Below are 108564 nucleotides of genomic sequence, written 5' to 3'. Positions count from 1 at the left end.
CGGACGGGACGGGCTGGTCGTTGCGCGACCACGTCCGCAGGTGCTCGTTGACGAGCGGCACGTCGCCACGGTCGATCACCGCGGCCATCAGGGCGTCGACCTCCTCGTCCCACACCCACTGCGGATCGATCCCACGGCCCGACCCTGCGAGCGAGCTCTTCGCCGCCCACGTCCATGCGGGGCGCGCGACCGCCGGTGCGACGCCGCCGAGTGCTCCTGCTGCCCCGATGGCGCTGCCCGCGATCAGGACCTTCCGTCTGCTGACTTCGTGCATGACCTGTGCTCCTCGCTGCGTCGTGGCGTCTCAGGACGCCGAGCTCGGGTAGTTCGGGTTGTTCATCGTCGGGATGTCGATGTTGATCTGCTGCCCGGGCTCGAGGTAGAACAGCGCGAACTTCCGGATGAGCTCCTCGAACAGGAAGTAGATCGACGGCACGCCGAGCAGCGGGAGGCCGAGCTCGCGCAGCCGGACGAACGGGATCCAGGCGGCGGCGACGGTCGCGTCGAGGATCGGGTTGCGATCGATCCCGAGCCAGTCGGTGACCTGGTCGCCGAGCATGTATCGCGTGACCGACTCGAACGCGGGCTTCGTGACCAGGGTGAAGTCGATGCGGTCGCCCAGGTTCACGAGCATCTCCGCGAGCTTGACGCCCTCCGGGGTCGGCCCGAGGAGCGGCACCAGGACCTGCTCACGCTGGGCGAGCGCCTCGTCCCAGGACGCGGGGATGTACTCGTCGAGGACTCCGAGCATGGACGCGGTGACCTGCCAGATGTGGAGGTAGGCGTCCGCCTCGGCCTTGGGGATCCGGATGTCCCACTCCATGAGCTTCTGCCAGACCGACGAGGCGAGGCTGTGCCACGTCACCATGATGTCGAACTGGCTGATCGGGATGTCCTCGTCCGCCGAGGCCACCCAGTGCGGCGACTGGGGGAGGAGGTGTCGGACGGCGGCGTGCGTGAGCCGGGTCTTGACGCAGGTGACGATCATCTCGCCGTCCGGACGGTACGCGTGGTAGTCGCCGATGTCGTACCCGAGCTTCGCGGTCTTGGCGATGCGGTCGGTCAGGTCGGCGCCGCCCTTCGAGTAGTAGACGGCGCGTGCCTCGCGCGGGATCGCGGCGCTCATCATGCCGCTGTTCATGCCGTACAGGACGCCGAGGTAGAGCCCGCGCTTGCGGGTGAACTGGTACGCGAGGTCGAGCTTGCCCTGGTCCGCCCACGCGGGGAGCTTGCGGGTCTGGTTGACGAGCGCCGCGACGTCGGCGGGGAGGCCGGACGGAACGGTCTGGCCGTTCTTCGTCCACGGCCGGAGGACGTCGTTGACCGCCGGGACGCCTCCGCGGTCGAGGAGCGACGCGAGAACCGGGTCGGCGAGGTCGTCCCACACGTAGCGCGGATCGCGACCGGTGCCCGTTCCCGCGATCGAGCCCGCGGACGACCACGTCCATGCGTGGGCCGGTGCGGCGGCGGCGAAGGCGCCGAGCGCGCCGAGGGCTCCGCCTGCCCGTAAGAGGTTTCTCCTGCTGAGGTCTGCCATGTCCACTCCTCGTCGAGCCGAGCGCCGCGCCGGCGGCCTTCGACGCATGATGGCACGTTATTGGCACTGTGACAATAATCACCGACAGAGGGTCAATAGGCGGCGCGCTCTCTTGGACATGTCCGCGTGCGGGCGGTGCGCCTGAGGCAAGATGGCGGCCATGTCCACTCGCCGGCGCCTGCCCCCTGACGAGCGGCGCGGCCAGATCGTCGCCACGGCGAGCCGGGTCTTCGCCGAACGCCCGTACGACGAGGTCTCGACGACCGAGATCGCGCAGGCCTGCGGGGTGAGTCGCGGCCTGCTGAACCACTACTTCCCGACGAAGCGGGAGCTCTACCTTGCCGTGATCGGTCGCCTGCTGGGAGCTCCTCGGCTCCCGACGCCGGCGTTCGTCGAGGGCGCGACCGCCGAGGGGCGGATCGAGGAGAGCGTGCGCGAGTGGGTCGACATGGTCTCGCGGAGTCGAGAGACCTGGCTCGCGGCGTCGGGCTTCCTCGGTGCGTCGCGCGACGAGGAGATCGAGCGGCTGCTCAACGCCTACGTCGAGAGCATGTCCGACCAGATCTGCGAGATCGCCGGTCTGCACGCGGTGCGCGACGACCCGGCCGTGCGCGTCGCGCTGCACGGCTACTCCGCGTACGCGACCGTCGTCACCCGGCGTTGGCTGAGCGCGGGGGAGATCACGCGCGAGCAGGCCGAGCGGCTGCTCGGGGGTGCGCTGATCACGCTCGTCCGGCAGACCATCCCGTCCGTGATCGGGTGACCGCGGGGGCGGTTCGGCGGGTCACTCCGGACGGGTCCCCGGTGCCGCGGCGTACTCCTCGTCGGTGACGGGCGTGAGCCAGTCGACGACCGCGTGCTCGTCGTCGCCCTCGTTGATGGCAACGTGCACCATGAGGCGGTTCGGAGCGGCGCCGTGCCAGTGCTCCTCGCCGGCCTCGAAGAGGACCCGGTCACCCGGGCGGATGCTCTCGACCGGTCCGCCGCGGCGCTGGCAGAGGCCGACGCCTTCGGTGACGAAGACCGTCTGGCCCAGGGGGTGACGGTGCCAGTGCGTCCGGGCGCCCGGCATGAAGTGAACAAGGCTGGCCGTCACGCGTGACGGCGGGGGAGCGGCGGCGACGGAGTCGATGTAGACGTCGCCGGTGAACCAGTCGGCGGGCCCCTTCGCGGTGTCGATCGAGCTGCGGGTGATCTGCATGGGTCTCCTCGAGCGGTGGGTCAGCTCTGCTGCTGGGTCGCTGCCCAGGTCGAGAGCAGGGCGAGCTTGTCGGCGGACTCGGTGCCGTCCTCGGCGGTGTAGGTGGTGATGCGGAGACCGGGCTCGCCCGGCATCGCGAACACGTCGTAGGTGACCTCGACCTCGCCCACGTCAGGGTGTCGGTAGACCTTCGTGCCGGTCCGGTGCTCGTGGACGTCCTGGTCGGCCCAGTGGGTCCGGAACTGCGGGCTCCTCATCGACAGCTCTCCGACCAGCGCGGTGAGGTCGGCGTTCAGCGGGTCGCGACCGGCCTCGAGCCGGAGCATGGCCGCGGTCAGGCTGCACGCCAGCGGCCAGTCGACGTAGTAGTCGCGGGCGCGGGCGTCGAGGAAGATGAAGCGGGCCAGGTTCGGCTGGTCGGTCTCGAAGTGCGGCGCCAGCAGGGCGCGACCCGCGAGGTTCGCCGCGACGAGGTCGTGCTTCGCGTTCGTGACGACCGCCGGGGCGGTGAGGCTGTCGAGGACGCGCTGGACCGACGGGCGTACGAGTGGGGTGCCGTCCCGTCGCGCCCCGGTCGTCGCGGTGGCAGGTGCCGTCCGCGCGCGGGCAAGGTCGAACAGGTGCGCGCGCTCGACCTCGTCGAGCTGCAGCGCCCGCGCGATCGCGTCCAGCACGCTGTCGGACGCCCCGCGGAGGTTGCCGCGCTCGAGCCGGGTGTAGTAGTCGAGGCTCACCCCGGCGAGCTCGGCGACCTCCTCCCGCCGCAGGCCCGGGACCCGACGCTCGCCACCCCGGTCGGGGATCCCGGCCCGAGCAGGGGTGATGTGCGCGCGGCGGGAGACGAGGAACTCCCGGATCTCGTCCTTGCTGGTCACGTCTCCCACGGTAGGTCGCCTCCCGGCAGAGATCAGGGCGTCAGAGGGTCAGGAGCACCTTGGTGGCACGCCGCTCGTCCATCGCTGCGTAGCCTTCCGGAGCCTCCTCGAGCGGCAGGGTGAGGTCGAAGACCAGCCCCGGGTCGATCGTGCGGTCCCAGATCCGCTGGACGAGGTCGGGGAGGTAGCGGCGTACGGGCGCGGGGCCGCCGAGGGTGTGGATGCCGGCGAAGAAGAGCTGGATTCCGGGGATCTCCACGCCGTGGTTGACCCCGACGTAGCCCAGGTGCCCGCCGCCCCGAGTGGCGCCGACGGCCTGCATGAAGGACTCCTGCGTCCCGACCGCCTCCACGACGGAGTGGGCTCCGAGCCCGCCGGTCATCTCCTTGATGCGCGCCACGCCTGCGTCCCCGCGCTCCTCGACGATGTCGGTGGCGCCGTAGTGGCGTGCAAGCGCCTGCCGCTCGGGGTGGCGCGACATCGCGATGATGCGCTCGGCACCCAGCTCGCGGGCCGCGAGGACGGCCATGAGGCCGACCGCGCCATCGCCGACCACCGCGACCGTCTTGCCCGGACCGGCCTGTGCGGCGTCGGCCGCGAACCATCCCGTCCCCAGCACGTCGGACGCGGCGAGGAGGGCGGGGACCAGGTCCGCCTCAGGTTGCGCCGGAGTCGCCACGAGGGTGCCGTCGGCGAGCGGGATGCGTGCCTTCTCGGCCTGCGTGCCGATCTGCGAGACGAACTCGGCGTGCACGCACTTCGAGGGGAATCCCGCTCGGCAGATCTCGCAGGTGTTGTCCGAGATGACGAAGGATCCGACGACGAAGTCGCCGGGCTTCACCGTCCTCACGTCGGCGCCCACCTGCTCGACCACACCGACGTACTCGTGGCCCATCACCTGGTGGTCGGCCGGCTCGACGCCGCGGTACGGCCACAGGTCCGACCCGCAGATGCACGTCGCCGTCAGCCGGATGACCGCATCGGTCGGCTCGATGATCTTCGGGTCGTCCCGGTCCTCGACCCGGACATTGCCGGCGGAGTACATCACGACGCCACGCATGGGGTTCCTCATTCCTCTCGGTGCTCGTGCCACCGACGTTAGGCGCGCACGTCCGAGGACCGGGAGGGTCTGCGAGTGCCCCCCGGGGGGACCGCGGTCCTGACAGGGTGGTCGCATGGGATCGTTCGAGCTCCACGTCGACATCGCTCGTCCGCCGGCCGCAGTCTGGGCGGTGCTCAGCGACGTGACCCGGACGCCGGAGTGGTACGAGGCCGTCGTGCGCGTGGTGCCGGTGAGTCCGGCGGGGCGGGGGACGGGTGCGACGTACTCGATCACGCGGACGCTTCCCGGTGGCACCGCAGTCAACCTTGTCCAGGTGACCGAGTCGGTGTCGGGGGAGCGCTTCACGATGGAGAGCAGGTCCGGCCCGACGCCGTTCACCTACCGCTACTCGCTCACGTCCGTCGAGGGTGGGACGCGCCTCACGCTCGACGGCGAGATCTCCGCCGAGGGGCTTCCGCAGCCGTTGGCGTCGCTGGGCCCCGTCGTCACGACGGTGTTCAAGAAGGGGATGCGGTCCAACCTCAGGGTGCTGGCGCGGTCCATCCCACGCTGACCGACACCAGGCGGTCGCGGATCGCGCGACGGGCCTTGTCGTACGCGGTGTCGCCGCGGCCGAGCAGCGAGTCGAGGTTCGCGCCGTCGAGGAAGGCGTTGAGCTCGAAGGCGAGCTGGTCGAGCGGCTGGGTGCGGTCGAGCTCGCCCAGGGTCTGCGCCTCGCCGAGCGACTGCTCGATCAGCTCGAGCCACTCGCGACGGGATGCGGCCAGCGCCTCGCGCACCTCGCCCTCGCGGGCGGCGTACTCGTAGCTCGTCCGGGCGAAGAAGCATCCGCCGGGGAAGATCCGTCCCCGCGAGTAGTCGATCCACGCGACGGCCAGCGCCCACACGCGCCCGAGTCCTGGAGGCGTCTCGAGCGCCGGGGTGACGACCGTGTCGACGTAGATCCGTTTCGCGGCGCGGATGGTCGCGAGCTGGAGCTCCTCCTTCGCGCCGAACAGCGCGAAGAGGCCGCTCTTGCTCATCGACAGCTCGGTCGCGAGGCGCCCGATGGACAGTCCGTCGAGTCCCTCGACGGAGGCGACGTCGACCGCGCGTCGAAGGACGGCGCGGCGGGTGGCGTTGCCACGGCGTACGCGTCCGTCGGGGTGCTCGTCCAGCGTCTCGGTGTCCATGTCCCTTTGAACTTATCGCACGACCGTGCGCTAAACAAATGGTACGATCGTTCGTATTGTATTCGTGAATGGGGGACAAGATGACCGCCGCGATCGAACTGGCGCCGACCCTCGAGCCGGCCGGAGCACTGACCAGGAGGCTCGCCGGGCGCATCTTGAGCGCGCTCGCCCGGGTCTCTCCCGACGTCGCGGCACGCGCCGGCTTCGAGCTGTGGCGTCGCCCGCTCGTGCGGGGAGACGTCCGCGAGGACGAGCGTGCCGTGCACGACGCCGCACGCGTGACCCACCTCCCGTGGCGCGGCGATCGCGTCGCTGTGTACGAGTGGGGAGACGGGGCGCGACCGGTCCTGCTGGTGCACGGCTGGAGGTCGCGTGCGTCGCGGTTCGCTGCGGTGGTCCAGCGGTTGACGGCGCAGGGCTTCACTCCCGTCTCGTACGACGCGCTCGGCCACGGCGCCACTCGCGGGCGTGCCGGCACGATCCTCGACCACGAGGCGATCATCCGCGCGCTGTCGGAGCGCAGCGGGCCGTTCGAGGGCGTGGTCGCGCACTCGCTGGGCGTCCCGATCGTCTTCCACGCGCTGCGCCGTGGACTGCGCGCGCGCCGTGTCGTCGCGATCAACGGTGTGGGGGACTTCGGCTACCTCGTCGACGCGTTCTGCGCCGCACTCGGTCTCGGGCCCGCGGTCAACGCGCGCCTGCGGTGGACCATCGAGCAACGGTTGTTCGACGGCGCCTCCGACATCTGGGAGCGGTTCTCGGTCGGTGACGGTCCGGCCGACGAGCTCCTCGTGGTCCAGGACCGGCTCGACCAGGTCGTGCACCCGGCCCAGGCGGACCTGATCGCGGCGGCGCACGGAGCGCGCGGTCGGCGGCTCGACACGATCGGACTCGGCCACTCGGCGCTGCTGAGCGACCAAGGGGTCCTCGACGTCGTGGTCGACTTCATCGCCGCGGGAGCGTCGTCATGACCCTCCTCGAGACAGCGTGCCCGTGGTCGCCTCCGGCCGTCCCGCCGCGCGCGAGCGACCAGACGGTGCTCCGCCCCGGCTGCAGGGACGATCGCCCGGCGATGGAGCAATTCCTGACCGGGCTCTCGCCCGAGACGCTGTACAAGCGGTTCCTCACCGGGCTCGGCCACGCGCTCCCGCCAGGCCTGGCGAAGCAGCTCCTGGACCCCGGGGTGCCAGGCGGGTCCCTGCTCGCGTTCCGCGACGGGGTCGTCGTCGGGCACGCGATGTGGGCGCCGGTCCCGAGTGCCGAGGACCCGGCGGACATGACGACGACGGTCGAGATCGCGCTCGTGGTCGCCGACGCGTACCAAGGGCACGGCCTGGGGTCGCGCCTGGTCGACGCGCTCGTCGCGGACGTGGCGCGTCACGGGTTCGCGGCGGTCCACGCCGTGATCAGCGCCGAGAACCACGTCGTACGGAGCATGATCACGCGGCGGGTGGACGACGCCCGCTATGCCCGCGACGGTGCGTTGATCTCCGTGACCGCCGATGCGCGGTCGCTGGCAGGTGGGCCGGAGAGCTGATCAGTCCGCGGGGCGCGTCGGCGACGTCAGGATCTCGGCGCCGTCGTCGGTGATCGCGATCGTGTGCTCGGTGTGCGCGGTCCGGCAGCCCGTCGCGCTGCGCAGCGTCCACCCGTCGTCGTCGGTGACGAGCTCGGCGGTGTCCTGCATGATCCACGGCTCCAGGGCCAGCAGCAGTCCGGGCCGCAGCTTGTACCCGCGGCCTGGCCGCCCCGTGTTGGCGACGTGCGGGTCCTGGTGCATCGTCGACCCGATGCCGTGCCCGCCGAACTCGGTGTTGATCGCGTACCCCGACTCGCCGAGCACCGTGCCGATCGCGTGGGAGAGGTCGCCGATGCGAGCCCCGGGTCCGGCGGCGGCGATCCCCGCGGCCAGCGCGCGCTCGGTGGCGTCGATCAACGCGACGCTCTCCGGCGGCCGTGAATCGCCGACGATGAAGCTGATCGCGGCGTCCGCGGCGATCCCGTCGAGCGAGACAGCCAGGTCGAGGCTGAGCAGGTCACCGTCGGCGAGGGTGTAGTCGTACGGCCGTCCGTGCAGCACGGCGTCGTTGACGCCGGTGCAGATGTAGTGGCCGAACGGGCCGCGCCCGAACGACGGCGCGTAGTCGACGTAGCACGACTCCGCGCCCGCCTCGAGGATCAGCGCCTTCGTCCATTGGTCGATGTCGAGGAGATTGGTGCCGACCGTGCTGCGGCGCTTCATCGTCTGCAGGATGTCGGCGACCAGGGCGCCCGAGACTCTCGCCTGGGCGAGCTGGGCTGGGTTCAGGATCTCGATCATGCGGCGCCTTCCGTTACGCACCCGATAACTATCCCGGCCATGTTATCCCGGTATTAGAATCGGCCCCATGGTCAGGTTGCCGCTCACTCCCGCCGAGGTCGAGCGCGGTCAGCGCCTCGGTGCGCTGCTGCGTCAGGCGAGGGGTGAGCGGTCGATGCTCGAGACCGCGCTCGATGCCCGCGTCTCGCCGGAGACGCTCCGCAAGATCGAGTCCGGCCGGGTCGCGACGCCGGCGTTCTCGACCATCGCGTCGATCGCCGGAGTCCTCGGCCTGTCGCTCGACACGGTCTGGGCCGAGATCAACCAGCCCGACCTGGCGGAGGACCGGTCGGCCCCGGCGGCGACCCGCGTGCACGGCTGACGTCGCCACCCGGACTTCTTGGCTCCGTCGTGGCTGAGCGGGCGGCTCGGACGCCGCCCCCGTCAGAGCCGCACACGCAGAACCGGGGCCTGGACCGCGTAGGCCAGACCCCGGTTTCTGGGGGGACGCTCGGGGGTGGAGGAGCGCCTCGTCTCCGACGCTAGCGACCGGCCGCGCGGTTCGCAGATCGCCGGAAAAGATCGACGCCCGGGCATCCGTACCGCCGTCGGCTCCGAAGAACGGTCATGGACGTTCCCGACGCCGGCGAGCAGGCCATCGGCGTGCGCCTCGCGCGGCGGGACGAGGCTGCGCTGCAGGAGGCGTACGAGCGGTACGCGCCGGTCGTCCTGGCCTACGTCAGCAGGTACGTCGGCCCGGACGAGGCGGAGGACGTCCTGCAGCGCACGTTCTTCGACGTGTGGCGGGGCGCCTCCCGCTACGACCCCGGTCAGCGGTTCAGCGGCTGGCTGTTCACGATCGCCCACCACCGGGCGGTCGACGTGCTGCGCTCCCGCAGGCACGCCGTCGTCGACGTCGAGGCGGTGCGGGACCTCGCGGGAGAGGACGGGCGCGAGACCGTGGACAGGTTCGCCGACGCCGCCGACGTCCGCTGGGCGGTGGCGCGGTTGCCGGAGCACGAGCGCACGGTCGTGGAGATGGCCTACTTCGACGAGCTGACGCAGCGGGAGATCGCTGCGCGGCTCGACGTACCGCTCGGGACCGTGAAGGCCCGTGCCGCCCGTGGCACCAGACGGCTGGGAGACATCATGCGAGCGGCGGAGGGGGCGGAGCGATGACCGAGCATCCGGACCTCGTCGGCCTGCTGCGCGGCGAGCTCACCAACCGTGAGGTCCTCGCGATCGAGGCCCACGTCGGCACGTGCGACGCGTGCAAGGACGAGCTGGTCACCCTGGCGGCCGGCCACGCCCTGCTCACGTCCACGACGCGTACGCTGCGCCGTCCCGCCCCGGTCGAGCTGCCCGTCCCGCCCGTCCTCTCGCCGCGCGGCAGGGCGTGGTGGAGGCGGCCGGTCGCGCTGGCGGCGGCCGCCGTGGTCCTGCTGCTCGGTGCCGTCGCGGTCCCGTCCTTCCTCGGCGACGACGGGGCGACGCGTGCGCCGCGGCAGACGGCGGCCCTGGAGCCGGTCGAGGGCGAGGGGAGCGGCGAGGTCGTGATGACCGAGTCGGACAACGGGGTTCGCATGGCGATCACGACCGAGAATCTCCCGGCCATCGGCCCGGAGGACTTCTACTACGCGTGGCTGTTCGATCCGGCGACGGAGAAGATGCTCGCCCTCGGTGTCATCGACCCCGACGGCGCGGCGACGTTCGAGCTCCCCGCGGACCTCGTCGCTCGGTACCAGGTGGTCGACGTCAGCCTCGAGCGGGACGACGGCGACCCAGCCCACTCGGCGACGTCCGTGCTGCGCGCCGACTACGGCGGGCAGCCGCAGTCTCCGGTCCGTGCAACCGACCAGGGTTGAGCGACCGAAGCAGAGGTAGGCCACGCCGTGGCCGTCATCAGCAGGGAGGAGAGAACACATGAGAGGCACGTTCATCAAGGCGCTCACTGCTCTCGCAGCGGTGCTCGGGCTCGTCGCGGTCGGGGCGGCTGCCCCGGCCCAGGCGGAGTCCCGTCACAAGGTCGGCTACACGCAGGTCGTCGTCGCTCCCGACGTGTACGACCTGGTCGCCGGGGCAGGCATCACGCCGGCGGCGGTCGGCGGCGCGAAGGCGTTCGCCTACAAGGGCACGCTCGCCGCGCGGTTCCCGATCCGGGGCTACTCGCTGAAGAAGCTGCGGATCAAGCACAGCGGGGGCATCAGCCTGACCGCCGGGTCCGCGTCGATCACGCTCCGCCGGTTCACCATCGACCTGCGTCGGCTGAAGGTCACCGGCAAGGTGTCGGGTTCGGCCGTCGGCAACGCCGGTCGCGTCGACCTGTTCACCATCCGCCGCTCCGACCGGCGCGACCTCGGACTCGTCAGCCTGCGTCTCACGGCGGTGGCCGCCGGCGCGCTGAACGCGACGTTCGGCGTGAGCGCCTTCAGCGCGGGCGACACCTTCGGGTACGCGACCCCGCGTCCCCTCGGGCGGTTCTGACCCCCTGACCGGCCAGGCGGCGGGGTACCCGAGAGCCTCGTCGCCTGGCCTTCCCCTGCAGTCTCGGGAGACCGAGCCACTCAGTTCGGGAGCGCGATGCCGGTGCGCGCCTCGAGTGCGGACACGACGGCTTCCTGGAACGTCACGTCCGCCGCCGCGGGGTGAGGCGCGCGGGCCACCCGGTGGTACCAGTAGCCGCCCGAGCGCGGCTCGAGGGACTCCGCGTCTGCGGTCGCGAGCCACACCTGCGTCCGGTGGCCGTCCTCGAGGTCGTCCGGAGCCGACGGACCGCCCATCCGGGTCGGGACCCAGCCGGGGTCCACGACGTGGGTCAGCGTCTGCGGTCGGCGGCGCGCCAGGGCGAGGGCCAACGCCGTGACGAAGAGCTTGCTGTCCTCGTACGACGTACGGCCCGGGTCGGCGAAGTCGGCTTCGAGGCGCTGCGGCGATCCCGACCGGTGCATCCCGCTGCTCAGGACGATCGATCGACCGGGCGCCGTCATCGTCGCGGTGAGCACGAACGGCGCGACCGTGTTCACCGCCAGCGTGTCGCGGCTGCGCATCACGCCGGCGTTGTGGACGACGGCGTCGAACGGCCCGATCGCGTCCGCCTGCCGCGCGACCTGCACCGTCGCGTCGAGCTGGGCGAGATCGCCGTAGACCACGTCGTGCATCCGCTCGAGGACGCCCGGGTCGTCGAGACGGCCGGCGTTGCGGGCGTGCAGGACGACGTCGTGCCCGTCGGCAGCGAGCGCCGTCGCGGTGGCCAGGCCCAGCCCGGTCGACGCTCCGGTCACCAGGACGAGTGCCATGGTTGCTCCTCTCGGTGCGGACGGCCGACGCCTTCACTGTACGGAGCGGTGTGGCGGTCGCTGCCGGACCGCGGATGTCGGCCGTCCTGGGTACGGTGTGCGGGTCGACCGAGGGCAAGCAGCGGGGGAGGACCAGCATGCGGATCTGTGCCACGTGTGCCGTCGAGTTCAGCGAGCCCGTTCCTGAGGTGTGCCCCATCTGCGCCGACGAGCGCCAGTGGGTGCCGGCCGACGGGCAGCGCTGGACGACCACGGCGGAGCTCCGGGAGGCGGGGCAGCAGCTGGTCTGGACCGATCGCGAGCCTCGACGGGCGGAGATCACGACCGCGCCGAAGGTCGGGATCGGCCAGACCGCGCAGCTCGTGACGACGGACGAGGGGTCGCTGCTGTGGGACCCGACGGGCTACCTCGACGACGGGACGGCCCGACGGATCCTGGAGCGCGGTCCCGTGCTGGCGGTCGCGGCGAGCCACCCGCACATGTTCGGCGTCCAGACGGCCTGGGGCGAGGCCCTGGACGCCCCCGTGCTGGTGTGCGCGTCGGACGCCGAGTGGATCGGGCGACGCACGGACCGGGTGGCGCTGTGGGAGGACGAGCACGTGCTCGCGCCTGGCTTGACCCTCCATCGCATCGGCGGGCACTTCGCCGGCGCCGCCGTCGCGCACTGGGCGGACGACGTCACGAGCAAGGGGCTCCTGCTCAGCGGCGACACCGTCTTCCCCAACCCGGACCGCCGGTCGCTGGGATTCATGCGCAGCTATCCCAACAAGATTCCCCTGTCGGCCGGGACCGTGCAGGCGATCGCGGACCGGCTCGCGCCGCTCGCGTTCGACCGCATCGTCGGCAACTTCGGCAACCTGATCGACGGGGACGCCAAGGCGGTCCTCGAGCACTCCGCCGCCCGCCACGTCGCGTGGGTCCGCGGCGACCACGACGGCGAGACCGGGATCGCTACGACGGAGGGTGTTCGTGGCGACGGTTGAGCACGGACCGCTCACGGCGGCGGCTCAGGATCGACGTGCTGCTCTGGTCGCTGAGGATCGAGCAGCTGCTCTGCCGACTGAGGAGGGAGCAGGCGCTCTGGTGGGAGAGCATCGACAGCGCCGACATCAGGGAGCCGATCGATCCGACGGACGCGAACGAGCCGATGGATCCGATCGAGGCGATCGACCCGATGCTCCCGATGGACAGCACCGAGCTCTCGGAGCAGATCGACAAGAACGAGTTCTGAGAACGCCACGAGAGCACGGCGGCAGTCTAGCGTCGCTCGAGCGCCGGCGGGGTTGAGGAGCAGGCGAGTGTCGAGCTACGACGTGAAGAAGGACCGCAGGGATCTCTACGCGCCCAAGGCCGACGAGTTCGCGCTCGTCGACGTGCCCGAGATGGCGTTCCTCATGGTCGACGGTCATGGAGACCCCAACACCGCCGCGTCGTACCGGGAGGCGGTCGAGGCGCTCTACACCGCCTCGTACGCGGTCCGCGCCGTCGCGAAGTCCCGCCTCGAGCGCGTGCACACGGTGGCGCCGCTGGAGGGACTGTGGTTCGCGGACGACATGACGGTGTTCCTCACCCGCGACAAGGGCGCCTGGGACTGGACGATGATGATCGCTCAGCCGGACTGGATCACCGCGGCGATCGTGGAGGAAGCCATGGTCGCCGCCCGCAGGAAGCAGCGGCCCGCGCTCGACCTCGTCCGCTTCGCGCGGTACCACGAGGGCCGCAGCGTCCAGATCCTGCACCGTGGCTCGTACGACGACGAGGGCCCCACGCTCCGCCGCCTGCACGACGAGTTCCTGCCCGCCCACGGCCTCGAGCCGACCGGCCCGCACCACGAGATCTACCTGTCCGACCCCCGCAAGACCGAGCCGGCCAGGCTTCGGACGATCCTGCGCCAGCCCGTCGACGGCGCCTGACGGACGTCGTCGTTAGAGGTCGACGCGCTCGTTCTCCGCGCCCTCGTACGCCGTCCCCGTGAGCTTGGCCTTTGCGAAGCTGATGAGGGAGGCGACACGTCCGCCCGGGGTGTCCCAGTACTCCCCGCCCTCGAGGTCCACGCGGATGAGGACGACGTTCGGGTCGTCCGGACCCTCCGGCATCCACGCCTCCGCGAACGTGTTCCAGAGCTCCTCGAGCTTGGCGGGATCGTCGACGGCGGTCGCCGTCCCGTTCAGCGACACCCAGGTGTCGGCGGACGAGAACGTGATGCCCACGTGCGGTCGTGCGGCGATGTGCGCGACCTGACGTGAGTCCCGGGCGGTGATGAACCAGAGCTGCGCGCTCGGGTCGACCTCTTGCCGGGCCATCGGCCGGCTCGTCAGCGTCCCGTCGACGTCGACGGTGGTGAACATCGCGATCGTCAGGTCGTCGACCAGGTCGAGGAGCTTCTGCTGCTCGTCCGTCATGGCACTCCCTTCGTCGGTGTGTGTCATGACGCGGTACCCGAACCCGAGGCCCGCATGCCGACCGAGGTCGGGCGCCCCTTCGGAGCGCCTCGCTGGTGTCCGGTTTGTCCCGCGGTCCGGTGGGGAACCTCTCCGTCAACGCTTCGGAGGTCCCCATGCCCGCACGTCGTACGTCCTCGCGTCCGCCGACCGCAGCGCTGGCCGCCGCGGTCTCCCTGCTCCTCGGCTGTTCCCTCCTCGCCGCCGTGCCCGCTGCGGCGGCGCCCGGTGACCCCGCACCCGACGGGCCAGGCCGCAAGAGCACCTGGACCGAGGCCGACAAGACCGGTTTCGGTACGGCGCGGTCCCGGCGCAGCAACGTGTGGTTCACCCTGCAGCGCGGCCGCGTCAGCGAGGTCTTCTACCCCGACCTGTCGACGCCGAGCGTGCGCAGCCTCGAGCTGATCGTCACCGACGGCGCCACCTTCACCGATCGCGAGTCCGTCCGGATGCGCCCGTCCACCGCCCGCCCCGACGCGCGCAGCCTCCGGTTCGAGCAGGTCGGCGGACGCGCGGGCCGCTACCGCCTGACCAAGCAGATCGCGACCGATCCGCGGCGCGACTCCCTGGTCCTTCGCGTTCGACTGCGGTCGCTGGACGGGCGCCGCTACAAGCTCTTCGTCCGGTACGACCCGGCGCTGACGAACAACGGCATGGACGACCGTGCGTGGACGGCGGGTCGCACGCTCGTGGCGAGCGACGGCCAGGTCGCGACCACGCTTCGTGCGACGCCGCGGTTCGGCGCGCGCAGCAACGGGTTCGTCGGGCGCGCCAGCGACGGGTGGCGCGACCTCCGCACCGACCACGCCCTCGACCGGCGGCACCGCTCCGCCGGGCCGGGCAACGTCGTGCAGACCGCCCGGGTGAGCCGGGTCGACGGGCTGCGCGGGCGGCAGCGGGCGACGATCACCCTCGGCTTCGGACGGCGGCCGGCTGCCGCGCGGGCCGCGGCCGCCGTGAGCAGCCGCTCGGGGTGGGCGTCGGTCCAGCGTCGGTACGACCGTGGCTGGCACCGCTACCTCGCGTCCCTCAGGCGGGTGCCCCGCACCGCAGCCCGCGTGCGGCGCGAGTACCTGGCGTCCGCGCTGGTGCTCGCGGCCGCCGAGGACAAGCTCAACCCGGGTGCCGTCGTCGCCTCACCCTCCGCACCGTGGGTGTGGGGCGACGAGGTGCCGGACCTCTCCTCGCCGTCGGGCGCGTACCACCTCGTCTGGTCCCGCGACTCCTACGAGTTCGGGAGCGCGATGTGGGCGATGGGGGACCGGGCGGCCGCGCGGCGGATCGTCGACTGGCTCTTCCGGGTCCAGCAGAAGCCGGACGGGTCGTTCCCGCAGAACTCCGACGTGACCGGGAAGCCGGTGTGGTCGGAGCTCCAGCTGGACGAGGTGGCGCTGCCGATCGTCCTCGCGCGCCTGACCGGGAAGACCGACGCCGCGACGTACCAGGGCGTCAAGCGCGCGGCGGACTTCCTCGCGTCCTTCCGCGACGAGGAGACGGGGCGCGCCGCGCCGTACTCGCCGCAGGAGCGCTGGGAGAACCAGTCCGGCTACTCGCCGAACTCGATCGCGGCGCAGATCGCCGGACTCGTGTGCGCCGCCGACATCGCCCGTCGCAACGGTGACGCGGCGTCCGCAGCGCGATGGCTGCGACTCGCGGACAGCTGGGCGGCGCAGGTGAAGGACTGGACGGTCACCACCACCGGACCGCTGTCGACGCGGCCGTACTTCCTGCGGCTCACGAAGAACGGCCAGCCCGACACCGCCTCGCCGTACCAGATGGGCGACGGTGGCCCGGTGCAGATCGACCAGCGACGCGTCGTCGATCCCAGCTTCCTCGCGCTCACCCGGTGGGGGATCCTGCCGCCCGACGACCCGGACGTCGTGTCGTCGCTTCCGGTCGTCGACCGAGAGCTGAAGGTGTCGACGCCGAACGGCCCCTTCTGGCGGCGCTTCAGCTTCGACGGGTACGGCGAGACGCGCGACGGCGGGCAGTGGACGATCACCGACCCGGGCACGTTCACGACGCTCGGCCGCGGCTGGCCGATCCTCACCGGAGAGCGCGGAGAGCAGGAGGTCGCCGCAGGGCGGGACGCGTCGGCGTACCTCGCCACTGTCGCGGCCGCCGCGAACAGCGGCGACATGATCTCCGAGCAGGTGTGGGACGGACGACCGCCGACCGGTCGCGCGTGCTGCTCCGCCGGCGAGGGGACGCGCGCGGCGACACCTCTCGTGTGGTCGCACGGCGTACTGGTCCGGCTGGCCTGGTCGATGCAGCTCGGTCGTCCAGCAGACCAGCAGGCGGTGGTGGCGCAGCGCTACCTCCGCTGAGGACGGGTCACATCGTCACGCCAGGCAGCTGAGCGGTCTGCTCGAGCCAGGAACGGAGCTGGCCCTCGTCGAGCTCGTCGTCCTCGTGGATGTCGAGGTAGCGGACCTCGTCGTGCTTCGACGGCTTCGGCGGCACGGGGTCGAGCGACGTGCCCTTGAGGAACTGCACCTGGACGTATGCCGTGTAGCAGCGGAACGAGAGGAACCACGTCTTGCCGTCGGGGCCGTAGAAGGGCTGGTTCCACTTGACGGCCTTGTGGACGTCGGGGACGGAGCGTACGACCAGGTCGTCGAGGCGGCGGCCGACGGCGCTCTTCCAGCCGGGCATCGCCTCGATGTAGTCCTGGACCGGCCCGTCGCCGTCGCCCTTCGGGATCTGCGGGTTGCCGCCCGAGAGCAGGGTGGGTCCGGGGCCGTTCTTCTTGGGCTGGGTCATGGGATCACGTCCGGATCGGTGGGTGACGGCCACGCTACCCCGGCGGCGTGCGGGCGGTCAGGCGCTCGATCGCGTGGCGGCGACACCCGCGGTGGCCTCGCGGCGGGTCCACGGCCAGGTGAGCAGCGCCCAGACGGCTGCGACGATCGCGATCTCGAGGACCACGTAGAGGGGCCACGGACCGAGGAGGTCCAGGAGCGAGGCGCGGTGGGGCTTCGCGTTGAGATAGCCGTAGTTGACGCCCGCGAACGCGTTGTAGGTGAACGCGAGCACCGCCCACACGAGCGTGATCGCGACCGTACGACGGTAGGTCGCCCAGGTCGGCCAGATCCCGAGTCCGACGACGAGGTAGACCGCCGCCCAGACGATGAGGATGTGCATCGCCCAGAACATGAGGAAGCGCGGCTCCGGCCAGACCGCGGCCAGGTCCGGCGTCAGCATCCCCTGCGTCGTGAGGGTGATGCCCCACAGGTAGGTCACCGTCGTGGTGAGGCGCGAGCGCGTCCAGAGGGCGTGGACGGCGAAGACCCAGGCGAGGTCGCAGAGCTGGAAGGGGAGCGAGGTCCGGGGGTTCCACTCCGCCGGCAGGAACTGCATCACCTGGAGCGGGATGGTCACCGCGCAGATGCCGACGGCGAGCGTCCTGCTCACGCGCGTCTCCGCCGGCGTGTCGCGCACGCGCCAGCCGATCCACACCACGGCGAAGAGACCGATCGCGAGCACACCCAGGGCGGCGAGATGCTGCGAGCCGAACGTCTCGAAGCGGCCTTCCGCCGCCAGCCTCACCATGGGACCAGGCTAGTGCTGCTCGGGGTCCCCCGAGCCCGTCCCTGGGGGAGCCTCGGGCGGTGCGCTCCCGTGCCGGTGCGCAACCTTCCAGGCACCGTCCTCGCGCCGGTAGATCTGCGTCGCCCGCAGGGTGTAGGTCCTCGGGACACCGTCGACGGAGGCCGACGTGTGCTCGAGACCCACCGTGTACGCGACGTCTCCGGCGACCTCCGCCTCGAGGAGCTCGAACTCGTACGACGTGCAGTCCGAGAAGCTCGCCGCGAGATGGGCGAACAGCGCGTCGAGCTCTTCTTGCCCGCTCGCGTTCCGCCAGGCCCCGAGCACGCTCACCGGGTCGCGGCGCGACCAGAGGGCGCGGCGTGGCCCGGCGTCGCCGTTGTGGACGGCGATCTCCGCGTCCCTGAGCTCCGACCGCACCCAGGCGAGGAACTCCTCGCGTCCGGTCATGAGGCGATTATCGCCCCAATCACGCACCAGGGGGAACGAGGACGACCTTGGCCGCGTGCCCGTCCCGCTGCGCCTTGACCGCGGCATCGAACGCGTCGAGCCCGAACCTGGCTACGAGCCGGTCCAGGGGGAGCCGGCCCCCGCGGTACAGCTCGACCAGGACGGGGACGATCACCGCCGGCTCCGCGTCCCCCTCGACGCAGCCCCGCAGCTGCAGCCCGCGCAGCATGACGTCGCGCAGGTCGATCTCGCCGCGCGCCTTGCCGAGCCCGACCAGCGCGAGGATCCCGCGGGGGGAGAGTGTCGTGAGCGTCGCTGCGATCACGTCGGCACGACCCGTCGTGTCGAGGGCGTGCGTGACCGGAGGGATCGGGTCGTCGAGGCTCGCGTACGCCGCGGCGCCGAGCGACTCCGCGAGCGCGCGACGCTGCTTCAGCGGATCCACCACGACGACCTCCACCCCGACGGCGATCGCGGTGGCGGCTGCGGCGGCCCCGACGCCCCCGCCTCCGACGACGAGGAGCCGGTCTCCCTCATGCGGAGCCAGCGTGTTGAGCACGGCGCCGGCGCCGGTGAGGAAACCGCAGCCCAGAGGAGCCGCGACGTGCGCCGGCACGTCGGCGGGGATCCGGACGCAGGACTGTGCGGGGGCGATCGCGTGGGACGCGAAGGACGACTGCCCGAAGAACGACGCGAACACCGGTTCACCGTCGACGGTGATCGTGGGGGTGCCGTCCGGTCGGCGACCGGAGCTGTTGAGCTGCGTCGCCTGCTCGCAGTACGCCGGGTGGCCGGCGCTGCACTGCGAGCACCGACCGCAGTAGCGGAAGGAGATCACCACGCGGTCGCCCGCGGCGAGGCCGGTGACGGCGGAGCCGATGCGCTCGACGCGCCCGCACCCCTCGTGGCCGAGCACGGCGGGTGCGCCCCGCAGCCCGGCCAGCGTGACCAGGTCGGTGTGGCACAGGCCCGTGGCCTCGATCCGCACGAGCACCTCGTCCGGCCGCAGGTCGTCGAGGCTGGCGTCGACGAGCGTCGCCGGACCGTCCCCCTGGTGCAGCAGGACGGTCGTCACTCGCGCTCCAGGCCGAAGTAGAAGTGCTGACCGTCGGCCAGCACGAGCTCCGGCTTGCCGTTCATGACGCCCATCAGGGTGTCGGTGTCCACCCGCTTGAAGTGGTCGAAGATCGGCATCCCGTCGTAGACCATGGTCGCGGTGACCTCGCCCCGGAACTCGACGTTCCACAGGCTCGCCTCGCCTCGCCCGGACTCGAGGTCGGAGAACAGGTTGCCGTCGTCGTCGGTGCAGATCAGCGGCTGGGCCGAGTGCGCCGAGGCGAAGCGCTTGCCGTGCCACCGGCTCTTGGTCAGCTGCCGCTCGAGCGGGTGGCCGGTCGGGAAGGCGAACCCCTTCCAGCTGCCGAGGACCTGTGCGGCGTCGACCGTCTCGAGGTCACCCCACAGCTCGTCGAGGAGCCGGATGTCCACGGGGCCCTCCTGGGCCCGCAGCTCGTCCCAACGGCGGCGTACGGGGTGCGAACTCGTGAGCATCGATCAACCTCCACGGGGTGCTGCTGTCGGCGTGCTGTCGCGACGACAGTAGTGCGCCGAGGAGCCGGAAGGAAGTGATTCGCCATTAACATCATGGTGTCGGTGAGTCGTGCTCGCGGGCGTGGCAGGCGTCTCCGCGCCACGCCTCGGCGCCTTCCCGGAGCGCGAAGCCGGCGATCACGAGGGCCGCGACCGGGTCGGCCCAGGACCACCCGAGCGCGCCGTTGAGCAGCAGGCCGACGAGCAGGACCGCCGAGAGGAAGGAGCACATGAGGGTCTGCTTCGAGTCCGCGACCGCCGAGGCGGATCCGAGCTCGTGACCGGTACGACGCTCGTACCACGACAGCAGCGGCATCACGACGAGGCTGACGGCCGCGAGCGCGATGCCGACGGGGGAGTGGTCCGGCTGCGCGGCGCCGATCAGGGTCCGGACGGCGTCGACGGCGACGAACGCGGCGAGGCCGAAGAACGAGAACGCGATCAGCCGCATCGCCGTGCGTTCGCGGTGATGGGGCTCGGGAGAGGCGAACTGCCAGGCGACGGCCGCTGCGGACAGCACCTCGACAACCGAGTCCAGGCCGAAGGCGACGAGGGCGGTGGAGGACGCGATGCGGCCGGCGGTCAGCGCGATTACCGCCTCGACGATGTTGTAGGCGATCGTCGCCGCCACGATCCAGCGGATGCGGCGCTCGAGGAGTGCACGTCGCGACGTCGTGAGCAGGGCGGAGCCGCGCTGACGCGAGCTCATCAGCAGGTGCAGCCTTCGCCGTCGCAGCAGTCGGGCTCGACGAACAGGACGAGCTTGAGCAGGTCGTCGAGCGCCGGCGCCAGGTGTGCGTCGGCCAGGCGGTACCACGTGCGGCGGCCCTCCGGGATCGCCTCGACCAGCCCGCAGCCGCGGAGGCACGCCAGCTGGTTGGACATCACCTGGCGGCTCACGCCGAGGGCGTCGGCGAGGTCCGAAGGGAATGCTGGTGCCTCACGCAGCGAGAGCAGGATGCGGGTGCGCGTCGGGTCGGAGAGGGCGTGGCCGAGGCGCGCGAGGGCGTCGACGTGGGTCAGGGCGGCGGGCGCGATGGTCACCCGTGGACAGTACAGCGAATCGTGAATTCACGAAACCCTGAACTTGTGGGAGCCGTGGCCCTCACCCGGGGACGGTGGCCGCCGCGAGCTCGTCGGTGCGTTCGAAGGTGTGGACAGTGCTGCCGAGCTCTCGCCCGTGCGGCTCGGCGCCTGCACTGATCAGGCGGGCGAGCGCGCGCCGGCTCTTGAGGCCGTAGGTGGTCAGGAAGGTCGTCATGCGGCGACTCCGGTCCCGTGCGTCGCGGAGGCGAGAGCCTCGCGCGAGAGCGTAGCGACCTGCGCGATCCAGGTGCTGGGGTCCTCACTGCGGACGCGGTGGGCTGCCCAGTGCGTCGTCATGATGACCGCGCCGGGCTGCGCCGCGAGCTCCTCGCGCATGAGCTCGTTCTGCAGGGACAACAGCTGTCGGTGCCACGTCTTCGGGAGCGGAGCTGCGACCTTGCGCGTGCGCTTCACCGGACCTCCTCGTCGGTTATCCCCGTCTGGTGAAAAGGAAGGTATCACGGGAACTTGTTCAGGACAGATTGGGGTGAGCACGGTTTTACGACGAGAACGTTGCCGGGATAGCCCGTGCCGTGCAGTGACCCACGCGATGATCGCTTCACCAGTCCCGACCCTGAACAACTTCGCTCGCGACTCTCCGACGATGCCGAGCGATGAGTTCTGGCGTGGCCGCGGTCTGCACTCAGAGACCGACCGTCCCCTTCGAGGAGAGCATCATGACCGCGACCTACACCTTCGACGTCTTCTCCAGCCTTGACGGCTACGGCACCGCCGCCGGCGGCGACTGGGGTGGCTACTGGGGCAAGCAGGGCCCGGAGCTGCTCGACCACCGCCTCGCCCAGTACACCCCGGAGCAGCGGCTGGTCCTCGGCGCCAACACCTACCGGGCGTTCGTCGACCTGCTGAGCGCGAGCACCGAGGAGTCGGAAGTGCGTGACCCCTGGGTCTCGCGGTTGTGCGCGCTGCCGGCGACGGTGGTGTCGAACACCCTCGAGGATCCCCTCGACTGGGCGGACGCGACCCTCGTGCCCGGTGATGCCGTCGACGTCGTGGCCCGGCTCAAGGAGGAGTCCGACGTGCCGCTTCGCTCGCACGGCAGCCTGTCGATGAACAGGGCGCTGATGGCTGCCGGTCTCGTCGACCGCGTCCAGGTGACGGTGTTCCCGGTCATCACCGGCAAGACCGGGACTGACCCGATCTTTCGCGGGGCGGACGACTTCGACCTCGAGCTGATCGAGTCCTGCACGCTCGACGGCGCCATCCAGGAGCTCGTCTATCGACCCACGCTGCACGTCAGCGGCTCGTGACGTCGCTGTCGCGCGCGTCGCTGTGCGGCTCGACGCTGTGCCGCTCGACGTGGGTCGCGCCGGTCACCACCGTGAGCGGCGGGACGTCCTTGGCAACGACGGTGCCGGCGCCGACGACCGAGCCATGGCCGATCGTGACGCCCGGCGCGATCGTCGCTCCGGCGCCGATCCAGACGTCGTCCTCGACCACGATCGGCGCGTAGGTGAGGGCGTCGAGCCGTCCTGTGACGTCGACCGGATGACCTGCGGTGCTCAGGGTGACGTTCGGCCCGATCAGCACGCGGTCACCGAGCGTGATGCCGCCGAGGTCGAGGAAAAAGCACCCCTGGTTGATGAAGACGCGCTCGCCGAACGCGGCACCGAGGCCGTAGTCGCAGTAGAACGGCGGGTAGATCGTGAGCGAGTCCGGGAGCGGTCCGCCGAAGATCTCGGCGAGCAGCGCGTTGCGCGCCTCGACGTCGCTGTGCCGGAGCACGTTGAGACGTGACGTCAGGTCCATGACGTGCTGGACGCGCTCGGCGAACGCGCGGGACTCGGGGGTGCGTGTCGGCAGGCGTCGCTCCTCGAACATGGCCCCGATGCTGACAGAGCGGCCCGACATTTCCGGGCAGTGCGCATGAACTGGTCAAGCGCTATTGTCGTGTGATTCTCGTCACACGACAGTGACCCCCCGGAGGCTCTCATGTCCGTCCGTCCAGCATCCCTCCTCCAACGCCGGACACCGCTCCGGCTCCTCGTCCTCGGCCTGGCCCTCGTGCTGGTCGCGGCGTTCGGTCCACCCGCGGCGACCGCCAGCGACCCCGGCCACTCCGGCGACGCCCCGTACCGCGGCAAGGTGATCTCCCTCCTGCGCCACATGACCGTGGAGCAGAAGGTCGGCCAGCTCTTCGTCATCGAGGTCGCGGGCCGCGACGCCAACAACGTCAGCGACACCGCGAAGGCCGTCAACCAGCGGCTGTACGGCGTCGACACGCCGGCGCAGGCGGTCGCGAAGTACCAGCCCGGCGGCGTCATCTACTACACGACGCGCAACAACGACGACAACATCGGCAGCCCGGCCCAGGTGGCGACGCTCTCCAACGGCCTGCAGGAGGCCGCCCTGGCGCAGCCTCGCAGCATCCCGCTGCAGATCGCGGTCGACCAGGAGGGCGGTGCGCTCGTCGCCCGCTTCGGACCCCCCGCGACCCAGATGCCCGGCAACATGGCGCTCGGGGCGGGCCGGTCGGCGGACGACGCCCACCGCTCGGCCGAGGTCATCGGCACCGAGCTGGCCGCGGTCGGCGTCACGCAGGACTACGCCCCGGTGGCCGACGTCAACGTCAACCCGAACAACCCCGTCATCGGCATCCGGTCGATCGGCTCCGACCCGGCACTGGTGTCCGACCTCGTCGCGGCGCAGGTCCGCGGCTACCACTCCGGTGGCGTCTCCGCCGTCGCGAAGCACTTCCCGGGCCACGGCGACACCGGCAAGGACAGCCACTTCGGCCTGCCCGAGGTGACCCACACGCGCGCCGAGATGGACGCCATCGACCTGCCGCCCTTCCGTGCCGCGATCGCCGCGGGGATCGACACGATCATGACCGCCCACGTCGTGCTGCCGGCGATCGACCCGGGCGTGCCCGCGACGATGTCGCACAAGATCCTCACCGGGCTGCTGCGCGAGGAGCTCGGGTTCGACGGACTGATCGTGACCGACGCCCTCGACATGCAGGGCGCGACCTCGACGTACCCGCCGAACGTGGCGCCGGTGAAGGCCTTCCTCGCCGGTGCCGACCAGCTGCTGGTGCCGCCGCAGATGGACACCGCCTACAACGCCGTCCTCGACGCCGTCCGCAGCGGGGAGATCAGCAAGCAGCGGCTCGACGAGTCCGTCTACCGGATCCTGATGCACAAGCACAAGCGCGGCATCTTCCAGGACCCGTACGTCGACGCGGCCGCCGCCACGCAGGTGGTGGGTGCGCCGCAGCACCTCGCCGATGCCCAGGCGATCACCGACCGGACGACGACGCTGGTGAAGAACGACGCAGGGCTGCTGCCGCTGGCGGCCGGTCCGCGCCGCGTCCTCGTCGCCGGATGGGGCGTCGGTACGACCCAGACGATGGCGACGGCGCTCGCGGCACGGGGAGCGACCACGCAGGTCCTCGAGTCAGGCACGACACCGTCGGCGACCGCCATCGCGAACGCCGTCGCGGCCGCGCAGAACGCCGACCTCGTGGTGGTGTCGACCAACAACGCCTACGCCGTCAACGCGGACACCGGACTACCGACGCCGGCCGCGGTGGCACAGACGAACCTGGTGCGGGCCCTGCTGGCGACCGGGAAGCCGGTCGTGGTCGCGGCGATGCGCAACCCGTACGACGTCGCGTCCTTCCCTGAGGCGCAGACCGTGCTCGACACCTACGGCTACACCGCAGGTCAGGTCGAGTCGCTCGTGCGGGTGCTGTTCGGCGAGGTGGACCCGGCCGGGCGCCTGCCCGTCTCCATCCCGCGTGCCGACGGGACGGGCGAGCTGTTCCCGTTCGGTCACGGCCTCGGTTTCTGACGGGAGGCGCAAGCCAGATGCGGGCCGGACGCTGAGCGTGTCCGGCCCGCATCGCAGCGCTCGCGTCACCAGGCGCGAGCAGAACGAATGCAGGCCAGACCTCGAGCGTCTTGCCTGCATTCGACCCGTCGGAGCTCGCCGCGGGGCGGCGCGTCACGTCAACCGGTGCCTGCCGAACGCCGCCGCCCGCGAAGCGGGCACGGTTCTGCCGGACCTGGACGTGCAGGCTGCCACGCCCGGCCGTCGGGACGGCGGGTACGGCGTCGCCCCCGGTGGCGCCGTACCCGCGCGCCGGCCCCCGGAGGCGTACACGACCCCTGCCGCGAGTCCGGCGGTGGCCAGCACAGTGATGGTCTTCTTGTTCATGCCGCTTCCCCCATGTGACGCTGAAAGGCACCCGGGCGGGCGTTCGGTGAGCTGCCCGCGGGGCGCCACGGCGAAGGATCCTGTCACCGGGGCGAGGAGTGCCGACAGGCTTTTCGACGTGCCTTGAAATGCAGCGTTCCGTGATCGGCGCGTCTGGGAGTCTGAGGGCGTCTGGAGAGGGGGAATCCAGTGCTTCGTATCCATTTCAGCGAGGTCGACCTCGCGCGGACCCGGCTCGCCGCCACGCCCGATCCGCTGTGGGAGATCGCGTCGAGCCTGCACCGCTTCCAGACCCGCCGGGGCCGCTGGGCGCACGAGCGCTGGTACACCGACGCAGTGCGCACGCTGCGTGACACCACGCTCGGACGAGCCGTCCGGACCCTTCTTCTGCCCCTCTACCCACGCGCGCGATACTTCCCGGACTTCCTCACCCCCGCCGAGGGCGCCGACGGCCTCGACGCGGGGCTGGAGGCGATCCTCGCGCTGCCCGAGCGTCGTGTGGCGGGGGAGATCTCGCGCATCGAGCCGCGGCAGGGCAATCGCTCACCGCTGGGCGCGCTCGCGGCGCCACGGGGGCGGCGCATCCTGACCGAGACGCTGCGCGCGTACCACGCCGCGGTGATCTCCCCGATGGCCGACCAGATGCGCAGCCTGCTCGACAGCGAGCGCGCCTTGCGCGCCCGTCACCTCCTCGACGGGGGAGTGGACGGTCTGCTCCGAGGCTTCGGTCCGACGCTCCAGTGGCGCCCCCCGGTCCTCGGGGTCCTCGAGCACGTCGCCGACCGCGACATCCACCTCGACGGGCGCGGACTGCTTCTGGTCCCGTCGTACTTCTGCTGGCAGCAGCCGGTCACCCTCGCCGACCCGGGGCTGCCGCAGGTGCTCGTCTACCCCTTGCCTCGCTCCGCCGCGGACCACCTCGCCGCATGCCCGGAGGAGGCGGTGGCCGCGCTCATCGGTGGCAGCCGCGCGTCCGTGCTCGCGGCCTGCGCGACCGGGGCCACCACGTCGGAGCTCGCCCGCAGGGCCGGCCTGTCCGCCGGCACCGTCAGCTACCACACGCGTACGCTGCGCGAGGCGGGTCTGATCAGCAGCCGCCGCCACGCCGAGACCGTGCTGCACACCCTGACCCGGCTGGGCGAGGACCTCCTGCGTCAAGCCGGCTGAGGGCGATCGAACCGGGCCGCGATAGTCGGGTGCGGGGCCTGTGCCGAGGAGCACGCTTGACGCGGAAGGGGACACCGTGATCGCAGTGCTCAACCGGCTCGTCGAGCACGTCGACGACCACCTCACCGAGGAGATCGACGTCGCCGGCCTGGCGAGCAGCCTCGGTACGACGGAGTACCACCTGCGTCGGATGTTCTCGTCGCTGGCCGGGATGCCGTTGTCCGAGTACGTCCGGCGGCGCCGGATGGCCGTGGCGGCCGCCGAGGTCGTCGGCGGCGACGACCTGCTGGGGATCGCCGTGCGGTACGGCTACGGCTCCACCGAGGCGTTCGGGCGAGCGTTCCGGGCGGTGCACGGCGTCGGTCCTGGCGACGCGCGGCGAGACGGTGGCCCCCTCCGGACACAACCGCAGCTCAGGTTCCACCTGACCGTCGAAGGGAACACCCCTATGGACACCCGCATCGCCACCCGACCGGCGTTCCGACTCGCCGGCCACGCGGCCCGCGTACCGCTCATCCACCACGGCGCCAACCCGCACATCCAGGCGCACATCGCGTCGCTGCCCGAGGCCGAGCACCCTCGCCTCAAGGCCTTGAGCACCACCGAGCCTGCGGGACTGCTGCAGGTGAGCGACGACGTCGACCCGGATGCCACCGAGGGGAGCGAGCTGACCTACCTCCACGGAGTGGCCGTCACCGAGGCGACGCCCGTGCCTGACGACCTCGACACGATCGACGTCGCGGCCGGCGACTGGGCGGTGTTCCGGACGACGGGCCCCTACCCGGCGGCGCTGCAGTCCACCTGGGCCGCCACGGCCACGGACTGGTTCCCGTCCAACCCGTGGCGGCTGCGCCCCGGCCCGTCGATCGTGGCCGTGCTCGAGCGCGCCGACGACTTCACGACGGCGACGTGCGAGCTGTGGCTCCCCGTGGAACGCGCCTAGCTGTCGGCTACGCCGATTCGCGGGATCGCGAAAAAGTCCGGCGAGTAGGCATCCGATCGAGCGCCGGCGACGAAGAAACGGGTACGGAAGGTGTTCCGACCCGGACTGGCCGGCGGGAGGCGTACCCACTCCTTTCGCCTCTCGTCGGCCCACCACCGCCACCGCGCGGTGCCCTTTCTCCACGGGGCGGCAAGCCGAGAACGCAACCTCGTCAAATGTCGGTGACACGCGTCCGAGCCGACGCCCATGCTTGCCGTCACCAAGCAGCGGTGCCGGCGTCCGACGGGTCGGGTGTTCCGGCTGAGTCGGGGGGCATCATGAGGCGGACGCTCGGAGTGGTGATGGGTCTGGTCGTGGCGGGGTCGATGGTGCCGATGGCGCCCGCCCACGCCGCGCAGAGGACGGTCGAGGATCGTATCGGCGACGGTGTGGACGGCATGGACATCACGAGCATCACGGTGAAGAACCGCCGGACGAGCCTGATCCTGGTGGTCAAGGTGACCGATCTCAAGCGTCGCGGCCAGCTCGGCAGCGTCGGTTTCTACCTCGACACCCGACCCAAGCGACGCGGGCCGGAGTTCGCAGTCGGCGGTGGAACCTCCGACGGAACCGACTGGGGCATCTCCCCAGTTCGGCGCTGGAGGCCCGGCATGCCGATCCACTGCCGCGTCGGCATGAGCGTCGACTACGCGCGTGACAGGGTCGCGTTCCGCGTGAGCCCCACGTGCTTGGGCGCGTACGGCAAGGTGCGGGTGATCGCGGGCGCGTCCGACACGGCCTCGGGGAGCCAACGGAGCGACTGGGCTCCGAAGCGCAGGACGTTCACCCGGTGGGTGCATCGCGGCTAGCGTCGCCGGCGCCCGCGAGCTCAGTCAGGATCGTCGCTGTCGTCGAACACGTCCTCCCAGTCCTCGGTGGGCGCGGCGAACGCGTTCTCGCCCGACGCGAGCAGACTGCGGGTGAACAGCTCCTGGTCGGACATCAGCTCGTCGAGCGCGGCCGCGAGGTCGTCGTCCCCGGCGGCGCGCTCGGCGAGGACCGCGCGCAGGACGGCGCGGCGTACGAGCTCCTTCGCGAACGACGCGGTGACCCCGTCGGCCCGGTCGGCCGCGGCGTGCAGTGCGTCGGAGGAGAACGCCTGGTCACGGGCGTACAGGGTGAAGAGCGCTGCCCGTGCGTCGGCGTCGGGGAGCGGGATCTCCACCGCGAGGTCGACGCGTCCGGGCCGGCGCGCGAGGGCTCGCTCGAGCAGGTCCGGCCGGTTGGTGGTCATCACGAACGCGACGTCGGCATCGCCGTCGAGGCCGTCGAGCGCGTCGAGGAGCTCGAAGAGCATCGAGTCGGGTGAGTCGATCATGTCCCGGTCCTCTGCGACGAGGTCGCAGTCCTCCAGGACGACGATCGCCGGCTCGAGGCTGCGCGCGATCTGGGTCGCTTCTCGTACGAGGCCCAGCGCGTTGCCGCTGAGCAGGATCGCTGTGGTCCCCTCGCTCTTGCCGACGAGGTGCCGGACCGTGTGCGTCTTGCCGGTTCCGGGAGGTCCGTACAGCAGGACACCGCGCTTGAGGTGCTGCCCTGCGGCGCGCATCGCGGCGTGGTTGGCGCCGATCGCGATGACGTGCCGTTCGATCCGCTCGAGCGTGCCGGGCGGGAGGACGACCTCGTCAGCCGGCACGTCGGGTCGCTCGTGGAAGAACAGACCGTCGAGGGTCTCGTCGTCGTACCGCTGACCGGTGAAGGAGACGACCTGACCGCGCAGGACGCTGTGCTCGGCCATCACGGCACGCAGGCTCGCGAGGAAGTGCGAGGTCGCCTCGGGCGTCGGCGACGCGATCTCGAGCTGGGCGGAAGAGAGGCCGTACATCGGGTTGGCGTCACGCTGCCGAACCGCGAGCGGGACGCCGTCGTGCTCGAACAGCCACACGCCGTGCGAGACGACCTGGCGGTCCTTGCCCGGACCGACCGGCAGCGTCACGTACGGAACAGGGCCGACGCCGGTGCTGCCGAGCTCGCCGCGCAAGACCTCGGCGAACGTCCCGTGGGCTGCGTGGCGGCTCGCCAGTCCGACCAGCTGGCCGTCGTGCGCCAGTGCCGACAGAGCCACGTCGGCGTCCGCGAGCCGGATCCGGCTGAGACGTTCGGTGACGATCGCGATATCGGTCGAGGCACAGCCGAGATGACGGTCGACGAGGGCCGTCAGCGGCGACGAGTCGGCACGGTTCTCCTGCAGGTCGACGACGTCGCGCAGGAAGCGGGTGAACGTGGCGACGAAGTCCGGGACGTCGGTCATGGGCGAACTCTGCCACGGGGTGTCCGGCTACCGCTCGCGCTTTATCTGGAACGACGTTCCGCGAACCGTCGCCATGCTGCTAGCGTCCCGCTGTGACCAGCTCCGTACCGCTCGACCTCGCCGCGTCGCCGCGCGACAACCTCTACGCGTTCGGCAAGACGTGGGGGACCTTCGGCGAGGACCCGCTCGTCTCGACGTTCCACGGCGCCATGTACGCGTCGGTCGGGACGTCCCGCCTGCAGCCGCTCTTCGGGTACGCCGGCACCGGCATCACGAAGGTCCGCTTCGTGGGCGAGGGGGCCTCCGAGCGCCTGCAGATGCGCGGCAAGGAGACCGGCTTCTTCTACGACCTGCGGACGGGCGACGTGCTCGAGACCTGGGACAACCCGTTCACGGGGGAGACGGTCGAGGTCTTCCCGTTCCTCAACGACAGGATCGGCGGCGAGCTCACGCTCGAGATGCCGAGGCTCTACGTCGGCGACGCCGAGGAGCACGGCGTCGCCATGAACGAGAACGTCGACGCGTCCGACGACGGGTCGCTGCCCTTCCTCCTGCCATGGGCCGTCTACGGCGACGAGGTGCTGCTCGAGTGGGACTACGCGCACGAATACCCCAACCCGGTGACACCGTCGGGCTGGCCGCGGTCCTCGACGGGCGAGACGATCAACCCGTCGGAGCACTTCGTCATCTACACGTCGAAGCGTGAGCTCGAGGACCGCGACCTCGCCTCGGCGCACTTCCGTGCGGGGTTCTCGCGCGTGTCCCCGTTCTGGCCGTGGATGCGGATGGGCGGCTCCGGCCTCGAGGGCGGCGTGATGACGGGCCGTCTGCACAGTCGCAAGACGATCCGCGGGCTCGACGACGTACCGCCGAAGATCCGCGCCTACACGGAGCGCCACCACCCCGACTACTTCGAGGCGCCGAAGGACTGGGACGTGTCGGGCCCGATCCTGTCCTCGTGGGAGGCCTACGCGCGCGCCACCCCGCGCGAGGCGTGAGGCGCGTTCACAGCACAGGCGGGAGTCTGCGCGTCTCCACCAGCTGGCGGGCGACCTCGCGGAGCTTGAGGTTGTGGTTCTGCGAGTAGCGTCGGAGCACCGCGAAGGCCCTCGGCTCGTCGAGGTCGAAGCGCTCCATGAGGATGCCTTGCGCCTGGCCGATGAGCTTGCGCGCGTCCAAGGCGATCTGGAGGTGCTCCTCCTTCTCCGCCGTGACCAGGGCGATGGCTGCGTGCCGGGCGAAGATGTGCGCGAGCGCTGCGTCGTCGTCGTCGAAGAAGCGCGGCTCGGTGGAGTACAGCGAGACGGCGCCGATGCGGTGGGACTCGGGTGCGAGGCTGACGCTGAGCAGGCTCGCGAACCCGAGGTCGGTGACTTCCTTCGCCCAGAGCGGCCAGCGCCGGTCGTTCGCAAGGTCGCCTGATCGCAGTGTCTGGTCCCAGTCCTCGCTGAAGAGCGGACCTTCGGCCAGCGTCATCTGGAGCTCGTCGGCGCGGTAGACCTCGTCACCCGTGGCCGAGACCGTCTCGAGCCTCCCGCCGCCGCGGATCATCGTGACGCCAGCCTGATCCATCTCGAGCATCTCGCACAGGCACTTGATCACCTGCTCGGCGGTCTCGGCGGGGGAGTCGGCCGCGTGGATCTCCTCGATGAGCTCGGCGAGCTCGCCTGCATCCAGCGGATTCTCGAAGCTCATGCCGCTCCCTCCCGCCGAGCGGCACCCACGTGTGCCGTGCTGTGACTGTAGACCCGTTCCCCCACCGAAACCAGGTGCTAAGCACATCGCGTACGAGAGGGGGTGCGGCTGTGCCTGCCGCGCTGTAGGACAGGCACAGCCTTGGTCGTGGTCCATTCCGGACTGGACCGCCACCCGAGCAAGGCGGTACCCGCGCGGAGGGACTCAATTCGTGGTTTGGTGAATCGGTGTCACGAGGGTTTGCGGCGAGAAGCGTTTCGCGCCCTCGGCGGCGGGAACACTTCGGATGCGGAGCCCGGCGGCACCACGCACCCATGACACCGACATCGCCCGCGCCGGGCCGGGGGGCAGAAGGAGATCATCATGAGCCAGCTCGATCCCGAGTCGACCGAAGGCCCTGCAGACGGCGGTGCTGAGGGTACGCCGGGCGTGCACGACGGTGGCGCGGACGGCGGCGCCGACAGTGGTGCCGAAGGCCCCGCGGACGGGGGCGCCGAGGGTACGCCGGGCGTGCACGACGGCGGTGCGGACGGCGGCGCCGACAGTGGTGCCGAAGGCCCCGCGGACGGCGGTGCAGAAGGTACGCCGGGCGCGCGCGACGGCGGGGCAGACGGCGGCGCATGACCGCTCGTCAGATCGGGGCGCCTCTCGCGGAGGGGCGCCCCGACCGTCGCGGCAGCGCATCTCCCACCAGCCCGGTGGAGAGGATGCTCGGACGTCCTCTCGAGCACTTCGCCACGACCTCCTGGGGGCGCGAACCGCTCCTCGTGACCTCCGCTGAGCGCAGCGGTGGTTTCGAGGACCTTCTCGACGAGGACGCGGTGGACACGCTGCTGTCCGAGCACGGCCTGCGCACACCCTTCCTGCGGGTCGCCCGGGACGGGACGACGCTGCCGAACCATGACTTCACCGCCGGCGCGGGTGTCGGCGCGGGGATCGCGGATCAGGTCGACGACTCTCGGCTGAGCGAGCTCTTCGCCGACGGGGCGACGCTGGTCCTGCAAGGGCTGCACCGGACGTGGCCACCTCTCGTCCGCTTCGTCGCCGACCTGGCCGCCGAGCTCGGACACCCGGTGCAGGCGAACGCGTACGTCACTCCGCCCCAGTCGCAGGGGTTCGACGACCACTACGACGTCCACGACGTGTTCGTGCTGCAGATCAGCGGTGAGAAGGAGTGGCGGATCCACCGGCCGGTCCTCGCGTCGCCGCTGCGGGACCAGCCCTGGACGGACCGTCGGCGCGCCGTCGCGCAGGCTGCCGAGGAGCCGCCGCTGATCCGGGCAGTGCTGCGACCGGGGGACTGCCTCTACCTGCCCCGCGGATACCTGCACGCCGCGACCGCGCTCGGTGACGTGAGCACCCACCTCACGCTCGGCGTCCACGCCTGGACCCGGCACGCGGTCGCCGGCGAGCTCGCCCACGTCCTCCTCGAGACGCTCTCGGACGATGCGGAGGTCCGCGCGTCCCTGGCCGCGGGCATCGACGTGGGATACGCGGACCGGATCGGGGCGGACGTCGACCTCGTACGCGACCGACTGGCGGCAGCGCTCTCGGGCGTCGACGCACAGGTGGTCGCTCGCAGGCTCGCGGCGGCATCTCGTCGTGCCGGGCGGGCGGCACCCGTCGGGCCGGTCTCGCAGCTTCGCGCGACGCAGGACCTCTCGGTTGACGACCGCGTGACGCTGCGCGACCACCTTCAGGCTGCCGTACGTCCCCGTCGTGACGGGGGAGGCGATCTCGTGAGCCGCGCCGGGACGGTACGGCTCGGCGCGGGCGAGCTCGACGCGGTCGGCGATCTTCTGACGTCCGGCGAGACCTCGGTCGCGGCGCTCGGGATCGACCTCGCGCGCCGCCTGCTGGCGGCCGCCGTCGTGGTCTGTGACGGCTGACCCGGTGCCTGAGGGAGCGGCGCCGGCAGATCCGTTCAGGTGCGCCGCGGCTGCGCGTGGGCGTCACGACCCGCTCGCCGCCACGGCCACGCCCGCGCAGCGGTGGCTGCTGGTCGAGCACCCCGGTCCCTGGCCGTTCAACGCGTTCGCGTCTGACGCGATCGAGCCTGAGGTCCTGGGCGAGCTGGCCGCGGCCATCCGCGTCGCGCGGTCGCGGCTGCTCATGATCCGCCGGCCGGGCCGCCAGGTCGACACCACCGAGCGGCGCTGGGCCGTGATGGACAACGACGCCGGGCACGGTGCGGTGTGGGGGACCTGGCGGCGCAGCTCCGACCTGCGGGAAGCCGCGGCGGTCGTCCGCGAGCCGTTGGGGCCGGCGACCGGGCCGCCGCGCACGACCCTGCTGGTCTGCACCCACGGCAGGCACGACGTCTGCTGCGCGATCCGCGGGCGCCCCGTGGCGTCGGCCCTGGCCGAGCGCTGGCCCGACGAGACGTGGGAGTGCTCGCACATCGGGGGCGACCGTTTCGCCGCGAACGTCGTCGTGCTGCCGGGCGGCACGACGTACGGGAACCTCGACGCCGACAGCGCCGTCGACGTCGTGTCCTCCCACCTCGCCGGTGCCGTCGTCCCGGCGTACCTGCGGGGCGTCGCCTCGGCCCCACCGTTCGGGCAGGCCGCAGTCGTCGCGGCGCACGAACGGTACGGCCCCCTGCCGGCGGAGGCGGTGCGGTTCGTGGAGGGTCGTCGTACCGGGACGGGCTCGTGGGTCGCGGAGGTCGCGGTGGTCCGCGACGGGCGTACGACGCGCCTCGTGGCGGACGTCGTCGCGACCGAACGCGTACCGGCGATGCTCACGTGCGCGGCGCACCAGGAGACCTCGGCGACGAGCTACACGGTGGCCCGGGTGGAAGCGGGGGAGTAGGCGCCGGGCTCACGTCGCGTCGGTGCGCACGAGCCGCCACCCGCCCGCCGTGATCGCGGCCGCCGTTCGATGCGGATCACGGCCGTCCCACCTCGTCCGGCGCTGCCGCAGGCTCGCCGTCGGAGTCCGCCGGCTCCCACCGGAGCAGGTCGCCCGGCTGGCAGTCGAGGACCTCGCACAAGGCGGCGAGGGTCGTGAACCGCACCGCCTTGGCCCGTCCGTTCTTGAGGACCGCGAGGTTGGCCGGGGTGATCCCCACGCGCTCGGCGAGCGTGCCGACGGCCATCTTGCGGCGTGCCAGCATCACGTCGATGTCGACGACGATCGGCATCAGATCACCTCGTCGAGCTCGGACCGGAGGTGCCGGGCCTCGGCGTCGCGGGCGACGGCCTGGGCGAGGAGCGTGCGCATCACGAGCACGAGCACCGCCACCCCGGCGAGCACGAGCGAGACCCCGCAGACGAGCCCGACCAGACCCGGTGCCACCTGGTCGCCGGGGCTCGTCCGGTTGCTGTACGCCCCGAGCACCGCCACCGCGAACGTGAGCACCGACGCCGTAGCGATCGCCCCGATGATGATGTCGACGTAGCGGAACGCCGCGTGCGAGAACACCGTGCCGCGCCGGACCATCGTCAACAGCTTCCAGATGCAGACAGCGGTGACCTGCAGCGTGCCGATGCCCAGGACGAGGATCACGACGAACGGGATCCGGATCACTGCCCGCGCGTCCTCCATGTCGATCCAGATCAGCGGCACCAGCACGCACTGGACGAACAACGAGCCAGCCAGCGCGATCGCGAGGATCACCTGCAGCGTTCGTACGGCCCAACCACCCATGAAACGATCCCTTCTCGCCGCGCAACGAGAAGAATCTATCGAAAAACGAGAGGTTGAGCAAGGGCTGACCGGGTGCCGTCCTACTCCTCGGTCGCCTCTCCCGGAATCGCGCGCGTCGCGACGATGTGCTCGGCGACGACGACGAGCCGCGTGCTGGTGATGCTCGAGACGCGCTGGAGAAAACGGAAGGCACGGTTCTCGTCGAGCCCGTAGCGTTCCATGACGATGCCGAGAGCCTCGCCGATGACCGTCCGGCTGCGGACGGACCGGTTGAGGTGCTCGATCTGGCGCGACGAGGACAGGGCGACGGCGATGTGCGCGGACATGGCCAGGCCGACGACCTGGTCGTGGTCGTCGAACGCGTCGACCTGCTCGGAGTACATGTTCAGTGCGCCGTAGTCGTCGGCTGCGGTGAACAGCTGGAAGCAGAGCACGCTGCCGAACTCCAGGTCGTCGTGGACGTGCCGGCTCCACCGCGGCCACCGCTCCTCGTGGCCGAGGTCACGGACGAGGGTGGTCTCGTGCTCGCGGATCGTGTCCAGGCACGGTCCGTCGTTCACCTCGTACTGGAGGAGGTCTGCCTGCCGTGCCCGCTCGCCGGTGGAGTTGAGCGTCTCGATCCGCCCGCCCCGGCGGACCAGGCTGATCGCGGCCTCGTCGCAGCCCGCGATGGTCTCGACGGCCAGCTTGAGTGCGGTGTCGAGCGTGTCGGACTCGTCATCCTGGTCCTTCAACGACCGCGCGAGCTCGGCGAACCGGTCGTCGGGACCCTCGTTCTGGGTCATGACGCCAGGCTACGAGCGTCGGGCGGTGGCGGCAGGCCGATCGATGAGTTCGCGGACGGCGGGAAGTCACACCCGCATGGCACAGCTCGTCTACTCGATGATCACCTCGCTCGACGGCTACGCGGAGGCGGCCGAGGGCGACCTCGGCACCGGGGCTGCCGAGGACGTGGAGGTCCACACCTTCATCAACGACCTGTTCCGCCCCGTCCGCACGTTTCTCTACGGCCGACGCATGTACGAGAGATGGTCTTCTGGGAGGGCGTGCGCGAAGGCTCCGACGTGCCGCCGCACATCCTGGACTACGCGAGGGACTGGCAGGCCGCCGAGAAGATCGTGTACTCGACGACGCTGGAGTCGGTCTCCAGCGCCCGGACGAGGATCGAGCGGAGGTTCGACCCGGATGCGGTGCGCAGGCTCAAGGCCGAGTCCGACCACGACATCTCCGTGGACGGCCCGAACCTCGCGGCACAGGCGATCGCGGCCGGCCTCGTGGACGAGTACCACCTGTTCATCACGTCGAGCGTCGTCGGCGCAGGCAAGCGGTTCTTCCCCGAGGGCGTGCGCCTCGACCTCGACCTGGTCGAGGAGCGTGCGTTCGACAGCGGGCTGCTCTACGCGCACTACCGGACCCGCTGAGGTGCTGTTCTCGGGTGTCGCCTTTGTTCAAGACGCCGCCCCGGCGCGACGGTGATGCTGGTGCTGTCCACGAACGAGCAGCGGCGGGGGAGCCCGCCGCGGAGCGGAGCACCATGAGTCTGGCCGAGCTGAAGATGATCACCCTGGACTGTGCGGACGCCCCTGCGTCGGCGGCGTTCTGGTCGGAGGTGCTGGGTTGGGAGGTGGCGCACTCGCAGGACGAGTACGCCATGCTCACCGGCCCCGCACACGCCCTCGGCTTCGGCACCATCCCCGACTACGAAGCGCCCGGATGGCCCAACGAGCACGGGTCGAAGCAGTTCCACTTCGACCTCGCCGTCGACGATCTTGCGACCGCCGAGAAGGCGATGGTCGACCTCGGGGCGCGAGTCCCGGACGAGCAGCCGGGGGAGACCTGGCGGGTTCTCGTCGATCCCGGCGGTCATCCCTTCTGCCTCACCCTGGCCGGCAACTGGTGAGCCCGCGGCTGGGGCGCATGGCGACTGTCGGCGGGCGCCTCTAGCGTGGGGGCTGTCGTCTCGTGAGCGGAGTCGTCCATGAAGATCGTGATGGTGCCGGGGCTGTGGCTGAACGCCTCGACCTTCGACGAGGTCGTCCCGGTTCTGGCCGAGGCAGGCCACGAGCCGGTGCCGCTGACCCTTCCCGGCATGGAGTCCGTCGAGTCAGACCGCTCCGGCATCACGCTGGAGGATCATGTCGCGACCGTCGCCGCCGTGCTGGAGGCCGCTGACGACCCGGTGCTGCTCGTCGCCCACTCGGCGGGATGCGGCATCGGGCACGCCGCGCTCGACCACCATCCCGACCGGGTGGCGCACGTCGTGCACGTCGGCGGCTTCCCCGTGGCCGACGGCGAGAGCCTCCTCTCGGGTCTGGAGGCCGTCGACGGGGAGGTCGCGATGCCCGACTGGGCCGAGGTCGGCGAGGAGGCCAACATCGTCGACTTCACGCCCGAGCAGCTGACGGCCCTGTACGCCGAGGCGATCCCGGTGCCGGAACGCGTGGTGTCCGACCCGGTCCGCCTCGGCGACCCTCGGCGTCACGGGATTCCGGCGACGTACCTGTGCCCGGAGTACACCGCCGCCGATCTCCGCTCGTGGGTCGACGAGGGCGAGCTGCCCGAGGTGGGCGCGCAGCACAGCGTCGAGTACGTCGACCTCGGCGGTGGGCACTGGCCCCAGATCACGCAGCCGGCCGCACTCGCGGCAGCGATCCTCGCGACGCTGCCGGAGTGAGGTCCCGCCGGACGCTCAGTCCTCCCGCTCGGCCTGCTTTGCCGCCGCCTTGATGTCGTCGGCCTCGACCGTGTCGATGGCGGACTCGACGATCGCGTCGGCCCGCTCGAGCGCCTTGCGGATCTTCACGGCGCCGGGGTCGGACACGAGGGCGAGCAGGCCGGAGTGTCCGGGCGGGATGGCGTTCTCGAGCTCTTCCTCGAGCTCGCCGTGGTGGTGGCGCTGACGCAGCTTGCCGACGAGGGCCCCTGCGGAGCCGCCCACGACCGCGCTGCCGAGGATCGACGGCGGGAAGATCACGCCGAGCGCGATGCCGCCGACGAGGCCCCACTTGAGCCCAGTCTTCGTGCTGTGGTCGGTCGCCTTCTGGACCTCGAGCTTGCCCTCCGCGGAGCGGCTCACCACGACCACGCCCTCGATCTCGACGGTGCGGCCGTCCTCGATCGACTTGAGGGCTTCGTACGCGTCCCACGCGGCGCTGGTGTCACTGAAGTCCGCGACCAGGAGGGTGTAGGCGCCATCGGAGACGGCGGCTGCACTCACGTCCGGGTCGGGTCTGTTGACGTCGTCTGTCATGTCGGGCTCCCTTGAACGGTGGGTTCCAGCCTTCAACGACCACGACGCGGCGGCATCACCCTGGTCGGGTGATGCCGCCGGAGTCTCAGCGAAGTGCCTTCGCCTTCAGCGTGTCGTACTCGTTCTGGTCGATGGCGCCCGAGTCGAGGAGTGCCTTGGCGCTGGCGATCTGGTCGGTCGCCGAGGTCGAGGAGCCGGCGACCTGCTGGATGTAGTCGGCCTGCGCGGCCTGCAGCTCCGCCGCCCTGGCCATCTGTCGTTCGTTCATGCTTCGTCCGCGGGCGATGAGATAGATCAGAGCGCCGAGCCACGGCACGAAGATGAGGAGCACGGCCCACCCCGCCTTCGCCCAGCCGCTGAGCGTGTGGTCGCTGAACAGGTCGAACAGGCAGCGGATCCACACCATCAGTGCGGCGAACCAGATGAAGAACCAGAAGGTCCAGAGAAGCACCTGTCCGAAGTCGTTGGTCATGGAGTCCATGGCAATCCTCTTCTCGTTGTCCCGGGTCCGGGTCGACCGGTAGGCGCAGCGTGGCAGAGCCGGATGGGGTCGCGCAGGCCCAATTCATGGCTGCGAGACCCAGTCCGCGACTCGACGGGTGGTCTCGACAGCGCTTGACAGGAGCTGGAATACCGGACTATACCGGTATTTTCCATCGTCGAGCCAGGGGGCACACATGCTGCGACCCGCCCGTTCCCGATCCCCGTTCCGACTCAGACGGCGAGCCGCGCTCGCCGTGGCGACCGTTGTCGCCGCCGGCGCCCTCGCGGTCCCGGCAGCGACGGCCACCCCTCCATCGGCATCTCCCGAGACGGGCGTCTTCCCCACGCCGCAGTCGACCCGCGCACTGCCGGGCCTTCTGAAGCTCCCGTCCTCGATCGATGTCGTCGCCGGAAGCGACGCGGACGCGCCGGCTGTCGCGGCGACCGTCGCCGCGCTCGGTGCCGACGGTGTCGAGGTGAACGTCGTACGAGACGCGGACGCGGCGGACAGCTCCGTCGTCGTCCACGTCGGTACGGCCGACCAGACGCCGTCGACCACCGCCGCCCTGTCACGGCTGCGGGTCGACGGTCCGGCCGACCTGCCCGACGAGGGGTACGTCCTCGCCGCCGGTCGTGATCGCGGGAAGGGAGTCATCGTGCTGTCCGGCGTCGACGACACCGGCACCTTCTACGCGGCGCAGTCCTTCACCCAGCTTCTCGAAGCGGAGCTCGGCGCGCAGATTCGCGGTGTGGCGATCCGTGACTGGCCGGGGTACGCCGTGCGCGGCGGGATGGAGTCCTTCTACGGACCAGTGTGGTCGCAGGCCGACCGTGTCTCGCAGATCGAGTTCCTCGCGCGGCACAAGATGAACCAGTTCTTCTACGGCCCCGCCGACGACCTGCGTACGGGCTCGAACTGGGCCTCGCTCTATCCCGACGACGAGCTCGCCCGGATGAAGGAGCTCGTCGAGCTCGCCCGAGCGAACCACGTGGACTTCGTCTACCGGATCTCGCCGGAGGCCCCGATGGCCCCGAGCAAGGGGATCTGTCACGTCCGTCCCGCCGACCGCGCAAAGGTCGTCGCTCGGTTCGACCAGCTGTGGGACATCGGCATCCGGACCTTCGTGATCGCCTGGGACGACGTGTCCGGCAGCTTCGCCTGCCCCGAGGACACCGCCGCATACCGCGACGACGCGTCACCCCTGGCCCGCGCGCAGGCCGAGGTCACCAACTACGTCCAGACCGAGTTCATCGAGAAGCGCCCCGGCGCGAGCCGGATGGTCACCGTACCCACGGAGTACTGGGGCAACGACGTCACGACCTATCGGACGCGGTTCGACGACCTGCTCAGCACCGACGTCGACATCTACTGGACCGGCCCCCAGGTCGTCTCGCCGAGCATCAGCAACGACGACGTCACCAAGGCACTGGCGGCCTTCCCGAAGCACAGGCTGATGATCTGGGACAACTACCCGGTCAACGACTACGCGCGCAACCGCCTCCTCGTCGGCCCGTCGGTGGCGCGCGAGGCCGGCATGGAGAAGCGCACGATCGGCATCACGTTCAACGAGATGATCGAGCAGGCGCCCTCGCAGATCGTGCTCGGGACGCAGGCGGACTTCGCGTGGAACCCGCAGGCGTACGACCACGAGCGTGCCTGGACGCGGACGCTGCGCGAGCTCGGTGGCAACGCGTACGAGGAGCTCCGGCTGTTCGCGGAGAACAACCGCTCGTCGCTCCTCGACCCGCCGCAGCCGGCGACGATGACGCACCTCGTCGAGAAGATGACGACCGACTACGCGGCGGGGCGCGACGTGACGCGGACCGCGCGGCAGCTGACGGCGGAGTTCGCCCGCCTCGAGAGCCTCCCGGCATCCCTGCGGGAAGAGCTCGACGATCCGCTGATGCTCGCGGCGATCAAGCCGTGGCTCGACAAGCTCGGCCACTACGGTGCCGCGGGCAAGGCGGCGGTGCGTCTCCTGCTCGCCCAGGACCGAGGCGACGGAGAGGCCGCATGGGCGGCGCGTCGGGACCAGGCGAACGCACGGGCGCTGTCGGACGCGATCGGGAACCAGGTCGCGGCCGGTCCCGTCGAGACGTTGCTGAGCTTCGCCGCGACGCAGAGCGACGGGTTCATCGGCGACCGGTGGTACGGCGATCTCGCTGCGCCTACCGGCGCGCCCGCCGCCGCGTCGGGCTCGAGTCTGGCCCGGGCGGCCGATCGCCGTGCTGACACCGTGTACGTCGCTGCCCGGCCTCCGGAGCAGGGCGAGGCGCTCGTGGTCCCGCTGACCAAGGCGCACCCGCTCGACGCGGTGACGATCGTGCAGGATGCCGCCAGTCCCGCGGACGGCGCCGTGGAGGTCCAGCGCGCCGACGGCACGTGGAAGGCGGTCGGCGTGCTGGGGAAGGGCTACACGCGCCTTCCCGCCGACGTGCCGGACGCCCGGGCGATCCGCATCGCGTGGGCCGCCGGGAGCGTGGCGCCGCGGATCTACGAGGTCTCTCCGCGGTACGCCGACGTCCTGAGTGCCACCGTCACGACCGACCCCGACGGCGGGCTTCTGGCCGCGGGCAGCACGGCGCGGTTCAGCGTGGACGTGGAGGCGCACGACAAAGGTGTCCTCCCGGTGGTCACGAGCGCCGAGGCGCCTGCCGGCTGGACCGTCCGACCGGACCAGCAGTCGGCGCGCCTTCGCGCGCACGGGCGGACCTTGACCCGGTCGTTCCCCCTCGCGGTCGACGTCCCCGAGTCCGCCACGGGGCAGCACACGATCACGGTCCGCGTCGGTGTCCCCGACGGGCCTGCGGTCGAGGTGCCGGTGACGGTCAGCGTCGGGCGCCGCCCCGACGCCCCGTACGCCGAGCTGGTGGCCGCCGCGGACCCCGCGGCGTACTGGCGGCTCGGGGAGTCCAGCGGCCTCGTCGCACACGACGAGGTCGAGGGCGGTGCCTCTGGCGACTACACCCGTGGCGCCAAGCCGGGTGCTGCGGGCGCCGTCGCGGGTGACACGGCTGCGGACCTGGCGACGGGGTACGTCGAGGCGCCGAGGACGGCGGCGACCAACCTCACCGGTCCGTTCACCGTCGAGGCGTGGATCAAGCTGGACTCCATCGCCGCCTCGCCGGGGCAGGCCGTCGTCGAGAGCTATACCGGACCCGCGGTGAACGGCTTCGCCCTTCGTGTCGACAACGGACGCCTGCAGGGCTGGAGCCTCGGCGCGTCGTCGTACGGCCTCGTCACCGGCCGTACGACGCTGGACACCGGCACGTGGCACCACGTGGCGCTCACCCACGACGGCACACGGCTCACCGTGTACGTCGACGGTGTGGCCGACGGCAGCGTGGCGACCTCGGTGACGCCGTCGTCGGGGACGTCGTCGATCAAGCTCGGCGCGCGCGGCGACGACGCGGCGAACCAGCTGGCCGGTGACCTCGACGAGGTCGCGCTCTACCGGAGTGCGCTGTCGGCCGACGCGATCGCGGGGCACTTCCTGGCGGCGCCCACCCCGTGAGGCGTGGTCCTCCCGGCTCGTACGGCGCAGCGCCGTACGAGCCGGGAGGGCCTGTCCGGACGGTTCGGCGGTCAGGACGCGGGTTTGCTGACGTGCATCTTGATCGCGTAGCGGTCGCCTCGGTACAGCGAGCGCCCGAACTCGACGCAGTTCCCCATGTTGTCGATCGAGAGACGCTCGACCAGGAAGGCCGGCGTACCCGCGGCGACCTCGAGCTTGCGCGCGTCGGCGGCCGTGAGCGTCGCGATCGACACAGTCTGCTCGGCCGACTCCAGCCGGATGCCGAACTGCGCACCGAGCACCTCGTACAGGGAGGTCTCGTCGCTCATGGCGTCGAGCAGACCCGGGTACTTCGCGGCCGAGAGGTTGGTGCGCTCGAGCGCCATCGGTGTCCCGTCGGCTGTGCGTACGCGCTCGAGGTGGAAGATCTCGTCGCCGGGCTCGACACCGAGCCGCTCGGCGACGTCCCGATCGGCGCTGCGGACGCTGCCACGGAGGTTCCGGGCGCCGGGGACCATCCCTCGCAGGCGCATGTCCTCGCTGAAGGACCTGAGGATCTCCGAATGGATCAGCGTCGGGTGCTCCACGAACGTCCCTCGCCCCGGGACCCGGCGCACGAGTCCCTCGACCTCCAGCGCGTCGATCGACCCGCGCACTGTCATGCGGGCCACGCCGAACCGCTCGGCGAGGACGCGCTCGGAGGGGAGCAGGGATCCTGCGCGCGACTCCATGACGAGCTTGGTCAGCGCCTCGCGGATCTGTTCGCCCTTGGGTCTGCCTGGCGCCGTGACCAGAGTCTCCGCCGCCGCGTCGCTCGCCATGTGCTTCGCCCTCGGCACGTTCCACCTCCATCCCTCGTCCGGTCGGGGGGTGCTCGCCATCGTAGTGACCGGCCCGTCCGCCAGCGGTGTTTCTCAGGTGTGCGCACCCCGTTGACTTCTGGTCTATACCAGTATTACTGTCGCGGCATCGCGCCGTGCAACGAGGGTCGACGTGATGCACCGACGTAGGTGATCTGGAGGAAAAATGACCAAGAACTGGCGGGGAATCGCCACGCTGGCCGCGACGATGCTCGTCGTCGCCGGCTGCGTTCCGAGCAGCTCCGACGACGACGCGCAGGACGACAGCGACTCCGTGACCCTCAAGGTCTGGGGATGGCGCCAGGAGGACGCGGCGGCGTACAAGAAGATCTTCGCGATCTACGAGAAGGACCATCCCGGCGTGACGGTCGAGTACGTCCCGTACAAGAACACCGAGTACGACACCATCCTGAAGACAGGGCTCACCGACGCGAACGGCCCCGACGTGGCGCAGCTGCGGTCGTACGGGCTTCTCCAGCCGCTCGTCGCCGCGAAGAGCCTCGTCCCGCTGACCGACGAGGTGCCGGCGCTCGCCGACTTCCCCGACGAGGTTCTCGACGGCGCACGTGGCGAGGGTGACGACACGGTCTACGGCGTCCCGTTCGCGCTCCAGACGCTGCACGTGATCTACAACAAGGAGCTGTTCGCAGAGCACGACCTCGAGGAGCCCACGACGTGGGCCGACATGGAAGCTGCGTTCAAGACCTTCCAGCAGGCCGAGGTCGTCCCGCTCGCCAACACGGTCACCGACACCTGGATGCTGCCCATCGAGCAGGAGATCTTCGGCGCGACCACGTACGGGGGCGCCGACTTCCTCGCCAAGATGCTCACGGGCGAGGCCTCGTTCACCGACCCCGCGTGGGTCGACTCCGTCGAGACCTGGAAGGGCACCAGCGACTACTGGGCCCCCAAGTCGTCGGGCATGAGCTACACCGACGCGCAGGCGCTGTTCAGCTCCGGACAGGCAGCGATGTTCCCCGGCGGCGTCTGGGAGCTCGCCGGATTCAAGAAGGCGAACCCGGATCTCGAGCTGGGCATCTTCAACGCACCCCCGGCTCCGGGTGCCGCCGTCCAGGAGACCCTGGTCCCGGGCTACGTCGATGGCTCGTTCGGCGTCTCGGAGAAGTCCACGCACCAGGAGGCCGCAGTCGACCTCGTCACGTGGATGGCGTCCGAGGACTTCGGACAGGCATTCTCCGAGGAGCTCCAGCAGATCTCCCCGGTGCCCGGCGTCGAGCCGAACGACGAGCTCCTGGCCGAGGCGCTGGAGACGTACCGCGCGAACCCGAGCCCGTACCTGACGTACGCCTACTTCTCCGGTGGCACGCCGACGGCGTGGGACCTGGCCTCGGCGGAGTTCTCGAAGGTGATCCTCGGCAAGGCCACGCCTGAGCAGGCGGCCGCGTCGATCCAGCAGGGCGTCGACCAGTGGTTCAAGCCCCAGCCGTGAGCACCCCGACAGCGGAGCGGCGCCGACGCCGCGCGACGCGGACGTCACGGGGGTGGATCCTCGTGTTCTGCACGCCGGCGTTCGCCCTCTACACGGTGTTCGTCGTCGCTCCGCTCGTCACGGCCTTCGTGTACGGCCTGTTCACCTGGAACGGCACGCAGCCGAGCGGCTTCGTCGGAGTCGACAACTACCGCGAGATCCTCACGCGCTACCCGGTCAATGAGCAGATCGCCACGGCGCTGTGGCACAACGTCGTGTTCTTCCTGGGCACGATGCTCATCCAGAACACGATCGGACTCGGCCTGGCGCTCCTGCTCTTCCGCAACCCGTGGGGCAAGCGCCTCTTCCAGACGCTGTTCTCGATGCCGTTCCTCATCAGCCCGCTGATCGTCGGCTACCTGTGGTCGCTGCTCCTCAGTCCCACGTTCGGTCCGATCAACGCGATCCTCGAGGGGGTCGGTCTCGAGTCGTGGGCGCGACCGTGGCTCGGTGAACCCGGCACGGCCCTCCCGGTCCTCGTGCTCGTGAACGCCTGGCAGTGGGTGGGCGGGCCCGTGCTCATCTTCGGCGCGGCGCTCGGCGGGATCCCGCGCGAGCTCGAGGAGGCGGCGTCCCTCGACGGCGCGTCGGCGGCGCGCACCTTCTGGAGCGTCCGGCTGCCGCTGCTGATGCCGGCGGTCGGCGTGATCACGGTCCTCACGTTCATCGGGTGCTTCAACATCTTCGACCTGCCGTACGCCCTCGGGGGCTCCGGCGGGGGACCCGCAGGGTCGATGGACGTGCTCGGCCTGCTCTTCTACCGCACGGCGTTCGAAGGCGGGACGAACGCGATCGGTGAGTCGTCGGCACTGGCGGTGCTGATCTTCGTGCTGATCTTCGGGATCGCGATCGGGCTCGAACGAGTCCTGCGACGCAAGGAGGCCGACCGATGACGACCGCGACAGCACCTCGGGTCGCGCGGGCTGCGACACCGCCGACGCCGCAGCGGCCGCGGCGGCGACGGCGGACGGCACGCAAGGCGGGGGTCCAGCTCGTCCTGTGGCTCTACGCGGCGATCGCGTTCGGGCCGCTGGTCCTCGTCGTGATCGGCTCGCTCCGGCCGAACGCGGACCTCCTGCGTGACCCGGTCGGTCTCCCGACCTCGCTCGACCTCTCGAACTACACCAGGGCCTGGCAGACGGCGTCGATGTCGACGTACTTCGTCAACTCCCTCGTGATCACCGTCGCGTCGGTCGCACTCTGCGTCATCGTCTCGGTGATGGTGGCGTACGCCCTCTCGCGATGGGACTTCCGCGGCCGGGCGGTGCTCGCGGCGTTCTTCCTCGCGGGGATCATGGTCCCCGCGAAGCTCGGCCTCCTCCCGGTCTTCTACATGTTCCAGTCGTTCGGCCTGATCGACAGCCGCATCGGTCTCGTGCTCCTCTACGCCGCCAGCGGGATCCCGTTCTCGGTGTTCGTCATCATGGCCTTCATGCGCAGCCTCCCGCTCGAGCTGGAAGAGGCGGCGAAGATCGACGGTGCGCACGAGGGCCGGATCTTCGTCTCGATCGTGCTTCCGCTGGTACGCCCGGCGATCGCGGTGGTCACCGTCTTCCAGTTCGCTCCCACGTGGAACGACTTCTTCTATCCCCTCGTCCTCCTGCGCAGCGACGAGAAGTACACGGTCCCGGTCGGACTGACGCGGTTCTTCGGCGAGTTCTCCGCCGACCGCGGCACGTTGTTCGCCGGGCTCGTCATCGCCCTGCTGCCGCTCGCGATCGTGTTCACGCTGGCGACCAAGCAGATCGTCGCGGGCCTGACGGCGGGAATCAGCAAGTGAGCACCTATGTCGGCATCGACGGCGGGAAGTCCGGCCTGCGCGTGCTCGTGCAGAGCCCGGACGGCCGGCTGTACGGCGAGGGACCCGGATTCGCCTACGGGCGCGACGACGTGGCGTCGATCGTGACGGCAGTCGGCGAGGCCGTACGCCCCCTCGACCTGCCCACGGCCATCGCCGGCGTCTGCGCCGGCCTGACCGGCGTACCCGGCGACGCGCGCATGCGGCAACGGGTGCGCCAAGGAATCGAGGACGTCCTCGGGGCTCCTGCCCTCCTGGTCGAGGACGTCGTGATCGCGCACGCCGGCGCCCTCGGAGGGGCGGGCGCGGTCGCGTGCGTCGGCACCGGAGTCACGGTGCTGGCCCTCAGCGGATCACAGCGCACCGGCCGGATCGACGGCTGGGGGCCGATCATCGGCGACCGCGGGAGCGCGTACGCGATCGGGCAGCGCGGGCTGCAGGCAGCGGCCGCGGCGCTCGACGGCGCGGGGCCGGCGACGCGGCTGTCCGAGGCGTTCGTCGAGGAGCTCGGCGGAGCGGGCCTCCACGACGTCCAGGACTTCTACCGAGACGCCTCGCCCGTGGCGCGGACGGCCGCATTCGCCGCTGCCGTCGTCGCGGACGCGGACCGTGGGGACCCGGTCGCGCGCGAGATCTGCCTCGCCGCCGCCGACGACCTCGCGCGGTCGGTGGAGGCGGCCGGCGAGCGCGCGAAGCTCGCCGACCACGAACGGATCGCCAGCTACGCCGGGCGTCTCCTCGACAGCGGCACGATCCTCCTGCAGGCCTTCCGCGCCCGCTTGACGTCGTCGGGGTGGGAGGTCGTACGACCCCGTGGCGGGTCCCTTGACGGCGGCGTCGCGCTCGCGCATTCGCCGCATCCCACGTACCACGCGATTCTCGAGAGCTGGAAGGACACCGAAGAGTGCTGAGCATCGGCCACGGCGCCGAACGAGTCACCGTCGAGCAGGGCGAGCCGATGGGCGGGTACGCGGACCGGCCGAGCGGAGTCGACGGCACGCTCGACCCTCTCGAGGCGCACGCCATCAGCCTCACCGACGGCGTGCACCGCTTCGTCCTCGTCACGGTCGACCTCATCTGCGTCAACACCGACCTCGTCGCCCAGGTCCGCGACACCGTCGGCGACCGCCTCGGCGTCGACAGCTGCTGGGTGTCGGCCACCCACACCCACGCGAGTCCGGAGGCCGGTTGCCATCCAGGCGGGGCCGCGACCCCCGAGCCGGTGGCCGCACGCGTGGTCCGGGCGTGCGTCGCGGCGATCGAGAGGGCCGTCGCCCAGGAGGAGGCCTGCAGCGTGCACCCGGTTCGGGCGCTGGTCGGCGGCCTCGCCGGTCCCCGCAACGCGCCGCCGTCGGAGCAGGCGGTCCTTCCCGTCGATGCCGTCGCGTTCGCTGCCGAGGGCGGCATCCGCGGACTCCTCACCGTGACGCCGGTTCATCCGACGGTGTTCGGCGCCGACAACAACGCCGTGAGCGCCGACCTCGTCGGCGGCATCCGTCGCGCGCTCGCCGCGCGTACCAACGCCTGGGTCGTCTCGGCGACCGGTGCCGCCGGGGACGTCAGCACGCGTCACACGAGGACCGCCCGCAGCAGTGGCGAGATCGCCAGGCTCGGTCAGCTCGTCGCCGACGCGCTCCTGCCGCTCACGGTCGAGGCCGAGGGCGTGGACGAGGGCGTGCTGGCGCCACCGATCCGGCGCCGCGTCGACCTGTTGCCCAAGACCCCGGGCGAGCTGGCCGACCTGCCGAGACTCCTCACCGGCGAGCACAGCGACGCCGAGACGCGGAGCGAGAGCGTCCTGCGTCAGGGCGCTGTGATCGCCGCCGGACTCGCCGCGGACGCGCGCACGGCTCCGTACGCGGTGGACCTCGAGGTCGTACGGCTCGGCCCGGTCCTCCTCGTGGCCGTACCGGGCGAGCTGTTCCTCGCGCTCGGTGAGGAGATCCGCGCGAGGCTCGCGGCTTCCAGCGCCGCGATCGTGCTCGGCTACACGAACGGCTACCTGGGCTACCTCCCGACCCACGACGCCGGCCCCTGCTACGAGGTCCTCGCCAGCCCGGTCACGTCCGGCAGCGGCAAAAAGCTCGCGGACACCGCCGTCACCCTTGCAAAGGAGATCCTGCGATGACCCCCCTTCCCTCGTACGCGGCGGTTGCCCGGCACAGCGTCGACGCGGTCGTGTCCACCCAGCTCGACGCCCTCGAGCGTGCCGCGGACCTCGTCGTCGCAGCGCTCGGGAGCGGGGGAGTGGTGCAGGCGTTCGGCACCGGCCACTCCCGGATCGTGACGTTGGAGCTCGCAGGCCGGGCGGGTGGTCTCGCTCCCGTGGGCATGCTCGCGGTCAAGGACCTGGTGATGTTCGGCGGCACCGACCCGGCCCTCATCCTCGATCCCACCTTCGAGCGTGAGCCCGGCATCGCGGCGCGCGTCTACGAGCTCGCCGCGCCGTGCGCCGAGGACGTCTTCGTCATCGTCTCCAACTCGGGCATCAACGCCGCGATCGTCGAGATGGCACAGCTCGCGCGAGACAACGGGCATCCCGTCATCGCGATCACCTCCCTCGCGCACACCGGCTCGACCGCGTCGCGGGATGCCTCGGGCAAGCGCCTCGTCGATCTCGCCGACGTTGTGATCGACAACTGCGCTCCCCAGGGCGACGCCGCTGTGGAGATCGCGCCCGGAGTCGCCATCGGAGCGGTCTCGTCGCTCACCGGTGTGCTCATCGCCCAGCTGTTGACCGAGCTGGTCTGTCGCCGCCTCATCGCAGCCGACGAGCCGCTGCCGGTCCACCTGAGCGCCAACCTTCCTGCTGGTGACGCGCACAACGCGCGCCTGTACGAGGCGTACGGGGCGCGGGTGCGACCGATCGAACCCTGAGCGCGGCGCTCAGTTGTCGGGCTGACGAAGGACCTTGGTCACTGGCAGCGGCGTCCGCCCCCGTTCACGCTGAGGGACAAGGCAGTCGATGGAGGGGGCAGGCGATGAGCGCGGAGGCGAGGAAGGCACCCGGTGAGGCGTGGGTCCTCGGGCCTGCGAGCGAGCTGATCGACGAGGCAGCGTGCTGGCGGCGGATCGGGCAGGCCGAGGTCGGCCGGCTCGCGTTCCTCGCCGGCGGCACGATCCGCGTGTATCCGGTCGCGTACGCCGTGCGGCGCGGGCGCGTCTTCGTCCGCACGTCGCCGTACTCGGAGCTCGCGACCAGGCCGGACGGGCCGACGTCCTTCCAGGTCGACCAGTTCGACACCGAGACTCGTGAGGCATGGTCGGTGCTCGTGACGGGCCGGCTGGTCCCGGTGACCGACCCGTACGAGACAGCGTCCGCGTGGGCGGCACAAGCGCTGCGTCCGTGGGTCGACGGGTGGCGCGACCACACGCTCCGGCTCGACCCGGAGACCGTCTCGGGCATCGTCGTACACGGAGCGGGCGCGCCGCCGGTCTGAGCCGTCGCGCGTTGGTGGCTGAGTGGTCACCGTCCGCCGCCGCGTGACCACTCAGCCACCAACGTCGGCGGGGGTCGGGCCGCGCGCACGAACGAGAGGCGCCGACCCCCGTGACGGCGCCTCTCGTCCTTCATCCCTCGTGAGCGTGTCAGTCGAGGGAGGTCCAGAACCCACAGTGGTGGCGTGCGGCGAACGTGCGGTCGACGTACGGCGTCGGAGCGACCAGCGACAGCATCTGCTGCCGGTGTGCGTCGAACCGCGGCCAGGGCGTGGTCCGCGTGGACGGCGAGCCGGTCGCGGCGAACTGCGCCCACGCCGCCCTCATCGTCGTGGAGAGCGCCTCCTGGTCCGCCGACAGCGTCGCCGGCTTCGCGTTCGGCAGGCCGAAGAGGTACTGCAGCTCGGTCTGGTGCGTCGCGACGTACGGCGGGCCGAGCGCGTCGTCGACGTAGCGCTCGGGCGCCGTGTCGTCGTTGAACTCGTAGCCGTACGTCGGGACGTGCCTGGCCGCCGCCTGGTCGAGCGCGAGCGTCGGGCACGAGAAGTTCGCGTCGGAGCTGAGTGCGCTGAACGCCAGCGCCGGCGACCCGTAGGCGCCGAGCGGGTACTCCGCCACGACCTTCTTCGACGGGTTGGGCGTGAGGGCGAGCGTCGTCGCGATCACGTCCTGGTAGGTGTCGGCGGTGATCGGCCCCGGCAGGGCGATGGTGGCGCCGTTGGCGACGTTGAGGCCGATGTTGGTGAAGATCCGCTCCTCCTCGTGGTTGACGCCGTTCAGGATCGGCACGTGGTTGAACCGGCCGGACGCGATCGCCGTCCCGACCGACTCGCGGATCACCTTCCCGTCGACGATCCCGGGCGTGAAGGAGCCCGTCCCCTGCGCCAGCAGCGCCGAGAGCGGGAGGGCCCGCAGGCAACTCGCGGTCTGGTCCGGGCAACCCGCGGCGGCCGCGAGGACCTTGCCCTCGGCCTCGCCGTCCTTGAGCGTGCGCTGCTTCGGGGCGAACGAGCCGCTCTCGACGATCGCCCGCTGGAAGAGGCCACGGGCGCCGGGGGAGGCGAGCTGGTTGAGCACCGACAGGCCACCGGCCGACTGGCCGGCGATCGTGACGTTGCGGGGGTCACCGCCGAACTGCGCGATGTTGTGGCGGACCCAGCGCAGCGCCGCCTGCTGGTCCATGAGCCCGTAGTTGCCCGACGCTCCGCCGCGGTGCTCGGCGAGGGCGGGGTGCGCGAGGAAGCCGAGGAGCCCGAGGCGGTAGTTGATCGTCACGACGACCGTCCCCTCGGCCGCGAGCTTCGTCGGGTCGTAGTCCGCGCCCTCGCCGGAGGAGTAGCCCCCGCCGTGCAGCCACACGAGGACGGGACGGGCGCCGTGGGGACGCGCTGACCCCGTCGGAGCGGTGACGTTGACGTAGAGGCAGTCCTCGCTCTGGCCGTTCGGGCTCGGCGGGGCCTGCGGGCAGACCGGCGGGAACGTCGTCGCGTCGCGGACGCCGTGCCACGGCGCGACCGTCCGCGGCGCGCGCCAGCGGAGGGCACCCAGCGGCGGGGCGGCGTACGGCACCCCACGGAACTCCTCGACGCCGTCGTGCGCGGTGCCGCGGACCGCGCCGCCGTCGACCCTCACCACCGGCGCCGCGTGGGTCGTGCTGGTGGATCCGTGCGCGGGACCTGGGACGACGGTGTCGACGCAGAACCCGACGACGACGCCGACCAGGATGAGGATCAGCGCCCAGGCTCGTACGCCGGTGCGCTGCCCCTTCTTCGTCAGTGGTTCCTCGGTGTGTGGCATGTTCCTGCTCCTTCGGTGGACTCGGTGTGTCCACCGTCGTCGCTCCCGGCGCTCTCTCGCCCCCGGGGAAGCCACGGGTCCGGGCCCGGGGACACGGGCCAGGGGACGCGGGCCGGCCGCCCGCGCGGGCCGGCGGGCGGTCCTACGTCGGCGTCGGGTCGCCGCCACGGACGGCGTCGCGGAGCTGCTTGCGGGAGGTGAGGCCGAGCTTCGCGAAGACCTTCCGCAGGTGCCACTCCACCGTTCGCGGGCTCAGGAACAGCGCCGTGCCGATCTCGGCGTTCGTCTGTCCCTCGGCCGCCAGCTCGGCGATCTGACGTTCCTGCGCGGTGAGCTCGTCGACGGTGTCGACGCTGCGCCGGCGTACGCGCTCCCCGGTCGCGAACAGCTCGCGGCGTGCGCGCTCGGCGAAGGCGTCGTTGCCCATCGCGGTGAACATCTCGTACGCGGTGCGCAGGCGCCCCCGTGCGTCCTCGCGGCGGTTATCGCGACGCAGCCACTCGCCGTACAGCAGGTACGCCCGAGCCTCCGCCGTGCGGATCCGAGTCCGCCCGAGATGGTCGAGCGCCTCGCGGTAGAGCTCCTCCGCCTCGTCGCCGTCGCTGAGCAGGGCCCGGCTCCGAGCTGCGAGACCGAGCGCCCAGTCGGTCCCGCACGCCTCCGCGATCGCAGTGAGGCGCTGCGCCGACGCCGTCGCACGCTCAGGCCGTCCGCTGCGGACGGCAGCCTCGACGTGCTCGGGCAGGTACCAGCTCGCGATGCCGACGTCGTACGGGTGTCCCGCGGACCCCTCGGTCGTCGCCAGCGCCTCCTCGTAGCGGCCGAGGGCGTTGAAGACCATCGCGCTCATCCACTCGGTGGCGATGAACCACTGGCCCTCGCCGCGGCGGGTGACCCCTTCGCGGCGGGAGTCGATCACGTGCGCGGTCTCCTCGGCATCGCCGCGGAACGCCGCGAGCCAGCCTGCGCGCTCAAGGCTCACCGGGCCGCCCGTCGCCAGCATGACGGACCCGGTCTCGGCGGCGGCGGTCGACGCCGACACGACGTCGCCGCGGAGGAGGGCGGCCGTCGTCAGCTCGGAGAGCGCGACCGGGAGGAGCGAGACGGCACCCGCGCGACGGGCCAGGCGGACCTGCAGGTCGGCCAGCTCCTCGAACGCGGCGTCGTCGGCGACCACCCGGGCGACGAGGCACCCGAGCCACAGCCAGCGCAACGGGTCGTCGTCCGACGCCACCTCCTTGCGCAGCGCGTCCAGGGCGTCGCGCAGAAGCGGCGCTCCCTGGGCATAGCCGCCGGTGACGAGCACGGCGAGGCCGTGGAGAAGGTGGTCCGCCGGCCGCGCGGGACGCGCCAGCGCGCCTGCCCGCTCGGCGGACAGCACGTCCTCCGCGACCTCGACGATCCCGCCGTCGTGGGCCATCCGTCCGGCGGAGAGCGCCGCCAGGAACGCTTCGAGGTACGTGTCGCGCGCCGCGCCCTGGTCGTACGGCGCGAGGCGTCGCGCAGCCCGGAGGAAGAGCGCCGGCGAGTCCCGGCCCCGCGCGGTGGCGTACGAGACGTGCGCGCGGACGAGGTCGCCTCGGGCGCGCTCGTGGTCGTCCAGCGGACCCGACTCGGCGATGGTCAGCAGCCGCAGCGCGTCCTGAGGGAGCCCGGCGCGGAACTTGTCCTCCGCCGCGACCAACGTGCGCCGCGCCCGTTCCGACGGGTCGGGGGTGAGAGCGGCCGCGCGCTCGTGGAACGCGGCTCCTGCGGCGATCCCGCCGCGACTGCGGGCGCGCTCGGCGGAGCGCTCGAGGTCTGCGGCGACCGTCTCGTCGAGCCCGCTCGCCGCGGCGGCGAGGTGCCATGCGCGCCGGTCGGGATCGGCCTCGCGGTCGGTCGCCTCGGCGAGCGCGCGGTGGACCCGGCGTCGATCCTCGTCGCTCCCGGAGCCGTAGACCGCCGACCGGACGAGCGGGTGCCGGAACTGGATCCGACCGCCGAACTCGACGAGTCCCGCGTCGGTCGCCGGACCGAGGGCCGCGGCATCGACGGCGAGCTGCGCCGCGGCCTGGAGGATCAGGACCGGGTCGCCGACCGGTTCGGCCGCGGCGACGAGCAGCAGCAGCTGCGACGGAGGGGGGAGGGCAGCGACGCGCCGGGCGAAGCTCTCCTCGATCTGCCCGGACAGCCGCGGTGCTCCGGCGACGCCGAAGCCGCCGGCGATCTCGGCGGTGGTCAGCCCCCGGTGCAGCTCCAGCAGAGCGAGCGGGTTGCCTCCGGTCTCGGCCACGATGCGGTCGCGGACCCGCTCGTCCAGAGAGCCGGTGATGACGGTGTCGAGCAGCTCCCGCGAGCTCGCGTCGTCGAGCCCGCCCAGCCGCAGCTCCTCGAGACCGGCGAGCGGGTCGTCGCCGTCGTCATCACGCACCGCGAACACCAGGCCGACCGCCTCGGCGGCGAGCCGCCGGGCGACGAACGCCAGCGTCTGCGCCGTCGCCCGGTCGAGCCACTGGGCGTCGTCGACCAGCCAGACCAGCGGCTTCTCTGCCGCGCCGCCGGACACCAGGCCGAGGACGGCCAGGCCGACGAGGAACCGGTCGGGAACCTCCCCGCTCCGCAGGCCGAACGCCACCCCCAGGGCGTCGGCCTGCGGAGCAGGGAGGTCGTCGAGGCGGCCGAGGTACGGCGCGCACAGCTGGTGCAGCCCGGCGTACGCCAGCTCCATCTCCGACTCGACGCCGGTCGCCCGGACGACCTGGCACCCCGACGCCGTCGCGCCCAGGTAGTCGAGGAGGGCGCTCTTGCCGACCCCTGGCTCTCCGCGGACGACCAGAGCACGGCTCTGGCCGCCGCGCAGGCTCGAGACCACGCGGTCGAGGAGCTCGCACTCCCGGCGTCGCCCGAGCAGGGCCGGCTGGCTCACAGACCCGTCACCTCCCGAGGAAGTCGAGCAGGGCGGCGTTGACCTCGTCGGGGAACGTCCAGCCGATGTTGTGGGGACCGTCCTCGATCTCGACGACCCGCAGGTCGGCGATCAGCCCCTCGTCGCGCAGCCGGCCGGCTGTCGACTCGAACGGGAGGATCCGGTCGGCTCCGCCGTGGACGACGAGCATCGGCACGTCGATCTTGGGCAGGTCGGCCCGGAAGTCCGTCAGCCAGGTGTCCACGCACGCGTACGAGGCGTACGACGACGAGCCGGCCGCGACCTGGAACGCCGCCCTGAGCGCCGCGTCGCCGATCCGCTCCGGTGCCAGGACGTCGGTGTTGAAGAAGTTCGCGAAGAAGTCGTCGAAGTACGCGTAGCGGTCGGCGACCACGGCGTCCTTGATGTCCTCGAAGACCGAGCCCGGCACGCCCTTCGGGTTGTCGTCGGTCTGCAGGAGGAAGGGCGGGATCGCGCCGAGCAGGACGGCACGGTCGACGCCCTCCGACCCGTAGGTCCCGAGGTAGCGCGTGACCTCGCCGGTTCCCATCGAGAAGCCGACGAGGGCGACGTCCTCCTCGAGGGCGAGGTGGTCGAGCACCGCCTTCAGGTCGGCGGCGAACGTGTCGTAGTCGTACCCCGTCGTCGGCTGGGACGACGCACCGAACCCGCGGCGGTCGTACGTGATGCACCGGTAGCCCGCGGCGAGCAGGGCGCGCTCCTGGCGCTCCCACGAGCTGCCGCTCAGCGGATAGCCGTGGATCAGGACGACCGGGCGTCCGGTGCCGTGGTCCTCGTAGTGGATCTCGATGTCGGTGCTGTTCTCGCGCCCGACGATGACCTTGCCCATGGTTGGCTCGCTCTCGTGTGGAGGACGGCGCGGTGGTCCCGCGCCAGGTTCTGGCTCCAGCCTCCGGCTCCAGCACCGTCCGCCGCGCCCGTCGGAGTCCCTGGCCCGTGCACGGGTGCGCCCGCGTGCCTCCCTACGAGTGCGGTGGTCCACGGTCAGATTCTGGCAGCGGACCACCGCAGTCGGCACGGCGCCGCTACCCGTGGTCGACGCGGACGCGGGTGAGCTCGAGCGAGCGGATGAGCCACCGGCTGCCGTGGCGCTCGTACGTCTCGTGGAAGTGGCCGTACCCGTGCATCCAGCGGGGCGGGTCGTCCTCGTCACCGGGGAAGACGATGCGGTCCTCCATCGCCCACAGGCCGTCGGCGCTGGTCGGAGAGGTGATCGTGAGCTCGTCGGTGTACGCGTGGAGCACGGTCTGGGCGCGGCCGATCCGGGCCTCGAGCGTCGGGGCGATCTCGGCGCCGTCGGCGAAGAGGACCAGGCGGCCGTCGGTGTCGTAGACGCGTGCCTGACCCTGGGGCGTGAACAGCCGCTCCAGGTCGCGCCAGGCCCGCGCCCCGACGTAGCGGCAGAAGCGCGCCTTGAGCAGACGGAGCTCCTGGACCGCGCAGAGCCGGTCGAGGTCGGTGAGCCCGGGGGAGGGGTCGCCGCCGGCCGGGAGGGGAGGAACGGGCGTCATGCACAGTCCTCCCTGAGGAGCGCCGGTCGCGCCGCGGCGATCTCGTCGCAGAGCCGCTCGAGCGCCGGGACGTAGATCTCGGAGAACGTCGGGAAGGGCTGGATGGTGTCGCGCAGCACGGCGAGCGGCACGCGGGCTCGGATCGCGAGCGTCGCCTGCTGCAGCCACTCGCCGGCCTCCGGCCCGAGGGCGTACGCGCCGGTGAGGCGCTCGCCGTCGCTGAGGAGGGTGAGGAAGCCCGGGTCGTCGGCGTACGCCTGCGTGTACGTCGCGGTCTTTGCGACCTCGCGCAGCCGCGCTGTCGCGGCGAAGGTGTCGGCGCCGACGCCGACGGCTGCTGCCTGCGGGTCGGTGTAGACGACCCGCGGGACGGCGTCGTACGAGGCGGCTCGGGGTCTGCCCGAGATGGTGTCGGCGACGACGTCGGCCTGGTACTTGCCCACGTGGGTCAGAGGCCAGATCCCGGTGACGTCGCCGACCGCCCACAGACGGTCGCCCGCGCGCAGGTGCTCGTCGACGGCGATGCCGTGCGGTCCGGGCTCGACCCCCACCGACTCGAGGCCGATCCCGGCGGTGCGTGCGCGCCTGCCGGTCGCGACGAGCAGGCGGTCCCCTCGCAGCGCGCGGCCGTCGGCGAGGTCGAGGACGAAGCCGGCGTCGTCACGGCGGGCCGCGCGCACCTCGGCTCCGAGCACGAGCTCGACCCCGGTCCGACGCAGCGCCTCGCCGAGGCCCTCGCCGAGGGGTGCGGGCTCCCGCGAGATCACGCGGTCGCCGCCGTCGACGAGCGTGACGTCGGCGCCCAGCGCATGGGCCGCCTGCGCCATCTCGACGCCGACCGGCCCGGCGCCGAGGATCAGAAGGTGACGAGGGACCACGGTCATCGCGGTGATCTCGCGGTTCGTCCAGACGCCGTCGAGCTCACGAAGTCCCGGGACGGGAGGCACGACGGCCTCCGACCCGGTGGCCACCACGACGTGCTGCGCTCGGTGGCGGACGCCGTCGACGTCCACGACACCCGGTGCGACGAGCGTCCCGGTGCCGCGCAGGAGCATGATCCCCGCGTCGGCGAGCCAGCGTTCCTGGCCCGCGTCGGAGTGGCCCGAGACCATCTCGTCGCGCCAGCGCAGCGCGGCGGGCACGTCGACGACGCCGCGGCCGGCCGCATCGCGCGCCGCCGCGACGGCCTGTCCGGGGCGGAGCAGCGTCTTGGACGGGATGCACCCCCAGTAGGAGCACTCGCCGCCGACGAGGTCGCGCTCGACGAGAGCGACGCGCAACCCGTTCCCGGCCAGGGCGGCGGCGCAGTGCTCACCGGCAGCGCCGCCGCCCAGGACGATCACGTCGAGCTCAGGAGTCATGCGGGGAGCTCCTGGCCGGCCTGCTCGCGCACCATGTAGTCGGCGTACCAGTCGGGCCACTCCGGGTCCTCCTTGCCGGTACGCGCCTCGTGCTCGCCGTGCGCGGCGGCGGCGCGACGCAGCGCCTGCGCCAGCGCGGCCGCGTCGTCGAACGTGGTCCACACGGTCCGGCCGGGGATGCGCTGGGTGACCTCCTGCACGATCCACGTGTTGCCGTCGGGATCGGCGAAGGACACGAAGGACCCGTACGACCGTCGCTCCGGCGCCAGGCCGGGCACCCGCTTCTCGGTGCCGGCGTGGTGGAAGACGCCGCCGGCGTCGTGGAAGACCTCGCTGACGGTGATCCCGCGCTCGACGAGGTCCGCCCGAGCCGCCTCGATGTCGGAGACGACGACCATGAGGTCCCTGGTGGAGCCGGGAACCGCGTCGGTGACCCCGGTGCCGAAGATGATCGCGGTCGGCGATCCGGGGGGCGTGAACTCGACGACGCGGAACGCCGGCTCCGGCGACAGGTCGATGTCGAGCCGCCATCCGAGACCCTCGTAGAAGGCCTTCGCCCGGTCGACGTCGGCGACGGGCAGGACGACGACCTCGATCTTCATCGTGGTCGACGTGCTCTCCGTGGCCGCCGTGCTCTGCTCTGCGGCCTGGTCTCGTTCGGTCTGAACGCTCATGTCTGGTTCCTTCCTGGGTCGGTTGTCGTGCTCTGCTTCGACGATGCCGCGCGGCGGGAGCCGTTACGCCCGTGCTCGCCCCTGGTCGACCCCCCGGTCGTCACGGGCTCGCCGTGCCCACGGTCACCACGGCACGGGGCCGTCCTCGTCGTAGAGGCCACCGGTGGGTCCGTCCGGACCGACCGTGGCCCAGTGCACGGCGGCCCGTGCGCCTTCCTCCGGCGTTCGTGTGCCCCGGAAGTCGTTGAGATCCGTGGCGACGTAGCCGGGCGTGACCGCGTTGACGAGGATGTGCGCGAGGGCGGGGTCGTCGCGGAAGGCGTTCGCGTACTTGACGGTCAGCATGTTGACCGCGGCCTTCGTCGCCGAGTACGCGAACGACTCGTGCGACCTGGCGAACATCGAGCCGGCTCGGCTGGAGTTCGTGAACGTCGACGAGTCGCTCGAGACGTTGACGACCCGTGCAGCAGGGGACCGGCGCAGAAGCGGCAGCATCGCGTGGACGACCCGCACGAGGCCGAAGACGTTGGTCTCGAACTCGAGCCTCAGATCGTCAGCCGTGACCTCGACCGCGGGTCTGCGCACCAGGACTCCGGCGTTGTTGACCAGGACGTCGAGGCGGCCGTGGTCGCGGTGGATCGACTCCGCAGCGGCGTCGACCGAAGCATCGTCGGTGACGTCGAGGGGGACGTGCTGCACCACGACGCCGTCAGAGGCCAGGTCGGCCACGGCTCGTACGCCGCGCTCGGTGCTGCGGCTTCCGAGAAGGACCGTCATCCCCCGCTCGGCCAGCTGCCGCACCGTGGCCAGCCCGACGCCCTTGTTGGCGCCGGTGACCAGCGCGATCGTCTGCTCGGACATCGGCTCGCTCCTCACGCGTCGACGGTCGTGGTCGGGAAGTCCGCGAGGCGGCTCAGGTCCGCCCACTCCGTGGTCTCGGTCAGGCGCCGCTGCTCGTTGGCGAGGATCTGCTCCACGGCCGCTGCGCCCAGCGGGAGGCGCAGCGGGAGGTCGTCGCGTCCGGCGAGATCGACGAGGAGCCGGGCGGCACGAGCGGGATCGCCGGGCTGGTTGCCCTGGCTGGTCCGCCGGAAGTCGTGGATCGCCCCGACCGTCGTCTCGTAGTCCGGGCCGACCGGACGCATCTGCATCGACGACCCCTGCCACTCGGTGCGGAAGGCGCCGGGCTCGACGATGAGCACGCGCACGCCGAACGGGCGTACCTCGTTGGCCAGGACCTCGGAGAACCCTTCGACGGCGAACTTCGCGGTCTGGTAGGCACCCATCCCGGGCGTGCCGCCCACGCGTCCCCCGACGGAGGAGAACTGCACGACGAGACCGGAGCGTCGCGACCGCATCACCGGGAGCACGGCACGGGTGAGGTTGACGACCCCGAACAGGTTCGTCTCGACCTGGGCGCGGAAGTCGGCCGGGGTCATCTCCTCGATGGGAGCACTGTTGGCGTAGCCGGCGTTGTTGACGAGGACGTCGATGCCTCCGAAGCGCTCGACGGCGCCTTCGACGACCTGGGACGCGGCCTCGGCGTCGGTGACGTCCAGCGCGACGGCGTGCACGCGGTCGGTGCCGAACCGGGCGACGATCGGTTCCAGGGCATCGACGTCACGCGCGGTCGCGACCACACGGTCGCCGGCTTCGAGGGCGGCGACCACGATCTCGCGGCCGAACCCTCGCGAGCTTCCCGTCACCAACCACACGCGCGTCGGCGTCGTCACCAGGTCTGCTGAGTCATTCATCGGCGTCCTCCTCGGACAGGTCCGACGGCACCCCTGCGGCGCCGACGTCCTCGGACCACGCTGCCGCCCGGTGGGCCCGCTCGCGCCCGGGTCCGCCACGGGTCCCACCCGGGACCACCACGGGCGTGGTCACGGCCCGGACGGCCTCCGAGCCCTCCCGAGGTCGACGAGGGCGGCGGTCACGAGGACCGCGACCACCAGGACCATGACCACGACCGTGGGGCAGTCCCGTGCCAGGCCCAGGACCGCACCGAGCACGAGGACCAGCACGGCGGACGAGCGGCGCCACGTCCGCAGCACCACCCAGCGGAAGAGCTCCAGCGCGGCCAGGAAGAGCGCGGCACCGCCGCAGAGCGCGACCGCGGCCGACTCCGGGGGCGTCGCCGGCTCCTGGAGCAGCTGCTTCGTCCCGAGCGCCAGCGCCACGACACCCACGACCAGGGGGAAGTGGACGAACGTGTACGCGTCGCGCGCGAGCGAGGAACGCGACGGGCCGGACGCGGCGAGGGCACGGGCGGCACGAGGGGCGAGATCGTGGAAGTAGAGCGACCACAGCGCGACCGCCGCGACGAACACCAGGAAGGACCGTGTCAGCAGCGGCAGAAGCGGGTCGTACGGCCCTGCCTCGACGCCGGTCGTGACCAGCGGCTCGCCCAGGACGATGATCAGCACGAGCCCGTGCCGCTCGACGAAGTGCTCGAGGCTTCGCAGGCTCCACCCTCGGTAGCGCGACGCGATGCGGCCACCGGCGAAGTCCACGACGAACGCCGTCGCCCAGAGCACCGTCTGCGAGGCACCTCCCAGCGCTCCGCCGACCACGAGCAGAACCCCCGAGACGCTCTGCGGGATGAGGTCGATCGTCAGCTGGGTCCGCAGGCGTCGGCCGCCCGCGGAGGCGATCCCCATGATCGCGTAGGTGAGCCGGACCCCGGTGAAGACCAGCGCGAGGACCAACGACGACCGCTGAGCGCCTGCGCCGGCGCTCCACGCGTCGGGCATCACGACGGCCGCGAGGAACAACCCCGCCATCGCCACGAGCATGCCGACGCGGAGGTAGCCCCGGTCCACCCGCACCTGGTTGCCGAGCCAGGCGAACGCCGACCAGGCCCACCACAGGAGCAGCAGCAGGACGAGCCCGTCGACGAAGCGCAACGGCGACGCCGCGTGGTCGACGAAGGTCACGACCTGCGAGATCGCGAACACGAAGACGAGGTCGAAGAAGATCTCGAACATCGTGACGCGGTCCCCGGCGACCGTCGCGACCGGCGGCCGCGTCCGGAGCGGCGGTGCATGCACCTTCCCGTGGCCGACCATCGTTCTTCCTCCCGTGCGGACTCGCTGCCAGCGTGTCGGCGGGACGCGCTGGTCGCCCCCGGCAGAGGCACGGGCCGAGCCACCGGTCGTACGACGAGGGCCACCGGTGTCGACGTGGAGCGGCCGAATCCGCTTGGGCACGCCGGTGCGCGGCGGCATACTGGTCGAGGCATTCCCGACCACGAGGTGGCATTTTGACGGGCATCACCGGTTTCGCGTCGCTGTCCCAGCGCTGAACCCTGCCCGCGTGGCTCTGAGTTCGGCGCTCAACGCCGAAGCCATGGAGCCCGATGTCCTTCCCGGACGCCCCTCACCCCTGCACCGCCTCACGCCTCACGCGCACGCCGTGTGGACGATCGCCGCCGCGCCCGGCGTCGTCCTGTCCATCAGCGTCCCGAGAGGCAACCATGTCCCCCCACTCCGCTCCCATCACCCTGAACAACGTCGGGTTCGAATGGCCTGACGGCTCTGTCGTCCTGTCCGGGCTCACCGCCACCTTCGGCGCCGGGCGTACCGGCCTGGTCGGCGACAACGGCGCAGGCAAGTCCACGCTCCTGCGGCTCGTCGCCGGCATCCTCGAACCGACCTCCGGAACGATCTCGGTCTCCGACGACGTCGCCTACCTCCCTCAGAACCTTGTCACCGAGTACGACGCCACGATCGCCGACCTCCTCGGCATCTCGCGCCAGCTCGAAGCCGTGCGCGCGATCGAGTCCGGCGACGCGAGCGAGCGCAACTTCGAGGTCGTCGGCGACGCGTGGGACGTCGAGAGCAGCGCCGAGGAGGCGCTGGCGCAGATCGGCCTGCCAGACGTCTCGCTGGACCGTCGTGTCGACGAGATCTCGGGAGGCGAGGCGATGCTGGTGGCGATCACCGGCCTGCACCTTCGCCGGACCCCGATCACCCTGCTGGACGAGCCCACCAACAACCTCGACCGGGACGCTCGCGCCCGGTTGCGGGAGCTGGTGCGGACCTGGAAGGGCACGCTCGTCGTCGTCAGCCACGACGTGGCTCTCCTCGACGAGATGGACAGCACCGCAGAGCTGCACGCCGGCGCCCTCACCGTCTTCGGAGGGCCGTACGACCAGTGGCGGGCGCACCTCGACCAGCAGCAGGCCGCTGCGGCTCAGGTCATGCGATCGGCGGAGCAGGCGCTCAAGCACGAGAAGCGGCAGCGCGCCGAGGCCGAGATCAAGCTCGCTCGCCGTGCCCGCACCGCCCAGACGAACCAGGCGAACAAGAAGGGCTCCAAGATCGTCATGAACGGGCGGGCCTCGGACGCGCAGAACTCGGCCGGCAAGCTGCGGTCCGGGCTCGACGACCGGCTCAAGAGTGCTCAAGGAGCGCTCGACGCCGCGGCCGGACGGGTGCGCAACGACGCACACGTCAGCCTGCAGCTCCCCGATCCCGACGTCCCGCAGGGCCGGCGGATCGCCGAGCTCCACAGCGACGGCCGGACGTTCGTCATCCAGGGTCCGGAGCGCGTGGTGCTCACGGGAGCCAACGGAGTTGGGAAGACGACGCTGCTGGAGCAGATGACGAGCGGCTCCGCGTCGACGACCGAACCGTACGGCACGATTCTCACCGACCGGTTCGGCTACCTTCCGCAGCGGCTCGGGAACCTCGACGACGACCGGGACGCCGTCGAGAACGTCCGGGCAGCGGCGCCCGGCACCGATCCGGCCACGATCCGCAACCAGCTCGGGCGGCTGCTCCTGCGTGGGGACAGCGTGCACCGCCCTGTGCGCTCGCTGTCGGGCGGCGAACGGTTCCGGGTGTCGCTCGCCAGGCTGCTGCTGGCGGACCCGCCGCCTCAGCTGCTCATCCTCGACGAGCCGACCAACAACCTCGACATCCGCACCGTCACGCACCTCGTCGAGGCGCTGGCGGAGTTCCGCGGTGCGCTGCTCGTCGTCAGTCACGACGAGGACTTCGTCCGGAGGCTCGCTCCGACGCGGGTGCTCCGGCTCGGCCGCGACGGCGTCCTGGAGGAGGGGGAGGCTTCTTAGACCAGGACCTCGTCGCCCTCGTCCACGATCACGACGCGCCCACGGGCGTGCCTCGCGACCTTGGCGTTCACCGACCACGTGAGCGGTCGGAACCACTTCGTACGGCTTCGGCCCACGACGATCAGCTCGGCCTCGCGTCCCTCGGCGATGAGCGCGGCTGCCGCCGTCGTCGACCGCACCGCGGTGGTCACCGTCAGGGTCGGGGCCAGCGCACGTGCCTGCGCGGCGGCCCTCGCGACCAGCTGCTCGGCCAGCGCGAGGGGCGCCGGGTCCCACCAGTACACGACACCGAAGGGGTCGGACGAGACGGACGACCGGTACGCGTGCACGACGTGGAGCGAGGTCCGACCCGCGAAGGCCCGGATCGTGGCCCATTGGAGCGCGAGCGCGGAGTGGGTCGTCCCGTCGATCCCGACGACGATCGGGCGCCGGCGCAACCTCTCCTCCCGCGGTTGCAGGTCGCGGAAGGAGAGGTGCGCCAACGGGTTGCGCTCCTCGTGGGGATCGGGCCGCGAGCGGTCGACGCTCATCGGACCGGGCGGGCGCGGTGGTCCAGCGCGTCGTGCAGCTGCCGACGCGCGCGATGGATGCGGCTGCGGACGGTGCCGAGCCCTGCGCCGGTGGCCGCGGCGACCTCGTCGTACGAGAGCCCGTCCAGGTCCCGCAGCACGACGGCAGCTCGGAGATCCGGGCTGAGCGACCTCAGCGCGGCCTCGATGTCGGCGTCGAGGACCCGCCCGTCCAGGACGTCGGACGGGCCTGGTCGCGTGTCGACCGGCTCGGTCCCAGGACGGTCCGCCAGGGCCACGAAGCCGATGCGTCGGCTGCGTCGGACCTGGTCGAGGAAGAGGTTGCGCGTGACCCGCGAGAACCACGCGTCGAGGTTGTGGGGTGTGCCGTCGGACGTGCCGTCGGGCATGGCGCGGAGGGCGCGCACGAACGACTCCTGAGCGAGGTCCTCGGCGTCGGACCGGTTGCCGGTCAGGCGGTAGGCGTGGCGGTACACCTGCGCCGAGTGCGTGCGGATGATCGTCTCCATGGACATGGCGGGTGCCTCCCGTGTGCGGTGGGAGCCGCGCCGTGCGGCTCTCCTCCACGGTCGTGCGGGTGCCGCTGCGCCGAACCGGTCGAGGACCCTGGTCGTGGCCACGGGGGTTGGCGCCCGGGTCGGGGACCAGGGCCGGTGACCAGGGTCGGTGACCAGGGCGTCCGACGGGCGCGGACGACGGTGGCGCGGCCGCACCGTGGAGGCACCACCACCGATCCGGAAAGGAGACGGACCACCATGTCCGACTCAGTGCTCACTCCGCCCGTCGTCGATCTCGCCCGCGACCGAGGACGTTCCCTCTTCGCGCGGACGATGGGCTACGTCGCCGCCACCGCCGCCCTCTTCGCCCTCGGCGCCTCCTGGGGACAGGACCTTCCGAGCGCCTGGGGCTTCGTCGCCTTCCTGGGCGCCTTCGCCGCGCTCGTCGGGATGGGGTTCGCCCGACGACGGTCCTCCGACCTGTCGGTCGTCCTTCTCGCGGCGGTCGGCCTGCTCCTCGGCGTGGGGTCGGCCCCCACGCTCGCGGCGTACGCCAGCACCGATCCCCAGGCGCTCTGGCTCTCGGCGGCTGCGACGGCGCTGTTCATCGCCGGCTTCGGCGTCGCCGGCTACTCCACACGACGTGATCTGTCCGGGCTCGCGCGGGTGTCGTCGTGGGCCCTCGTCGGGCTCATCGGGTTCGGCATCGTCCTGGTGTTCGTCACTATCCCGGGCGGAACGCTGGTCTACTCCGTCGTCGGGCTCGTCGTCTTCGCCGCGTACACCCTCGTCGACTTCCAGCGCCTGAGCCGGTCGACCGACGTCGACTCGGCACCGTTGATGGCGGCGAGCATCTTCCTCGACATCCTCAACGTGTTCCTCTTCTTCCAGCAGGTCTTCTCCCGGGGCGACTGAGGCCCACGACAGCGACGTCCCGTCGTACGAGGCTGTACGACGGGACGTCGGTCTGTCGGTCTACTCGAGGACGAGCTGGCGCAGGTTGGACCGGGCGACGTCCAGGACGGTGCTGCCGTCGCCGTCGAGCACGCTGCGGGTCGCCCAGAGCGTGAAGCCGGCCGCCTCGTGGGCGGTGATCCGTGGAGGGACGGAGATCTCGTGCCGCACGGTCGAGACGTCGACCACGGCGGGCCCGGGATGGGCGAACGCCTCCGCGAGCGCGGCGTCGAGCTCGTCGGGGTGCTCGACGCGAACGCCGTGCACCCCGACGGCCCGGGCGACCTCGGCGAAGCTCGGGTTGGTCAGGTCGGTGCCGTAGTTGACGATGCCGTCGGCCTTCATCTCCAGCTCGACGAACGCCAGCGCCCCGTTGTTGAGGACGACCACCTTCACCGGGAGCTGCTGCTGGCGCAAGGTGAGCAGCTCGCCCATCAGCATCGCCAGGCCGCCGTCGCCGGAGAAGGCGACCACCTGCCGCTCCGGGAACGCGGCCTGGACGCCGATCGCCTGGGGAAGGGCGTTCGCCATGCTCCCGTGGGTGAAGGAGCCGATCAGCCGGCGCCGCCCGTTCGTACGGAAGTACCGCGCCGCCCACAGGGTCGGCGTACCGACGTCAGGAACGAGCACGGTGTCAGGAGCCGCGAGCCGGTCGACCGCTGCCGCGACGGTCTGCGGGTGCAGCGGCCCGTGCGTGCGCCCCGGTCCGGCCAGCGTGTCGAGGCGGCGGCGGGTCCGTCGGTAGTGGTCGGTCATCCGCCTCAGGTGGGCGTCGCTGCGGTCGTCGTGGACGAGGGGGAGCAGCGCGGCGACGGTGTCCGCGACCGTGCCGACCAGCGGCACGTCGACCGGGACACGGCGACCGATGTTCTCCCCACGGACGTCGACCTGCACGACGCGGGCGCCGTCGGGGTAGAAGGGCCGGTACGGGAAGTCCGTGCCCAGCATCAGCAGGGCGTCGCAGTGCTCCATCGCCTGGTAGCCGGAGGTGAACCCGAGCAGACCGGTCATGCCGACGTCGTACGGGTTGTCGTGCTCGACGAACTCCTTGCCGCGCAGCGAGTGCACCACGGGTGCCTTGAGACGTGCGGCGAGGGCGACGACCTGGTCGTGCGCGCCCTCGCAACCGGCGCCGGCGAGGATCGTGACGGCCTGCGCGTCGTCGAGCAGTGCGGCTGCCTGTGCGAGCGCGTCGTCCGACGGTCGTACGGTCGAGGACGTCGGGAGGACCGACGTGACGGGCTCGTCCGGCGCCACCTGCGTGAAGAGCTCTCCGGGGACGACCAGCACGGCGACGCCGCGACGCTCCAGCGCCGCCCGCATGGCGGTCCGCAGCATCCGCGGGAGCTCCTCCGCCACGCTCACCATCTCGGAGTAGACGCTGCACTCGCGGAACAGCTCCTGCGGGCGGGTCTCCTGGAAGTACCCGCTGCCGATCTCCGCGCGCGGGATGTGGGCGGCGATCGCAAGGACCGGGACCCGGCTCCGCTGGGCGTCGAACAGCCCGTTGACCAGGTGCAGGTTGCCGGGTCCGCAGCTGGCCGCGCACACGGCGAGGCGGCCGGTGACGGCAGCCTCGCCGGCGGCGGCGAACGCGGCGGTCTCCTCGTGCCGCACGTGCTGCCACGCCACGGAGCCGTCGCGCCGCAGCGCCTCGGTGAGCCCGTTGAGCGAGTCGCCGGGAAGGCCGTAGAGGCGGCGGACTCCCGACGCCTTCAGCGTGGCGACCAGCGTGTCGGCGAGTGTCGACGCCCTCATCGCACGGCCCTCGTGCGCCGTCTGCCCCGGAGCAGCGTGAAGGCGCTCGCCGTGGTGAGTCCGTACACGAGGTGAGCGGACAGGTCCTTCGCGAGCGTCGCGCGGTCGTACGTCCAGATCGGGCGGTAGAGCTTCGCCGCCGGGAGCACGGCGTACCCGAACGCCCAGACTCCGACGCCGAACGGGATCCCGTGGCGGACCCGCGCTGCGGGCAGCGACCCGGCGACGACCCCGAACACCGCGCCGTTGAGCGCGCCGTACCCGGCGTGGGTGACGTTGTTGACGAACGCGGCGCGGCGGTCCGGGAGGCGGCGAGCGAAGAGGCCCTCGACCAGCCGCCTGCCCACCTGCGCCGGCGCGGGTGCGTCGTCCCAGGTGCGGACGTCGCGGGAGAGCTCCCACCCGAGGAAGTCTCTGGTCCCACCCCCGCGGCGGTACCGCCCGTACAGCAGCCCGTCCATGGCGAGCGTGCCGGCGGCTCCGGCCAGGGCTCCTTCGACGACCGCACCCAGCGGCGTCACGGACCGGGCGGTCGTCCGGGCGGACGGTCGGCTACTGCTCATGGGAGTCGATCCCTTCGTTGCGTGACCCGACCGCCGTCGCCGTGCTGCGGAGCGCCTTGGTGAGGACCCCCTTGCCGACGGAGGCGAGCAGGGCACCGACGATCCGTCCCTTGAGGTTCTTGCCCTCCCGGACGACGACCGCGTCGATGCGCGTCCCGCCCTCGGCCAGGGGCGTGAGGGTGTAGACGTGACCCGACCTCCCGCCCCAGATGTTGGAGTCGGTGGTGGTCATGACCACACGGCGAGGGTCGGACCAGTCGTAGTGGAGGCGCTCCCAGATCCCGCCGGAACCCTCCGTGACGTCGGCTTCGTGGGCGCCCTGGCTGTGGACCTCGAGGTAGTCGTCGGCGCTGTTCGAGAAGATCTCGGACCGGCCCGGTCCGAAGTCGACCAGGCTGGCCAGGACCTGCTCCGGGGTCGCGGTCGTGGTGGCGTTGAGATGGATCGTCGGCATGGTGCTCATCCCTCCAAGAGGCTTGACTGCTGTGAGAGCGAGCCTCGCGGTGCCACGCGCTCCCTCGAGCCCGTGAGACGCCCTGGTCCGGACGACACGTGCGTGCGGGCGCCGGGGCGGAGGTCGGTCACCCGGCAGATCAGCGCGTCGAGCAGCAGCCTGGCCTCCAGCCCCACGATCATCGCGCCGGGCCACCGGCCCAGCGGTGCACGACCTCGACGATGACGGGGTCGCGCCTGGGCTGCTGACGGTGTCGCCTCGAACATTCCTGCTCCCTTCGCGGTCGCCGCTCGGCAACCTCGGGGAACACGGTTCCGGGAAAGGCGGGGGTGACTCGCCCGGCAGGCACACGGGCGCACGCACGGGTTCGGGAGCGTGCCGAGACAGCCCGTCACCCTGGTACGCCCCGGTGTGATACTTGCGGGCATGCTGACCTTCGCGCGGGCGCGCGCATGAACGGACTCCGCGTCGTGGTCGCCGACGACGACGTGCTGCTTCGCGAAGGGATGGCGAGCCTCCTTGCTGCTCCGGACTTCGAGGTGGTCGGGCAGGCGGGCGACGGGGCGGGGCTGCTGGAGCTCGCCCGCGAGCACCGGCCCGACCTGGTGATCGTCGACATCCGGATGCCGCCGACGTACACCGTCGAAGGGCTGAGCGCAGCAGCGGTGATCCGCGCGGAGCTGCCCGAGACCGGCATCCTCGTCCTGTCGGCGCACGTCGAGGTCGATCACGCGCTCACCCTCCTCGGCAGCGGGCGCGGCATCGGCTATCTGCTCAAGAGCCGGGTCGTCGCCGTCGACGAGTTCCTCGACAACGTCGAACGCATCGCTCGGGGCGGTTCGGTCGTCGACCCGGCCCTGGTCCAGGAGCTGGTGTCCGCGCAGCACCGCGAGGATCCGCTGGACGTGCTCAGCGACCGCGAGCGCGACGTGCTCGCGCTCATGGCGCAGGGCCGCTCGAACTCGGGGATCGCCCAGCAGCTGTGGGTGACCGAGGGGACGGTCGAGAAGCACGTCCGCAGCATCCTCCTCAAGCTGGACCTGCCCGAGGCGGAGTCGGACAACCGTCGGGTGCTCGCGGTGATGAAGTTCCTGGAGTCGCGGTGAGCAGCAGGTGGGAGCGGATGCTCCACCCCGGCGACCCGCGCCGCGGTGACGTCGCGTGGCCGGTCCCGGCGCTGGCGGCGGTCGCCGTCGGGCTCGCCCTGCTGCTGTTCAGCGCGGTGTCGCTGCTCCTGGTGTTCGTCGGCGGCACGATGGTGGCGGTCGTGCTCGCCGCGCTGTGCGTGGTGCTCGTCTTCCGGACGGCGCACGCCGGCCTCGACCTGTACGCCGTCCCGCTGGCGCTCGCGTCGATCCTCGCGTTCGACTTCTTCTACCTGAAGCCGCTGCGGACGTTCAGCTTCCCGGACTTCCAGAACTGGGGCGCGCTGACGCTCTACCTCGTCGTGATCGTCCTGGTCTGTGCCGTGAGCGCCCGCACGCGCCGTCGGATGATCTCCCTCGACGAGGCCCAGGCCGCGCTGAACGCCGAGATGTCGGCACTGCGGCGGATCGCGCGGCTGACCACCGCCGACGCGTCACCGTCCGAGGTGTTCGCGGCGACGGCCGAGGAGGTCGGACGCCTCGCGTCGCTCGAGGCCGTGCGCGTGCTCGAGTTCGCCGCCGACGGCAACGCCACGGTCGTCGCCGCGTGGGGCACCCCCGGGGTGCTCGACGTGGGCGACCAGCTGCCGCTCGACGGCGACAGCGCGACGATCCGTGTCCTGCGGACGGGGGAGCAGTCACGGCTCGACACGTACGACGTCCCTCACGGCCCGATGGCCGACCGCGTCCGGGCCGGCGGCATCCGGTCGGCGGTCGGCTACCCGATCTTCCTCGGCGGTCGGCTGTGGGGCGCGCTCTCGGTGGGATCGTTGAACGACGGTCCGATCTCCGCGGCCGTCGAGGCACGCGTGGCCGACTTCACCGAGGTGGTCTCGGTGGTGTTCTCGAACGCGCGCGACCGGGCGGCCCTGATGGCGTCCCGGTCCCGGATCGTGGCCGCTGGAGACGACGCCCGCCGGCGTCTCGAGCGCGACCTGCATGACGGCATCCAGCAGCGGCTCGTCTCCCTCGCGCTCGACGTCCGTCGCGTGCAGTCGCACGTCCCGCCCGAGCTCGACGGCGTACGCACCGAGCTGCAGGGCCTCGGGACGACGCTCGCGGACGTCGTCGAGGAGCTCCGTGAGGTGGCTCGCGGCATCCATCCCGCCATCCTCGAGACGGGCGGGCTGCGGGCAGCGCTCCGGTCGCTGGCCCGGCGGTCGGGACTGCCCGTCGTCCTCGACGTGGACGTCGACGGCGACCTGCCGGACACGGTCCAGGTCGCGGCGTACTACCTCGTCTCCGAGGCGATCACCAACGCGACCAAGCACGCCCGGGCCACCGAGGTGCAGGTGCGGGTCGCGCGGGTGGCCGACGACCTCGCGATCGAGGTGTGCGACGACGGGGTCGGTGGAGCCGATCCCGCCCGGGGTTCCGGGATGGTCGGCATGCAGGACCGCGTCTACGCGCTCGGGGGCCGGATGGACGTCACGAGCGAGCCGGGCAGCGGGACGAGGCTGGAGTTCAGTCTTCCGACGGCATGAGCCCGCGGATCGCGTCCGCGGAGATCGCCGACTTGGCGACGAAGCCGGACGCGGGAGAGTCCTGGAGCAGCTCGTCGATCTCGTCGACGTCGCGGGTCGAGATGAGGATCAGCGTCGGGCCGCCCGGTCGGGCCAGCCGGCGTACGACGTCGAACCCGCTCTCGTCGCCGAGCCCGATGTCGACCAGGACGACATCGGGCGTCAGGCGATCGCAGAGGTCCACCGCCTGGGCTGCGTCGGCAGCGGATCCCACGACGGTCAAGCCTTCCCCATCCAACAGCGCTGTGGCCGCGGCGATGTAGACAGGACTGTCGTCCACGAGCGCGACTCTGATCTGCATGAGTCCAGGATGGTCGGGCGGGCCCTTCCGAGGCATTGCGGCTAGCCGGAATCCGATGCGGGTGATCGCGTCGCGACTACCGGTTAACCGGTAGTGCCGGTGGAGGGCGGCCACCATCGCGGTCTGGCGGGTGACGGCGACGACGCGGCCTGCGCGGTTTCGCGATGCTTGCAGGGCCGGGATCCTCACTGGAAGGCGAAGCCCATGAACTGCGTCACGAGTCCCTCGTCCGAGCTCGGGCGAGCACTGGTCGGCCGTCAGCACGAGTGCCGCGCGCTCGACGAGGTCGTCGCGGAGGTGCACCAGGGACGTGCGCGGGTCGTCGTCCTCCGCGGCGAGCCCGGCGTCGGCAAGACGGCCCTCCTGCGCTACCTCGCGGACCACGCGCACGGGTGCACCGTGCTGCGCGCCTCCGGCGTGGAGTCCGAGATGGAGCTCGCGTACGCCGGTCTGCACCAGCTGCTCGCTCCGCTCCTCGGTCTCGTCGACCGCCTTCCCGAGCCGCAGCGCGATGCGCTCCGGGTCGTGTTCGGCCTGAACGGCACGGGCGCCCCGGACCCCTTCCTCGTCGGCGTCGCTGTGCTGGGACTCCTGTCGGAGTCGAGTGCTCAGCGGTCCTTGGTCTGCGTGGTCGACGACGCGCACTGGCTCGACCGGGCGTCCGCCGAGGTGCTCGCGTTCGTCGGACGACGGCTGGCGGCGATCCCGGTCGGTCTCGCTTTCACGGCGCGACCGGAGGACGAGGGCGATCTCCTCCGAGGGCTCCCCGAGATCCCGGTGACCGGGTTGTCGGACCGTGAGGCGCGCATGCTGCTCCAGTCCGTCGTTCACGGGCCGCTCGACGAGGGGATCCTTCGGCGGCTCCTCGCGGAGGCCGACGGGAACCCTCTCGCCATCCTCGAGCTGCCCCGCGGACTGGCACCCGGAGACCTCGCGGGCGGTTTCGGCATGCTCGGGGTGGGCGGGCTGCCCAGCCGGATCGAGCTCAGCTACCAGCGTCGGCTCGAGCCGCTGACGGCGGCGACCCGTCGTCTGCTCCTGATCGTCGCCGCCGAGCCGAGGCAGGACGCGGTGCTCATCTGGCGGGCGGCGGCGCACCTGGGCCTCGGACCGGACGACGCCGTACCCGCGGTGAACGAAGGACTGGTCGACTTCGGCGGTGAGGTGCGGTTCAGCCACCCGCTCGTGCGCTCGACCGTCTATCGGACCGCCTCGCCGGAGGAGCGCAGGGCAGTCCACCGAGCGCTCGCCGAGACGACGAGTCACGAGCTCGAGCCGGACCGGCACGCGTGGCACCTGGCGCAGGCGACCGCGGGTCTCGACGAGAGCGTGGCGGTGGAGCTGGTCAGGTCGGCTGGTCGTGCCCTCGCCCGCGGTGGCCTCGCGGCCGCTGCGGCGTTCAGGGAGCGCGCCGCCGCACTGACACCCGACCCCGCCCGTCGCGCCCAGCGTGCCTTGCGGGCGGCCCAGGCTCGGTTCCAGTCCGGCGCGCCGGACCGTGCCCTGCAGCTGCTGCCGATCGTGGAGGAGAACGACGCCGAGGCCATGCTCGCGGCCGAGGTCTACCTGCTGCGTGCGCAGATCGCGGCGGCGCTGGGGAACCAGCACGCCGAGTCGCTGCTGTCGGCGGCGCGCCGCCTCGAGCCGTTGGACCGGACGCTCACGTCGGAGACGTACCGCGACGCGTTCGAAGCAGCGCTCATCAGGGGGAGGGTGGCACGCCGCGACGGCGTGATCGACGTCGCGAACGCGGTGCGGGCCGCGCTCCCGGGGTCGTCGGTGCCCGACCCGACCACCGGACTGCTCAACGGGTTCGCCCGCACCGTCGTGGACGGGTATCGCTCCGGTGCCCCGCTGCTGCGCGAGTCGTTGGCCGCGCTCGCCGCGACCGACCTGTCGACGGAGGAGATGGTGCGCTGGCTCCCGCTGGCGACCCGGATGTCGCACGACGTGTGGGACGAGGGGCGGTGGCGCGACCTCTCGGGCCGGATGATCAGCATCGCTCGGGAGAGCGGCCGGCTGCGCATGCTCCCCGTCGGGCTGCTCTCACGCAGCGCGCTCGAGCTCTTCACCGGCAACCTGCCCGCCGCGAGGGACGCGGCGCGCGAGTGCGCGGCGGTCGTCGCGGCGACGAACCACCCGTCGCCGCCGTACTGGGACCTCGTGATCGCGGGGTGGTGCGGCAACGAGCAGCGGGTGGTCCGCCTGATCGCGGACGCCGCCGCGGACGCCACTGCGTACGGCGACGGCCAGTGGCTCACCGCGTGCGCGTGGACCACCGCCGTGATGCACAACGGGCTCGGCGGGTACTCCGAGGCACTTCTCGCGGCGGAGGACGGCAGCGCGCACCCGGAGGAGCTCGGGCTCGCCAGCTGGAGCGCGGTCGAGCTTGTCGAGGCCGCCGCGCGCGCCGGTCTGCCCGAGCGGGGACGCGAGGCGCTGCGCCGGATCACCGACGCTGCGGACGCGTGCCGCACCGACTGGGCACTCGGGATCGCGGCCCGTTCGCGCGCGCTCCTGGCCGACGGCGCGGAGGCCGAGGCGGACTACCGGGAGGCGATCGAACGCCTGGGACGCACCCCGCTCCGCTTCTTCCTCGCGCGCGCCCATCTGGTCTACGGCGAGTGGCTCCGACGCGAGAACCGGAGGCTGGATGCGCGCGAGCAGCTGAAGGTCGCCCACGAGATGCTGGCCGAGATGGGGGCCGACGGCTTCGCGGGCCGCGCCCGGCGGGAGCTGGCGGCAACCGGCGCGACAGCGCGTCGCCGCTCCGTCGAGACCATGACCGACCTGACCGAGCAGGAGTCCCAGGTCGCTCGACTTGCAGCCCAGGGCCACACCAACCCGGAGATCGCGGGCCAGCTGTTCATCAGTCCCCGCACGGTCGAGTGGCACCTGCGCAAGGTCTACTCCAAGCTCGGCATCAGCTCCCGCAAGGAGGTCCAGCGCGCCCTCGTCATGGACCTCGAGCGGGTCACGGCCTGACGGACGGGCGCACGAGAGGAATACGCTGGCTCCGTGGCACAGCGGAGCCCGCTTCCGAGGGCCGCGGCCTGGGCAGCCGTGGGCCGCTGCGTCCTGACGTCGATCGCCATGCTCGTACGGCGTGACGTCCATCTGCCGAAGCCGAACGTCGGTCGGCGGATCTCGTTCGCGAACGGGACGACGGGACGGGTCTACCGCGAGACCACGGTGCCCCGCACACCCGTCGAGCCTTGCGTTCTCGTGGTGTCCTTCCGGCTCAGGGCCGTGCGTGGTCGCCGCGGCCACGCACTGTTCCGGGCCGAGAGCATCCTCAACATGCCGCTGTTCGTCGGTTTCCCCGGCTTCGTCTCCAAGCTGTGGCTGGCCCACGACGCCAACGGCATCTACCGAGGCGTCTACGAGTGGGACGGACCAGGCCAGGCTGAGCACTACGCGCGGTCGCTGTGGCGCGTCCTCGCGCTCGTCAGCGAGGCCGACTCGATCGACTTCCGCGTCCTCCCGGGGCTGCACCGCGACGACGTCCTCGCCGATCCCGCGCAGGTGCCGTCGCAGTCGCTGGAGGAGGCGAGCGCTTGGTGGCGCGTGGTCGAGGCGGCGTGACCCGAGGCGTTCCGACCCTGCCCCCTCAACTCACAGCTCGTCGTCGGTGACGTCAGCGTCCTCGGGGTGCGGCGTGACGACGAGCGGGCATGCGCACGCGCGGACGAGGGCGCGGGTGACCGACCCGAGGGCGAGCCCTCGCGGCAGCGGACGCGTCCGCCGTCCGACGACGAGCAGGTCGCTCGACGCGCTCGCCGCGGACAGTGCCTGGGCTGGGCGCTCGTACTCGACGACGACCTCGCACTGCACCTCCGGGTGGCGTTCGCGCCAGGGGGCGAGCTCCTGGTCGAGGTGGCGCTGCGTGGTGTCGCGCCACGTGTGCTCGCTGGTCCTGCTGAAGATGATGTCGTCGTAGAGGACCGGCGCGCGCCAGGCGTGGAGCGCGGTCAGCGTCGCCTTGCGCTCCTGCGCCGTCGGGAAGGCGAAGTCGATCGCCTCGGGGGAGAGGGCGGTGTCGTCCAGGCCGACGACGACTCGGTTGTGGGTCGTCGCGTGGTCCCAGCCCGCAGGCACGATGACGACCGGGCACGAGGACCGTGCCGCGACGGCGTTGCTGATCGATCCGGTGAACACGCGCTCGACAGCGGAGAGGTCGCGCCGTCGCAGGACGACCAGCGCGGCCTTCCGTGAGGCGATCAGCAGCGACGCCACGATTCCGGCCTCGGCGAGGTGGGTACGGATGTCGACCGCATCACCGACGATCGTTCGCAGGCGTTCGGACGCCTCGGCGAGGAGCTCACGACCGACGTCGCGCCGGTCCTCCTTGCTGATCAGCGGATGCGTGGCCGGGTAGTCGGATTGTCCCGGTACGCGTGGACCAGCAGGATCGGGCGGCCTTGCCGCTCGGCCTCGCCGGCCGCGAACCACAGGGCAGCGTCGTCCTCGGTCGCTGATGCGACGCCGACGACCACGGGTGCTTCGTTCGTCCTCATCTCTGTCTCCTCTCATCGCGCACCGATCTCGACCCGTCGTCCCGTGACGGACACCGGGTCGATGCGGGCCAGCAGGGGACGCTCCCCGTGCGCCCACGCGTTGAGCCGCCGGAGGTCTTCCGGACGGACGTCGTCCGGCTCAGCCGTGCGGCCGCGCCCGGTGATGACGACGCTCCAACCTCGTTGGTAGAGGTCGTCGTGATAGTCGGCTTCGAAGGCGACCTCGTCGACCCCGTCGCACAGCGCGGCCAGCGGACTGCTCAGCGACGTGCGGATCACGATGCCGCCGTTGCTGACGCGGTAGTTCAGCGGCAACAGCTCGACGTGGCCGTCGCGCACGAACGCGATCCGGCCGACGGTCTGCGTGTCGAGCAGCGACCAGCACTCGGCCTCGCTCAGCACCGCTGTATCCAGCATGGTCATCGTTCCCCCCACGGGTGTCGGTGACACGATCGTGCGCCCGTCGTACGCGGGCGTCCACGGCCGAAAGGCCCGTCGAACCGGGACGGAGGTCCCGGTCGTACGGCGGTGGTGGGGGAGTGGCTCGTCAGCGAGGGCGGCGGTCAGGCCGTCGTGGTCTGGCTCTCGCCGGTGGGGTCCACCGCGGCCGCGTCGTCGAGGTCGGGGCCGCCGAGCGGATCGGATCGCCACGCGTCGAGCACCCAGTCCGACGGTTCGCCGACGAGGGTCGCCATCCCGGTGTTGAGCAGTGGCAGTCCCGGCGGCACGTCCGGGCCGAGTGTCGCCGTCAGGGCAGTGAACACCCGGATGGCTGCGCCGTGCGAGACGACCGCAACGGTGTCGTCGCCGTCGTGCGCGGACAGGAGCGACGCGAGCGCCGACCGATAGCGAGCGAGGAAGGCGTGACCGTCGTGCCCGCCCGGCATCACCTCGTCGAGGTTGCCGCCCACCCACTGCGTGAGGCAGTCGATGTACGCCTGCCGCGAGGGCGGGTCGCTCTTCATCTCCAGGTCACCCGCGGAGATCTCTTCGAGCCCGGGCTGCACCACCACCGACAGCTGCCGTGCTGCGGCCAGCGGCGCAGCGGTCATCTGCGTGCGGACCAACCGCGACGCGTACACGGCGGCGACCGGCTCACCGGCCAGCGCCTCCGGGATCGCCTGCGCCTGGGCCTGGCCCAGCGAAGTCAGCTCGGCGCCGGGGATGCGGGTGTCGAGCGCCCCGCTGGCGTTGCTGGTGGTCTGGCCGTGACGGATGAGGAGCAGTCGCACGCACTCGATCGTACGGACGCGGTGGGTGGGAGCGGCCGCGGGGCGTTGCGCTCGAGGGAGCCGGATCCTGAAATCGCTGAGAACCGGACGGGACTTCTCGCGGATGCGCACGAATGCTCGAAATCGCCATACAAACGTCGTGCACCGAGACCACCTGCAACCGACTGGTTCGTCTTTTGTACCGACCAATCGGTCGGTACGATGGTGTGATGTCCTCCGCTCCCGACGTCATCCGCGCGCCCCGGCGCGCCTGGGCCGCCCTCGGGGCGCTCACGCTGGCCGTCCTCATCCTCGCGATCGACGGCACTGTGCTCGCGCTTGCCGTGCCGTCGCTGACGGCCGAGCTCGACGCGACGGCCACGCAGGTCCTGTGGATCGGCGACATCTACTCGTTCGCACTGGCCGGGCTTCTGGTGACCATGGGTAACGTCGCGGACCGCATCGGGCGCAAGCGCCTGCTGCTCCTCGGCAGCGCAGGCTTCGGCCTGGCCTCGCTGCTCGCGGCATTCGCCCCGACGGCCGAGCTCCTCATCGTGGCGCGGGCGCTGCTCGGCATCAGTGGCGCGACGATCATGCCGTCGACGCTGTCGATCGTGCGCAACCTTTTCGAGAACCGTACGGAGCGGGCCCGCGCGATCGCGATCTGGAGCGCCGGCGCCACGGGCGGCGCCGCGCTCGGCCCGCTGGTGGGCGGTGCGCTGCTCGAACACTTCTGGTGGGGGTCGGTCTTCCTCATCAACGTGCCGGTGGTTCTTCTCGTCCTCGGCTTCGGTGCGCTCCTGCTGCCGGAGTCGCGCAACCCGCACGCGGGCCGGATCGATTTCACCTCCGCGCTGCTCTCGATGGTCGCGATCGTGCCGGTCGTCTACGCCGTCAAGCGCGTCTTCGGCGGCGACCTCGACCTGGCCGTGGCCGCCTCGGCATCGCTGGGCCTCGCCGCAGGCTGGATCTTCCTGCGACGCCAGCGCAGCCTCGACACTCCGCTGATCGACGTCGCGCTCTTCCGACGTCCCGCGTTCTCCGGCGCGGTGGCGGCGAACGGGCTGGCGATCTTCGCCTTCAGCGGCCTCCTCTACTTCTTCTCGCAGTACCTCCAGCTCGTCCGCGAGTACAGCCCGTTCGAGGCCGGGCTGCGCGAGCTGCCGGCGACGGTGGCGTCGATCGCCGTCATCGGGCTGGTCGGCCTCATCCTCCGCAGGCTCGGCGCCGGACGGGCGATCGGCGGTGGCCTCGCAGTCGCGGGACTCGGCCTTCTCGTCCTCGCATGGGGCGAGGGCATGGAGGGCTACGCCGCGATCGGGGTCGCGCTGGCCGTTATCGGCCTCGGTGTCGGGGTCGCCATGACGCTCTCCACCGATGCCGTGGTCGCCGCCGCGCCGAAGGAACGTGCGGGGGCTGCGTCGGCGATCGCCGAGACGGCCTACGAGCTCGGGGTGGCGCTCGGGATCGCGGTGCTGGGTGCGCTCACCACGGTCTTCTACCGTGCTCGTCTCGATCTCCCGGCCGCGGCGGACCCCGACATGGCGGACGCAGCCCGTGAGTCGCTCCCGGCTGCCGTGCACGCGATCGACCCGACCGCGCCCGGGGGTTCGGATACGCTGGGCGCCGCCCAGGCGGCCTTCGCCAGCGGCATGCAGAGCACGTCGATCGTCGCCGCCGTGCTGCTGTTCGTCGCGGCGGCAATCGCGTGGCGGGTCATTCCCTCGGGTCGCTCGAACATCGACAGCCGTGAGGTCGAGGAGGTCCGGACGGCATGACACGGGACAAGGAGCGCACACGCCGCGCGATCCTCGACGCGACTGAGTCGCTGGTCATCGAGCGCGGAACCGATGCCAGCCTCGCCGACATCGCGAAGTCAGCCGGCGTCTCGAAGAGCGGACTGCTGCACCACTTCCCGAGCCGCGACGCCCTGATGCACGCGATGGCGGTCGACGTTCTCGAGCGGTTCCGTACGGCCGTCCACCAGCGTGTCGACCTCTCGGAGAACCGGCCGGGCAAGCTGCTGCGCGGCTACGTCAGGGCGCTCTTCGACGAGGAGGTGGCGTCGTACGCGGTGCTCTTCCCCGGCTTCTGGGGGCTTCTCGCCTCCGCGAGCGACCTCACAGCGCTCTCGCGCGACGACGAGGAACGCTGGCTGAGCGACCTCACAGCGGACGGGCTGGAGCCAGAGCTCGTGACGGTCGTGCGATTCGCCGCCGAACGCGCCGCGGCGACGCCTCCCGCCGAGCTCGCCGTACTCTCGGCCCGACAGATCGACCTCTACGGCACCCTCCTCGCGATGGCCGAACCCGACGCCGGGTGACGGCGAGCGCTTCGACGTTCGGAGGCGCGTCGGCGGACCGATCAGTTCCCGCGTCGAGGACGGTCGTACACCGCATGAGCCAATTCCTGCTGTCCGTCCCGCACGACTCCGACGAGGAGCCGACCATGGAGACCATGGACCCGGCCGACCTTGAGGCGGCGATGGCTGCCACCGGCGCGATCATCGAGGAGCTGACGTCGACCGGCGCCTTCGTCTTCGCCGGTGGGTTGATGCCGCCCTCGAGCGCGATCACCGTCGACAACACCGGCGAGTCGCTGAGCAAGGTCAACGGCCCGTTCGTCGAGGCTCCCGAGTACCTCGGGGGTTTCTGGGTGATCGATGTCGCCGACGAGGAGGCAGCCGTCGGCTGGGCTGCTCGGGCGTCGAAGGCTCTCGGTGGCCGGATCGAGGTCCGGGCATTCCAGGTGCCGGCTGGCGAGTGAGCTCGGTCGACGAGCGAGGGCCTGACGAGGCCGCGCTTCAGTCCGTACCTACTAGTCCGCTCTCACGCGTCGGGTGTCGTAGGCCCACATCGCGATCTCGACGCGGTTGCGGGCGCCGAGCTTGGTCATCAACGAGGCGACGTGGGTCTTGACCGTGCTCAGGCCGACGAAGAGCTCGGTGGCGATCTCGGCGTTGGTCCGGCCCCGCGCCACCAGCGCGAGCACTTCCTCCTCGCGCTCGGTGAGCGGGTCGATGGGCTGGACCGGTGCCGCCGGCGCCTGGTCGGCGAAGGTCGCGAGCAGTCGGCGGGTGACGTTGGGGGCGATCAGCGCCTCCCCGTTGGCCGCCGCGTGGATGGCCTGCACGAGGAGCTCGGGCCCGGCGTCTTTGAGCAGGAACCCGCGGGCGCCCGCGCGGAGGGCGCCGAGGACGTACTCGTCGAGGTCGAAGGTGGTGATCACGACGACCGCCATCGGGTCCGTCACGTCTGGCCCGGCCAGGCGCCGCGTCACCTCCACGCCGTCCATGCCGGGCATCCGGATGTCGACGAGGAGGACGTCGGGACGCAGGTTGGTCGCCAGGTCGAGCGCTGCGAGCCCGTCTGCCGCTTCCCCCACGACCTCGAGGTCGGGTTGCGCGCCGAGGATCATCACCAGCCCGGTCCGGACCAGATCCTGGTCGTCGGCGACGACGACACGAATGCTCATGCCAGCGCCTCCACCGGCAGCACGGCCTCTACCACCCAGCCGCCTTCCGGCCCTGGCCCCGCGGAGAGCGATCCGCCGAGGAGCTGGGCGCGTTCGGCCATGCCCAGCAGGCCGAACCCAGGCTCCGGAGCCGGCCCCGGCTCGGTCCTTCCGTCGTCGCTGACACGCAGCCTGACGGCGTCGCCCACCCGGCGTACGTCGATCCCGACGCGGGTCGCCCCCGGGGCGTGCCGTACGGCGTTGGTCAGCGACTCTTGCGCAAGCCGGTAGAGAGCGGCGTCCACAGGTCGCGCCAGCCGGGTCAACGAACCGTCCAGCGAGACCTCGACGGTGGGCGTCGCGTCGGCGCGCGCCAGCGCCGGCAGGTCCGCGACACCCAGCTGCGGGGAGTAGGCGGCGGCTTCCTCCTCACGCAGCACCCGCACCATGGATCTCATCTCCGCCAGGGTTCGCGACGCTTCTGACTCGATCGCGGCCAGGATCTCGGCAGCCTTCTCAGGCTGGGTGCCGGCGACCACGCCGCCGGCCTGCGCCTGCACCGCGATCGCCGAGACGTGGTGGGCCACGATGTCGTGCAGCTCGCGCGCCAGGGCCACCCGCTCCTGACTGCGGATCTCGCGCTGTCGGCGATGCCAGAGGTCCGCCCGGTAGCGGAACACCGCCGCGACGGCGACGACCAACAGCAAGAGGACGCTTCCGCCGAAGACGTCGGCCCAGCCCGCGGAGGTGGCGTACATCCCCAGCGCGACGACGACGGTCACGTACGCCGTCCCCACGACGATCTCCCGTCCCGAGCCCCAGCGCACCAGGGCGTAGAGCAGGATCAGGACGGCAATCATGGAGTCGAGGCCGAGGTCCTTGGTGTGCGTGGTCAGCTGGAGAACCGAGAGCAGCCCGGCGACGCCCCACCCGACCAGGGCGGTTATCAGGGGGTGGCTCCGCCGCCAGAGCAGCGCAGGGATCAGCGCCAGGGCAAGCACCGTCACAAGGGGGCGCCAGGCCACGTCCGGCCGAACGATGCCCTCGACCACGGCGGCGGCCGCGAACACACCCACCAGCAGCCAGTCGAGACGACCCACGGGTGGGGCGTCTGCAGGCCGCGGCTCATGCCAGAGGGAGCGCCAGACAGTGACCACGGCTCCAGCCTAGGGATCGGCGCGCCTCGGCGTACCGGCCGAAAGAACGAGAGAGAGACCGTCCCATCGGCCGGGTGAACTCCGGCCTCCGGGCCGAGGTGCCCGCCGTCGAGCTCGGCGAGCGTGGGGACGTACCGATCCTCACCGAAGCAACGGAGCCCATGATGAGCACACGCCAACCCACCACCGCCGCACTGGAAGACCAGCCGGTCCCGGTGCGAGCCAAGCTCGCCGCAGCGTGGACGAGCTTCATGTTCCTGTACGCCTACGTGGACATCCTCGGCTTCTTCACGCCCGGCATCGTCGAGGACATCCTCGACGGCAAGGTCTTCAAATTCGACCTCTCACAGACCTTCTCGACCACCGCGCTGACGCTCATGGCCGTCCCGATCTTCATGGTCGTGCTGTCGATGACGCTGCCCGCGCGGGCGAACCGCATCACGAACCTCGTCGTGGCCGCGGTCTACGTCCCGGTCACGGCATTCAACGTGGCGGGCGGCTTCTGGCTGTACTTCTACGGCCTCGGCGTCGTCCTGGAACTGATCCTTCTCGCCCTCATCGTGCGGTACGCCTGGACCTGGCCCCGCACCGCACCGTCGGCGACCATGGCGACCGGTACGGCGCGAGGGACCGCGCGCCCAGCAGCACGCTGATGGGGACTGCGGCGCTTGCGGGTGGGGGCGCAGGTGGAGGAGCCTGCCAGTCGTGCCTGACGTGACGCCCGAGCTGGCCGAGCCCGAAGACGCGCGGGCGGTGCGTGCCCTGGTGCGCACCGCGTACGCGCCGTACGTCCCGCGCGTCGGCCGCGAGCCGGCACCGATGAACGAGGACTACGTCAAGGCCATCGAGGACGGCGACGTCCACGTCGTACGCGACGCTGGTGCGGTCGTCGCCGTCCTCGTGACGCGGGGCCGCGATGACCACCTCCTGATCGAGAACATCGCGGTCGAGCCCGGGCGGCAGGGGAGCGGGCTCGGCGGACAGGTCCTGGGTTGGGCCGAGGCGCGGGCGGCGAGTCTCGGGTACGGCGAGGTCCGCCTCTACACGCACGTGACGATGGTCGAGAACATCGCGTTCTACGGCCGTCACGGCTACGAGGTCACCCGGGTCGCGGAGGAGGACGAGTTCCGGCGGGTGCACTTCCGCAAGGTGCTGCACCGTCCGGGCGAGTCACCGTAGCGGCGCGGTCACCAGTCAGCGTCCCCGCGTGCGGTACCGCAGCAGGACGACGCCGTTGCCGAACCGGCGCTCGTCGAGGAGCTCCAGGTCGGTTCGGGAGTCAGTCGGCAGCGCTGGCTTGCCTCCACCGATGGTGGTGGGCCAGACGAACAGCTGGCACTCGTCAACGAGCCCGGCCGTGATCGCCTGAGCCGCCAGGTGTGCGCCACCGATGGTGATGTCGCCGCTGGCCGTGGCCTTCAGCTCGCGGACTGCGGGGTGGTCGAAGTGGCGCTCGACGCGGGTGTTGGCGGTCGACGCGGCGGTCAGCGTCGTGGAGAAGACGATCTTGTCCGCTGCCTGCCAGGCGGTCGCGAAATCGGCCAAGGCGTCCGACTGTGCTGCGAGCGTGGCGTCGGTCTCCCACACGGCCATGCTCTCGTAGAGACGGCGCCCGTAGAGGAACGTGCCTGCGGACTGCAGGAGCTCGGTGTGGCACTGGAACACCTCGGCGTCCCTCGGGCCGAAGTCGAAGGCGCCGTCCTTGTCCTCGATGTACCCGTCGAGCGACATGTTCGTCGCGTAGATCAGCTTGGCCATGTCATCGCACCTCGACGGTCGACGGGGAGGACTGGGAATCGGCGAGCGCGGCGTCCAGCTTGGCCAACGCTTCGCGCCAACCCTGCTCGGCACTGCCTGTCAGGTGCTGGGGGAGCCACTGACGGATCTCGAGGCGCGTGCGCCCGTCTGCCTCGTCGTAGAACTCGACGCGGACTCTCGTCTCGAACGGCTCGACGCCGTCCGGGAGCTGGCCGGCGACGTGCATGAGGCCGTCGAGGAGCTCGCCGACGGTGACGTCGGTGATGTCGACGTGGACGTGGACCCGGACACCGGGATCGGCTGCGGAGACCTCGGTCCACCGCTGGTGGCCGCCCGGGCGCACGTCGAAGTCGATCTCGTCGCGCGGAAGGGCATTGCCGATCGGCCCCCACCAGCTCACGAAGTGGTCCGGGTCGGTGAACGCGCGATAGACGAGGTCCCGCGGCGCGGCGAGCACGCGCGAGATGTCGATCTGCGGGGTCGGTGTCTGCATCAGGGCTCCTGGTGTTCTGAGGTCGTGGCGGCCTGCACCACGGCAAGGTGCGCGTCGAGGCGCGTGAGGGAGGAGTCCCAGAAGCGCCGGTAGCGATCGATCCAGTCGGCAGCGTCGCGCAGGGGAGCGGCCTCGAGCCTGCTCCCGCGCCACTTGCCCGACCGTGTCCGCGAGATGAGCGCGGCGCGTTCGAGGACCTTCAGGTGCCGCGACACCGCCGGCATCGAGATGGGGAGGGGAGCGGTGAGCTCGGTGACGGTGGCGTCGTGCTCGGCCAGCGCGACGAGGATCTCCCGTCGAGTCGGGTCCGCGAGCGCGGAGAACACCACGCTGAGTTGGTCGGTGCCGGCCATCCCATATCCCTTCACTTAACGAACGTGTTAAATGAAACGTGACGCGTGCTCACCTGTCAAGGGGTTCGCCGGGCCAATCGATCTCAGCGATTGGAAGTCATCTAAGTCGAGCGGTTTTGAGTACATAATGCCGGGGTGAGTATCGCTGACCTGCAGCCCCGGACCGGTCGCGCCCTGACGCGCGCCGAGCTGCGTACGGTCGTGGACCGCTTCGCCGCCGAGGTGCGGGCAGGCGTCTACGAGCCGACGTTCGACTGGAACGAGCGGTGGCACGTCCGCATCCACGCTGACGACGACGTCGACGTCTGGCTGATCAGCTGGACCAAGGAGCAGGGGACCGAGCTCCACGACCACGGCGGCTCCTCGGGCGTGTTCACCGTGGTCGAGGGGGAACTCACCGAGTACGTGTGGGCGGGTGCGCGCCGCGGCTCCGCCGGCCGGTTGGTCGACCAGGTCCGCACGGACCGTGAGACGGTCTCCTTCGGGCCGCGCTACGTCCACGACGTGCGCAACCATGACGATCGGCCAGCCGTGAGCGTGCACGCCTACTCGCCGCCGATCAGCCTGATGAACTACTACGACGCGACGGACGGCACCTTGGTACGGCGGGCCTCGGCGTGGACCGACGACCCGGAGACGCCCGCCCCCGAACGAGCCGGCGCATGACCTTCGCGGGCGTCGATGCCTGGCTCGACGACGCCAGGTCCGGCCTGGTGCGGGTCTCGCCGGAGCAGGCGGCGGCCGACGTCGACGACGGCGCGGTGCTGGTCGACATCCGCCCTGCTTGGCAGCGTGGTGCGGAGGGGGAGATCCCGGGCTCTGTGGTGATCGAGACCAACCACGTCGCGTGGCGCGTCCACCCGGACTCCGACGCCCGCTTGACGATCGCGCGACCGGGCCGGCGCTGGATCGTCGTCTGCAGCGAGGGCTACACCTCGTCGCTCGTGGCCGCGTGGCTCGTCTCCCTCGGCCTCGACGCCACGGACCTCGTCGGAGGCTTCCGCGCCTGGCGCGAAGCAGGGCTTCCCACCACGACGGGTACGACCGAGGTCGAGCACCGCGTCGGAAGCGGCGAGCCGATCGGCCGCGTCTCTGCCGCAACTCACTGAGGCGAGGCGCCTCGCGACTCGAGCCCGGCCGTGCTGTCGACACCCTCGACGGAACCCTCCCGATCTGCCCGCTCCCGAGTTTCGGTGCCGCGCACAACAGCGCACAACATCAGGCGGGGATGAACTCAGGGAGGCGCAGCATGGTTGTGTCGCGGTTCGCGTGAGCGGGCCAGGCCGTACCGAAGGGAGGGTACGGATGTCTGAGATTCCTGTGGAGTGCCAGCCGCTCGCCGAAGAGCTGACGGAGCTGCGTCGCTCCTACGCCCTGGCCTGGGAGAGCATGGCCCAGGCGCGTTCGGCCGACGAGCGGCGACAGGCGGCGCTGGAGGTGAAGGCGGCCAAGGATGCGGTGGACGTTCAGCAGCGCCGCCTGGATGAATGCCGTGGCTGCTTGGACCCGGCAGTGCAGACGTTGGTGGACCCGGGCGGGACCGGCGCGACGATCTTCTGTTCCGAGCCTCGGCTGGTCAGCCCGGACTTCCCGCAGTTCCCGTTGTTCACCGAGGACATGGGGCTCCCGGTGGTCGTGTCCTTCATCATCGCAGGGTGCGCTCACGACCGGGTGGTGGCCAGGCCGGGTTGGGAGGGCGCCTGGGACCCCTTTCCAAGGAAGTCCGCGTTCACCGTGGCCCGCAGGTTCCCCGACTACCTGACTATCGGCCGGGGCGCCCCGCCGTCGGTCGGCTTCACAACGGCGCCGTATGTCGTCGTGATGTCCACCTCCGGCAGCATCACGGTTCGTGATGGCCGGTTCGAGCGCTCAAGCGGACACCTGGACCTCGTGGTGGAGCTGCGAGTCATCTGGTCCCCGCTCTTCGAGCCCCCGCGCTGGCTGTGGGGGTTCTATGGGCTCGACTTCGGTCCCTCGACCTACTCCGGTCTGTTGACCACCCGGACAGTGCCCAAGACTGTCACCCCGACGATGCCGTCTGGGCCGCTCAACGGCGGTTCCCCGGTCGACTCCGCGGGCGCGATCACCCTCGTGGCGTCGGGCATGTTCAGCGGCGGGTTTGCCGCCGGACAACGCTTCGAGCTGACAGTGGTCGGCCATCTCGAAGGTGACCCCCGATGAACGCTTCGTCTCGCCAGCGCCGACCGACCGTACCTAGCTCACGTTCTGGTGCCTGGGCTGTGGTTGCGGGCGTAGGCGTGGCGCTGGCGGCGGGGGCTGGCTGCGCCGATACGGTCACCCCGACCGCGGCGGACACGACGCCGCCGCAGGTCCGCCTGGAGATCTGGAACCTGCCGCCCCAGGGTGGCTCTACCTCTACTGAGCAGCCAAGCGCCTGGGTCAACGCGATGCCGACCTCGGTGGAGGTGCGGATCGGAGGTCGGTACGAAGTGGCTGTCCGGGTCGAGGACCCCGAAAGTGGGGTTGCCGCCGTGCGGGTCGACCGCGACAACGGGTTCACCTCGTGCTCTCCCTCCGGTCGGGCACCGAACATCTCGGCCCCCGATCGGTTCCGGACCGAATCCTCCGGTCGTACCTTCTACCCCCCTGGCACCCCGACTCCCACCGCCCACCCTGCCTTCCGTCTCGTCAGTCTCGACGTGACCATCACCTCGGTCAGTCAGGGCTGTCTGCTCGGCGACAGCATCACCCAAGCACCTGCCACCATCCGGTTGTCCGAGGCAGTCAACGGCGCCGGGCTGCGGGCCAGGATCACCGGGACAACCGATCCGGCCGGCCCGAACGGATGGTTGGGCCTGACCTTTCTGAAGGTCCCCTGACCCGCAGGACGAACGGGCCCGGACGCGATCGCGTCCGGGCCCGTCGTACATCGCTGGCTGTTATGGCCTCGGCAGGAGGAACGGCACCTGGTCGCCGGCGGCGATGGTGAGGGTGTCGCCGTGGTGCCGGGTCACCTGACCGTTGGCATACGTCTCACCCGTGAAGTTCTCGATCACGCGGGTCGGCTGACCGGTCCGGAGCGTCGCCAGCGGCGCGTCCGTCTCGTCGAGCCACGTGATCAGCTGCTTGCCGAGCTGGTGCACGAGCCCCGGCCTCTGCGCGGCGAGGTTGGTGGTCTCCCCGACGTCGGTGGCGAGGTCGTACAGCTCGAAGGAGTTGGTCGTGTACTGGTAGTAGAGCTTCCACCGGCCGTCGCGGACGGTCGACCCCGGGCCTTGCACGCCGACGTACCCGGGCAGGTGGTGGAAGTGGTCGCGGTTGATCTTGGTGCCCTTGCTGAACGCCGGCCTCAGGTCGATGCCGTCCAGGGGCACGCCCGCCGGCAGCGTGGCCTGCGCGTACGACGAGAGCGTCGTGTAGAGGTCGGTGCTGTTGATGATCGTCTCGTTGGCGCGGCCGCCTCCGCGCACGAGCTTGGAGTTCTTGCTCCACACGATCCACGGGACGCGCACGCCACCCTCGTACAGCTGGCCCTTGTCGGCGCGCAGCGGCCCGTTGAAGGCGCCCGAGTTGACCGGGTCCTCCTCGCCGCCGTTGTCCGAGGTGAAGATCACCAGCGTGTTGTCGGCGAGCGGCTTGCCGCCGTTGCGCGGGTCCGGGGTCTCCTCGAGGTAGTCGATGATCCGCGCCACCGACTGGTCCACGCCCTCGGTCAGGGCGGCGTACGACGGCTTCGCGGGATCCTCGCCCGGTGCCTTCGCGCGGTACTTGGCCAGCAGGTCCGAGCGTGCCTGCGCGTCGTTGACCGGGAAGTGCGGCGCGTACTCGCTCACCCAGGCGAAGAACGGCTCGTCCTTGCTGCGGTCGATGAAGTCGAGGGTCGCGTCGGTCTGGGCGTCGGTCACGTGCTTGTCGGTGCCCACGAGCGCGTCGAGCTGCGCCTGGCTGACGCCCTTGCTGTACGGCGCGATGTTCTCGTCGACGTACTCCTGGGTGTAGTCGGCGCCGAACTGGTCCAGCGCCGGTGCGACCGAGTCGTTGAACTGGCCGTTGGTGGCGAAGTAGTAGGTGGCGTGCGAGTTCGGGCTCCCGCCCCAGCTCTCGTCGTACCCGTGGCTGGTCACGATCTCGTCGATCGAGCCGGTGACGTGGAACTTGCCGGTGTAGCCGGTCGTGTAGCCGGCGTTCTGGAGGTTCTCGCCGAGCGTCGTGTAGTTCACCGGGATCGCGGTACGGCCGTCCTCGGCCAGTCGTCCCTGCGTCACGCCGCGCAGCGGGCTGGTCGCCGAGCCCGTGATGGCGCCGACGGCGTACACGTTGTTGGTCGGACGCGTGGCGTACTGGCCGGTGTGCAGCGCCGTCCGTGTGGGGCTGCACTGGACCGACGCGTAGGCCTCGGTGAAGACCTGGCCCTCCTCGGCGAGCTGGTCGAGACGTGGCGTCTCGTTGAAGTCGTTGCCGTAGCCGCCGTTGGTCAGCCCGGTGCTCAGGTCGGACCAGCCGAGGTCGTCGGCCATGATGTAGACCAGGTTGGGACGCGGGGCAGCGGCCGGCGCCGCACTCGCAGGGACCGCCTGCGACGCGACGAGGGCGGGGGCGACGCTGGCCAACGTCAGGACGGCGGGCGCGGCGATCGCCGTGAACAGGTTCCGGGGAGGCATCGGGTTCCTTGTCTGGTGGTCGAGCAGGCTCTGATGTAAGTCGCGTGAACTACGCTAGTTTTAGCGCATGACGACCCCCGCCGACCTGCGACGACCGCTTTTACCTCTCGTTGATGAAATCCATGACGCGCAGTCTCACGGGAGTGGACATGTCGGGTCCTGCTGCGCGCCGGCTGCTACGCAGGCCGCGGGTGCCGGGGTCGGCCGCTCCGCTGATGGGGCGTCACCGGTCCCGCGTGGCGAGCGGAGCACCCGGGGCCAGGTCCGCATCCCTGAGGGCACGTTCTGGATGGGGGACAGCCACGGCGACGGGTACGCCGCGGACGGCGAGCAACCCGTGCACCAGGTTCGGCTCTCGGCGTACTTCATGGACACCAAGGCGGTGACGAACGCCCAGTTCGCCGCCTTCGTGAAGGCCACGGGGTACGTCACCGATGCCGAGCGCGACGGCGTGTCGGCGGTCTTCCACCTCGCGGTCGACGCGGCCCCGGCCGACATCCTCCGCGGCGCGGCCGGCGTGCCGTGGTGGCTGGCGGTGCGCGGCGCGGACTGGCGCCACCCGGCGGGCCCCCGCTCGGGCATCGGCGACCTGCAGAACCATCCCGTCGTCCACGTGTCGTGGCGCGACGCCCAGGCGTACTGCGCCTGGGCGGGCAAGCGGCTGCCGACCGAGGCCGAGTGGGAGCACGCCGCCCGCGGGGGACTCGACCGTGCTCGGTATCCCTGGGGAGACGAGCTCACCCACCGCGGCCGGTGGCGCTGCAACATCTGGCAGGGCGAGTTCCCGCAGCGCAACACGCTCGACGACGGCTACCTCACCACCGCGCCGGCGACCGCGTTCCAGCCCAACGGCTACGGCCTGCACAACACCGTCGGCAACGTGTGGGAGTGGTGCCAGGACGCCTTCCGGGCGACCGAGTACGCCGACCGGGCGGGGGCGAAGCCCGTCGTCGACCCGGTCGCGGGGGAGCCGTCCGGGACGGACGACGCTCAGGTACGGCGGGTGATGCGAGGGGGGTCGTACCTGTGCCACGACAGCTACTGCAACCGCTACCGCGTCGCCGCCCGCTCGTCCAACACGGCCGAGTCGTCGTCGGGCAACATCGGATTCCGGTGCGCCAACGACGTGGTGTGAGGGGCGCTGCAGAGCCGCGCCCTCACCACGAGAGCTGTGCCGGGAGGGCCTCACCCGCGATTGACTCTGACCGCCTCGCGAATCAACTCTTTGAACGCGCTCTCGTCCAGCTCATCGTCTTCATGAAGGTCGATCGAACGTCCGACGGGCGCCTCGAGGCTCGCATTGAACAGGTGGTCGGGGTCTTTCACCGACGAGCCTTTGGCAAAGTTCACCTTCACCTTGCCTTTGTAGGCTTCCAGCGTGCAGATGAGGCCGTCCAACGAGAATGCCGGGACGCCGTCAGGATTCGAGGGCTTTCGCCACTCGATCTCTTCGACCACGTCGGGCTCGGCCTCCTTGATCAACGATCGAACGTCCTCGATCCGAGCAACGCGCCAATCCTTGTCCATGGCCTCAAGGTACTTCGGCCGCTGAGGTGGCAGGCAGCGTGAACCTTGCCGCCTGCCACCTCGGAATTGCGGTGGTCAGCAGGTGCGGGAGTTGTATCCGGCCCAGTACGGACCGCCGCTCGGCGGGTAGAAGCGGTAGTTGCCGTCCGGAGACCGCTGCAGGACGAACTGGTGGGTGGAGTACGAGCTCCTCGAACCCGCCAGGCCCTCGTACGTCAGGTAGAGCCAGCCGCTCTGGTTGTCGCGCTGGAACAGCCTGCTGTCGGCCTTGCTCCAGGTGTTGCGACCGGCCGACCCGTCGGCAGTGAGGCCCTTGTCGCGCTGGTACTTCTCGGTCGCGGCCGCGGTCTGCGCGCCGAAGGCACCGTCGATCCCGGACGACGGGAGGTACCCGTTCGCCCAGAGGATGGTCTGCCACAGGCACGTGGCGTTGGAGACGCGGTTGGTGGCCTGGCTGACGACACCCTCGTCCCCGAAGTCGTCGGTCACTGTGCCGGCGCCGTAGACGTAGGCCCGCCCGCTGTACGAGCCGTCGGCTGCGGCAGGCCCGGCGAGACCGACGATCAGGCCGAGGGCCAACGCCGCGCTCGTCGCGGGAAGGCCGGTACGACGGAGCCGATGACGGATGGATTCACGCAAGGACGATCTACCTCCTTGGTCGAAGATCTGGACCAGGCGCCATTGCCTGCTGGACGTGGGGACGCTAACAGAACTCATCGTGACGAGAATTGTTCGCTCCATAATCGCGCGGGTCACGTGATCGGGTCCGCTTTGCCCGGCATGGCCTCGCGTGGTTGGACGGGGGGTGCGGTGCCTTCGATGGTCGTGAGATATCCGCCGCCCCCTCGGTGATCAGTCCGATGTACCAGGGAAGAGGATCGTCGTCAGCGCCGGTGGGATCCGCGTAGACCGCGATCTTGCCCTCGTCCTAGGTGAACACCGGCTCTCTGCAGCAGTCCCATGCGGCCGCCGGGCGATTGTCTGGTAGACCGAGCCGTGCGGAGGGTTTGTCGGTTAGAAGCTTGCTCGTCACGGTCCGCCATCCCTCGATGCACAGTTCCCCTGGCTTAATTCGCGGCACCAGCCAGGAAGTCGGGGCTGGGGTGTTGCGGCGGTCTCTGCCCCTACCCTCGGCGGCGGTTCCGAGGGGCTTTCGGGGGACGGGACGAGTGTGGCTACCGCAGCGATCGCCGCCGCAGCGCCGAGGGCTAGCGCGAAGCGGGACGCCTCGCCGGTGCGTAGTAGATCTCCCGTGGGGCATGGCGCTTCGAACTCGTGGCCTTCGTGGATCGTGCGCCATCAGGGACTCGAACCCCGAACCCGCTGAGAAGCGGAGAGCGGTTTCCGCGAGTACGGTCAAGTGCTCAGAAATGTACTCTGACCTGCGATGATGCTCGACCGAGTACCTCGCTAGTTCTTGCTGGTTGGTGCCGTTTCGCGTCCAATGACGGAGCATAAACCGGAGGTTCTGGCGGTGGCCGTCGCGTCGGTGTGCTGCAGATGCTCTGCTCTCGGCTATGCGGTTTTCTCCGACACGTTGTGCCAGTCTCTACGTCATGGCACTGAACTGGAGGTCGCGCTTCGCTGAGTCCGTCGGCTCGAGGCACCCGTCGCTGCTCGATGGTGATGCTGACAACTTTGATCTCTCGTTGGATCGGCTGACTCTACTTAGTGGGTCCGAGATCAAGTTTCCCACCGTAGGGGTCACTGTCCTCGTGGGAGCGAACAATGTCGGCAAGTCAACCTTGCTTCGAGAAGTGGCCGCCGAGATCAGTCGACACCCTGGGCATCCGGCGACTCCCCGACTGATCCTGCAGGACCTCGAACTTAAGCGAAGCGGCGAGCCGAGGGACGCGATCGCATGGATCGGCGATCATTCGACCTTTGTCGTGTCCCCGCAACAGGCTGCGTTTCACGCAGCCCGCGGAGCGACCCTAGATCCGGGCACCATCGACTTCATATGGCAGCAGCACGGCGTCGCGATGGGCGAGATAGCCAATGTTGTCCTCCACTACAGCCACGCGCAGGATCGGTTCAGCTTTGGTGGTTCCGCAGAGATGCGTGCGTCTATCAGCGACCCCCCGACTGATCCTGTCCACCACCTTCAAGACTCGCGTGCCCTCTTGGAGGACCTGAGCGGAATCACAGCAGGTGCGTTTGGGCAGCGATTAGTTCTCGACTCACTCGGCCGAACGATTCAACTCCGAGTGGGCTCGATCGATGTTGAGCCCCCACCGATCGACAACATATCGTCCGAGTACCGCGATGCAATGGCCGCACTTCCCGTGCTGGATCAGCAAGGCGACGGTATGCGAGGCTTCATGGGCCAGCTGCTGCCTCTGGTCACATCAAGTTTCAAGATCATCGCGCTTGATGAGCCTGAGGCGTTCCTGCATCCGCCGCAGGCGCACGGCCTAGGCCAGGAACTCGGCCGATTTGCGGTCGACAAACAAGTTCAGGTCATCATCGCGACGCACGACCGCAACCTTCTCGCGGGCCTCCTGGACTCGGGCGTGGACGTGTCAGTCGTGAGACTTCAACGCGAGGATACGAGCACAATCGCCCGACAGCTCGACGCTGAAAAAGTGACCGAGCTATGGCGCGACCCCGTACTGAAATACACGAACGTGCTTGACGGCCTTTTCCATCATGCCGTTGTGCTGGCTGAGGCTGAAGCCGACTGCGCCTACTACGGTGCAGCGCTGGACGAAACTCCAGAAACCTCCTCCGGTCGCGATCTGCTCTTCGTTCCCACTGGCGGAAAGGACGGTATGCCACGTGTCGCCGGCTCGCTGGTTGCTGTCGGCGTGCCGGTCGTCGCGAGCGTTGACCTCGATCTGCTCAGTGACCAGAGCAAGGTCAAACGTCTCGTAGAAGCGGTCGGCGGGAACTGGACTGGAGAGATGAGCGCTCACTGGCGGCAGGCAACGAACGATGTGCGCGCCCGACGTGAGGTCGCCACGGTGGGCGATGTGAGAGTAGCCGTCGACTCAGTACTACGTGGCCACGAGATCGAGCCCTTTACGCCGGAGCTTCAGGCTCAGGTCAAGGCACAGATTCGGACTCAGGGATCTCGGTGGCAACCGGTCAAAGACTACGGTGTGGCAGCCTTCACCGGCTCGGCTCGCGCGGCTCTCGACGCGTTGCTGGAGTCCCTCGACGAGTCGGGCGTCGTGCTGGTGAAGCCTGGTGAACTGGAGCGTCTTGCCCCAGAGGTACAGGTGAGTAAAGGCCCAGAATGGCTGCCTGCCGCACTCTTGGCTCGCTCCCAAGCGAACGCCGAGACGCAGGCTCACGTGAGCCGGATTCGCCAAGCGGCCAAGCGCGCGCAAGTAAGTCGAACCTCCTGACGTTTGCTTGGATGGCACGCGGCAACGGATCAAACGACAGGAAAGATGGCACGGGCGAGCCCGCCGCATCTCCGAACCTATGCGGACGGAAACTGGACCAACAACTTGTTGAGCCCGCCCGCTTGTGACTCCGTCCGTGAGACGTGCTCCTTCACCGCGGAGGCCGTTCGCGGCGGCGTGACGCACTTCCACGCCTTAGTGGCCGAGTGTCCCGCGCACCGCAGCCTGTCGTGCAGCAGTTCTCGCCTCAACCAAACGCGGTTCGAAGGTCTCGACGCCGCGCTCCCCGAGCCTGGCAAGGTCCGGCTCGGGGGACTCAGCCAGCTCACGACACACCTCGAGGTGCCGTTCGAGCCGTTCGTGGTCTTCGCCCCAGTGCATTCCGACCTCGAGTGTCCAGAGAAGGTCGTCGGGTTGCCACTTGAGCGGCCGGAGCATGGTCGCGAGAGTATTCAGCGGGTATCGCCTGCCGTGCTGGAACCGCGCCGCGTGGAGCAGCTTGCTGAGCGACACCGGGAACGTGGGGTCCGATACGGCTGTAGCTATCCATTCGATGTCGGCGGCTGAGATGACCCAGAAAAGACTCTTGGCCATCGGGCTTTCCCGCACCCGGTTCCAGAGTTGGAACCGGTGCACGCTGCTCAGCTGACGCGCGCTTTCCTCCCACTCGTCGAAGTCATCGGTGCCCGCGAGCGCTTCGACGTGCTTGACCAGCAGGTTCATGTAGGTCTCTGGCTTGGTCTTCGCGAGGATCTCGAGCGCCTTGGACTGCACGGGGTCACGCATGGTGCCTGATGGGACGACGAGGTCGCTCATGGCCGCGGCCCAGTCGGGGTCGTCTGGAATCTCTTCTGGGGAGAAGGACATCTCAGCCGCCCACAGCGCGGCGGCACCGCTTCGGACCTCGGGGTCTGGGTGGGTGAACAATGCGTGACGGGTGGAGTCGGGCGCGTGACGGATGGCGTAGGACGAGTCGAGGTCTCGGATGTCTTCGACCGTCAGGGTGTCGATGACGAGAGTCACGAGGTCGGCGTTCCGGCACTCGTTGATGACCGAGCCAATGAGGGAGCTCCTCCCGCCTGTGTCGCCGAGGAGCTCGGCGGCCAACGGTTCAGTCATGACGCCGTTCTCGACGCACCTGCCGATCAGCGGACTGGCCGCTCGACCCAGCCCATGGTCGAGCGCCGCGCGGAGCCAGACCTCAGGGTCGGGACGGGTGGAAAGGCGCGCCATGATGGTCCACGGTGCTGAGCCGTGTCTGACCATGGCGAGATCGGCGTCATGCTTCATGAGCCACGCCATGATGACGCTTGGCGGTTGCTCAATGTAGGAAGCCAGCGCTCGGTCGAGTTCGGCGTCTCGGAGGCGGCGGTCCTCCTCCCAGTCTCCGGAGAGGTCGCGCTCGGCGGTCAATGCTGCGAAGAGCCCATCCGGTTCGTCGAGCTTGAAATCGAGACTGGAGGCCTCTCGGTTGAACATTGCGCGCAGTCCTGGTGTGGCGACTAGCGGCGCGATGGCTTGGGCGATTGAGACCCCGATCCGTCGCGCCGCGGTCTGCTGTCCTAAGTTCGGGACGCCGCCGAACGGAAGATGATATCCGCCGGCGATGTGTGCCCATTTGCCCATGACCTCGATGAGGACTGCGAGCTCTTCGTTCGAGGCCAAGGCGATTCGACTGGCCAGTTCTGGTTCGAGCGGGTCATACATAGCGTCCATATCTTCTTCGAGCCATGTGAATGACTGCATGACGAACGAGTTCATCTTCTCGGGGCTCATGTAATTGCCATCGAAGGTCGGCTGGAGGACATGGCATGCGAGTCTGAGCCACACGGCGCCAGGCAGGTCTTGGGCTTGGTCGCTCGCCATTGCCGCGCAGAGGTGCACGATGGCCGTCGAGGTGGGGAAATCTCCGGCCCTGGCGTCTTGGACATCCTCAACTACCGTCTCGATGGGCATTGTGTAGTCCCACCCTCGTGCAGCCAGTTGTGTGAGCGAGGCGAAGAAGAGGGCAACATGCTCGGTCTTCTCTGCCTGAAGCGAGTCCGCGACGCGCGCGGCGAGGGACTTGGTTGCGGCGACGGCGGACCGTTCTTCGTCCTCTGCAGCCGCGTCGCGCACTGCCTGCTCGAGGAACTTGAAGACGAATTGGTTGCACTCAGGGTTGACGAGTGCGTAGGTGCGCAAGAGTTCGTCACCACCAGAGTCCAGTCCCAAGTCGGGCAGTACGGTGAGAACCTCCTCCGCGGTGGGCACCATCGGCTCTTCAGCGCCGAGCAGCGCGGCGTAGATCTGGGTTTGCAGGACTCCCGGCAGGACCTCTGGCAGCGCACTCTTGATGTCGCTGACGCGCACGGCTGTCGCATGGCCTGCGAAGTAGAGGTCGGCCACGATGCTCGCTGCGATGGTACGGGGAACGACGCGATAGGAGGTCTCGAAAGTTCGCCCGTCAGGAGAGTTCCACAACCGGTTACGGCGGACGTCGACGAGACCGGCGATTGCGACCGAACGGATGAGCCCCTCGAACTGGGTAGGGGTCAGTTCGAATAGCTTCGCGATGATGCGGGCTTGATCCTCGTTGGCGTCACTCACGAGGGCGATGGCCGCGAGCAGTTGGATGGCTTCATCCGGCGCCTTCGACCGGCGCAGGAAAGCCCGGATCTGCTCCCTGAGTGCTCGCCCTGTCCACACTGCTTGCCAAGCGCCCTGCTGGACGAGGAGGTCTGCGAGATTAGGCGCCCAGGCGGGGCGTCCTTGGGCCTGCTCAAGCAAGTGAGCGATGACCGAGGTCCGGGTGATGCCGCGCTCGCGAAGGAGGATCCCGATCTCTTCCGGGGTAAGCAGGTCCACCTTGAGGGACAGCGCAGCCGGGAGGTAATCGGCGACGCTTTCCCTCTCGTGGGGCCAGCAGGTGACGGCGACTCGGAATTTGAGATCCTCGGCGTGCCGAGCGTGCAGGAGTTGCTCGAGGTCGTCGGGTCGGCCGCCGGCGTCGTCCACGACCACGAGCTTTGGTTTGGTGGTAATGAGGTCGTCGAGCAGTCGTTGCGGTCCGGCGTTACGTTCGAGGAACAGTGCGCTCGGCAGCCTTCCGGCTACGTGGCTCTTGCCGGCGCCGGGGACGCCCCAGAGGATGAGGTCCTGGTCGGAGTTCTCGGCGCGGTCGAGTAATTCGTCGCGGCCGACGGTTGGTAGGTGGCGCTCGTCCGGGCGCGCTCCGCGGGGTGAGCGGGAGAGGCTGAACGCGCCGCCTTCGATGTGTAGAACTTTGCGGCGCCAGCCGGGGTCGTCGCGGAAGGCATTGGCGAACCACGGGCGGTCGTAGACCTGGATGAGTTCGCATTTGAACTCTTTAGCGATAGCGGCAAGTTTGATGCGCTTCTGCCGGTTGACCTCGGCGAGGTTCGCGACAATGACCTGATCGACGCGTTTCTTGTGGTCTCGCGCCGACTGGAGGCTCCCGCGGAGGCTCTTCTTGGCGCCTTCCCACGTGCGGGATGAGGTGATGATGAGGCCGAGAACTTCGCGGTTCGGCTTAACGAGTTCTGCGTCAAGTCCGTGGTCAGTTCCACCTGTAACAGGAACGAGACCGTGGTAGTCCTTGGCAATTAGCGCGGCCGCGCATTCCTCGAAGTCGGCTTGCTGAAGGCGGTATCTGGTGTCGTTCAGACGTTGGTCAATACGTTCGAGTAGGTTCACGATCGGCGCCTATCTATTCCAACGCTCTGTCCGCGTTCGGGCAAACCGAATGTAGCGAGTCTCCCGATCGATGGACGATGGGCCACCAACCCGTGCGTACTGCGGTCGCCAACACCCTGGCATAGTGAACGCTCGTTGAAGCCGGTCGCTTGGCTCCGTCCGCGCGTCGCTACAAGCGGGCGCAAATGCGCCTAAGACCGTGAGTCATCCTCGTCGGGACTGGTCGGGTGCCGCGCACTCCTTCAGATCCTTCTGCAAGAGGTGTCACGCTTGAGCCGAAGTCGCGCACTCGGACCGATTCACCGGGGCCCAACGGATACCCCTCGAGCGATCAGGCGGCGACGTAGCAGCCAGCGCGGTCGGCGTCGGGGAGCCGGCCACTCGACGCTACAAGTACCCGCGTCGGGCGTCGTGAAGGTGACTCGGACCGTTGCCTTCATGAGTTTCGAGCTGTCCTCGTCGGCTACAAGAAGGGTCCGATTGCGCGGTGTTTGAGCGCCATGAGGGGGGATCACGGCAGCGTGGAGAAGCATGGTGTCTGTTGGTCTTTCCAGCGATCCGTCGGAGTGGCGACGCTGAATCTGGCACGGGTACCGAATGTGTGCGGTGACCCCCGAGATCGGGAGTCGGCCCGGGTTGTGAAGGGTGTACTGATAGCCCCAGAGCGCCTTGCCATCTCGGGAATCTGTGGGCCGAGGTCGAACGCTAACGACCGTGGCGAGGGAGACTGACGATATTTCGGCCGCCCGGTCATGTATGACGTCGGATCGAAGCCGCCAGAGCTGCCACGTGGCCGCCATAGCAGCGATGGCGGCTGAGATTGCGGCAATTCCTTCCCAACTCACATCGGCAGGGTAGACCGCTTCAGCGAGTTGAGCACGTGGCATTTCTGAAGCTTGCAAACGGGCGGACACACCTCTTGCACCCTGTAAACAGAGCGTGTCGCGGGGGAACGTCTCCGGGTGCTGCACCATCGTCGGGAAGGCCTGGTGGACCGGCTGCCGACCTGCGGGCGCTGCTCGACGACCGCGCCGATCGGGTCTTCGGAGCGCACCGCGTCGGGTCAACCGGCGGACGTCGACCCCACCGGTTTCCGAACACCGGTCCGCCGCCTCACCACCTGTGGGTCGCGTCTGCGAGGCGCTCGCCCTGCTTGACGTGGAAGAGCGATTCGAGCCGATCTGTGGCGCCGACGGCTAGAGCGAGTCCTCCACATTCGACGAAGGAGCCGCCGCGGTGAAGTGTCAGACGCGGCATTCAGGCGGGCGGGCCGCTAACACGAGGCACTCTGGCGGACGGGTCGATACGCTTCTCACAAAGCGGATGTGCAACGCGTCAGAAGCGAGAAGGCGGGTTCGATGAACGATTTGGACAGCACGCAACTGGTGATTCCATTGCCGTGGGCATCTCGCATCTCCGCGATGCCCTCATTGCCAGGCGGAGGCGCGAACCAGCTCCAAGGATTGAGAACGCTCCTCACAGCAATCCAGGTAAATGACGGGAGACTCGACGCCGATGTCGACTTCGGAGATGGCATAAAGCGACCCCTGCGCAGCGCTGTGTCCCAAGTCGCGCCGGCTGGACTAATTGATCGGATTAGTCGCAACCAGGTGGCGATCTCACAGGAGGCGTTGGGCTGGCAAAACTCGGGTAGGCCGCACCTCCTACTCGCCACCTTTCACCGACACATCCGCTATATCGGCGAGTTGCTTGACCAACTCCGCGCTGGGCCGCGCTCTGTCCGTGACTTGAACTCTTCGGCCGCGACCTACGAACTGGTGTGGTCAACTCTTGATCAGACACGCCGAAGGCTTACTTGGTTCGCCGGACTGGGCCTGGTTGAATATGTTACGACCACCCAGATCGGCCTGACAGCTGCGGGTTTCGCCGAACTGAAACTACTCCAGTTGGGTGGCCCGCAGGTGCGCCCACGCGCTGCGGAGAACCCGGCAACAGTTCCAAATGTGCCACCATCGATCGACCGCCTAGTCTCGGAACTCAACCCGCAAAGACTCCTAGCGAGGAATCCTGTTCTTGGATACATCCCCAGGGGAAAGGGTGAGACAGATGTGGTCGAAGCTCTCACCATGCTGGTGAACGCGTGTTCGCCTCAGATTCCCCGATCGAATTTACAGTCCTTCGCGAAAGACGCATTTGGACTTTCGGAGTCTTCCTTTGGTGCGGTGCTTACCACGCTCACTAAAGCAGGTCTGATAGAACAGACGGGCTTCAACGTCTATTCGCCAACTGCTCCGGCCAGCGCATGGCTGGAGGAACCTACGGCATTCAATCTGGCGCTTATCCTGCATGCCAAATTCTCGTTCTTTCTAGAGATCATTCCCTTGTTAGGCGAGTTCGACAAGGCGCCGGATCTCGCTCGCGTGGGTGTGGAACAGTTCGGGCTGGGCCGTGTTGATACGGGTGGTATTCGGACTCGTCTGCAGGTGTTGCGTGCGGCAGGACTCGTCGAGGAACGCTCAAACTGGCGCTTCCAGGCCACCCCGTTAGGCGAGCGACTAGTGCTCGAGGTGCCGGTTCAAGCATCCTCGGACCTCACAGAGCCAGACGACGGCGCTTCGCCACAGGACGACCCGGGATCGGAGTCGCGTGGCGTCGCAATTGCTAGAGAACTCATGGCAGCCGGTGTAGCCGCCGAAACACCGGCCCGGCTTGAGGTCGCCGTGGTTGACGCGCTGACTTGGCTCGGTTTTACGGCGCAGCATATCGGAGGGGCTGGGAAGACCGACGTGATGGCGACCTTCGAATCGGTAGACGGTAAGACTGTCCGCGCGATAATTGACACCAAGGCTTCGCGGAGCGGAATTGTCGCGGAATCTGCAGTATCATTTGACACGCTTGCAGATCACAAGAAGCACCATCAGGCTGACCTTGTTTCGTTGGTTGGACCCAGTTTCGACGGCGGACGCGTGAAGTCGAGGGCGGCGCAGAACGAGGTGGCGCTAATCACAACGGCGGAACTGTCGGATGCCGTCCGCCGTCAGGAGAGGACGCCGGTGTCACCGGAAGTCCTTTTGAAGTTGCTCGACTCGAGAAGCGAAGCGCGTCGCGAACTTGAGACTGAATGGCGTGGTATCGAACGGCGAGTCGCGTTGATGGCGCAAGTTGTCGCAGTCCTGGCGAACGAAGGTAGGCAAGCGGACCAAGTCACGCACGGCGCGCTTACATCTGACCAGATATATTTGATCGCGCGCACTGAATTGGATCCACCACCGTCTCCGAAGGACATCGAGGACGTGCTTCGTCTGCTTGAACATCCCTTATTGGCTTCTGTTCGCCGCCTCGACGGAAAGGGGACCCGCGGTGGAGCATTTGTACTCGTTGACAATCCGACCCTCGTAGCCGCGAAACTGGACGCCCTCGCCCGAAGCCTCGCTGAGGTCGCGCCCGAGCCATGAGCGCCATGTTCCCCGAACAGATCCCACTTCTTGGGTTCGAGTTCACGTTGGGGCCGAACCTGTGGACGGGTGGACACCTGGTGACTTCAGTTGACGTAACCCCTCCATTGAAGTCGACTCCCGCGCACTCTGAGAAGAGGCCAGCCAAATGATGGGGGAGACTGATGGACAACGACGTACCGAGCCGGTTTGAGCAGCTCTGGACGGTCGCAGAGGCGGCGGCGTACCTGCGCGTTGCGGTGAAGACGCTCTACCAGTGGCGATGCCAGGGGATCGGCCCGACGAGCTATCGGGTGGGCGGCTACCTGGGCTACCGGCCGACCGAGGTCTGCGCCTGGGTCGACGCGCAGGCAGTCACCACCTGAGTCATCGATATGGCACGCCCACCGATCCCGATTGGCAGCTGGGGACTCATCCGTACGAACCCAGCCCCGAGAAAGGGCGACGTGCCGCGGTACGTCGCCGTTACCGACTTCCGCGACTTCGACGGGCACATCCGACGGATGTAGGCGACAGGTGCAACCGCCACGCAAGCACGTCAGAACCTGCGAACGAGGTTGCAGGAGCGCTCGTCCACCGCGACACGAGGTGACCTCACCGGGATGACCAAGTTCGCGGTCGCCGCGGACGTCTGGCTCCAGAGCCTCGACACGATGGTGGCGGACGGTCGGCAGTCTCCGGGGACCGTGGAGACGTATAGGCGGCAGCTCCGCAACCACGTCCTGCCGGCCATCGGTGAGGTCCGCCTCGGCGAGCTCACCACGCCTCTCGTTGACCGCTTCCTGGGCTCGCTGAGGGCGCGGATCAGCCCGGCGACCGCGAAGAGCGCGAAGAGCGTGATCTCGGGCGTCATGTCGCTGGCCGTCAGGCTCGGCGCCGTAGCGCACAACCCCGTCCGTGAGGTCGATCGGAACGTGTCGCCTACCTCGGCAGCTGGCCGAGGATGAGCGAGCGTGGCGCAAGGACCCCCCGATCTGGTGTTCTTCATGTTGGCGACCGGCGTGAGGATCGGAGAGGCCCTCGCGACCGTGTGGTCGGACGTCGACCTCGAAGCGGGGACGGTACGGATCACGAGCACGCTGATTCGTGTCAAGGGCGAAGGGCTGGTCAGGAAGAGCATCAAGAGCAGCGCCGGCGAGCGGACGATCGGACTGCCGTTCAGCGCCGTACAGGTGCTCCACCGTCGCTTCGTGACGGGTGCACGGCTCGACCAACCCGTCTTCCCCGACACCTACGGCGGGCTCCGTGACCCCGCGAACGTCAGGCGTAATCTGCGGGAGGCACGTGGCGACGGCTTCAGCTGGGTCACCCGACACACGTTTCGCAAGACTGCCGCGACGACCCTGGGCGAGGCGGCACTGTCCGCGCGGCTCGTCGCCGACCAGCTCGGCCACGCGCGGCCGTCCATGACCCAGGACGTGTACCTGATGCGGCGGAAGGTCGACTCCCAGGCCGCCACGGCCCTCGAGACCGCACTCGGTGACACCGTCCCTCAGCGTCAATTCCGAGGGTTTCCGAGGGCAACGAAGAAGGCCGGAACCCCTAGGGGTTCCGGCCTTCGTGGATGGTGCGCCATCAGGGACTCGAACCCCGAACCCGCTGATTAAGAGTCAGCTGCTCTGCCAATTGAGCTAATGGCGCGTGGTGCCTCTGGGCCGTCGCCCGAAGCAGTAGGAACTCTAGCAGGGGCTCCCAACCGCTCCTAATCGAGGGGTCGGGGTGTGGTCCACGCCACGGAATCGCCTGCAAGAATGCGGATCCGCCCCCTCGAAGGAGTCCCGATGAGCGACGCTACCTCGCGCGCCCTGTCCCTCCCGCTGCGCCTGGAGCGCGCCGCGATCCGCGGCTTCTCTCGGCTGCCGCGACCCGTGATCGAGCGCCTCGCCGCGACGGCTCCGGTCAACCGCGACGGCGAGCGCCTCGCGCCCGAGGTCGCCGCCGCGCTGTCGGTCCTCAACCGCATCCCCGGCTCCGACTTCTCCACCAAGCCGCTCCACGTCGCGCGGCGCCAGATCGAGGAGGAGGCGATGGTTTTCGCCGACACGCATCCGCCGTTCGCGGTCGAGGAGGACCTGCTCATCCCGACGCCGCACGGGGTGATCCCGGCGACCCGCTACCGCGCCAAGGCGGGGGAGTCGCGAGGCCTGGTCGTCTACTTCCACGGCGGCGGTTGGGTCCTCGGCAGCCGGGTGAGCACGGACTCCGCCGTACGCTTCCTCGCGCTGCACGCCGGCGTCGACGTGCTGTCCGTCGACTACCGGCTCGCGCCCGAGCACCCGTTCCCGGCTGCGATCGAGGACGGCCTGGCGGCGTGGGACTTCGCCGTCGGGCAGGCGCCGGTCTGGGGCCTCGACACCGGCAGCATCGTCGTCGCCGGTGACAGCGCCGGCGGCAACATCAGCGCGGTGCTCGCGCTCGCCCTGCGCGGCGCCGCGGTCGAGCCGTGCCTCCAGCTGCTGTTCTTCCCCGTCACCGACCTGTCGACGAAGCACCCGTCGTACGAGGAGTTCCGCGACGGCTTCTTCCTCACCGAGCGGCAGATGGACTGGTACCGCGAGCGCTACCTCGCCGACGCCGCCGACGCGCTGGACCCGCGTGCGTCGCCGCTGCTCGCCGAGGACCTGTCCGGCGCGGCGCCCGCGTACGTCGCCGTGGCGGGCTTCGACCCGCTGCGCGACGAGGGCATCGCGTACGCGCGGCGGCTCGAGGAGGCGGGCGTGCCGACCGAGCTCGCGCGCGAGGGCGACCTCATCCACGCGTTCATCAACATCACCGGCGTCAGCCCGAGCGCGTACGACGCCACGCTGCGGGCTGCGCAGGCGGTGGAGAAGGCGGTGGGCTGAGGCGTCGCCCGCTCAACCAGCAGCGCGCGAGAAGCGCCACACGTTGTCGACGCGGGACCCCGTACGACCGTCCGGCGAGGTCGACGCGCTCTCGACCGCCTCCAACGTCACGACCTTCCACTCCGGCTCGGAGAGGTCGAGCACCGTCAGAACCTCGTCCAACGTCGGGAAGACGGCGTGGGGCACCGAGTGCTCGTGCGGCTCGGCCCACGACGGCCAGCCACCGTGCATGACGACGAGGAGCGTGCCGCCGGGGGCGACCGCCTCGGCGGCACGGCGGAGAACGCCGTCCTGGTCGAGCGCGACCGGGGACTGGAGGAACTGCGCGCTCACGAGGTCGTACGCGCCCTCGGGGAACGTGCTCCCCAGCTCGTGCTGCTCCCAGGAGGTGCGGTCGGCGACCCCGGCGTCGGCGGCGTGCTCGGCGGCGCGGTCGAGGGCGGTCTGCGCGATGTCGACGCCGGTCACCGTCCAGCCCTGCGTCGCGAGCCATACCGCGTCCGCGCCTTCGCCGCACCCGAGGTCGAGCGCGCGCCCGGGCGTGAGGCCGGCGACCTCGCGGACCAGGAGGGGGTTGGGGTTCCCGCTCCAGACCCGGTCGGAGCCGCGGTAGCGGTCCTCCCAGAACTCGGTCGGGTCGGTCGGCTCGGTGGTCGTCATGGCACTCCTCGGGGGGCGGTGGTTCGCACCCTCAGGGATATCCGAGCGCGGGCCGGGGCCCAAGGGATGTTGCGGGAACGGCAAGAAGTGGGGGTCTCGATACGCGTCTCGCCCAGGGGCTCGCCGCTACTCGACCAGCGGGGGTGGGTCTCGATACGCGACTCGCCCAGGGGCTCGCCGCTACTCGACCAGCGGGGTGGGGTCTCGATACGCGACTCGCCCAGCGGGGGTGGGGGCGCTACTCGACCAGCGGGTCCGTGGGAGGTGGCGTCGAACGGCCGTAGCCGCGCTCGCGGGTGATCTTGTCGAGGATCGGCTGCACCCGGTAGGGAAGCGGCGTCGAGATCGCGAGCGTCGTCGTCGTGTGCCGCACGCCCTCGGTGTCGATGATGCGCACGACGACCTCCTGCAGCTCGGCGTGCGAGACGGCGGCGACGCGCACGTGCAGGTCGGCCCGCCCCGCCTGGGTGACGATCTCGAGCACCTCGGGGAGCTGCGTGATCGCCTTCACCACGTACGCCATGCGGCGCTGGTCGAGCTCGACCTCGACGAACGCCTGCACCGGGAGCCCGACCGACTCGAGGTCGACGTCGGGACGGAACCCGCGCACGATCCCCGTCTCCTCGAGCCGTCGCAGGCGCGCCTGCACGGTGTTGCGGGCGACGCCGATCGCCGAGGCGAGCTCCACGACACCGGCGCGGGCGTTGCGGGTGAGCCTCCCGATGATCTCGGCGTCGAGGCGGTCCAGTCGCGGCACGGTCACAGTTTCCCAGATCAGGCGGCCGCTCAGGCGAGACCGGCGACCTCCACGCCCTCGGCCTCCAGACGCTCGACGTACGTCGCGACGTTGCGGAGCTTGACGTCCTCGTAGCCGCGGACGACGTCGGGCAGCTCCGCGATGCGGACAGCACGGTCGTACGACTCCGCCGTCAGCCCGGCGACGAGCCCGTCGAGCACGCCCTCGTAGTGGCTGAGGAGACGACGCTCGAGGCGACGCACCTTCGCGTAGCCGAACGGGTCGAACGGCGTCCCGCGCAGGCCCTTCATCCGGGCGAGCGTCCGCAGCGCGACGTGCGAGCGCGGCGTGAACCCGACCTTCGACCTACGGCCCATCGCGCGCATCACCGGCGGGTGGAGCTTGTACGTCATCTTCGTGCCGCCGGGCACCTGCCGTGCCACCTCGTCGGCGAACGCGGTGTCGGTGAGCAGGCGCGCGACCTCGTACTCGTCCTTGTACGCGGTGAGCTTGAAGAGGTACTGCGCCGCGGCCCGGGTGAGCCGGTCGTCCTCGGACACGGCGCGCTCGGCGTCGCGGACGGCGGCGACCCGGGCGACGTAGCGCTCGGCGGTCGCCATGCCCTGGAAGCCCACGAGGTCGCTCGCCCGCTTCGCCACCATCGCCCGCAGCTCGCCCTCGAACCCGGCCCGCTCGACGGCGGGGACGGGGACGAGCCTGGCCTCGGCCGTCGGTGCGGTCGTGACGGCGGCGAAGGCGGCCGGATCGGCGATCGCGACGCGGCCCCAGCGGAACGCGGCGACGTTCGCGTCGACCGCGACGCCGTTGATCCCGATGGCCTCCTCGATCGCAGTGGCCGGGATCGGCAGCGCGCCGGTCTGGTACGCCGCGCCGACGAGCAGGAAGTTCGCGGTCGTGGTGCTGCCGAACAGCTCCTCGGCCGCCTCCAGCGCGTCGAACGTGTGCACCTCGCGGGTCACCGAGCCGAGGCGGCCGGTGAGCTCGTCGAGCTCGGGATAGGTGACGCTCGCGTCGTACACCATGTCGCCGGTCGGCGTCTGGCTCGTCGACGCGACCGCGACCGTGGTGCCCGGGTCGCCGTACGCGAGGTTCTTCGGCGCGGTGGCCGCCAGCAGGTCGAACGCCAGCACGAGATCGGCGCCCTGAGGGGTGAGCCGGTTGGACGGCTCGAGCCGCTGCGAGGAGAAGCGCAGGTGCGCCGTGACGGGGCCGGCCTTCTGGCTGAGCCCGGTCTGGTCCAGCGTCTCCGTGTCGAAGCCGGCGCGCAGCGCCGCCGTCGCGAGCACCTGGTTCACGGTCACGATGCCGGTGCCGCCGATGCCGGCCATGAGCACGTCGTGCGTGCCGCGCAGCGGGGGAGCGACGGGTGCGGAGACCGAGGGCGGCGTCGGCGTCGTCCGACGGGGCGCGCGCTGGGTCGGGTCGACCTCGACCGTGACGAACGACGGGCAGTCGCCGTCGAGGCACGAGTAGTCGGTGTTGCACGACGTCTGGTCGATCCGCGTCTTGCGGCCGTACTCGGTGTCCACCGGCTGCACCGAGAGGCAGTTGCTCTTGACGCCGCAGTCGCCGCAGCCCTCGCACACGGCCTCGTTGATCACGACGCGCGTGTTGCGGGCGGGGAGCGTGCCCCGCTTGCGCTGGCGGCGCGCGTCGGCGGCGCAGTGCTGGTCGTAGATCAGCACGGTGACTCCAGGGGTGTCGCGGAGGATCCGCTGCGCCTCGTCGAGCCGGTCGCGGTGCCAGAGCAGCGTTCCCTTGGCGAGGGAGCGCTTGCGGTGCCGCTGCGGCTCGTCGGCGACGACGATGATCTTCGCGACGCCCTCGTCCTTGAGCTTGTGCGTGAGCTGCGGGACGGTCAGCGCGCCCTGCGCGTCCTGCGCGCCGGTCATCGCGACGACGTCGTTGTAGAGGATCTTGTAGGTGATGTTCACGCCTGCGGCGATGCACGCCTGGATCGCGAGCTGTCCGGAGTGGAAGTACGTGCCGTCGCCGAGGTTCTGGAAGACGTGCCCGGTCCGGGTGAACGCCGCCTGGCCGATCCACTGGCTGCCCTCCCCGCCCATCTGGGTGAAGCCGGTGACGGCGCTGTCCTCGCGGCCGGAGGTCGACACCATGATGTGGCAGCCGATGCCGGCCGCGGCGAGCGAGCCCTCGGGCACGGCGGTGGAGCGATTGTGCGGACAGCCGCTGCAGAAGTACGGCGCGCGCGAGGCGGACAGCAGGGGGAGCGGGATGGTCTTCGGGCGCGGGGGCGTGATGGCGACGCGGTCCCCGAGCACGTGGCGCAGCGGCGCGAGGAGCCGGCCGGAGGTGACCTCGCCGTCGGCGGGGACGAGCAGGCGGCCGGCGGCGTCCTTCTTGCCGATCACGCGGGGCGCGCCCGGTGTGCCGTAGAGGACTTCGCGGACCTGGGTCTCGAGGAACGCGGTCTTGTCCTCGACGACGACGATCTCGTCGAGGCCCTCGGCGAACCGCGACACGATGCCCGGCTCGAGCGGCGTCACCATGCCGAGGCGGAGCACGCGGATGCCCGCGCCGCGGAGCGCGTCGTCGCTGAGCCCGAGGTCGAGGAACGCCTGACGGAGCGCGTCGTACGTCGTGCCGGCGGCGACGAAGCCGAGGGTCGCCTCCGGGGTGTCGATGTCGATGACGTTGAGCGGGTTCGCGGCGGCGTACGCGTGGACCGTGGCGGTCCGGGGTCCGACGAGCTGCGCCTCCGCCCCGACGATGGCGTCGGGGTTCACGATCATCGGCGCCTGCGCGTACGACCAGGGCTTGCCGTCCCACTCGATCGACGGCACGACGGGGGCGAAGGACCGCGCCGGGTCGTCGACCACCCAGGAGCCGTCCGCGATGTCGGCGACGATCTTGAGCGCGACGAGGCAGCCCGACGCGCGGGAGATGGCGACGGCGTGCAGGCCGTACTCGACGATCTCGCCCGCGTTGCGGGGGAACAGCACGGGGATGCCCAGGGCGGAGAGCGTGCGCTCGCTGACCGCCGGGACGCTCGACGACTTCGAGGCCGGGTCGTCGCCCGCGAGGATCACGGCGCCGCCGCGCGGGTCGACGCCGTACATGTTCGCGTGACGCAGCGCGTCGGTCGCGCGGTCGACGCCGGGCGCCTTGCCGTACCAGTAGCCGACCACGCCGTCGTGCGTCGCCTCGGCCGGGTCGAGCGGCTGCTGGCTGCCCCACACCGACGTCGCGGCCAGCTCCTCGTTGAAGCCGGGCACGAAGCGGACGTCGTGCGCCGAGAGCACCTCGGGCATCTCGCCGAGCATCCGGTCGAGCCCGCCGAGCGGACTGCCCTGGTAGCCGGAGACGAACGACCCCGTACGACGCCCGTTGCGGCGGTCGTGCTCGTGCTGCTCGACGATCAGGCGGGCGATCGCCTGGACGCCCGTGAGCAGGACCGGCGGGGAGCCGGCGCGGTAGCGGTCGCGGAGGTCGTACGGCTCGGGCTCGGCCGGGGCGTCCGGTCGGCCGATCAACAGCTCGGTCACAGGGGAGCTCCTTCGCGCTGCGGGTCACGTGGCACGGCTCACACGTCGATGTGATGCCCCAACGGTGCAGGAGGTTGACGGACCGCGCAATACACGCATGGACAACGAAGCAGAATGCTCAATCTGGCCGGGAAGAGGGGTAGTCAGGACCGCAGCGTGACCAGCATCACGCTGCTCTCGTCCGGCGGCCGTCGCCCCGCCGACGCACCCCGCGCGCGGAATACCTCGTACGGCGGTCGCCTTGCACCCCTCCATGAGCCGCCACCCGAAGGTGCCCGACGCCTTGCACCCCATCACCGTGACCCCGACCCCGGGACGCGTGCGGATCCTCGCCGGCGACCAGGTCATCGCCGACACGACCGCCGCGCTGACGCTCCGGGAGTCGACGTACCCGCCGGTGCAGTACGTCCCGCTGGCCGACGTCGACCCCGCGGTGCTGTCGGCGACGTCGACGTCGACGTACTGCCCGTTCAAGGGCGACGCGAGCTACTACTCCGTCACCACGCCGTCCGGCACGATCGCCGACGCCGGGTGGACCTACCCCGAGGCGTACGAGGCGGTCGCGGACATCCGCGGGCACGTCGCGTGGTACCCCGACCGCGTCACGGTCGAGGTCCTCGACGCCTGAGCGACCGCCGCGTCAGGCGTGCCGGTTCTCGTGGTCGAGGACGGCCATCGCCGCGTTGTGCCCGCCGATCCCGCTGACCGCCCCTCCGCGGCGCGCACCCGACCCGCACACGAGCACGCGCGCGTGGCCCGTCTGGACGCCCCAGCGCTCCGCGGGGGTGTGGCCGAGCCGGTCGACCCACGGCCAGCGCAGGTCGCCGTGGAAGATGTGGCCGCCCGGCATCGCGAGG

Annotated in this window: 114 protein-coding genes and 1 tRNA gene (2 of these 115 cut by a window edge); 55 read left to right on the top strand and 60 right to left on the bottom strand. The window is 70.5% G+C overall.

All coding sequences use genetic code 11. The features are described 5' to 3' along the window. Window positions 1–274, bottom strand: the beginning of a protein-coding gene (locus ACQSSQ_RS20905) for an oxygenase MpaB family protein (protein ID WP_431329067.1). The gene continues 965 nt to the left of window position 1, outside the view; the window shows 274 of its 1239 coding nt (coding positions 1–274); the start codon lies at window positions 272–274; its stop codon lies beyond the left edge, outside the window. Between the two features lie 30 nt (window positions 275–304). After that, window positions 305–1537, bottom strand: coding sequence for an oxygenase MpaB family protein (locus ACQSSQ_RS20900; RefSeq protein ID WP_431329066.1), 1233 nt, complete (start codon window positions 1535–1537; stop codon window positions 305–307). A 160-nt stretch (window positions 1538–1697) separates the two neighbouring features. Between ACQSSQ_RS20900 and ACQSSQ_RS20895 the strand changes: the two genes are divergently transcribed. After that, window positions 1698–2300, top strand: a complete 603-nt coding sequence (locus tag ACQSSQ_RS20895) for a TetR/AcrR family transcriptional regulator (protein WP_431329065.1) — start codon at window positions 1698–1700, stop codon at window positions 2298–2300. Between the two features lie 21 nt (window positions 2301–2321). Here ACQSSQ_RS20895 and ACQSSQ_RS20890 read toward each other — a convergent pair whose 3' ends face one another. From ACQSSQ_RS20890 to ACQSSQ_RS20880, 3 genes are read right to left on the bottom strand one after another with little or no spacing between them, the layout of a single operon-like run. Next, complete coding sequence (locus tag ACQSSQ_RS20890; RefSeq protein WP_431329064.1) at window positions 2322–2738, bottom strand: (R)-mandelonitrile lyase; 417 nt, start codon at window positions 2736–2738, stop codon at window positions 2322–2324. 20 nt (window positions 2739–2758) lie between these two features. Then, the gene (locus ACQSSQ_RS20885; RefSeq protein WP_431329063.1) at window positions 2759–3613 is read right to left on the bottom strand and encodes a helix-turn-helix transcriptional regulator; all 855 of its coding nucleotides are present in this window, start codon (window positions 3611–3613) and stop codon (window positions 2759–2761) included. A 40-nt stretch (window positions 3614–3653) separates the two neighbouring features. After that, entirely contained in the window at window positions 3654–4673 is a 1020-nt protein-coding gene (locus ACQSSQ_RS20880) for a zinc-dependent alcohol dehydrogenase family protein (RefSeq protein ID WP_431329062.1), read from the bottom strand. Between the two features lie 115 nt (window positions 4674–4788). On the opposite strand from ACQSSQ_RS20880, the gene ACQSSQ_RS20875 reads away from it, so the two are divergent. Beyond that, window positions 4789–5229, top strand: a complete 441-nt coding sequence (locus tag ACQSSQ_RS20875; RefSeq protein ID WP_431329061.1) for an SRPBCC family protein — start codon at window positions 4789–4791, stop codon at window positions 5227–5229. Here ACQSSQ_RS20875 and ACQSSQ_RS20870 read toward each other — a convergent pair. After that, window positions 5198–5848, bottom strand: coding sequence for a TetR/AcrR family transcriptional regulator (locus tag ACQSSQ_RS20870; RefSeq protein ID WP_431329060.1), 651 nt, complete (start codon window positions 5846–5848; stop codon window positions 5198–5200). The genes ACQSSQ_RS20875 and ACQSSQ_RS20870 overlap by 32 nt on opposite strands. 68 nt (window positions 5849–5916) lie before the next feature. On the opposite strand from ACQSSQ_RS20870, the gene ACQSSQ_RS20865 reads away from it, so the two are divergent. Together ACQSSQ_RS20865 and ACQSSQ_RS20860 are read left to right on the top strand one after the other, a co-directional pair. Then, complete coding sequence (locus tag ACQSSQ_RS20865; RefSeq protein WP_431329059.1) at window positions 5917–6819, top strand: alpha/beta hydrolase; 903 nt, start codon at window positions 5917–5919, stop codon at window positions 6817–6819. Window positions 6820–6920: 101 nt separating this feature from the next. Next, window positions 6921–7385, top strand: a complete 465-nt coding sequence (locus tag ACQSSQ_RS20860) for a GNAT family N-acetyltransferase (RefSeq protein ID WP_431329058.1) — start codon at window positions 6921–6923, stop codon at window positions 7383–7385. On the opposite strand, the gene map is transcribed toward ACQSSQ_RS20860, so the two are convergent. After that, window positions 7386–8168, bottom strand: a complete 783-nt coding sequence (gene map, locus ACQSSQ_RS20855; protein ID WP_431329057.1) for a type I methionyl aminopeptidase — start codon at window positions 8166–8168, stop codon at window positions 7386–7388. It abuts the gene before it with no gap. 67 nt (window positions 8169–8235) lie between these two features. On the opposite strand from map, the gene ACQSSQ_RS20850 reads away from it, so the two are divergent. From ACQSSQ_RS20850 to ACQSSQ_RS20835, 4 genes are all read left to right on the top strand, one after another. Then, entirely contained in the window at window positions 8236–8529 is a 294-nt protein-coding gene (locus ACQSSQ_RS20850) for a helix-turn-helix domain-containing protein (protein WP_431329056.1), read from the top strand. A 245-nt stretch (window positions 8530–8774) separates the two neighbouring features. After that, entirely contained in the window at window positions 8775–9326 is a 552-nt protein-coding gene (locus ACQSSQ_RS20845) for an RNA polymerase sigma factor (RefSeq protein WP_431329055.1), read from the top strand. Continuing rightward, window positions 9323–10012, top strand: a complete 690-nt coding sequence (locus ACQSSQ_RS20840; RefSeq protein WP_431329054.1) for an anti-sigma factor — start codon at window positions 9323–9325, stop codon at window positions 10010–10012. Before ACQSSQ_RS20845 ends, ACQSSQ_RS20840 begins: the two co-directional genes overlap by 4 nt. A gap of 58 nt (window positions 10013–10070) precedes the next feature. Further along, window positions 10071–10631 (top strand): hypothetical protein, encoded by a 561-nt coding sequence (locus ACQSSQ_RS20835; RefSeq protein WP_431329053.1) that lies wholly within the window; start codon window positions 10071–10073, stop codon window positions 10629–10631. An 80-nt stretch (window positions 10632–10711) separates the two neighbouring features. Here ACQSSQ_RS20835 and ACQSSQ_RS20830 read toward each other — a convergent pair whose 3' ends face one another. Further along, window positions 10712–11443 carry an SDR family NAD(P)-dependent oxidoreductase gene (locus ACQSSQ_RS20830; protein WP_431329052.1) on the bottom strand — a complete coding sequence of 244 codons (732 nt, stop codon included), beginning with the start codon at window positions 11441–11443 and terminating at the stop codon, window positions 10712–10714. A 137-nt stretch (window positions 11444–11580) separates the two neighbouring features. On the opposite strand from ACQSSQ_RS20830, the gene ACQSSQ_RS20825 reads away from it, so the two are divergent. The 3 genes from ACQSSQ_RS20825 (at window position 11581) to ACQSSQ_RS20815 (ending at window position 13356) form a co-directional block, all read left to right on the top strand. Continuing rightward, a complete protein-coding gene (locus tag ACQSSQ_RS20825) occupies window positions 11581–12426 on the top strand; it encodes an MBL fold metallo-hydrolase (RefSeq protein ID WP_431329051.1) in 846 nt (281 codons plus the stop codon). Between the two features lie 35 nt (window positions 12427–12461). Beyond that, entirely contained in the window at window positions 12462–12674 is a 213-nt protein-coding gene (locus tag ACQSSQ_RS20820; protein WP_431329050.1) for a hypothetical protein, read from the top strand. A 67-nt stretch (window positions 12675–12741) separates the two neighbouring features. Next, entirely contained in the window at window positions 12742–13356 is a 615-nt protein-coding gene (locus ACQSSQ_RS20815; protein WP_431329049.1) for a GyrI-like domain-containing protein, read from the top strand. A 12-nt stretch (window positions 13357–13368) separates the two neighbouring features. Here the strand turns inward: ACQSSQ_RS20815 and ACQSSQ_RS20810 are convergent, their stop codons facing one another. Next, the gene (locus ACQSSQ_RS20810) at window positions 13369–13845 is read right to left on the bottom strand and encodes a pyridoxamine 5'-phosphate oxidase family protein (RefSeq protein ID WP_431329048.1); all 477 of its coding nucleotides are present in this window, start codon (window positions 13843–13845) and stop codon (window positions 13369–13371) included. 155 nt (window positions 13846–14000) lie between these two features. Here ACQSSQ_RS20810 and ACQSSQ_RS20805 point away from each other — a divergent pair, with 155 nt between their 5' ends. Then, complete coding sequence (locus tag ACQSSQ_RS20805; protein ID WP_431329047.1) at window positions 14001–16211, top strand: glycoside hydrolase family 15 protein; 2211 nt, start codon at window positions 14001–14003, stop codon at window positions 16209–16211. 7 nt (window positions 16212–16218) lie between these two features. On the opposite strand, the gene ACQSSQ_RS20800 is transcribed toward ACQSSQ_RS20805, so the two are convergent. From ACQSSQ_RS20800 to ACQSSQ_RS20760, 9 genes are all read right to left on the bottom strand, one after another. Then, window positions 16219–16647, bottom strand: coding sequence for a DUF1801 domain-containing protein (locus tag ACQSSQ_RS20800; protein ID WP_431329046.1), 429 nt, complete (start codon window positions 16645–16647; stop codon window positions 16219–16221). Window positions 16648–16704: 57 nt separating this feature from the next. Then, window positions 16705–17436, bottom strand: coding sequence for a YwaF family protein (locus ACQSSQ_RS20795; protein ID WP_431329045.1), 732 nt, complete (start codon window positions 17434–17436; stop codon window positions 16705–16707). A gap of 9 nt (window positions 17437–17445) precedes the next feature. Beyond that, window positions 17446–17883: a YybH family protein gene (locus ACQSSQ_RS20790; RefSeq protein ID WP_431329044.1), complete on the bottom strand. Its 438-nt coding sequence runs from the start codon at window positions 17881–17883 to the stop codon at window positions 17446–17448. Window positions 17884–17902: 19 nt separating this feature from the next. Continuing rightward, on the bottom strand, window positions 17903–18958 hold the full coding sequence (locus ACQSSQ_RS20785) for an alcohol dehydrogenase catalytic domain-containing protein (RefSeq protein WP_431329043.1): 1056 nt from the start codon (window positions 18956–18958) through the stop codon (window positions 17903–17905). Then, window positions 18955–19434, bottom strand: coding sequence for a DUF4334 domain-containing protein (locus ACQSSQ_RS20780; protein WP_431329042.1), 480 nt, complete (start codon window positions 19432–19434; stop codon window positions 18955–18957). The genes ACQSSQ_RS20785 and ACQSSQ_RS20780 overlap by 4 nt, the downstream gene beginning before the upstream one ends. A gap of 91 nt (window positions 19435–19525) precedes the next feature. Continuing rightward, a complete protein-coding gene (locus ACQSSQ_RS20775) occupies window positions 19526–20182 on the bottom strand; it encodes a cation efflux transmembrane domain-containing protein (protein ID WP_431329041.1) in 657 nt (218 codons plus the stop codon). Continuing rightward, complete coding sequence (locus tag ACQSSQ_RS20770) at window positions 20182–20517, bottom strand: ArsR/SmtB family transcription factor (RefSeq protein WP_431329040.1); 336 nt, start codon at window positions 20515–20517, stop codon at window positions 20182–20184. Before ACQSSQ_RS20770 ends, ACQSSQ_RS20775 begins: the two co-directional genes overlap by 1 nt. Before the next feature lie 61 nt (window positions 20518–20578). Next, a complete protein-coding gene (locus tag ACQSSQ_RS20765) occupies window positions 20579–20734 on the bottom strand; it encodes a hypothetical protein (RefSeq protein ID WP_431329039.1) in 156 nt (51 codons plus the stop codon). Beyond that, on the bottom strand, window positions 20731–20973 hold the full coding sequence (locus tag ACQSSQ_RS20760; protein ID WP_431329038.1) for a hypothetical protein: 243 nt from the start codon (window positions 20971–20973) through the stop codon (window positions 20731–20733). The genes ACQSSQ_RS20765 and ACQSSQ_RS20760 overlap by 4 nt, the downstream gene beginning before the upstream one ends. 263 nt (window positions 20974–21236) lie before the next feature. Here ACQSSQ_RS20760 and ACQSSQ_RS20755 point away from each other — a divergent pair, with 263 nt between their 5' ends. Then, on the top strand, window positions 21237–21827 hold the full coding sequence (locus tag ACQSSQ_RS20755; RefSeq protein WP_431329037.1) for a dihydrofolate reductase family protein: 591 nt from the start codon (window positions 21237–21239) through the stop codon (window positions 21825–21827). Here the strand turns inward: ACQSSQ_RS20755 and ACQSSQ_RS20750 are convergent. Then, on the bottom strand, window positions 21814–22398 hold the full coding sequence (locus tag ACQSSQ_RS20750; RefSeq protein ID WP_431329036.1) for a sugar O-acetyltransferase: 585 nt from the start codon (window positions 22396–22398) through the stop codon (window positions 21814–21816). The two genes, ACQSSQ_RS20755 and ACQSSQ_RS20750, sit on opposite strands and share 14 nt — an antisense overlap. Before the next feature lie 111 nt (window positions 22399–22509). Here ACQSSQ_RS20750 and ACQSSQ_RS20745 point away from each other — a divergent pair, with 111 nt between their 5' ends. The 4 genes from ACQSSQ_RS20745 (at window position 22510) to ACQSSQ_RS20730 (ending at window position 27693) form a co-directional block, all read left to right on the top strand. Next, complete coding sequence (locus ACQSSQ_RS20745) at window positions 22510–24369, top strand: glycoside hydrolase family 3 protein (protein WP_431329035.1); 1860 nt, start codon at window positions 22510–22512, stop codon at window positions 24367–24369. Window positions 24370–24924: 555 nt separating this feature from the next. Then, window positions 24925–25902, top strand: coding sequence for an ArsR/SmtB family transcription factor (locus ACQSSQ_RS20740; protein ID WP_431329034.1), 978 nt, complete (start codon window positions 24925–24927; stop codon window positions 25900–25902). A 76-nt stretch (window positions 25903–25978) separates the two neighbouring features. Further along, a complete protein-coding gene (locus ACQSSQ_RS20735) occupies window positions 25979–26845 on the top strand; it encodes a GyrI-like domain-containing protein (RefSeq protein WP_431329033.1) in 867 nt (288 codons plus the stop codon). A gap of 317 nt (window positions 26846–27162) precedes the next feature. Next, entirely contained in the window at window positions 27163–27693 is a 531-nt protein-coding gene (locus ACQSSQ_RS20730) for a hypothetical protein (protein WP_431329032.1), read from the top strand. Window positions 27694–27713: 20 nt separating this feature from the next. On the opposite strand, the gene ACQSSQ_RS20725 is transcribed toward ACQSSQ_RS20730, so the two are convergent. After that, window positions 27714–29135: an AAA family ATPase gene (locus tag ACQSSQ_RS20725; RefSeq protein WP_431329031.1), complete on the bottom strand. Its 1422-nt coding sequence runs from the start codon at window positions 29133–29135 to the stop codon at window positions 27714–27716. A 92-nt stretch (window positions 29136–29227) separates the two neighbouring features. Between ACQSSQ_RS20725 and ACQSSQ_RS20720 the strand changes: the two genes are divergently transcribed. Continuing rightward, entirely contained in the window at window positions 29228–30133 is a 906-nt protein-coding gene (locus ACQSSQ_RS20720) for a DUF1838 family protein (RefSeq protein WP_431329030.1), read from the top strand. A gap of 7 nt (window positions 30134–30140) precedes the next feature. On the opposite strand, the gene ACQSSQ_RS20715 is transcribed toward ACQSSQ_RS20720, so the two are convergent. Further along, entirely contained in the window at window positions 30141–30830 is a 690-nt protein-coding gene (locus ACQSSQ_RS20715) for a GAF and ANTAR domain-containing protein (protein ID WP_431329029.1), read from the bottom strand. Between the two features lie 363 nt (window positions 30831–31193). Between ACQSSQ_RS20715 and ACQSSQ_RS20710 the strand changes: the two genes are divergently transcribed. The 3 genes from ACQSSQ_RS20710 to ACQSSQ_RS20700 all read left to right on the top strand — a co-directional run bounded on the left by ACQSSQ_RS20710 (window position 31194) and on the right by ACQSSQ_RS20700 (window position 33644). Beyond that, complete coding sequence (locus ACQSSQ_RS20710) at window positions 31194–31454, top strand: hypothetical protein (protein WP_431329028.1); 261 nt, start codon at window positions 31194–31196, stop codon at window positions 31452–31454. A gap of 83 nt (window positions 31455–31537) precedes the next feature. Next, on the top strand, window positions 31538–32719 hold the full coding sequence (locus ACQSSQ_RS20705) for a cupin domain-containing protein (RefSeq protein WP_431329027.1): 1182 nt from the start codon (window positions 31538–31540) through the stop codon (window positions 32717–32719). A gap of 4 nt (window positions 32720–32723) precedes the next feature. Then, window positions 32724–33644 carry a ferredoxin family protein gene (locus ACQSSQ_RS20700; RefSeq protein ID WP_431329026.1) on the top strand — a complete coding sequence of 307 codons (921 nt, stop codon included), beginning with the start codon at window positions 32724–32726 and terminating at the stop codon, window positions 33642–33644. A gap of 76 nt (window positions 33645–33720) precedes the next feature. Here ACQSSQ_RS20700 and ACQSSQ_RS20695 read toward each other — a convergent pair whose 3' ends face one another. The 3 genes from ACQSSQ_RS20695 to ACQSSQ_RS20685 form a co-directional block, all read right to left on the bottom strand. Then, complete coding sequence (locus ACQSSQ_RS20695) at window positions 33721–33975, bottom strand: helix-turn-helix domain-containing protein (protein ID WP_431329025.1); 255 nt, start codon at window positions 33973–33975, stop codon at window positions 33721–33723. Beyond that, on the bottom strand, window positions 33975–34481 hold the full coding sequence (locus tag ACQSSQ_RS20690) for a DUF2975 domain-containing protein (RefSeq protein WP_431329024.1): 507 nt from the start codon (window positions 34479–34481) through the stop codon (window positions 33975–33977). Before ACQSSQ_RS20690 ends, ACQSSQ_RS20695 begins: the two co-directional genes overlap by 1 nt. Before the next feature lie 80 nt (window positions 34482–34561). After that, entirely contained in the window at window positions 34562–35266 is a 705-nt protein-coding gene (locus ACQSSQ_RS20685) for a GAF and ANTAR domain-containing protein (RefSeq protein ID WP_431329023.1), read from the bottom strand. Between the two features lie 243 nt (window positions 35267–35509). Here ACQSSQ_RS20685 and ACQSSQ_RS20680 point away from each other — a divergent pair, with 243 nt between their 5' ends. The 3 genes from ACQSSQ_RS20680 to ACQSSQ_RS20670 all read left to right on the top strand — a co-directional run bounded on the left by ACQSSQ_RS20680 (window position 35510) and on the right by ACQSSQ_RS20670 (window position 37155). Continuing rightward, window positions 35510–35902 carry a dihydrofolate reductase family protein gene (locus ACQSSQ_RS20680; protein WP_431329022.1) on the top strand — a complete coding sequence of 131 codons (393 nt, stop codon included), beginning with the start codon at window positions 35510–35512 and terminating at the stop codon, window positions 35900–35902. Window positions 35903–36015: 113 nt separating this feature from the next. After that, window positions 36016–36381 carry a VOC family protein gene (locus tag ACQSSQ_RS20675; protein ID WP_431329021.1) on the top strand — a complete coding sequence of 122 codons (366 nt, stop codon included), beginning with the start codon at window positions 36016–36018 and terminating at the stop codon, window positions 36379–36381. Window positions 36382–36459: 78 nt separating this feature from the next. Beyond that, window positions 36460–37155 carry an alpha/beta hydrolase gene (locus tag ACQSSQ_RS20670; RefSeq protein ID WP_431329020.1) on the top strand — a complete coding sequence of 232 codons (696 nt, stop codon included), beginning with the start codon at window positions 36460–36462 and terminating at the stop codon, window positions 37153–37155. A 15-nt stretch (window positions 37156–37170) separates the two neighbouring features. Here ACQSSQ_RS20670 and ACQSSQ_RS20665 read toward each other — a convergent pair whose 3' ends face one another. Together ACQSSQ_RS20665 and ACQSSQ_RS20660 are read right to left on the bottom strand one after the other, a co-directional pair. Beyond that, a complete protein-coding gene (locus ACQSSQ_RS20665; protein ID WP_431329019.1) occupies window positions 37171–37731 on the bottom strand; it encodes a DUF1269 domain-containing protein in 561 nt (186 codons plus the stop codon). Between the two features lie 85 nt (window positions 37732–37816). Beyond that, window positions 37817–38212, bottom strand: coding sequence for an SHOCT domain-containing protein (locus ACQSSQ_RS20660; RefSeq protein WP_431329018.1), 396 nt, complete (start codon window positions 38210–38212; stop codon window positions 37817–37819). 256 nt (window positions 38213–38468) lie between these two features. Here ACQSSQ_RS20660 and ACQSSQ_RS20655 point away from each other — a divergent pair, with 256 nt between their 5' ends. Beyond that, window positions 38469–41729, top strand: a complete 3261-nt coding sequence (locus tag ACQSSQ_RS20655; RefSeq protein ID WP_431329017.1) for a beta-N-acetylglucosaminidase domain-containing protein — start codon at window positions 38469–38471, stop codon at window positions 41727–41729. A gap of 71 nt (window positions 41730–41800) precedes the next feature. On the opposite strand, the gene ACQSSQ_RS20650 is transcribed toward ACQSSQ_RS20655, so the two are convergent. Next, a complete protein-coding gene (locus ACQSSQ_RS20650; protein WP_431329016.1) occupies window positions 41801–42568 on the bottom strand; it encodes a GntR family transcriptional regulator in 768 nt (255 codons plus the stop codon). 187 nt (window positions 42569–42755) lie between these two features. On the opposite strand from ACQSSQ_RS20650, the gene ACQSSQ_RS20645 reads away from it, so the two are divergent. From ACQSSQ_RS20645 to ACQSSQ_RS20615, 7 genes are all read left to right on the top strand, one after another. Next, window positions 42756–44039 carry an ABC transporter substrate-binding protein gene (locus ACQSSQ_RS20645; RefSeq protein WP_431329015.1) on the top strand — a complete coding sequence of 428 codons (1284 nt, stop codon included), beginning with the start codon at window positions 42756–42758 and terminating at the stop codon, window positions 44037–44039. Next, complete coding sequence (locus ACQSSQ_RS20640) at window positions 44036–44971, top strand: carbohydrate ABC transporter permease (RefSeq protein ID WP_431329014.1); 936 nt, start codon at window positions 44036–44038, stop codon at window positions 44969–44971. The genes ACQSSQ_RS20645 and ACQSSQ_RS20640 overlap by 4 nt, the downstream gene beginning before the upstream one ends. Continuing rightward, window positions 44968–45858 carry a carbohydrate ABC transporter permease gene (locus ACQSSQ_RS20635; RefSeq protein WP_431329013.1) on the top strand — a complete coding sequence of 297 codons (891 nt, stop codon included), beginning with the start codon at window positions 44968–44970 and terminating at the stop codon, window positions 45856–45858. Before ACQSSQ_RS20640 ends, ACQSSQ_RS20635 begins: the two co-directional genes overlap by 4 nt. Further along, window positions 45855–46787 carry a BadF/BadG/BcrA/BcrD ATPase family protein gene (locus tag ACQSSQ_RS20630; protein WP_431329012.1) on the top strand — a complete coding sequence of 311 codons (933 nt, stop codon included), beginning with the start codon at window positions 45855–45857 and terminating at the stop codon, window positions 46785–46787. The genes ACQSSQ_RS20635 and ACQSSQ_RS20630 overlap by 4 nt, the downstream gene beginning before the upstream one ends. Beyond that, window positions 46781–48004, top strand: coding sequence for a hypothetical protein (locus ACQSSQ_RS20625; protein WP_431329011.1), 1224 nt, complete (start codon window positions 46781–46783; stop codon window positions 48002–48004). Before ACQSSQ_RS20630 ends, ACQSSQ_RS20625 begins: the two co-directional genes overlap by 7 nt. Continuing rightward, a complete protein-coding gene (locus ACQSSQ_RS20620) occupies window positions 48001–48753 on the top strand; it encodes a sugar isomerase domain-containing protein (protein WP_431329010.1) in 753 nt (250 codons plus the stop codon). The genes ACQSSQ_RS20625 and ACQSSQ_RS20620 overlap by 4 nt, the downstream gene beginning before the upstream one ends. A 104-nt stretch (window positions 48754–48857) precedes the next feature. Further along, entirely contained in the window at window positions 48858–49316 is a 459-nt protein-coding gene (locus tag ACQSSQ_RS20615) for a pyridoxamine 5'-phosphate oxidase family protein (protein WP_431329009.1), read from the top strand. 148 nt (window positions 49317–49464) lie between these two features. Here ACQSSQ_RS20615 and ACQSSQ_RS20610 read toward each other — a convergent pair whose 3' ends face one another. From ACQSSQ_RS20610 to ACQSSQ_RS20570, 9 genes are all read right to left on the bottom strand, one after another. Then, on the bottom strand, window positions 49465–51111 hold the full coding sequence (locus ACQSSQ_RS20610) for a carboxylesterase/lipase family protein (protein WP_431329008.1): 1647 nt from the start codon (window positions 51109–51111) through the stop codon (window positions 49465–49467). A gap of 142 nt (window positions 51112–51253) precedes the next feature. Continuing rightward, a complete protein-coding gene (locus tag ACQSSQ_RS20605; RefSeq protein WP_431329007.1) occupies window positions 51254–54019 on the bottom strand; it encodes an ATP-binding protein in 2766 nt (921 codons plus the stop codon). Window positions 54020–54026: 7 nt separating this feature from the next. Continuing rightward, the gene (locus ACQSSQ_RS20600) at window positions 54027–54869 is read right to left on the bottom strand and encodes an alpha/beta fold hydrolase (protein ID WP_431329006.1); all 843 of its coding nucleotides are present in this window, start codon (window positions 54867–54869) and stop codon (window positions 54027–54029) included. 196 nt (window positions 54870–55065) lie between these two features. Then, on the bottom strand, window positions 55066–55551 hold the full coding sequence (locus ACQSSQ_RS20595) for a nuclear transport factor 2 family protein (RefSeq protein WP_431329005.1): 486 nt from the start codon (window positions 55549–55551) through the stop codon (window positions 55066–55068). Next, window positions 55548–56912 carry a dihydrolipoyl dehydrogenase family protein gene (locus ACQSSQ_RS20590; RefSeq protein ID WP_431329004.1) on the bottom strand — a complete coding sequence of 455 codons (1365 nt, stop codon included), beginning with the start codon at window positions 56910–56912 and terminating at the stop codon, window positions 55548–55550. The genes ACQSSQ_RS20595 and ACQSSQ_RS20590 overlap by 4 nt, the downstream gene beginning before the upstream one ends. Continuing rightward, window positions 56909–57586 carry a VOC family protein gene (locus tag ACQSSQ_RS20585; protein ID WP_431329003.1) on the bottom strand — a complete coding sequence of 226 codons (678 nt, stop codon included), beginning with the start codon at window positions 57584–57586 and terminating at the stop codon, window positions 56909–56911. Before ACQSSQ_RS20585 ends, ACQSSQ_RS20590 begins: the two co-directional genes overlap by 4 nt. A 123-nt stretch (window positions 57587–57709) precedes the next feature. Continuing rightward, window positions 57710–58447: an SDR family oxidoreductase gene (locus ACQSSQ_RS20580; RefSeq protein ID WP_431329002.1), complete on the bottom strand. Its 738-nt coding sequence runs from the start codon at window positions 58445–58447 to the stop codon at window positions 57710–57712. An 11-nt stretch (window positions 58448–58458) separates the two neighbouring features. Continuing rightward, window positions 58459–59340, bottom strand: a complete 882-nt coding sequence (locus tag ACQSSQ_RS20575; RefSeq protein WP_431329001.1) for an SDR family NAD(P)-dependent oxidoreductase — start codon at window positions 59338–59340, stop codon at window positions 58459–58461. Between the two features lie 129 nt (window positions 59341–59469). Continuing rightward, window positions 59470–60654 carry a low temperature requirement protein A gene (locus ACQSSQ_RS20570; RefSeq protein ID WP_431329000.1) on the bottom strand — a complete coding sequence of 395 codons (1185 nt, stop codon included), beginning with the start codon at window positions 60652–60654 and terminating at the stop codon, window positions 59470–59472. Between the two features lie 407 nt (window positions 60655–61061). On the opposite strand from ACQSSQ_RS20570, the gene ACQSSQ_RS20565 reads away from it, so the two are divergent. Next, a complete protein-coding gene (locus ACQSSQ_RS20565) occupies window positions 61062–62663 on the top strand; it encodes an ABC-F family ATP-binding cassette domain-containing protein (RefSeq protein WP_431328999.1) in 1602 nt (533 codons plus the stop codon). Here ACQSSQ_RS20565 and ACQSSQ_RS20560 read toward each other — a convergent pair. Both ACQSSQ_RS20560 and ACQSSQ_RS20555 read right to left on the bottom strand, forming a co-directional pair. Then, window positions 62660–63193, bottom strand: a complete 534-nt coding sequence (locus ACQSSQ_RS20560) for a universal stress protein (protein ID WP_431328998.1) — start codon at window positions 63191–63193, stop codon at window positions 62660–62662. The genes ACQSSQ_RS20565 and ACQSSQ_RS20560 overlap by 4 nt on opposite strands. After that, window positions 63190–63708 (bottom strand): sigma-70 family RNA polymerase sigma factor, encoded by a 519-nt coding sequence (locus tag ACQSSQ_RS20555; RefSeq protein WP_431328997.1) that lies wholly within the window; start codon window positions 63706–63708, stop codon window positions 63190–63192. Before ACQSSQ_RS20555 ends, ACQSSQ_RS20560 begins: the two co-directional genes overlap by 4 nt. 240 nt (window positions 63709–63948) lie before the next feature. Here ACQSSQ_RS20555 and ACQSSQ_RS20550 point away from each other — a divergent pair, with 240 nt between their 5' ends. Then, on the top strand, window positions 63949–64605 hold the full coding sequence (locus tag ACQSSQ_RS20550; protein ID WP_431328996.1) for a Bax inhibitor-1/YccA family protein: 657 nt from the start codon (window positions 63949–63951) through the stop codon (window positions 64603–64605). Window positions 64606–64665: 60 nt separating this feature from the next. Here ACQSSQ_RS20550 and poxB read toward each other — a convergent pair whose 3' ends face one another. The 3 genes from poxB to ACQSSQ_RS20535 are packed head-to-tail and all read right to left on the bottom strand — an operon-like array spanning window position 64666 to window position 67419. Then, window positions 64666–66402 (bottom strand): ubiquinone-dependent pyruvate dehydrogenase, encoded by a 1737-nt coding sequence (poxB, locus tag ACQSSQ_RS20545; RefSeq protein WP_431328995.1) that lies wholly within the window; start codon window positions 66400–66402, stop codon window positions 64666–64668. Then, the gene (locus ACQSSQ_RS20540) at window positions 66399–66965 is read right to left on the bottom strand and encodes a hypothetical protein (protein ID WP_431328994.1); all 567 of its coding nucleotides are present in this window, start codon (window positions 66963–66965) and stop codon (window positions 66399–66401) included. The genes poxB and ACQSSQ_RS20540 overlap by 4 nt, the downstream gene beginning before the upstream one ends. Next, window positions 66955–67419 carry an SRPBCC family protein gene (locus ACQSSQ_RS20535; protein WP_431328993.1) on the bottom strand — a complete coding sequence of 155 codons (465 nt, stop codon included), beginning with the start codon at window positions 67417–67419 and terminating at the stop codon, window positions 66955–66957. The genes ACQSSQ_RS20540 and ACQSSQ_RS20535 overlap by 11 nt, the downstream gene beginning before the upstream one ends. 452 nt (window positions 67420–67871) lie before the next feature. Between ACQSSQ_RS20535 and ACQSSQ_RS20530 the strand changes: the two genes are divergently transcribed. Continuing rightward, on the top strand, window positions 67872–68525 hold the full coding sequence (locus tag ACQSSQ_RS20530) for a response regulator (RefSeq protein ID WP_431328992.1): 654 nt from the start codon (window positions 67872–67874) through the stop codon (window positions 68523–68525). Beyond that, entirely contained in the window at window positions 68522–70048 is a 1527-nt protein-coding gene (locus ACQSSQ_RS20525) for a sensor histidine kinase (RefSeq protein ID WP_431328991.1), read from the top strand. Before ACQSSQ_RS20530 ends, ACQSSQ_RS20525 begins: the two co-directional genes overlap by 4 nt. Here the strand turns inward: ACQSSQ_RS20525 and ACQSSQ_RS20520 are convergent. Then, complete coding sequence (locus ACQSSQ_RS20520; RefSeq protein WP_431328990.1) at window positions 70029–70388, bottom strand: response regulator; 360 nt, start codon at window positions 70386–70388, stop codon at window positions 70029–70031. The two genes, ACQSSQ_RS20525 and ACQSSQ_RS20520, sit on opposite strands and share 20 nt — an antisense overlap. A 204-nt stretch (window positions 70389–70592) precedes the next feature. Here ACQSSQ_RS20520 and ACQSSQ_RS20515 point away from each other — a divergent pair, with 204 nt between their 5' ends. After that, window positions 70593–73373, top strand: a complete 2781-nt coding sequence (locus tag ACQSSQ_RS20515; protein ID WP_431328989.1) for a helix-turn-helix transcriptional regulator — start codon at window positions 70593–70595, stop codon at window positions 73371–73373. A 33-nt stretch (window positions 73374–73406) separates the two neighbouring features. Further along, window positions 73407–73973, top strand: a complete 567-nt coding sequence (locus ACQSSQ_RS20510; protein ID WP_431328988.1) for a hypothetical protein — start codon at window positions 73407–73409, stop codon at window positions 73971–73973. A gap of 30 nt (window positions 73974–74003) precedes the next feature. Here the strand turns inward: ACQSSQ_RS20510 and ACQSSQ_RS20505 are convergent, their stop codons facing one another. The 4 genes from ACQSSQ_RS20505 to ACQSSQ_RS20490 form a co-directional block, all read right to left on the bottom strand. After that, complete coding sequence (locus ACQSSQ_RS20505) at window positions 74004–74744, bottom strand: universal stress protein (protein WP_431329366.1); 741 nt, start codon at window positions 74742–74744, stop codon at window positions 74004–74006. Further along, window positions 74744–74905 carry a hypothetical protein gene (locus ACQSSQ_RS20500; protein ID WP_431329367.1) on the bottom strand — a complete coding sequence of 54 codons (162 nt, stop codon included), beginning with the start codon at window positions 74903–74905 and terminating at the stop codon, window positions 74744–74746. The genes ACQSSQ_RS20505 and ACQSSQ_RS20500 overlap by 1 nt, the downstream gene beginning before the upstream one ends. A 12-nt stretch (window positions 74906–74917) precedes the next feature. After that, on the bottom strand, window positions 74918–75328 hold the full coding sequence (locus tag ACQSSQ_RS20495; protein WP_431328987.1) for a pyridoxamine 5'-phosphate oxidase family protein: 411 nt from the start codon (window positions 75326–75328) through the stop codon (window positions 74918–74920). 140 nt (window positions 75329–75468) lie between these two features. Continuing rightward, window positions 75469–76137, bottom strand: coding sequence for a histidine phosphatase family protein (locus tag ACQSSQ_RS20490; RefSeq protein ID WP_431328986.1), 669 nt, complete (start codon window positions 76135–76137; stop codon window positions 75469–75471). Window positions 76138–76346: 209 nt separating this feature from the next. Between ACQSSQ_RS20490 and ACQSSQ_RS20485 the strand changes: the two genes are divergently transcribed. From ACQSSQ_RS20485 to ACQSSQ_RS20475, 3 genes are all read left to right on the top strand, one after another. Further along, entirely contained in the window at window positions 76347–77894 is a 1548-nt protein-coding gene (locus ACQSSQ_RS20485; protein ID WP_431328985.1) for an MFS transporter, read from the top strand. Continuing rightward, window positions 77891–78439, top strand: coding sequence for a TetR/AcrR family transcriptional regulator (locus ACQSSQ_RS20480; protein WP_431328984.1), 549 nt, complete (start codon window positions 77891–77893; stop codon window positions 78437–78439). The genes ACQSSQ_RS20485 and ACQSSQ_RS20480 overlap by 4 nt, the downstream gene beginning before the upstream one ends. A gap of 74 nt (window positions 78440–78513) precedes the next feature. Next, window positions 78514–78882 carry a YciI family protein gene (locus tag ACQSSQ_RS20475; protein ID WP_431328983.1) on the top strand — a complete coding sequence of 123 codons (369 nt, stop codon included), beginning with the start codon at window positions 78514–78516 and terminating at the stop codon, window positions 78880–78882. Between the two features lie 51 nt (window positions 78883–78933). Here the strand turns inward: ACQSSQ_RS20475 and ACQSSQ_RS20470 are convergent, their stop codons facing one another. Beyond that, entirely contained in the window at window positions 78934–79590 is a 657-nt protein-coding gene (locus ACQSSQ_RS20470) for a response regulator (RefSeq protein WP_431328982.1), read from the bottom strand. Further along, on the bottom strand, window positions 79587–80669 hold the full coding sequence (locus tag ACQSSQ_RS20465) for a sensor histidine kinase (RefSeq protein WP_431328981.1): 1083 nt from the start codon (window positions 80667–80669) through the stop codon (window positions 79587–79589). The genes ACQSSQ_RS20470 and ACQSSQ_RS20465 overlap by 4 nt, the downstream gene beginning before the upstream one ends. A gap of 221 nt (window positions 80670–80890) precedes the next feature. On the opposite strand from ACQSSQ_RS20465, the gene ACQSSQ_RS20460 reads away from it, so the two are divergent. Beyond that, on the top strand, window positions 80891–81379 hold the full coding sequence (locus ACQSSQ_RS20460; RefSeq protein ID WP_431328980.1) for a DUF6326 family protein: 489 nt from the start codon (window positions 80891–80893) through the stop codon (window positions 81377–81379). 52 nt (window positions 81380–81431) lie between these two features. Further along, complete coding sequence (locus ACQSSQ_RS20455; protein WP_431328979.1) at window positions 81432–81905, top strand: GNAT family N-acetyltransferase; 474 nt, start codon at window positions 81432–81434, stop codon at window positions 81903–81905. A 15-nt stretch (window positions 81906–81920) separates the two neighbouring features. Here ACQSSQ_RS20455 and ACQSSQ_RS20450 read toward each other — a convergent pair whose 3' ends face one another. The 3 genes from ACQSSQ_RS20450 to ACQSSQ_RS20440 are packed head-to-tail and all read right to left on the bottom strand — an operon-like array spanning window position 81921 to window position 83330. Next, a complete protein-coding gene (locus ACQSSQ_RS20450) occupies window positions 81921–82484 on the bottom strand; it encodes a dihydrofolate reductase family protein (protein ID WP_431328978.1) in 564 nt (187 codons plus the stop codon). 1 nt (window position 82485) lies between these two features. Beyond that, entirely contained in the window at window positions 82486–82977 is a 492-nt protein-coding gene (locus tag ACQSSQ_RS20445) for an SRPBCC family protein (protein ID WP_431328977.1), read from the bottom strand. Then, complete coding sequence (locus ACQSSQ_RS20440; RefSeq protein WP_431328976.1) at window positions 82977–83330, bottom strand: ArsR/SmtB family transcription factor; 354 nt, start codon at window positions 83328–83330, stop codon at window positions 82977–82979. The genes ACQSSQ_RS20445 and ACQSSQ_RS20440 overlap by 1 nt, the downstream gene beginning before the upstream one ends. A 135-nt stretch (window positions 83331–83465) precedes the next feature. Between ACQSSQ_RS20440 and ACQSSQ_RS20435 the strand changes: the two genes are divergently transcribed. The 4 genes from ACQSSQ_RS20435 (at window position 83466) to ACQSSQ_RS20420 (ending at window position 86170) form a co-directional block, all read left to right on the top strand. Next, the gene (locus tag ACQSSQ_RS20435; protein ID WP_431328975.1) at window positions 83466–83996 is read left to right on the top strand and encodes a cysteine dioxygenase; all 531 of its coding nucleotides are present in this window, start codon (window positions 83466–83468) and stop codon (window positions 83994–83996) included. Next, window positions 83993–84439, top strand: coding sequence for a rhodanese-like domain-containing protein (locus tag ACQSSQ_RS20430; protein ID WP_431328974.1), 447 nt, complete (start codon window positions 83993–83995; stop codon window positions 84437–84439). Before ACQSSQ_RS20435 ends, ACQSSQ_RS20430 begins: the two co-directional genes overlap by 4 nt. Before the next feature lie 196 nt (window positions 84440–84635). Next, window positions 84636–85511 (top strand): hypothetical protein, encoded by an 876-nt coding sequence (locus ACQSSQ_RS20425; RefSeq protein ID WP_431328973.1) that lies wholly within the window; start codon window positions 84636–84638, stop codon window positions 85509–85511. Window positions 85512–85588: 77 nt separating this feature from the next. Next, window positions 85589–86170, top strand: a complete 582-nt coding sequence (locus ACQSSQ_RS20420; protein ID WP_431328972.1) for a hypothetical protein — start codon at window positions 85589–85591, stop codon at window positions 86168–86170. A 60-nt stretch (window positions 86171–86230) separates the two neighbouring features. Here ACQSSQ_RS20420 and ACQSSQ_RS20415 read toward each other — a convergent pair whose 3' ends face one another. Further along, window positions 86231–87952 carry a sulfatase-like hydrolase/transferase gene (locus ACQSSQ_RS20415; protein WP_431328971.1) on the bottom strand — a complete coding sequence of 574 codons (1722 nt, stop codon included), beginning with the start codon at window positions 87950–87952 and terminating at the stop codon, window positions 86231–86233. Window positions 87953–88241: 289 nt separating this feature from the next. Here ACQSSQ_RS20415 and ACQSSQ_RS20410 point away from each other — a divergent pair, with 289 nt between their 5' ends. Next, window positions 88242–89087 (top strand): formylglycine-generating enzyme family protein, encoded by an 846-nt coding sequence (locus ACQSSQ_RS20410; RefSeq protein WP_431328970.1) that lies wholly within the window; start codon window positions 88242–88244, stop codon window positions 89085–89087. A 50-nt stretch (window positions 89088–89137) separates the two neighbouring features. Here ACQSSQ_RS20410 and ACQSSQ_RS20405 read toward each other — a convergent pair whose 3' ends face one another. Continuing rightward, window positions 89138–89479, bottom strand: coding sequence for a DUF1801 domain-containing protein (locus ACQSSQ_RS20405; RefSeq protein WP_431328969.1), 342 nt, complete (start codon window positions 89477–89479; stop codon window positions 89138–89140). A 75-nt stretch (window positions 89480–89554) separates the two neighbouring features. After that, window positions 89555–90118, bottom strand: coding sequence for a peptidoglycan-binding domain-containing protein (locus tag ACQSSQ_RS20400; RefSeq protein WP_431328968.1), 564 nt, complete (start codon window positions 90116–90118; stop codon window positions 89555–89557). A gap of 917 nt (window positions 90119–91035) precedes the next feature. Here ACQSSQ_RS20400 and ACQSSQ_RS20395 point away from each other — a divergent pair. Next, on the top strand, window positions 91036–92829 hold the full coding sequence (locus tag ACQSSQ_RS20395; RefSeq protein ID WP_431328967.1) for an ATP-dependent nuclease: 1794 nt from the start codon (window positions 91036–91038) through the stop codon (window positions 92827–92829). Between the two features lie 195 nt (window positions 92830–93024). Here ACQSSQ_RS20395 and ACQSSQ_RS20390 read toward each other — a convergent pair whose 3' ends face one another. Next, window positions 93025–96525 carry a hypothetical protein gene (locus ACQSSQ_RS20390; protein WP_431328966.1) on the bottom strand — a complete coding sequence of 1167 codons (3501 nt, stop codon included), beginning with the start codon at window positions 96523–96525 and terminating at the stop codon, window positions 93025–93027. Between the two features lie 1358 nt (window positions 96526–97883). Here ACQSSQ_RS20390 and ACQSSQ_RS20385 point away from each other — a divergent pair. The 4 genes from ACQSSQ_RS20385 (at window position 97884) to ACQSSQ_RS20370 (ending at window position 101548) form a co-directional block, all read left to right on the top strand. After that, on the top strand, window positions 97884–99941 hold the full coding sequence (locus tag ACQSSQ_RS20385; protein WP_431328965.1) for a hypothetical protein: 2058 nt from the start codon (window positions 97884–97886) through the stop codon (window positions 99939–99941). Window positions 99942–100105: 164 nt separating this feature from the next. Beyond that, a complete protein-coding gene (locus ACQSSQ_RS20380) occupies window positions 100106–100306 on the top strand; it encodes a helix-turn-helix transcriptional regulator (protein ID WP_431328964.1) in 201 nt (66 codons plus the stop codon). Window positions 100307–100543: 237 nt separating this feature from the next. Then, the gene (locus ACQSSQ_RS20375; RefSeq protein ID WP_431328963.1) at window positions 100544–100888 is read left to right on the top strand and encodes a phage integrase central domain-containing protein; all 345 of its coding nucleotides are present in this window, start codon (window positions 100544–100546) and stop codon (window positions 100886–100888) included. Window positions 100889–100927: 39 nt separating this feature from the next. Further along, entirely contained in the window at window positions 100928–101548 is a 621-nt protein-coding gene (locus ACQSSQ_RS20370; RefSeq protein WP_431329365.1) for a site-specific integrase, read from the top strand. Here the strand turns inward: ACQSSQ_RS20370 and ACQSSQ_RS20365 are convergent. Beyond that, a tRNA-Lys gene (locus ACQSSQ_RS20365) sits at window positions 101507–101582 on the bottom strand. The two genes, ACQSSQ_RS20370 and ACQSSQ_RS20365, sit on opposite strands and share 42 nt — an antisense overlap. Window positions 101583–101722: 140 nt before the next feature. On the opposite strand from ACQSSQ_RS20365, the gene ACQSSQ_RS20360 reads away from it, so the two are divergent. Next, entirely contained in the window at window positions 101723–102784 is a 1062-nt protein-coding gene (locus ACQSSQ_RS20360) for an alpha/beta hydrolase (RefSeq protein ID WP_431328962.1), read from the top strand. A gap of 12 nt (window positions 102785–102796) precedes the next feature. Here the strand turns inward: ACQSSQ_RS20360 and ACQSSQ_RS20355 are convergent, their stop codons facing one another. From ACQSSQ_RS20355 to ACQSSQ_RS20345, 3 genes are all read right to left on the bottom strand, one after another. Further along, window positions 102797–103444: a class I SAM-dependent methyltransferase gene (locus ACQSSQ_RS20355; RefSeq protein ID WP_431328961.1), complete on the bottom strand. Its 648-nt coding sequence runs from the start codon at window positions 103442–103444 to the stop codon at window positions 102797–102799. A 238-nt stretch (window positions 103445–103682) separates the two neighbouring features. After that, window positions 103683–104201, bottom strand: a complete 519-nt coding sequence (locus ACQSSQ_RS20350; RefSeq protein WP_431328960.1) for an Lrp/AsnC family transcriptional regulator — start codon at window positions 104199–104201, stop codon at window positions 103683–103685. Between the two features lie 29 nt (window positions 104202–104230). Continuing rightward, window positions 104231–107707, bottom strand: a complete 3477-nt coding sequence (locus ACQSSQ_RS20345) for an indolepyruvate ferredoxin oxidoreductase family protein (protein ID WP_431328959.1) — start codon at window positions 107705–107707, stop codon at window positions 104231–104233. Window positions 107708–107960: 253 nt separating this feature from the next. On the opposite strand from ACQSSQ_RS20345, the gene ACQSSQ_RS20340 reads away from it, so the two are divergent. After that, entirely contained in the window at window positions 107961–108335 is a 375-nt protein-coding gene (locus ACQSSQ_RS20340; protein WP_431328958.1) for a DUF427 domain-containing protein, read from the top strand. A 12-nt stretch (window positions 108336–108347) separates the two neighbouring features. On the opposite strand, the gene ACQSSQ_RS20335 is transcribed toward ACQSSQ_RS20340, so the two are convergent. Then, window positions 108348–108564, bottom strand: partial view of a phytoene desaturase family protein gene (locus tag ACQSSQ_RS20335; RefSeq protein ID WP_431328957.1) — the 3' end only. The gene runs 1301 nt beyond the window's last position; the window shows 217 of its 1518 coding nt (coding positions 1302–1518); the start codon falls outside the window, past its right edge; the stop codon is at window positions 108348–108350.

It is taken from the genome of Mumia spirodelae (genome assembly GCF_050632745.1).
Classification (GTDB): domain Bacteria; phylum Actinomycetota; class Actinomycetes; order Propionibacteriales; family Nocardioidaceae; genus Mumia.
This window is presented reverse-complemented; position numbering and strand designations above follow the sequence as displayed.

What these genes read in the sequence shown, in the direction of transcription:
- ACQSSQ_RS20900 (WP_431329066.1), bottom strand. Translation starts at nt 1,537, where the DNA reads ATGGCAGACCTCAGCAGGAGAAACCTCTTACGGGCAGGCGGAGCCCTC.
- ACQSSQ_RS20895 (WP_431329065.1), top strand. Translation starts at nt 1,698, where the DNA reads ATGTCCACTCGCCGGCGCCTGCCCCCTGACGAGCGGCGCGGCCAGATC.
- ACQSSQ_RS20890 (WP_431329064.1), bottom strand. Translation starts at nt 2,738, where the DNA reads ATGCAGATCACCCGCAGCTCGATCGACACCGCGAAGGGGCCCGCCGAC.
- ACQSSQ_RS20880 (WP_431329062.1), bottom strand. Translation starts at nt 4,673, where the DNA reads ATGCGTGGCGTCGTGATGTACTCCGCCGGCAATGTCCGGGTCGAGGAC.
- ACQSSQ_RS20875 (WP_431329061.1), top strand. Translation starts at nt 4,789, where the DNA reads ATGGGATCGTTCGAGCTCCACGTCGACATCGCTCGTCCGCCGGCCGCA.
- ACQSSQ_RS20870 (WP_431329060.1), bottom strand. Translation starts at nt 5,848, where the DNA reads ATGGACACCGAGACGCTGGACGAGCACCCCGACGGACGCGTACGCCGT.
- ACQSSQ_RS20865 (WP_431329059.1), top strand. Translation starts at nt 5,917, where the DNA reads ATGGGGGACAAGATGACCGCCGCGATCGAACTGGCGCCGACCCTCGAG.
- ACQSSQ_RS20860 (WP_431329058.1), top strand. Translation starts at nt 6,921, where the DNA reads ATGGAGCAATTCCTGACCGGGCTCTCGCCCGAGACGCTGTACAAGCGG.
- map (WP_431329057.1), bottom strand. Translation starts at nt 8,168, where the DNA reads ATGATCGAGATCCTGAACCCAGCCCAGCTCGCCCAGGCGAGAGTCTCG.
- ACQSSQ_RS20850 (WP_431329056.1), top strand. Translation starts at nt 8,236, where the DNA reads ATGGTCAGGTTGCCGCTCACTCCCGCCGAGGTCGAGCGCGGTCAGCGC.
- ACQSSQ_RS20845 (WP_431329055.1), top strand. Translation starts at nt 8,775, where the DNA reads ATGGACGTTCCCGACGCCGGCGAGCAGGCCATCGGCGTGCGCCTCGCG.
- ACQSSQ_RS20840 (WP_431329054.1), top strand. Translation starts at nt 9,323, where the DNA reads ATGACCGAGCATCCGGACCTCGTCGGCCTGCTGCGCGGCGAGCTCACC.
- ACQSSQ_RS20835 (WP_431329053.1), top strand. Translation starts at nt 10,071, where the DNA reads ATGAGAGGCACGTTCATCAAGGCGCTCACTGCTCTCGCAGCGGTGCTC.
- ACQSSQ_RS20830 (WP_431329052.1), bottom strand. Translation starts at nt 11,443, where the DNA reads ATGGCACTCGTCCTGGTGACCGGAGCGTCGACCGGGCTGGGCCTGGCC.
- ACQSSQ_RS20825 (WP_431329051.1), top strand. Translation starts at nt 11,581, where the DNA reads ATGCGGATCTGTGCCACGTGTGCCGTCGAGTTCAGCGAGCCCGTTCCT.
- ACQSSQ_RS20810 (WP_431329048.1), bottom strand. Translation starts at nt 13,845, where the DNA reads ATGACGGACGAGCAGCAGAAGCTCCTCGACCTGGTCGACGACCTGACG.
- ACQSSQ_RS20805 (WP_431329047.1), top strand. Translation starts at nt 14,001, where the DNA reads ATGCCCGCACGTCGTACGTCCTCGCGTCCGCCGACCGCAGCGCTGGCC.
- ACQSSQ_RS20800 (WP_431329046.1), bottom strand. Translation starts at nt 16,647, where the DNA reads ATGACCCAGCCCAAGAAGAACGGCCCCGGACCCACCCTGCTCTCGGGC.
- ACQSSQ_RS20795 (WP_431329045.1), bottom strand. Translation starts at nt 17,436, where the DNA reads ATGGTGAGGCTGGCGGCGGAAGGCCGCTTCGAGACGTTCGGCTCGCAG.
- ACQSSQ_RS20790 (WP_431329044.1), bottom strand. Translation starts at nt 17,883, where the DNA reads ATGACCGGACGCGAGGAGTTCCTCGCCTGGGTGCGGTCGGAGCTCAGG.
- ACQSSQ_RS20780 (WP_431329042.1), bottom strand. Translation starts at nt 19,434, where the DNA reads ATGCTCACGAGTTCGCACCCCGTACGCCGCCGTTGGGACGAGCTGCGG.
- ACQSSQ_RS20775 (WP_431329041.1), bottom strand. Translation starts at nt 20,182, where the DNA reads ATGAGCTCGCGTCAGCGCGGCTCCGCCCTGCTCACGACGTCGCGACGT.
- ACQSSQ_RS20765 (WP_431329039.1), bottom strand. Translation starts at nt 20,734, where the DNA reads ATGACGACCTTCCTGACCACCTACGGCCTCAAGAGCCGGCGCGCGCTC.
- ACQSSQ_RS20755 (WP_431329037.1), top strand. Translation starts at nt 21,237, where the DNA reads ATGACCGCGACCTACACCTTCGACGTCTTCTCCAGCCTTGACGGCTAC.
- ACQSSQ_RS20750 (WP_431329036.1), bottom strand. Translation starts at nt 22,398, where the DNA reads ATGTTCGAGGAGCGACGCCTGCCGACACGCACCCCCGAGTCCCGCGCG.
- ACQSSQ_RS20745 (WP_431329035.1), top strand. Translation starts at nt 22,510, where the DNA reads ATGTCCGTCCGTCCAGCATCCCTCCTCCAACGCCGGACACCGCTCCGG.
- ACQSSQ_RS20730 (WP_431329032.1), top strand. Translation starts at nt 27,163, where the DNA reads ATGAGGCGGACGCTCGGAGTGGTGATGGGTCTGGTCGTGGCGGGGTCG.
- ACQSSQ_RS20725 (WP_431329031.1), bottom strand. Translation starts at nt 29,135, where the DNA reads ATGACCGACGTCCCGGACTTCGTCGCCACGTTCACCCGCTTCCTGCGC.
- ACQSSQ_RS20715 (WP_431329029.1), bottom strand. Translation starts at nt 30,830, where the DNA reads ATGAGCTTCGAGAATCCGCTGGATGCAGGCGAGCTCGCCGAGCTCATC.
- ACQSSQ_RS20710 (WP_431329028.1), top strand. Translation starts at nt 31,194, where the DNA reads ATGAGCCAGCTCGATCCCGAGTCGACCGAAGGCCCTGCAGACGGCGGT.
- ACQSSQ_RS20705 (WP_431329027.1), top strand. Translation starts at nt 31,538, where the DNA reads ATGCTCGGACGTCCTCTCGAGCACTTCGCCACGACCTCCTGGGGGCGC.
- ACQSSQ_RS20695 (WP_431329025.1), bottom strand. Translation starts at nt 33,975, where the DNA reads ATGCCGATCGTCGTCGACATCGACGTGATGCTGGCACGCCGCAAGATG.
- ACQSSQ_RS20690 (WP_431329024.1), bottom strand. Translation starts at nt 34,481, where the DNA reads ATGGGTGGTTGGGCCGTACGAACGCTGCAGGTGATCCTCGCGATCGCG.
- ACQSSQ_RS20685 (WP_431329023.1), bottom strand. Translation starts at nt 35,266, where the DNA reads ATGACCCAGAACGAGGGTCCCGACGACCGGTTCGCCGAGCTCGCGCGG.
- ACQSSQ_RS20680 (WP_431329022.1), top strand. Translation starts at nt 35,510, where the DNA reads ATGGTCTTCTGGGAGGGCGTGCGCGAAGGCTCCGACGTGCCGCCGCAC.
- ACQSSQ_RS20675 (WP_431329021.1), top strand. Translation starts at nt 36,016, where the DNA reads ATGAGTCTGGCCGAGCTGAAGATGATCACCCTGGACTGTGCGGACGCC.
- ACQSSQ_RS20670 (WP_431329020.1), top strand. Translation starts at nt 36,460, where the DNA reads ATGAAGATCGTGATGGTGCCGGGGCTGTGGCTGAACGCCTCGACCTTC.
- ACQSSQ_RS20665 (WP_431329019.1), bottom strand. Translation starts at nt 37,731, where the DNA reads ATGACAGACGACGTCAACAGACCCGACCCGGACGTGAGTGCAGCCGCC.
- ACQSSQ_RS20660 (WP_431329018.1), bottom strand. Translation starts at nt 38,212, where the DNA reads ATGGACTCCATGACCAACGACTTCGGACAGGTGCTTCTCTGGACCTTC.
- ACQSSQ_RS20645 (WP_431329015.1), top strand. Translation starts at nt 42,756, where the DNA reads ATGACCAAGAACTGGCGGGGAATCGCCACGCTGGCCGCGACGATGCTC.
- ACQSSQ_RS20635 (WP_431329013.1), top strand. Translation starts at nt 44,968, where the DNA reads ATGACGACCGCGACAGCACCTCGGGTCGCGCGGGCTGCGACACCGCCG.
- ACQSSQ_RS20620 (WP_431329010.1), top strand. Translation starts at nt 48,001, where the DNA reads ATGACCCCCCTTCCCTCGTACGCGGCGGTTGCCCGGCACAGCGTCGAC.
- ACQSSQ_RS20615 (WP_431329009.1), top strand. Translation starts at nt 48,858, where the DNA reads ATGAGCGCGGAGGCGAGGAAGGCACCCGGTGAGGCGTGGGTCCTCGGG.
- ACQSSQ_RS20610 (WP_431329008.1), bottom strand. Translation starts at nt 51,111, where the DNA reads ATGCCACACACCGAGGAACCACTGACGAAGAAGGGGCAGCGCACCGGC.
- ACQSSQ_RS20600 (WP_431329006.1), bottom strand. Translation starts at nt 54,869, where the DNA reads ATGGGCAAGGTCATCGTCGGGCGCGAGAACAGCACCGACATCGAGATC.
- ACQSSQ_RS20595 (WP_431329005.1), bottom strand. Translation starts at nt 55,551, where the DNA reads ATGACGCCCGTTCCTCCCCTCCCGGCCGGCGGCGACCCCTCCCCCGGG.
- ACQSSQ_RS20590 (WP_431329004.1), bottom strand. Translation starts at nt 56,912, where the DNA reads ATGACTCCTGAGCTCGACGTGATCGTCCTGGGCGGCGGCGCTGCCGGT.
- ACQSSQ_RS20585 (WP_431329003.1), bottom strand. Translation starts at nt 57,586, where the DNA reads ATGAGCGTTCAGACCGAACGAGACCAGGCCGCAGAGCAGAGCACGGCG.
- ACQSSQ_RS20580 (WP_431329002.1), bottom strand. Translation starts at nt 58,447, where the DNA reads ATGTCCGAGCAGACGATCGCGCTGGTCACCGGCGCCAACAAGGGCGTC.
- ACQSSQ_RS20575 (WP_431329001.1), bottom strand. Translation starts at nt 59,340, where the DNA reads ATGAATGACTCAGCAGACCTGGTGACGACGCCGACGCGCGTGTGGTTG.
- ACQSSQ_RS20570 (WP_431329000.1), bottom strand. Translation starts at nt 60,654, where the DNA reads ATGGTCGGCCACGGGAAGGTGCATGCACCGCCGCTCCGGACGCGGCCG.
- ACQSSQ_RS20565 (WP_431328999.1), top strand. Translation starts at nt 61,062, where the DNA reads ATGTCCCCCCACTCCGCTCCCATCACCCTGAACAACGTCGGGTTCGAA.
- ACQSSQ_RS20560 (WP_431328998.1), bottom strand. Translation starts at nt 63,193, where the DNA reads ATGAGCGTCGACCGCTCGCGGCCCGATCCCCACGAGGAGCGCAACCCG.
- ACQSSQ_RS20555 (WP_431328997.1), bottom strand. Translation starts at nt 63,708, where the DNA reads ATGTCCATGGAGACGATCATCCGCACGCACTCGGCGCAGGTGTACCGC.
- ACQSSQ_RS20550 (WP_431328996.1), top strand. Translation starts at nt 63,949, where the DNA reads ATGTCCGACTCAGTGCTCACTCCGCCCGTCGTCGATCTCGCCCGCGAC.
- poxB (WP_431328995.1), bottom strand. Translation starts at nt 66,402, where the DNA reads ATGAGGGCGTCGACACTCGCCGACACGCTGGTCGCCACGCTGAAGGCG.
- ACQSSQ_RS20540 (WP_431328994.1), bottom strand. Translation starts at nt 66,965, where the DNA reads ATGAGCAGTAGCCGACCGTCCGCCCGGACGACCGCCCGGTCCGTGACG.
- ACQSSQ_RS20535 (WP_431328993.1), bottom strand. Translation starts at nt 67,419, where the DNA reads ATGCCGACGATCCATCTCAACGCCACCACGACCGCGACCCCGGAGCAG.
- ACQSSQ_RS20530 (WP_431328992.1), top strand. Translation starts at nt 67,872, where the DNA reads ATGAACGGACTCCGCGTCGTGGTCGCCGACGACGACGTGCTGCTTCGC.
- ACQSSQ_RS20520 (WP_431328990.1), bottom strand. Translation starts at nt 70,388, where the DNA reads ATGCAGATCAGAGTCGCGCTCGTGGACGACAGTCCTGTCTACATCGCC.
- ACQSSQ_RS20515 (WP_431328989.1), top strand. Translation starts at nt 70,593, where the DNA reads ATGAACTGCGTCACGAGTCCCTCGTCCGAGCTCGGGCGAGCACTGGTC.
- ACQSSQ_RS20500 (WP_431329367.1), bottom strand. Translation starts at nt 74,905, where the DNA reads ATGAGGACGAACGAAGCACCCGTGGTCGTCGGCGTCGCATCAGCGACC.
- ACQSSQ_RS20495 (WP_431328987.1), bottom strand. Translation starts at nt 75,328, where the DNA reads ATGACCATGCTGGATACAGCGGTGCTGAGCGAGGCCGAGTGCTGGTCG.
- ACQSSQ_RS20485 (WP_431328985.1), top strand. Translation starts at nt 76,347, where the DNA reads ATGTCCTCCGCTCCCGACGTCATCCGCGCGCCCCGGCGCGCCTGGGCC.
- ACQSSQ_RS20480 (WP_431328984.1), top strand. Translation starts at nt 77,891, where the DNA reads ATGACACGGGACAAGGAGCGCACACGCCGCGCGATCCTCGACGCGACT.
- ACQSSQ_RS20475 (WP_431328983.1), top strand. Translation starts at nt 78,514, where the DNA reads ATGAGCCAATTCCTGCTGTCCGTCCCGCACGACTCCGACGAGGAGCCG.
- ACQSSQ_RS20470 (WP_431328982.1), bottom strand. Translation starts at nt 79,590, where the DNA reads ATGAGCATTCGTGTCGTCGTCGCCGACGACCAGGATCTGGTCCGGACC.
- ACQSSQ_RS20460 (WP_431328980.1), top strand. Translation starts at nt 80,891, where the DNA reads ATGAGCACACGCCAACCCACCACCGCCGCACTGGAAGACCAGCCGGTC.
- ACQSSQ_RS20450 (WP_431328978.1), bottom strand. Translation starts at nt 82,484, where the DNA reads ATGGCCAAGCTGATCTACGCGACGAACATGTCGCTCGACGGGTACATC.
- ACQSSQ_RS20445 (WP_431328977.1), bottom strand. Translation starts at nt 82,977, where the DNA reads ATGCAGACACCGACCCCGCAGATCGACATCTCGCGCGTGCTCGCCGCG.
- ACQSSQ_RS20440 (WP_431328976.1), bottom strand. Translation starts at nt 83,330, where the DNA reads ATGGCCGGCACCGACCAACTCAGCGTGGTGTTCTCCGCGCTCGCGGAC.
- ACQSSQ_RS20430 (WP_431328974.1), top strand. Translation starts at nt 83,993, where the DNA reads ATGACCTTCGCGGGCGTCGATGCCTGGCTCGACGACGCCAGGTCCGGC.
- ACQSSQ_RS20425 (WP_431328973.1), top strand. Translation starts at nt 84,636, where the DNA reads ATGTCTGAGATTCCTGTGGAGTGCCAGCCGCTCGCCGAAGAGCTGACG.
- ACQSSQ_RS20415 (WP_431328971.1), bottom strand. Translation starts at nt 87,952, where the DNA reads ATGCCTCCCCGGAACCTGTTCACGGCGATCGCCGCGCCCGCCGTCCTG.
- ACQSSQ_RS20410 (WP_431328970.1), top strand. Translation starts at nt 88,242, where the DNA reads ATGGGGGACAGCCACGGCGACGGGTACGCCGCGGACGGCGAGCAACCC.
- ACQSSQ_RS20405 (WP_431328969.1), bottom strand. Translation starts at nt 89,479, where the DNA reads ATGGACAAGGATTGGCGCGTTGCTCGGATCGAGGACGTTCGATCGTTG.
- ACQSSQ_RS20395 (WP_431328967.1), top strand. Translation starts at nt 91,036, where the DNA reads ATGGCACTGAACTGGAGGTCGCGCTTCGCTGAGTCCGTCGGCTCGAGG.
- ACQSSQ_RS20385 (WP_431328965.1), top strand. Translation starts at nt 97,884, where the DNA reads ATGAACGATTTGGACAGCACGCAACTGGTGATTCCATTGCCGTGGGCA.
- ACQSSQ_RS20380 (WP_431328964.1), top strand. Translation starts at nt 100,106, where the DNA reads ATGGACAACGACGTACCGAGCCGGTTTGAGCAGCTCTGGACGGTCGCA.
- ACQSSQ_RS20375 (WP_431328963.1), top strand. Translation starts at nt 100,544, where the DNA reads ATGACCAAGTTCGCGGTCGCCGCGGACGTCTGGCTCCAGAGCCTCGAC.
- ACQSSQ_RS20370 (WP_431329365.1), top strand. Translation starts at nt 100,928, where the DNA reads ATGTTGGCGACCGGCGTGAGGATCGGAGAGGCCCTCGCGACCGTGTGG.
- ACQSSQ_RS20360 (WP_431328962.1), top strand. Translation starts at nt 101,723, where the DNA reads ATGAGCGACGCTACCTCGCGCGCCCTGTCCCTCCCGCTGCGCCTGGAG.
- ACQSSQ_RS20355 (WP_431328961.1), bottom strand. Translation starts at nt 103,444, where the DNA reads ATGACGACCACCGAGCCGACCGACCCGACCGAGTTCTGGGAGGACCGC.
- ACQSSQ_RS20340 (WP_431328958.1), top strand. Translation starts at nt 107,961, where the DNA reads ATGAGCCGCCACCCGAAGGTGCCCGACGCCTTGCACCCCATCACCGTG.